Origin of the sequence: Variovorax sp. J2P1-31 (assembly GCF_030317215.1) — a bacterium.
Lineage (GTDB): Bacteria > Pseudomonadota > Gammaproteobacteria > Burkholderiales > Burkholderiaceae_C > Variovorax.
On record NZ_JASZYA010000001.1, the window covers coordinates 1680468 to 1790847 of the forward strand.

Sequence of the window (110380 nt, forward strand, 5' to 3'; positions counted from 1 at the left end):
CAGGCAGATGGGCCGGCGGCTGGCCGAATCGGGCTACAGCGTGCTGGTGGTGAACCCGTTCTACCGGCAGAAGAAGGCGCCCACCGCGGCGCAGGGCGGCCAGACGCCGATCGCCGAAGTGATGCCGCTGATGCAGGCCCTGACGCCGGCCATGCACCTGAGCGACGGCAAGGCCTTCGTGGCCTGGCTCGATGCCCAGAAGGAAGTGGACAAGGCGCGCAAGCTGGGCACCACCGGCTATTGCATGGGCGGCCCGATCGCGGTGCGCACGGCCACCGTGGCGCCCGAGCGCGTGGGCGCGGTGGGCACCTTCCACGGCGCCGCCATGGTGACCGCGGCGCCCGACAGCCCCCATCGCCTGGTGGGCCAGACGAAGGCGCGCTACCTGATCGCGGTGGCCGAGAACGACGACAAGAAGGACCCCGAAGCGAAGCTCACGCTGCGCGCCGCCTTCGAGAGCGCGAAGCTGCCCGCCGAGGTGGAGGTGTACCCCGCGGCGCACGGCTGGTGCCCGCCCGACACCCAGGTCTACGACGCGGCCCAGTCCGAACGCGCCTGGGCGCGGCTGCTGGCGACCTTCGGCACGGCGCTGGCCTGACCGCGGCGCCGGGGGCGCGGGCTCAGGGCAAGGGCGCGTCGCTCGCCACCAGCTGCGCCTTGCGCATCTCGTCCCAGAAGGCCGCGGGAATCACCGCCTTCAGCGCCGCCTGGTCCTCCGCGATGCGTTCCGGGCGGCTGGCGCCCGGGATGACGGCCGCGACGGCCGGGTTCGCCAGCGAGAACTGCAGCGCCGCGGCCTTGATCGGCACGCCATGGCGCTGGGCGATCGCCTGGATGCGCGCCACCTTGGCCAGGATCTCCGGCGGCGCCTTCTGGTACTCGAAGTGCGTGCCGCCGGCCAGGATGCCGGAGCTGTAGGGGCCACCCACGACGATGTCGACGTTCTGCCGCGCGGCGGCCGGCATCAGGCGCTGCAGCGCGCGTTCGTGGTCGAGCAGGGTGTAGCGGCCGGCCAGCAGGAAGCCGTCGGGCTTCGACTCCGCGAGGTCCAGCGTGAGTTCGCAGGGCTCGACCCGGTTGACGCCCAGGCCCCAGGCCCGGATCACGCCTTCCTCGCGCAGCCGGGTCAGCACGCGGAAGGCGCCGGTGCGCGCGATCTCGAACTGCCGCAGCCAGTCGTCGCCATGGAAGTCCTGGGCGATGTCGTGGACCCAGACGATGTCGATGCGGTCGGTCTTCAGGCGCTTCAGGCTGTCCTCGATCGAGCGCAGCGTGGCGTCGGCCGAGTAGTCGTCGACCATCCTGTTCGGCCGGCCGAACTCGAACAGCCCGCCTTTCTCGCCCAGCTCGCGGGCGGACGGGTCGACCACCTCGTCGAGGATCAGGCGGCCGACCTTGGTGCTGAGCACGTAGTCGTCGCGCCGGTGTTTGGCCAGCGCCTCGCCCAGGCGGATCTCCGCCAGGCCGGCGCCGTAGAGCGGTGCCGCGTCGAAGTAGCGGATGCCGCTGTCCCAGGCGGCGTCGACGGTGGCGAGCGCCTCGGCCTCGGGAATGTTGCGGAACATGTTGCCCAGCGGGGCGGTGCCGAAGCCGAGTCGGCCGGTGAGTTGGTCGCGGATGCGCATGGTGTCTGGCGGGAAAAGTGAATCAGGAATGGGAGTGTGGGCTGAGTGCTTGATGCTGTCCAAGACATAATTCGACCAACTTGAGTCACTGAAGGTCTTAGATGCTGGACATTCGCCAACTGGCCTACTTCGTGGCCGTCGCCGAGGAAGAACACGTCGGGCGCGCGGCCGAAAAGCTGCACATCTCGCAGTCGCCGCTGAGCCGCCAGATCGCCCAGCTGGAGGAGAAGCTCGAACTCACCCTGTTCGAGCGCAGCCAGCAGCGCATCCGCCTGACGCGCGACGGGCGCACCTTCCTGGCCGAGGCGCGCGCCTTCCTCACCCATGGCCACCGCCTGCAGGCGATGGCGAAGCGGCTGGGCAAGGGCGACGAGGGCGGCCTGTGCATCGGCTACATCGAGAACGCCATGCACTCCGGCCTGCTGCCTGCGGCCTTGCGCACGCTGCGCGCCGGCCGCCCGAAGGTGCATGTGGCGCTGTACAGCCTGCGCTCGCCCGGGCAACTGGAAGGCCTGCGCCAGCGCAGCCTGGACATCGCGCTGCTGTGCGACCCGCCGGCGCGCGACGACCCCGACCTGGACTGCGCCCAGGTGCTGAGCGACCCGATGCTGCTCGCGTTGCCCGAAGCGCATCCGCTGGCCGCGCGTGCCGTGCTGGCGCCGGCCGACCTGGCCGGCCAGGAATGGATCGCGGTGATGCAAGAGGAGGATGCGCTGCGGCACGACAACTTCGTGGCCGCCTGCACGCGCGCCGGCTTCATGCCGGACGTGCGGATGGAAGCCAGCGAACCGCTGACCGCCCTGGGCCTGGTGGCGTCCGGACTGGGCCTGGCGATGGTCCAGAGCAGCCTGCGGCACCACGCGCCGGCCGGTGTCGTGCTGCGCGAAGTGCCATGGTTCGACCACCGCACGCCGCTGTGGGCCGCCTGGCACAAGGTCAACCTGCGGCCGCTGGTCGGCATTTTTCGCGAGACCTTGCTGGCGAGCGTGGACCTCGGCCGGGGCAAGGCCCCCGCGGCGGATGCGGCGCCGCCGGCCAAGGTCCGGGGAAACCGGCGCTGAGGCGAGGGCGTCGGGCAAGGGCCGGCAGCGCTCGCGCTACGATCCCGCGCATGCCTACCGTCCCGGCGCCACCGCCCGCGCTCCCCCTCGACCCCCAGGGCATCCTCGCGCTCGCCGCGCGCTCGATGTTCCACCTGTTCTCCAGCATCAGCCAGGGCATGTTCCTGGTCGACCGCAGCGGCCGCATCGTCTGGGTCAACGAGGGCTACAAGCGCTTCCTGCCGGCGCTGGGGTTCAGTTCGGTCGACCAGTTCGTGGGCCGGCCGGTGGAGGAGGTGATCCACAACACGCAGATGCGCGAGGTGCTGGAAAGCGGCAAGCCGATCCTGATCGACCTCTTGACCAACAAGGCCGGCACCTTCGTCGTGAGCCGCATCCCGCTGCATGCCGAGGTGGCGGGCGCTGAGGGCGACGCTGCGCTGGGCGAGGTGATCGGCGCGATCGGCATCGTGCTGTTCGACCATCCGCAGACCACGCTGCAGCCGCTGATCAGCAAGTTCGCGATGCTGCAGCGCGACCTCGACGACGCGCGCCGCGAGCTCGCGACCCAGCGCAACCATCCGCTGTGGAAGCAGGCCGGCGCCGACGGCCAGCGCCGCGCCAAGCACACCTTCGCCAGCTTCATCGGCAGCAGCCCGGCGGCGGTCGACGTCAAGCGCCATGCGCGGCGCGCGGCGCAGTCCTCGAGCCCGGTGCTGCTGCTGGGCGAGACCGGCACCGGCAAGGAACTGCTGGCGCATGCGATCCATGCGGCGTCGGCGCGCGCCAACGGTCCCTTCGTGAGCCTCAACATCGCGGCCGTGCCCGACACGCTGCTCGAGGCCGAGTTCTTCGGCTTCGCGCCGGGCGCCTTCACCGGTGCCGACCGCAAGGGGCGCGAGGGCAAGTTCAAGCTGGCCGACGGCGGCACCTTGTTCCTCGACGAGATCGGCGACATGCCGCTGGCGCTGCAGGCCAAGCTGCTGCGCGCGCTGCAGGAAGGCGAGATCGAGCCGCTGGGCTCGAACAAGCTGGTGCCCTTCGATGCGCGCGTGATCGCCGCCACCTCGCGCGACCTGCCGGCGCTGGTGCGCGACGGGCGCTTTCGCGAAGACCTGTACTACCGGCTCAACGTGCTGCCGCTGCGCGTGCCGCCCCTGCGCGAGCGCCGCAGCGACATCCCCGCGCTGGTCGAAGCCCTGGGTGAAGACATGGCGCAGCGCAGCGGCGAGGCCCCGCCCGAGCTGCTGCCGGACGCGCTGGCGCTGCTGGCCGCGCAGCACTGGCGCGGCAACACGCGCGAACTGCGCAACGTGCTGGAGCAGCTGGCGATGCGCAGCGACGCGACCCGGATCGACGCGGCCGAGGTCAAGCGCGTGCTGGCCGAGACCGGCCTGGAGAAGATCGCCGCGCCCGAACCGCTGGTCGCGATCGGCGACGACGCCGACCAGGCCCGGCTGCTGCGACCGATGGCCGAGCAGATCGCGGAACTCGAGCGCCGCGCCATCGCGGCCGCGATGGCCACCACCGGCGGCAACAAGCTCGCGGCTTCGCGGCTGCTGGGCATCTCGCGCGCCACGCTGTACGACCGGATGGCGGAGGACTGAACCGCCATCGTCCGTCCGGCGCCATGACGCAGCGCAGCCATCGCTTTCGTCATGGCGCCGGAGGCGTCGGCCTCAGAAGGCGTGACGGATGCCCAGGTCGTAGCCGGTCGACGTGCGCGGCGTGAAGCTCGCGTTGTTGACCAGCGCCGGGCCGCCTGTGACCAGGGCCGCGCCGTTCCTGTTGCGGACCTGCGCCACGGTGGCGTAGAGCGCGGTGCGCTTCGACAGGTTGTAGACGTAGCCCAGTGCGAGCTTGCGGGCCTTGGGGTCCGGCAGCGTGGCCATCCCCGGGGGCGTCACCCGGTTCAGGTCGTAGTCGACCTGCGACCAGGAGGCCCGGAGCAGGCCGGCACCGACGGGCGCCGTCAGGCCCAGCAGGAAGCCGGTCGTGTCGACGTCGGGCGTTCGCACCGGCGGCGCGGCGTCGTAGGCGCGGCGCGTCCGCAACCTGGAGACCTCGCCCAGCAGCTTGACGACGCCGAAGTCGTAGGACGCGCCCAGGTTCACGGTCTTGACCGAATCCGTGGTGCCGGCATCGTGGTTGTCGCCGATGGCGCTGTTGCCGTAGGCGATCGCGATGTCGAGCGGCCCGCTCGCGTACCCGATGCGGCCGCCGACATAGCGGCCCGTGCGCGTGCTGTTCGCGGCCACGGGCGTCGACGAGGGCTGGGACGATCCGACGTTCTCGGGCAGGGAATACTGGAGTTCGCCATAGACGCCGCCCAGGTTCGGCGGCAGGAAGTACCCGACGCTGTTGCTGGTGCGCACATAGTTGGGATTGCCGCCGAAGGTGCGCGTGCCGGTCGGCAGCGGATAGAGCTGCGCCGCCATGAGCAGCGTGGCGCCGGCCCCCACCGTGCCGAAGGGGTCGTACACCGTGTCGTTCCAGAAGGTGGCAGCGTAGTCGCGCCCCAGGCGCACCTCGCCCCAGGGGCCCGAGAGGCTGACGGTCGAGCGGCGCGTGAAGCTCAGGCCGCCGACGTTGCCGTCGTCGTTCGTGAGCTGCCCTTCGAGCCAGAACCCTGCCGCCATGCCGCCTCCCAGGTCTTCGGTGCCACGGAAGCCCAGGCGGCTCGAGTTGTAGCCCGAGTTGGTCAAGGCCGTCTGGCTGGTCCTGACGCTGCCCTGGTTGACGGCCCCGGGGCGCTCGTCCTGCGAGCGGTTGCTGTAGCCGCTGAGCGCGGCATCGACGACGCCGAACAGCGTGACGCTCGACTGCGCCGATGCCAGCCCCGTGGCCGCCAGTGCGGCGCACGCCACCCAGGCGCGCCGCGCCGGGCGCTTCGGGAGCGTGCGGATGACGATGCCTCCGAGGTGTCGAAGCCATGGGGACGGCCGCTGGGCCTCTTGCCGGCGCGCGTGAATTCTTTCCATCTGAGCTTTCTCCCTGTGCAGCCCCGGGACATCCGAGGCCTTCTTTTTCTGGAGGCCGATGGTAGGAAAGGAGCGCCGTCCCGGCGATGGTCGAGTGCAGCGAGGTGATAGCGAAAGAACTCAGTTTCTTTTCAGTTCACTTTTCTTATTCATGTTGCGTGTGCCGGTGACGCTTTCGATCGCATTTCGTTCAGTGCGAGGCCACATAGGCCGAGCCCGGCCCCGGGTGCGGCAGCGCGAAGGCCTTCTTCATGCGCTCGGCTTCCTCGACCGGGCTGAGCCCGAACATGCGCTTGAACTCGCGGCTGAACTGCGAGGCGCTCTCGTAGCCGACCTGGCCGCTCGCGGCGGATGCCGTCATGCCGCTGCGCACCATCAGCAGCCGCGCCTGGTGCAGGCGCGTGGACTTCAGGTACTGCATGGGCGAGGTGTGGGTCACGGCCCTGAAGTGGCTGTGGAAGGAGGGCACGCTCATGCCGGCCTCGCTCGCCAGCTGGTCGACGTCGAGGGCTTCCGGGTAGTCGCCGTGGATCCGGCGGATCGCCTTGGCGACCTTGCCGAACTGCCCCTTGGCCGCGAGCGCCGCGCGCATCGACGGCCCCTGCGCGCCGGTGAGCACGCGGAAGTAGATCTCGCGCACCAGCGCGGGCCCGAGGATCGCGGCTTCGAGCGGGGAACCCATGGCGCGCAGGAAGCGCAGCACCACCTCCTGCAGGGCCGCGTCCATGGGCGTCGACATCAGTCCCTGGGGCGGCGCATCGGCCGCGCTGCCGGCCGCGTCGAGCTGCAACGCCAGGGCGCTGGCGACGGTGAAGTCCAGCCGCAGGTAGATCGCGAGCAGCGGTTCTTCCGCGCTGGCGTCGGTCTCCATCGAGAAGGGCACGGGCACCGACACCGCGAGGTAGTGCTGCGCGTCGTAGAGGTAGGTGGTCTCGCCCAGGAAGCCGCGCTTGCGCCCCTGGCACACGATCACCACGCCCGGGTCGTAGAGCACCGGCGCGCGGCGCAGCGGCCGGTTCGAGCGCAGGAAGCGCACGTCGGGCAGGGCCGTGAGGTTGTAGCCCTCGTCCGGCGCGAGGGCCGCGAGCAGCGCGACCATCTGGCGCGCGACCGGGGCGGAGGTGCCGGGGAGGGCGTTCATGGAGCTGAGTCTTTCAGGCAGTGGTTGCCGTTGTTTTACACCTTCAGTTGCACGCCTGCCTCTTCAGCTCTCATAGTTTCAGGCAAGGATGCGAGACGCGCAGGCCTTCGCACGCAGGGCATCGACTCCTAGCATCGGTGCACTTCATCCAGGCCTGCAGGCCGCCGCCCCTCCGTCGGCGGGCCGGCGCAGGCGCCTTGCAAGGAACGCCATGAGCACCCCCATTTCCCGTGTTTTCCTGATCACCGGCGTGAGTTCCAGTTTCGGCCAGGCCCTGGCCTCGGCCGCGCTGGCCGCCGGCCACACCGTCGTCGGCACGGTGCGCAGCGACGCAGCGCGTGCGGCCTTCGCGTCGCATGCCAGCGGCCGGGCGCATGCGCTGCGGCTCGACGTGACCGACTTCGAGGCCATCGCGCCGGCCGTGGCGGCCGTCGCGCAGCGCGTCGGCCCCATCGACGTGCTGGTCAACAACGCGGGCTACGGCCACGAGGGTGTGCTGGAGGAGTCGAGTCTCGACGCGATGAAGCACCAGTTCGACGTCAACGTCTTCGGTGCGGTGGCGATGATCAAAGCGGTGCTGCCCGCCATGCGCGAGCGCCGCGCGGGCCACATCCTCAACATCACCTCGATGGGGGGCTTCATCACCCTGCCGGGCATCGCCTACTACTGCGGCAGCAAGTTCGCCCTCGAAGGCATTTCCGAGGTGCTGGCGCAGGAGGTCAAGGGCTTCGGCGTCAAGGTCACGGCGGTGGCGCCGGGCTCCTTCCGCACCGACTGGGCCGGGCGCTCGATGGTGCGTGCCGAGCGCAGCATCGCCGACTACGACGCGCTGATGAACCCGGTCCGCGCGGCACGTCAGGCCAAGAGCGGCCAGCAGGCCGGCGACCCGGCCAGGGCCGCGCAGGTGCTGCTGGACCTGGTCGAGCAGCGCGATCCGCCCGTGCACCTGCTGCTGGGCACCGACGCGCTCGCGCTGGTGCGCGCCAAGCTCGGCACGATGGGCGCGGAGATCGCGCGCTGGGAAGGGGTGTCGGCCTCGACCGACTTCGCCTGAGCCGGAGCCTCAAGCCGTCGGCACCGTCCCGCCGTCGATCACGTATTCGGCACCGGTGATGGCGGCGGCGCGCGAGGACACGAGGAAGCCGACCAGTTCGGCCACTTCCTCCGGCCGCGCCGGGCGGCCCAGCGGGATGCCGCCGAGCGAGGCCATCAGCGCCTGCTTCGCGCCGTCGTAGTCGGTGCCGCCCTTGCGCGCGATCTCGTTGACCAGTCCGACCGCCGCCTCGGTCTCGACCCATCCCGGCGACACGCGCACCACGCGCACGCCCTGGGGGCCGACTTCCTTCGACAGGCTCTTGCTGTAGGTCGACAGCGCCGCCTTGGCCGCGGCGTAGGCGGTGGTGGCTTCGTGCAGCGGCAACTGCCGCTGGATCGAGGTGACGTGCACGATCACGCCGCTGCGTTGCGCCAGCAGGCCGGGCAGCAAGGCGCGGTCGAGGCGCACCGCGGGCATCAGGTTCTGGTCGAGCGCCTGCTGCCATTCATGGTCGTCGAGCACGGCGAAGCCGCCGGCCGGCGCGGACGAGCCGCCCACCCCATGCACCACGATGTCGACGCCGCCCCACTGCGCCTGCACGGCCGCGGCCACGGTGGCGCAGCCGTCGGCGCTGGACACATCGGCTTCGACGAAGCGCACGCCCTCGGGCAGCGCGCCGGCTGGCGGTCGCTGGCGTGCCGTCGTCAGCACGGAGGCACCGGCATGCGCCAGATGGGCCACGACGGCCTGGCCGATGCCCTTGCTGCCGCCGGTGACCAGGGCGCGGAGGCCCTGGAGATCGTTGCCGAACGAGGAAGAAGAAAAGGGAGAAGAGGGCGTCATGCGGGGTCGCTTTCAAGGCTGGATGGCAAGGCCTCGATGCTCGCGATACCCTCGTGCCATGACAAGAACGCACCTCGAAGTAAGCGCTCCGGAAAAGGGCAAGCAACGGCCCCGCTACACGCCGCTGTCGGCCGCCATCGACGTCGAAGCGGCGCTCGGGTTGCTCGAAGGGCGGTGGAAGCTGGTCATCCTGTTCCAGCTGTTCGACGGCAAGGTGCAGCGCTTCTCCGACCTCGAGAAACGCATCGACGGCATCTCGCAGAAGATGCTGGCCCAGCAACTGCGCCAGCTCGAGGCCGATGGCCTGGTGGAACGCAGGGCCTACGACGAGCTGCCGCCGCGCGTCGACTACCGGCTCACGCCCTGGGGCCAGGCGCTGTGCCCGGCGCTCGATGCGATCCTGGTGTGGACCGAAGCGCGCGAGGCGTCAGCCGGCTGAAGCCAGGGCCAGCACCATCGACACCTCGACCACCCCGCCGCCCGGCAGCGAAGCCACGCCGATGGTGGTGCGTGCGGGCAGCGGCGCGTCGGGGAAGGCGCGCTGCAGCACGGCCGAGGCGGCGTTCATCACCGCGGCGTGCTGCGTGAAGTCGGCGGTGGCCTGCAGGTAGCCGGTCAGCGTGACGACCTTGCTCACCGCGGCCAGGCTGCCGAACTCGTCTTCCACGGCGCGCAGGATCGCAGTCACCGCGGCCACGGCGGCGGCTTCGCCGCGTGCGACGTCGTCGGGCCCGGCCAGCACGCCGGTGATCGGCTTGCCCTCGTGGCGCCCGACCACGCCGCTGGAATGCAGCAGGCCGCCGGCCTGGGAAAAACTGGCGTAGAGGCCCGCGGGCCGGGCACGTTCAATGGCTGTCATGGCTTTCTTTCGAAGAAGGGGATGGCATCGCCCGGGCTTCGCCGCGCAGCCAGCAGCCTTCCGTGGTCGCGGTGGCCGCCGGCAGCCGCACGAAGATGGCCGAGGGCGAACCCATGGCCTCGCCCTGGCGCACGGTCACGAGTGTCGCAGCCTCGCCGACCAGCCCCGCCTCGCGCAGGCCCCAGGCCAGTGCCGCGGCCGCGATGCCGGTGGCGGCGTCCTCGGGGTAGCCCGAGGACTTGGGGAACTGGCGCGCGCTGACCGTGGCCTCGGCACCGTCCGCCACCGCATAGGGATAGAGGCCGGTCGAACCCAGGCACTCGCACAGCGCCTCGACGGCGGTGAAATCGGGCCGCAGCGCATGCAGTGCCTCGACGTTCTGCAGCCGCACCAGGGTCTTGACCCGGCTGGTCGAGGCGTTGAGCACAGTCCCGAGGATCTGTGTGGGCGTGATGCGCAGGCAGCGCGCGATCTCGTCGCGCAGCACCTCGCCCACGGCCTGCACCGTGGCACGCGGCTGGCTGATCTCGACCAGGCCGTCGACATGGCGGCCGTGCACCGTGCCGCTCAGGGTCTCGACGGTGGTGGGCCGGCCGCTCCAGTGGCCGTCGCGGTGCAGCAGCCACAGTGCGCCGAGGGTGGCGTGGCCGCACATCTCCATCTCGTGGCGCGGCACGAAGTAGCGCATGCGCCAGTCGTGCGCCGCGGGGTCGGACGCGCGCAGCACGAAGACCGACTCGTGGCCGCTGGCGCGCGTGCGCTCCTGCATCTGGGCGGTCGAGAGTCCGTCGGCCGCGAGCCACACCGGGGCCGGGTTGCCGCCGCGCTCGCTGCCGGGGCTGGGGAAGACGCGAATCAGTTCCATGGGCTCAGTCCGCCTTGGCGTTGACGGAACGCGCGATGCCGCCCCACAGCGCGATGTCGGTCTTGATCTGCGCGGCGAACTGCGCCGGGCTCAGCGTGAGCGGCGCCACCCCCTTGGCCAGCATGTCGGCGCGCAGCGCGCGGTCCTGCAGCGCGCGGTCGAGCGCGGTGCGCACACGCAGCACCAGCTCCGCGGGCGTGGCGGCCGGCGCCATCAGGCCGTACCAGAGCGCGGGCTGGAAGTCCTTCACGCCGCCGGCCTCGAAGGTCGGCAGGTCCTGGAACACGGCCGAGGGCTCGCTGATGGCCAGCGCGCGCATGCGGCCGGCGCGCACCTGCGGCACCAGCGCGGTCGGGTTGTCGAACAGCACCTGGATCTGGCCGCCCATCAGGTCCGACTGCGCGGGCGCGGCGCCGCGGTAGGGGATGTGCGTCATCTCGATGCCGGTGCGCTGTTTGAACAGCTCGGCCGCCAGGTGGCTGGAGGTGCCGTTGCCGATGCTCCCGTAGTTGAGCGCGCCCGGATGCTTCTTCGCATGCGCGATGAATTCGGCCAGGGTGCGCACCGGCAGCGCGGGCGTCACCACCAGCACGAAGGGCGTGCTGCCGATGGTGCCCACGGGCGTCAGGTCCGCCAGCGGGTCGTAGGGCAGCTTGGGGTAGACGGCCTGGGCCGAGGCGATGGTGGTGGTGGTCGCCGCCACCAGCGTGTAGCCGTCGGCCGGCGCCTTGGCACCGTAACCCGTGCCCACCGTGCCGCCCGCGCCCGCGCGGTTGTCGATGATCACCGGCACGCCGAGTTCGGCCTGCAGCCGCACCTGGACCGAGCGGAAGATCACGTCGGTGCCGCCGCCCGCGGGAAAGGGCACGACTATGGTGACCGGCCTGGCCGGGTAGGGCGGGGCCGACCAGGCGATGGCCGGGCCGAGCAGCGTGGCGGCCGCGGCGGCGAGCCAGGTCCGGCGGAGGATTCTCGAGGTCATTGCATGTTCCTTGCATGTGCGATGCGACGGCTTCCGATTCTGTCGAGCGCAGCACGGCGCATGCACCCGATCGCGACGCCGGCACCGCCAATTGCGACAATCCCATGACCATGCAACGCCCGCCACCGCCCGCGCCGCCGCCGCCGATGTCGCTCTTCGCCGAAGGGGCGGCCCGGCGCGCGACCATGGTCGCGAACACGCGCGAGGGCTACGCGACCGCGCTGCACGCGCACGACTGCGACATGCTCTTTGTGCCGGTGGCGGGCCGCTTCGACCTGCTCGACGCACGCGGCGAAGCGATGCAGTCGGCCCCCGGGGACTTCGTCTGGTTCGCGGCCGGCGCGGCCCATGCGACCGCCGCGCAGACGCTGCGCCAGACCCATCTCGCGGTCTACATCGATCCGGATTTCTGGAGCACCGCCCTGCGCGCGAACGGCGTGCAGCGGCCGCCGCAGGGCATGCGCGCGGGCAGCGCGGCGCTCGCCATGCTGTCGCAGAAGATGCTGGAGGTGGCCCGCGCCGGCTCGGGCGCCGACAGCGACAACGGCGCGGTGTACTGCGGCGCGCTGATCATGGAAGCCGCGCGCCTGAGCGCTAACCCGCTGCTGCAGGAACGGCGCACGCCCGCGCGCATGGTGGCGCAGGCGCTGGCCGACGCGATCGTCGGGGACCTGTCGCAGGCGCTGCCGCTCGAGGCCTTCGCGCTGCGGCATCGGCTGTCGCGGCGCCAGGTCGAACGCAGCTTCCGCGCCGAGTTCGGCATGTCGCCGCTGGCCTTTCAGCAGATCCAGCGCGCCGACCGTGCACGCTACCTGCTCGCCACCACATCGGACTCGGTGCTGTCGGTCGCGCAGCAGGTGGGATGGGAGTCCGGCTCCCACCTGGCGCGCGTGCTGCAGAAGACCTGGGCCCTCACGGCCGCTGAAATCAGAGCAAGCAGTCGCACCATCCCCTGAACGAAAAAAGGCCCCGCAAAGCGGGGCCGATGTCCGTGAGACACCGCGGAACCGGCTTTGCCGGGCCGCAGGTGTCGCCCCCGGAGGGGGAGGGCGAAGCGACACGAAGTGCGCGAGACTTCGGGGGAGAGTCAAGTGCTACCGCGGAACCGGCTTTGCCGGGTCACGGGTGTCGCCCCCGGAGGGGAGGGCTGAGCGACACGAAGTGCGCGAAGCCTTCGGGGGCGGACCTGATCAGAGGCTGATTTCGGTGATCTTCGCGCCGTTGATCGACACGCCCGCTTCCAGGCCCACGTTGGTCAGCACGAAGCCGACCACCGGTTGACGGATGGTGTTGGTGTCGACCGAGCCATTGGCACCGATGTTGGCGACCGCCACGGTGGCGTCGGCGCCGGCGGTCCAGCCCTTGCTCGCGCGGAACTTGGCCAGGGCGTCCTGGGTGTTGAACAGGAAGATCACGGCCTTGGATTGCGCGCCGGCCTGGAAGCCGATCGAACCCGCGGTGGTGCTGTAGTAGGCCTGGGTGCGGCCGCCGGTGCGCAGTGCGCCGCGTCCGTACTCGGCGCCGACGCCGAAGCTGGCGCCGACCACGGCCGGGAAGACCAGCACGCCGGCCGACTTGGCGACCATTTCACGCGAGCCCGGCACGGTGTCGTAGAGCTTCGACAGGGATGCAGTGACCTGCGCATCGATCGAGGCACGCGACGACGTGTTGGTGCCGGTGTCACCCGGACGGGTCGTGGTGCAGCCGACGAAGGCGACGCTGCAGGCCGCGATCGCGGCGGTGGTGACGAGGGTGCGGATCTTGAAGGTTTGCATGGTTCGAATTCCTTGTATGAATCGGGCCTGCCGGTCCCGCATCTGCGGCGGGAAATCAAGCGGCCCGGACGGATGCTAAGTCGGCTGGCAGGGCGAAAAACGCACTGAGGGAGACGGCCTACGCGAAGTCGGGCGGTTTGGGAGCCCGGCGCAGGGCTTCTTTCCGACCTCTGGAAAACCCTGATCGAATTTCAGGCAATTGACTGAAAAATGAACATGGCAAATGGATGAAACAAGGTCGGCCGGCCTGGCGCCGAATGAAAAGTCGTTTGCAATCAAGTGTTTCCGGGTTGGCACAATATGTGCAATATTCAGTCATTCCAACCAGGAGACATCCACATGAACCGTCGCCACCTCGTCGCTCTGGCCGCCTTGGCCACCTGCACCGCCGCCCTCACGGCGCATGCGCAGTCCAACGAAATCCGCATCGCCCACGTCTACAGCAAGACTGGCGCCCTCGAGGCCTACGGCAAGCAGACGCAGACCGGCCTGATGATGGGCCTGGACTACGCCACCGGCGGCACCATGATGGTCAACGGCAAGAAGCTGGTCGTGATCGAGAAGGACGACCAGGGCAAGCCCGACCTCGGCAAGTCGCTGCTGGCCGCGGCCTATTCCGACGACAAGGCTGCGCTGGCCGTGGGCCCGACGGCGTCGGGCGTGGCGCTGGCCATGCTGCCGGTGGCCGAGGAGTACAAGAAGATCCTGATCGTCGAGCCCGCGGTGGCCGACTCGATCACCGGCGACAAGTGGAACAAGTACATCTTCCGCACCGGCCGCAACAGCTCGCAGGACGCGATCTCGAACGCGGTCGCGGTCGACAAGGCCGGCGTCACGGTCGCCACGCTGGCCCAGGACAACGCCTTCGGCCGCGACGGCGTGAAGGCCTTTGCCGGCGCGCTCAAGAAGGCCAAGCTGGCGCACGAGGAGTACCTGCCGCCCGCCACCACCGACTTCACCGCCGGTGCGCAACGCCTGATCGACAAGCTCAAGGACGTGCCGGGCCGCAAGATCATCTGGATCGTCTGGGCCGGCGCGGGCAACCCGTTCAAGATCGTCGACCTCGACCTCAAGCGCTACGGCATCGAGATCGCCACCGGCGGCAACATCCTGCCCGCCATGGCGGCCTACAAGAGCCTGCCGGGCATGGAAGGCGCGGCCTACTACTACTTCGGCATCCCGAAGAACCCGGTCAACGAGGCACTGGTCTCGGCCCACTACAAGCAGTTCAAGACGCCGCCGGACTTCTTCACGGCCGGCGGCTTCTCGGCCGCGATGGCGGTGGTGACGGCGCTCAAGAAGACCAACGGCGACACCAGCACCAACAAGCTCATCAGCACCATGGAAGGCATGAGCTTCGACACGCCCAAGGGCAAGATGACCTTCCGCAAGGAAGACCACCAGGCGATGCAGTCGATGTACCACTTCAAGATCAAGGTCGACCCGGCCTTCGCCTGGGGCGTGCCGGAGCTGGTGCACGAGATCAAGCCCGAAGAGATGGACATTCCTATCAAGAACAAGCGCTGAAAAAGCGGGCTTGGCCGGACGCAGAAAGCGCAGAGAACGCGCAGAAGACGCAGAAGGAATCGGATCTTCCTTTCCGCTGTGTCTTCTTCTGCGACCTCTGCGCAAACTTTGCGTCCTCTGCGTCCGGTATCCGTTCCCTCTCCCCATCTCCCATGCTCGTCACCCAAGACCTGACCATTCGCTTCGGCGGCCATGTGGCCGTCAACGCGGTGTCCTGCGCCTTCGCTCCCGGCACCCTGACGGCCATCGTCGGGCCCAACGGCGCGGGCAAGACCACCTACTTCAACCTGATCTCCGGCCAGCTCAAGGCCAGCGCCGGCACGGTGTCGCTAGACGGACGCGACTTGTCGGGCCTGTCGCCCTCGGCGCGCACGCACGCGGGCCTGGGACGCGCCTTCCAGCTGACCAACCTGTTTCCCAACCTCACGGTGCTGGAGAACGTGCGGCTCGCGGTGCAGGCCACGCGCGCGGGCGCGCACCGGCGCGGGCTCAACCTCTGGAGCATCTGGAGCGACCACCGCGCGCTGACCGAGCGGGCCGACGAGCTGCTGCGGGAGATCAACCTCAAGGCCAAGGAACACGCCACCGTGGCCAGCCTGCCGCACGGCGACCAGCGCAAGCTCGAGGTCGCGCTGCTGATGGCGCTCGAGCCGCAGGTCTTCATGTTCGACGAACCCACGGCCGGCATGAACGCGGCCGAGGCGCCGGTGATCCTCGACCTGATCCGCCGGCTCAAGCAGGACAAGACCAAGACCATCCTGCTGGTCGAGCACAAGATGGACGTGGTGCGCGAGCTGGCCGACCGGATCATCGTGCTGCACAACGGCACGCTGGTGGCGGACGGCGAACCGGCCGAGGTCATCGCTTCGCCGATCGTGCAAGAGGCCTATCTGGGCGTGGCGAAGGAAAGCGCATGACGATCCCCATGAATTTTTCCCTCCCCCCACGGGGGAGGGCAGGGGTGGGGGCCGACGGCCTTCGCGTCTTCACGGCTGCACGACCGCCGCTGGCCCCCATCCCAACCTTCCCCCAGAGGGGGAAGGAGCAGTACCGATGACCACTTCCAACAATCTCCTGACGCTCGAAGGCGTGCAGACGCACATCGGGGCGTACCACATCCTGCACGGCGTCGACCTCGTGGTGCCCAAGGGCCAGCTCACCATGCTGCTCGGGCGCAACGGCGCGGGCAAGACCACCACGCTGCGGACCATCATGGGCCTGTGGCACGCGTCCAAGGGCAGGGTGCATTTCAACGGCAAGGACATCACCGCGCTGCGCACGCCCGAGATCGCCGCGCTGGGCATCGCCTACGTGCCGGAAACGATGGGCATCTTCGCGGACCTCACGGTCAAGGAGAACATGCTCTTGGCCGCGCGCGCCGCGAAGAACGCCGACGCGATCGACGACACGCGGCTGAAGTGGATCTTCCAGCTGTTCCCGGCGGTCCAGAAATTCTGGAACCACCCGGCCGGCAAGCTGTCGGGCGGGCAGAAGCAGATGCTGGCCGTGTCGCGCGCCATCGTCGAGCCGCGCGAGCTGCTGATCATCGACGAGCCCAGCAAGGGCCTGGCGCCCGTGATGATCAACAACATGATCGACGCCTTCGCCGAGCTCAAGCGCAGCGGCGTGACGCTGCTGCTGGTCGAACAGAACATCCACTTCGCCCAGCGCCTGGGCGACAGCGTGGCGGTGATGGACAACGGCCGCGTGGTGCACAGCGGCGCGATGGCCGCGTTCTCCGCGGACACGCAACTGCAGCAATCGCTGCTGGGACTCGCGCTATGAAGTACTCGACGTATGGCTCCCTCCCCCGCCGGGGGAGGGTTGGGGTGGCGGCGCGCGGCCTTCGACACAGCGCGGCCTTGCAAGTGCCGTCGGCGCCCATCCCATCCTTCCCCCACAAGGGGATGGCGCAAGAAAAGGGCGTGCAGCCATGAAAGCATCCGATCTCGACTGGAAACCGCTGCTGCTGGTCCCCGTGCTCGCGCTGGTCGCGCTGCCGCTGACCGGCTCGCTCTCGACCTGGCTCACGCTCACGGTCGCGGGCCTGGCGATGGGCATGATCATCTTCATCATCGCCTCGGGCCTGACGCTGATCTTCGGGCTGATGGACGTGCTGAACTTCGGCCACGGCGTGTTCATCGCGCTGGGTGCCTTCGTCGCCAGCAGCGTGCTGGGCCTGATGGGCGACTGGACCGGCTCGGGCGAGCTCTGGCGCAACCTGGTCGCGGTGTTCCCGGCCATGCTGGTCGCGATGCTGGTGGCCGGCGCGGTCGGCCTGGCCTTCGAGCGCTTCATCGTGCGGCCGGTCTACGGCCAGCACCTGAAGCAGATCCTGATCACCATGGGCGGCATGATCATCGGCGAGGAGCTGATCAAGGTCATCTGGGGCCCGGCGCAGATCCCGCTGCCGCTGCCCGAGGCGCTGCGCGGCTCGGTCTTCGTGGCCGAGGCGGCGATCAGCAAGTACCGGCTGCTGGCGGTGGCGGTGGGCCTGGTGGTGTTCGGCCTGCTGGCCTGGACGCTGGGCCGCACGAAGATCGGCCTGCTGATCCGCGCCGGCGTGCAGGACCGCGAGATGGTCGAGTCGCTGGGCTACCGCATCGGCCGGCTGTTCGTCGGCGTGTTCGTGGTCGGCAGCGCATTGGCCGGCCTGGGCGGCGTGATGTGGGGCCTGTTCCAGCAGAACCTGATCCCGCAGATGGGCGCGCAGGTCAACGTGCTGATCTTCATCGTGATCATCATCGGCGGCCTGGGCTCGACCGGCGGGGCGCTGATCGGCGCGCTGCTGGTCGGCCTGATGACCAACTACATCGGCTTCCTGGTGCCCACGCTCACGCAGTTCGCGAGCATCTTCCTGATGGTCGCCGTGCTCCTGTGGCGGCCGCAGGGTGTGTACCCCGTGGCGAGCAGCCGATGAACGGGCCACTCGGACTTCCGGACGCAGAAGGAAGCCAAAAGATGCGCAGAGGGCGCAGAAATGCGCTTTCCATTTCGAAGCCGTTCCTTTTGCGTTCTCCGCGAAACCTTCGCGTCCTCTGCGTCCTGACCCCGCTTCCGCTTTTTTCTGGCGCAAACCCATGCTGAAAAGACTTCTCTCCAACGACATGCCGCGCAGCCGCGTGCTCGCCGTGCTGCTGCTCGCGGTGCTGCTGGGCCTGGCCTTCGCCCCCTTCGCGTTCCCGGGCGTCAAGGCGCTCAGCGTCGCGGCCAAGATCCTGGTCTTCGTGGTGCTGGTCGCCAGCTTCGACCTGCTGCTGGGCTACACCGGCATCGTGAGCTTCGCCCACACGATGTTCTTCGGCATCGGCGCCTACGGGATCGCGATCGCGGCCAGCCGCATGGGCCCGAGCTGGGGCGCGGTGGCCACCGGCCTGGGCGGCGCGCTGGCGCTCTCGCTGGTGCTGGCACTGGCCATCGGCCTGTTCTCGCTGCGGGTGCGCGCGATCTTCTTCGCGATGATCACGCTGGCGGTGGCCGCGGCCTTTCAGACGCTGGCCTCGCAGCTGTCGGAATTCACCGGCGGCGAGGACGGCCTGACCTTCAAGCTGCCCGAGCTGATCTCGCCCAGCTTCGAGTTCGCCGAAGAACCCTTCTTCGGCGTCTCGCTCGACGGCCGGCTGCTGTGCTACTACCTGCTGTTCGTGGTGGCGGTGGTGCTGGTGCTCGCGCTGCTGCGCATCGTGAACTCGCCCTTCGGTCGCGTGCTGCAGGCGATCCGCGAGAACGAGTTCCGCGCCGAGGCCATCGGCTACCGCGTGGTGGTCTACCGCACCACCGCCGCGGTGCTGTCGGCGCTGTTCGCCACGCTGGCCGGCGCGATGCTCGCGATCTGGCTGCGCTACAACGGGCCCGACACCTCGCTGAGCTTCGAGATCATGGTCGACGTGCTGCTGATCGTGGTGATCGGCGGCATGGGCACCATCTACGGCGCGGCCATCGGCGCGGTGCTGTTCGTGATCGCGCAGAGCTACCTGCAGGACCTGCTGCGCCTGGGCAACGAGGCCGCGAGCGGCCTGCCATGGCTGGCGGCGCTGCTGTCGCCCGACCGCTGGCTGCTCTGGCTGGGCGTGCTGTTCGTGCTGTCGGTCTATTACTTCCCGACGGGCATCGTCGGCAAACTGCGTACGCGTGCTGCACGATGAACCCGACTTCCCACTACGCGCAATTGCTCGGCCGCGAGATCCACTGGATGGACTGGGGCCCGAAGGAGGGCTCCGCCGTGATCGCCTGGCATGGCCTGGCGCGCACCGGCCGCGACATGGACGAACTGGCGGCGCACTTGGCAGGCCAGGGCTTTCGCGTGATCTGCCCCGACACCCTTGGCCGTGGCCTGAGCCAGTGGAGCCCGGTGCCCGACGAGGAGTACCAGCTCTCGTTCTACGCCCGGCTGGCCGAGGCGCTGTGCGACCACCTGCAGCTCGCGCGCGTGCACTGGATCGGCACCTCGATGGGTGGCGCGATCGGCACGGTCTGCGCATCGGGCCTCTTCGTGCCGCGCATGAAGCAGCGCATCGCGAGCCTGGTGCTCAACGACAACGCGCCCGAGCTGGCCTCGGCCGCGATCGAACGCATCAAGGCCTATGCGGGCAACCCGCCGGCCTTCGACACCGTGGCCGAGCTCGAGGCCTTCTTCCGCACCGTCTACAAGCCCTACGGCTGGCTCAGCGATGCGCAGTGGCGCCGGCTCACCGAGACCTCGACCCGCCGCCTGTCCGACGGCCGCGTCACGCCGCACTACGACCCGAAGATGGTGCGCCAGTTCACCGCGCACGACGACGACTACGGCATCTGGCCGCACTGGGACGCGATCGAGGCGCCGGTGCTGTGCCTGCGCGGCGTCGACTCCGACCTGGTGCTGCCCGAGACGGTGGTCCAGATGCGCGGACGCGGTCCAGGCGCGGCCGGCCGGCTGCAGGTGATCGAGGTGCCGGATTGCGGCCATGCGCCTGCGCTCAATGTGCCGTCGCACCTCGATCCGATCGCGGCCTTCATCCGCGCCGCACAGACCTGATCCCGGGAATGTGCGCACGGTCGCGCGGACCGTGCACGCGGCGGGTCTTTGCGCGACAAGGCACAGTGCTGCCTTTTCGCAGAAAGGATTCGCACGCATGACCTGGCTCTACCTTGCCTTCGCGATCGTGGCCGAAGTGGCCGCGACCTCGGCGCTCAAGGCCTCCGAAGGGTTCACCCGCCTCGGCCCCTCGGTGCTCGTCGTCGTGGGCTACGGCATCGCCTTCTTCCTGCTCTCGCTGACGCTGCGCACCATCAGCGTGGGCGTGGCCTATGCGATCTGGTCGGGCGCCGGCATCGTGCTGGTGTCGGTGGTCGGCCTGGTGCTGTTCAAGCAGCGGCTCGACGGCCCGGCGATGCTCGGCATGGGCCTGATCGTCGCGGGCGTGGCGGTGATCCAGCTGTTCTCCAAGACGGCCTCGCACTGAGGTCGAGACAGTCGATTCAGCGCTTCTTCGCGCCGAAGATGCTGCCCAGCACGCCGCGCAGGATCTCCTTGCCCAGGCCGGTGCCCGCGGTGCGCACGGCCGACTTGGCCATGGTCTGCACCAGCCCGTCGCGCTTGCCGCCGCGCGGGCCGGTGGAGCCGAACAGCAGGTCGTTCAGGCCGCCCATCATGCCGCCGGCCTCGGCCGCCGCGGTGCCGGGCTTGCCGCCCGCGGCGACCGGTGCATCGGGCGCGGTGGCGGTGCGTTCCTTGAGCTTCTCGTAGGCCGATTCGCGGTCGACCACCTTCTCGTAGACGCCCGCGACCAGCGAATTCGCGATCAGCTGCTGGCGCTGCGCCGCGGTGATCGGCCCGAGTTGGCTGGCCGGCGGCAGCACGAACACGCGCTCGGTCACGCTGGGCCGGCCCTTCTCGTCGAGCAGGCTCACCAGCGCCTCGCCCACCGCGAGCTCGGTGATCGCGGCCTCGATGTCCAGGCCCGGCTTCGGGCGCATGGTGGTGGCCGTGGCCTTCACCGCCTTCTGGTCGCGCGGCGTGAAGGCGCGCAACGCATGCTGCACCCGGTTCCCCAGTTGGGCGAGCACGGTATCGGGGATGTCCAGCGGGTTCTGCGTGACGAAGAACACGCCCACGCCCTTGGAGCGCACCAGCCGCACCACCAGTTCGATGCGTTCGACCAGCGCCTTGGGCGCGTCCTTGAACAGCAGGTGGGCCTCGTCGAAGAAGAACACCAGCTTGGGCTGCTCGGGGTCGCCGATCTCGGGCAGCTGCTCGAACAGTTCGGACAGCAGCCACAGCAGGAAGGTGGCGTAGAGCCGTGGCGCGTTCATGAGCTTGTCGGCCGCGAGCACGTTGACCACGCCCTTGCCGCCCACGGTCTGCATGAAGTCCTGGATGTTGAGCATCGGCTCGCCGAAGAACTTGTCGCCGCCCTGGCTCTCGATCTGCACCAGGCCGCGCTGGATCGCGCCCACGCTGGCCGCGCTGATGTTGCCGTAGGCGGTGGTGAACTGGCTTGCGTTGTCGCCCACGTGCTGCAGCATCGCGCGCAGGTCCTTCAGGTCGAGCAGCAGCAGGCCGTTGTCGTCGGCGATCTTGAACACCAGGTTGAGCACGCCGGCCTGGGTCTCGTTGAGGTCCAGCATGCGGCCCAGCAGCAGCGGCCCCATGTCGGAGATGGTGGCGCGCACCGGGTGGCCCTGCTCGCCGAACACGTCCCACAGCGTGACCGGGCAGGCCAGCGGGGCAGGGGGCTCGATGCCGCGTTCCTTGAGCGTGGCGGCGAGCTTCGCGCCGATGCTGCCGGCCTGGCTGATGCCGCTGAGGTCGCCCTTCACGTCGGCCATGAACACCGGCACGCCGATGCCCGACAGCTGCTCGGCCAGGGTCTGCAGCGTGACCGTCTTGCCGGTGCCGGTGGCGCCGGTGACGAGGCCGTGGCGGTTGGTCAGGCCGGGCAGCAGGAAGCACTCGGTGCTGTCGTGGCGGGCAATCAGAAGCGGGTCGGCCATGGGGGCTCCGGTCGGGTCGAAAGTGGCCAGTCTATCCAAGGCGCCCTCCTATAATTCGCCGATTAACGCCTTTGTTTCGTGAAATCGTTCAGGAGTCTCCGTGTCATCGACCCCCATCACCTCCGTTTCCGCCGAAGGCGCCAGCCCTGAACAGACGCCGCTCGAACTCGAGCTGGCCACGCTGCTGGTCGAATCCCTGAACCTCGAGGTCGCGCCCGCCGAGGTCGACCCCAATGCGCCCCTGTACGGCGAAGGCCTGGGCCTGGACTCCATCGACATCCTGGAAGTGGCACTCGAAGTGTCGCGCCGCTACGGCTTCCAGCTGCGCTCCGACGACGAGCGCAACCAGCAGATCTTCACGTCGCTGCGCACGCTGGCCACGCACGTGGAACAGAACAAGACCACCGCCTGATGACAGGGCAGGGCGCCGCGAATCTCGAGAGCGGTCCGCCGACGGACCGCCGCACGGCGCGGGCCTGAGCGATGTCGCGTTGGCGCCTGGCGCTCCTGCTGACGGCAGGGGCGGCGTATGCCGGTCTGTCGCACTGGCTGATGCTGTTCCATCCGCATGCGCCCTGGGCCATGGCGGTGCTGCTCGGCCCCTTGTGGCTCACCGCGCTGGGCCTGGGCGGTTCGCGCTTCGGCGGTTGGGGGCTGGTGGGCGCGACCGTCGTCGGCGCCCTGGTCTTCGTGCTGCTGTGGCAGGGCGGCGCGGGCGATCCCAACCGCCTCTATGTGCTCCAACACGTCGGCATCAATGCCGTGCTGGGCTGCTGGTTCGGCGGCACGCTGCGCGGCGGCGGGCTGTCGCTGATCGGCCAGTTCGCGCAGCGCGTCCACACGCTGGGCCCGGGCATGCCCGAGTACACGCGCCAGGTCACCTGGGTCTGGACCCTCTACTTCGCGCTCACGGCCGCCATCTCGATCCCGGTCTACCTGTGGCTGCCGTTCTCCGTCTGGTCGCTGCTGGCCAACGTGCTGAGCCCGGTGATGGTGGTGGTGCTGTTCGTCGGTGAACACCTGCTGCGCTACCGCCTGCATCCCGAATTCGAGCGCACCCGCATGATCGATGCGGTGCGCGCCTTCTATGGCACCCACGCGCCCGCGGCCGATCCGGCCGCCAAGCACGGAGGCCTGTAGTCCACCGGACCGCGCATGTCGACCCACGATCCCCTCTCCCTGGCGCTGCTGGCGCCGCGTGACCTGGCCGCGCCGCTGGCCTGGCGGGCCGGCGTGCCGGTCTCGGGCCATGCCTTCCTGGCCGACGTCGCGCGGCAGGCCGAGCGCATGCCCGCCACCGGCCCGGTGGTCAACCTGTGCAACGACCGCTACGCCTTCTCGGTCGCGCTGGGCGCGGCGCTGCTGCGCGGCCAGGCCAGCCTGCTGCCGCCCGATGCGCGGCCGGAGACCATGGCGCGCCTGGTCGAGACGCACGGCGCGCTCACGGCTGTGACCGACGAGCCCTCGCTGTCCACGCCGGGCATGCCCAAGGTGCTGGTCGAGATCGGCGGCGAGGCGCCGCGCGAGGGCGACGGCGTCACCGTGCCCGCCATCGACGGCGGCCTGCACGCGGTGAGCCTGCTGACCTCGGGCTCCACCGGCACGCCGCAGCCGCATGCCAAGCGCTGGGACACGCTGGTCGGCGATGTGGCGGCCGCGGTGGGCCGATTGGCCGATTTCCTGCAGCGCCCCTCGCTGAGCGGCGTGACGCTGGTGGCCACGGTGCCGGTGCAGCACAGCTACGGCCTCGAGTCCTCGGCGCTGCTCGCGCTGCTGGGCGGCGCGGCCTTCGACGCGGGCCGGCCCTTCTTCCCGGCCGACATCGTGGCCGCGCTGGCGGCGGTGCCGCGTCCGCGCGCGCTGGTCACCACGCCCTTCCATTTGAAGACGCTGCTGCTGTCGGGCCTGGAGATTCCGCCGGTGGACCTGATCCTGTCGGCCACCGCGCCGCTGTCGCCGCAGCTGGCCGCGCAGGCCGAACAGGCGACCGGCGGGGTGCTGGTCGAGATCTACGGCAGCACCGAGTCGGGCCAGGTCGCGACGCGCCGGCCCACGCAGAGCGAGGTCTGGGAGACCTTCGGCGAGATCCGCGTGACGGCGCAGGCCGGGGCCGACGGCGCCGAGCAGTTCGTCTTCGGCGGCGATTTCATCCCCGAGCCCACGCCCATGGCCGACGTGCTCGAGCTGCTGGACGACCGGCGCTTCCGCCTGTTCGGCCGCGCCAACGACCTGATCCACGTGGCCGGCAAGCGCAGCTCGCTGGGCCACCTCAACTACCACCTCAACAGCATCCCCGGCATCGAGGACGGCGCCTTCTGGCTGCCCGACGAGGTCAGCGACGGCGTGGTGCGGCCAGTGGCCTTCGTGGTCGCGCCTTCGCTGTCGGCGGCCGAGATCGTCGCGGACCTGCGCCATCGGCTGGAATCGGTCTTCGTGCCGCGCCGCGTGGTGCATGTGAGCGCATTGCCGCGCGAGGGCACGGGCAAGCTCACGGTGCGTTCGCTGCGCGAGTTCGCGCTGTCGCAGCTGGCGTCCGACGACACGCCGGTGCAGTTCAGCCATGAGGTGCCGGTCGACCATCCGGTGTTCGCCGGCCACTTCCCCGGCCAGCCGCTGGTGCCCGGCGCCCTGCTGGTGTCGGAGGTGCTGGAAGCCCTGCGGCGCGTGCCCGCGATGGCCGCGCGCCTGGGTCCGCACCCGACCCTGGCGGCGGTCAAGTTCCTCTCGCCGGTGCGGCCCGGCGCGCGCATCGAGATCGCGCTGCAGCCCGAAACCGGCGCGGCCCGCGGCGTGAAGTTCGAGCTGCGCTGCGGCGACGTGGTGGCCGCCAGCGGACGCTGGACCGCGTCGGAACCGGCCTGATGGGGGCCGAAGACATCGGCGCGAAGAAGCCCGAGGCCGCCGGCTGGGCCCACCGGCCCGAGCGCAGCAACATGCTCGCGCTGCGCTTCATCTGCTGGCTGGCACTGACCTGCGGGCGCCGGCTCACGCGGCTGATCCTGCCGCCGATCTGCCTCTACTTCCTGCTCCTCGACCCGACACCGCGGCGCCACATCAAGCGCTACCTGTTCCGCGCGATCGGCCCGAAGGCCGGCTGGGCCGACGGCTACCGGCTGCTCCACACCTTCGCTTCCACCGTGCTCGACCGGGTCTACTTCCTGCGCGGGCGCATGGACCTGTTCGACGTCCGGATCAGCGGGCAGCAGGCGGTGCACGCCGAGATCGACGCGGGCCGGGGCGCCTTCATGCTCGGCGCCCACATGGGCAGCTTCGAGGCCATGGGCGCCTGCCGCCAGCACAGCGACGACCAGTCGCAGCTGCGGCTGGCGATGCTGATGTTCACCGACAACGCGCAGCGCATCTCGGCCATCCTCGAAGCCATCAGCCTGCCGGAACTGCGCCCGCACATCATCGCGCTGGGGCGCCCGCATTCCATGCTCGACCTGCGCGACTGGCTCGACGGCGGCGGGCTGGGCGGCCTGCTGGCCGACCGCACGCTGCCGGCCGGCGAGGAAGCGGCACAGCGCGGCAACGACATCGTGCTGCCTTTCCTGGGCCAGCCCGCGACCTTCAGCGACGGCCCGTTCCGGCTCGCCGCGCTGCTGCGCCGCAAGGTCTTCTTCATGGCCGGGCTGTACCTGGGGGGCGCAAGCTACGATGTCCGCTTCGAGCCTCTGGCCGATTTCAGCGAACGCCTGGCCGACCCGGCCGAACGGGAACGCCGCATCCGCGCCGCGGTCGAAGCCTATGTGCTGCGACTCGAGGCCCTGTGCCGCGAGCACCCCTACAACTGGTTCAACTTCCATGATTTCTGGCTTGAAGATGCGCATTGACGGCGGCCTGCGCCGCGCCCGCTGGGCCGTGGCGCTGCTGCTGTGCGCGGCCGCGCCGGCCTGGGCCTTCGACTTCAACGAGCTGATGGGCCTGCTGGCCCGGCAGAAGCAGGGCGAGGCCAGCTTCACCGAGCAGCGCTATGTGCGCGGTGTCGACGGCCCGCTGGCGGCCAGCGGCACCCTGAGTTTCACCGCGCCCGACCAGCTGGTGCGGCGCACGCTCACGCCGCGGCCCGAGACCATGGCGGTCGACGGCAACAACCTGGTGCTGTCGCGCAGCGGCCGCACCCGCAACATGACGCTCGACAGCGTGCCCGAGATCCAGGGCCTGGTCGAGGCCATGCGCGCCACGCTGGCCGGCAACCCGCAGGTGCTGCAGCGCTACTTCAAGCCCACCGTGAGCGGCAACGCCGACGCCTGGGCGCTCGACCTGGCGCCGCTCGATGCGCGGCTGTCGTCGCAGATCGCGGCGCTGCGCCTGAGCGGCAAGGCCGGCGAGGTGCTGGGCGTGGAGATGGAATTCCGCGGTGGCGACCGTTCGATCATGACCATCTCGCCCAAGCGATGAACGCCGGCCCGAGCCGCACGCGTCGCATCGGGGTGCTGCTGCTGTGGCTGGCCGCGGTGCTGGCCGGCGTGGCCGTGATCTCGCGCACGCATTTCAGCGCCGACCTCTCGGCCTTCCTGCCCGCCAGCCCCGATGCGCGCCAGCGCGTGCTGATCGAGCAACTGCAGAGCGGCGTGGCCTCGCGCACGCTGATGGTCGGGCTCGAAGGCGGCAAGGACGCGGCGCAACGTGCCGACGTGTCGCGTGCCGTGGGCAAGGGCATGCGCGCCAGCGGCCTGTTCGAGCAGGTGCAGAACGGCGACCACAGCGAGTGGAAGGAGGCCGGCACCTTCGTGTTCGACCGGCGCTACCAGCTCTCGCCCGAAGTCTCGCCCGAGCGCTTCAGCGTCGACGGCCTGCGCGACGCGATCAACGACTCGCTGTCGCTTCTGGGCACGCCGGCCGGCAACATGGTCCGGCCGCTGTTCGAGCGCGACCCGACCGGCGAGACCCAGCGCATCGCCGAAGAGATGATTCCCGCCACCTCGCCGCGCACGGAGGAGGGCGTGTGGGTGTCGCGCAGCGCGCCGCGCGCCATGCTGCTGGCCACCACCACCGCCTCGGGCAGCGACCTCGACGCGCAGGCCGCGGGCATCGCGGCGATCGAGGCCGAGTACGCGAAGGCCACCCAGGGCATGGGCGCCGAGGCGCCGAAGCTGCAGTTGAGCGGCGCGCCGGTGTTCTCGGTCCAGAGCCGCGACAAGATCAAGGGCGAGGCGATCCACCTCGCGATCGTGGGCGCCATCGTCATGGGCTGCCTGCTGCTCGCGGCCTTCGCGTCGCCCAAGGCGCTGGTGATCGCGGTGCTGCCGGTGCTGACCGGCGTGGTGGCCGGCACGGCCGCCGTGGCGCTGGTCTTCGGCTCGGTGCACGGGCTCACCATGGGCTTCGGCAGCACGCTGATCGGCGAGACCGTCGACTACGCGATCTACTACCTGATCCAGGCGCGTGGCGCGGCCGTGCGCGGCACCGGCTGGCAGCGCTGGCGCGACCTCAACTGGCCGACCGTGCGGCTGGGCCTGCTGACCTCGGTCTGCGGCTTCGCGGCCTTGCTGTTCTCGGGCTTCCCGGGCCTGGCGCAACTGGGCGTGTTCTCGATCGCCGGCCTGGTGGCCGCGGCCCTGGTCACGCGCCACGGCCTGCCCATGCTCGCGCCCGATGGCGCCACCGGCATGGGCATGCGCCGCCAGATGGCGCGGCTGGCCGGCGGCATCGTCGATGCCCTGCCGCGGCTGCGCATGACTTTCATCGTGCTGGGCATCGCAGCCGTGGCCCTGATGGCCTGGCAGGGCGGCGAGCTGTGGCGCGCCAGCCTGTCGTCGATGAGCCCGATCTCCAAGGCCTCGCAGGAACTCGATGCCTCCTTGCGCGCCGACATCGGCGCGAGCGACGGCGGCACGCTGGTGGTGATCCAGGCGGCCGACGAACAGGCCGCGCTGCGCGCCACCGAGGCGGCCGGCGCGAAGCTCGACACCCTGGTGAGCGAAGGCCAGTTGAGCGGCTTCGAGACCGTGACCCGCATGCTGCCCAGCATCGCGACGCAACAGGCACGCCTGGCGAGCCTGCCCGACGCGGCCACCTTGCGCACGCGCCTGAACGAGGCCGTCACCGGCCTGCCGCTGAAGCCGGAGCGCTTCGAACCCTTCATCGCCGCGGTCGATGCGGCGCGCGCGCTGGCGCCGATCACGCGCGCCGACCTGGCCCAGGGGCCGATGGCGCCGGTGGTGCGCGCGCTGCTGTTCGAGCGTCCGGGCGGCGGCTGGTCGGCGCTGATCGCGCTGCACCCGACCGATCGCTTCGACAAGAGCAAGCTCGCCGCCGCGCTGGCGCCGCTGCCCGAGGTGCAGGTGGTCGACATCGGCGACGAGCTGGGCAGCCTCTATGCACGCTACCTGCACGAGGCCTTCGTGCAGGTGCTGCTGGGCGCGCTTGCGGTGGTGGTGCTGCTGGGCCTCTACCTGCGCTCGCTGCGCCGGCTGGTCGCGGTGTGCCAGCCGCTGCTGCTGGCGGTGGTGCTCACCCTGGGCGGCATGGCCGTGCTGCAGGTGCCGCTGGGCATCCTGCACCTGGTCGGTCTGCTGCTGATCGTCGCGGTGGGCTCCAACTACGCGCTGTTCTTCGACCAGCTGCAGGAGACCGGCCGGGCCGACGAGGACACGCTGGCCTCGCTGATGCTGGCCAACCTCACGACGGTGGTGTCCTTCGGGCTGATCGCGATCTCCGACATTCCCGCGCTCTCGGCCATCGGCCGGGTGGTGGCGCCGGGCGCGCTCTTGGCCTTGCTCCTGTCGGCGGCATTCGGCAAACGGCGCGCGCGCTGAGGTACAAAGGCGCGTCATGTCCTTCGCCACCGACCCGCCCCCCGCACCGCTGCCGCCCGTGTTCACGGCCAGCGCGGTGGTCCACCTGGCCGCGCTGGGCGCGGGCCTGTGGGTGCCGGGTGCGTGGCCGTGGGCGATCGGCGCGGTGGTGCTCAACCATGCGCTGGTCACGGGCGCCGGCCTCACGCCGCGCAGCCGGCTGCTGGGCCCCAACGTGACGCGGCTGCCGGCCGCGGCCGTGGCGCGCCGCGAAGTCGCGCTGACCATCGACGACGGCCCCGACCCCGAGGTCACGCCACAGGTGCTGGACCTGCTCAATGCCCACGGGCAGCGCGCCACCTTCTTCTGCATCGCCGAGCGCGTCGCGGCCCATCCCGCACTGGCGCGCGAGATCGTCGCGCGCGGCCACGGCATCGAGAACCACACGGCGCGGCACCGCCACAACTTCTCGCTGCTCGGGCCGCGCGGCTATGCGGCCGAGATCTCGCGCGCGCAGGATCTGCTGACCGAGGTCACGGGCCGGCGGCCCCAGTGCTTTCGCGCGCCGGCCGGCCTGCGCAACCCTTTTCTCGCGCCGGTGCTGCGCCGCCTCGGCCTGTCGCTGGTGAGCTGGACCCGGCGCGGCTTCGACACCCGCGAGCACGATCCGGCCAAGGTGCTGGCCCGTCTCACGCGCGGTCTGGCGGCCGGCGACATCCTGCTGCTGCACGACGGCAACGCCGCGCGCACCGCAGCCGGTCGGCCGGTGCTGCTGGAGGTGCTGCCGCCGCTGCTGGCGCGCTTCGAGGCCCAGGGCCTGCGCGCCGTCACGCTGGCCGAAGGACTGGCCGAATGAGCGGAGTCTCGACCGACGCGGCCTGGCGCCGCCTGCACGAAACCGCCTCGGCACCGTACCGCCAGTCCGGCCGCTTCGCCTGGCATTTCGCGCGCGGCAAGCTGGGCCGCGACCCGATCTTCCGCGGCGTGATCGAACGCGGCCTGCTCGACGCCACGCGTGCGCGCGTGGTCGACATCGGCAGCGGCCAGAGCCTGCTCGCGAGCCTGCTGTCGGCCATGGCAGGCATGCAGGCCCAGGGGCACTGGCCCGCGAGCTGGGCCTCGACGCCCGAGCGTGCCGAGTACACCGGCATCGAACTCATGCCCAACGACGTGGCGCGTGCGCGCGCGTCGATCGCGCACCTGGAGCCCGCGCCGACCTTGCTGTGCGCCGACATGCGCACCGCCGCGTTGCCGGCCTGCGACCTGGTCGCGATCTTCGACGTGCTGCACTACGTCGATCTGCATGCGCAGGAGGCTTTGCTGCACCGTGTGCGCGATGCGCTGGCGCCCGGCGGACGGCTGCTGCTGCGGGTGTGCGATGCCGCGAGCGGGCGCGCCTTCGCGTTCACGCAGTGGGTGGACCGCGCGGTGCTGTTCGTGCGCGGCCACGGCACCGCGCGCACCTGGGGCCGGCCGCTGGCCGAGTGGACCGCGCTGCTGTCCCGGCTGGGCTTCAGCGTGCAGATTGTTCCCATGAGCCAGGGCACGCCGTTCGCGAACGTGCTGCTGGTGGCCGACCTTCCGACCGTCACCCCATGACCCCTCAGACCCTCGACCGCGCCGGCATCGCCCTGCGCATTCCCCACAGCGGCAGCATGTGCCTGCTCGACCGCCTTGATGCCTGGGACGCGGAAGCGATCCACTGCAGCACCGAGAGCCATCGCTTGCCCGACAACCCGCTGCGCACCGCCAGCGGCCTGATGGCGCCCAACCTGATCGAGTACGCCGCGCAGGCCATGGCGCTGCACGGTGGGCTGCTGGCGCCGGAGGGTGCCGAGCCCTCGGCCGGCTTCCTGGCCAGCGCGCGCGGCGTGCGCTTCGCGGTCGATCGCTTCGACGACGTCGACGGCGCGCTGCGGGTGCAGGCGCGCCGGCTGTCGGGCGACGCGCGCCAGGTGCTCTACGAATTCACGGTGAAGAACGCGGCGGACCAACTGCTGGCCGAAGGCCGCGCCGTCGTCGTGCTCAACACGCCGCTCGCTCCCGCCCCCAACGAATGACCCCCATGAGCCTTTCCGGAAAACGTGCATTGATCACCGGCGCCAGCGGCGCCCTGGGCGCGGCCATCGCGCAACGCCTGGCGCGCGACGGCGCCACCGTGCTGCTGCATGCGAGCTCGCGCCCGCAGGCCATCGAGGAACTGGCCGCCACCATCACCGCGGCCGGCGGCAGCGCCGAATGCCATGTGTTCGACCTGCGCAGCGACGAGGGCACGGCCGCGGGCTGCGCCGCGATGCTCGCCGGCGGGCCGGTGCAGATCGTCGTGAACAACGCCGGCGTGCACGACGATGCGGTGCTGCCGGGCATGCGCCCCGAGCAATGGCACAAGGTGATCGACGTCTCGCTCAACGGCTTCTTCCGCGTCACCCAGCCGCTGCTGCTGCCCATGCTGCGCACACGCTGGGGCCGGATCCTCAACATCTCCTCGGTCGCCTCGCTGACCGGCAACCGCGGCCAGGTCAACTACGCGGCCGCCAAGGGCGCGCTCAACAGCGCCACCAAGGCCCTGTCGCTGGAGGTCGCGGCACGCGGCGTGACGGTCAACGCCATCGCGCCGGGCATCATCGCCTCGCCGATGGCCGATGCGGTGTTCGACCCGGCGCTGATCCAGCAGATGGTGCCGGCCAAGCGCGCGGGCACGCCCGAGGAGGTGGCATCGCTCGCGGGCTTCCTGGCGAGCGCGGAGGCGGCCTACATCACCGGCCAGGTGATTTCCATCAACGGCGGAATGATCTAGCGTGTAAAGAGCAGCGCCGAGTTCGTGCCGCCGAAGGCGAAAGAACTGCTGATCGCCGCTTCGAGCGCCGGCGCCTGGGTGTCGGCCTCGCGCACCAGGTTCAGCGCACAGGCCGGGTCGGGCGATGCGCCATGCGCATTCGGCGGCAGCTGCCGCTCGCGCAGCGCCATCACCGTGATCACGGCTTCGAGCGCGCCGGCGGCACCCAGCAGGTGGCCATGCACGGCCTTGGTCGAACTCACGCGCAACCCGTCCAGCTGCTCGCCCCAGACGATTGCCAGCGCCTCGCGCTCCACCACGTCGCCGATGCGCGTGGCGGTGCCGTGGGCGTTGCAGTAGCCCACATCGCCCGGCTTCAGGTCCGCCTGTTTCAGCGCCTGGCGCAGCGCGCGGGCCTGGCCTTCGGCGTCGGGCTTGGTGAGGTGGGTCGCGTCGCAGCTGCTGCCCCAGCCGGCCAGGGTGGCATGGACCCGGGCGCCGCGCCGGCGCGCGTGCGCGGCCGACTCCAGCACCAGGAAGGCCGCGCCTTCGCCCAGCGCGAAGCCGCTGCGATCGGCTGCGAAGGGACGCACCGCCGTGGCGGCTTCGCCGGGCTCGAAGCCCGCGAGCGTCTGCATGGCCTGCCAGGCCAGCACCACGCCGGGCACGATCAGCGCTTCGCTGCCGCCCGCGATCGCGATGTCGACCTCGCCGCGCTGCACCGCCTTGGCGGCCTCGGCGATGGCCAGCGACGACGAGGCACAGGCCACCGAATAGGTCAGCACCGGCCCTTGCGCGCGCTGGCGCATCGCGACGTGCGAGGCCGGCGCGTTCGGCATGAAGGCGGGAATGGTCAGCGGCGGCACGCGCCCGTTGCCGCGGTAGGCGGCTTCCAGCGCGGCCGCGCCGCCCATGCCGCAGCCGGCGAAGACGCCGATGCGCTCGGGATCGACGGCGCCGGCTTCGAGGCCGGCATCGCGCATCGCCAGGTCGGCGGCGGCCACGGCCAGCTGGCTCACGCGGTCGACGCCGGCGAGCTGCAGCTTGGTGAACCAGCGCGCGGCGTCGAAGTCGACGGTCGCGGCGGCCGCGGGCTTGGGCAGTTCGGGGAAGACCGGATGGATCGCGGATTCGGCGCGCAGCAGCGCGGCGAACAGGGCCTCGGGCGTGTCGCCGTGCGGCGCCACCACGCCGAGGCCGGTGACGGCCACGGAATGCATGCTCACGCGACCTTCGCGGCCCGCACCTTGTCCACGAGGGCCGCGAGTTCGGCCAGCGTGTCGATGTTCGGGTTGTCGTCGGGCACTTCGATGCCGAACTTGTCTTCGATCTCGAAGATGAACTCGGCCAGCGCCAGGGAGTCGAGCCCCTTCTCGCGCATGGAGGCCTGCGGATCGAGTTCGGACGACGGGATGCCGTACTTCTCCTGGATCAGATCCTGCAATTCCTTCAACGAACTCATGGTGATATTGGCCCCCCAGTGCGATGCTCGTTCGATGATAGCGGCTGCGGCGCGGGTCGCCAGCGCAGCGAGGGCAGGGCAAACGCGATGCCCAGCAGCGCGCCGGCCAGCGCGTCGAGCGCCACATGCTGCTTCACGGCCAGCGTCGACCAGGCGATGGCGACGAACCACAGCAGGTTGAGGCCGCGCAGCCAGCGCGGGGCGGCCGCGTCGCGCAGCACCTGTTCGACACGGATCACGGTGAACATCGCGGTCGCCACGTGCAGCGAGGGGCAGGCATTGCCCGCCGCGTCCACGCCCTGCAGCATCGCGAAACCGGCGAAGCCCGAGACGTCCATGTCCAGCGGCGGCACGGCGGTCGGCCAGAAGCGGAAGAAGGCCAGGCCGGTCAGGCACATCGCGCCGAGCCAGAGGCCGTAGACGTTGAGTTCGGCGAAGCTGCGCTGCAGGCCCGGCCCGACGCCGATGTAGAGCCACAGCGTGAGATAGATGAACAGCGCCTCGGGCTGGAAGCCGATCCAGCGGTCGAGCGCGGTCAACGGCATCTCGAACACCGGGTACACCGGGTTGCGCAGCACGTAGAAGTAGCCGACGAAGAACAGCGAGGTGATCGCGGTGGTGCCGACCAGCTTGAGCCAGAACAGCTTGCGCATGCGCAGGCCGATCTCGGCGGTCCAGGGGGAAAGGGCGTAGGGCGGCATCGGCGATGGGTGAGGGCGGTCAGGGACCCGCCGGCGCGCGATCGCGGGCCCGGCGGACGGAGGGGGGCGGGCGGGCCAGGTCGGCCCCGCTCACGGCTGGAAGGGCGGCAGGCGGCGCAGCCGCTTCCAGGCCAGCCAGGGCAGCCGCAGCACGAATTCGGCCATCAGCCGCGTGTGCATCCACGACAGCAGGATGTTGTCGCGCACGTAGTTGAAGTGCGAGACGCCGCCTTCGGCCGCGCTCAGGTACTTCACCGGCGCATCGATGTTGATCGGCTTGACGCCGCCCCAGGCCAGGCGCACCACGGCCTCGGTGTCGAAGTCGAAGCGGCGCATCCAGGGCTGGCGCTCCATCACCGCGATCAGCGGCGCGACCGGGTAGATCCGGAAGCCGTAGAGCGAATCGCCCACGCCCGCGCACAGCGTCTCGATGTGGGTCCAGCCGTTGGACAGCTTGCGCCCGCGCACCCGCAGCAGCGGCGCGCTGGCGTCGAAGATCGGGCGGCCCAGCACCATGGTGTCGGGCCGGGCCTGCGAGGCCTGCATGAAGGACGGGATCAGGTCGGCCGGATGCTGTCCGTCGGAATCCATGGTCAGCGCGTGCGTGAAGCCGGCCTGCTGCGCCACCTTCAGGCCATGCAGCACGGCCGCGCCCTTGCCCTGGTTCTGCGGCAGCACCCAGACCCGCAGGCCCGGGTCCTCGGCCGCCATGCGTTGCATGCGCTCGCCGGTGCCGTCGGTGCTGCCGTCGATCACGACCCAGACGGGGTTCCATTGGGCGCGGGCCGCGCTGACGGTGGAGAAGAGCCGTTCTCCGGTGTTGTAGCTCGGGATCAGGACGAGATGGGTGCGCGAAGGGTCTGACATGCGGGCGGCGCATCGGAGGCGCTCTGTTCCAGGGAATGGCGAAAGTACTGTTCTAACTGCAGCAGCAGCGCGGCGCTGTCGGGCGAAGGCGCAAAGCGCTCGCCCAGGCGCAGCGTGAAGACCAGCGGCAGTGGCGGCACGCGCCACAGGGGCCATCCTTTTCCGAGATAGGGGGAGTCGGTGTCGATGAAGACGGTCTGGATCGGCGCCGGCGCGAGCTTGGCGATCAGCGTGACGCCGGGCCGGAAGCTGTTGAGCGGCGGCTCGACGGTGCGCGTGCCCTCGGGGAAGATCACCAACTGCCCGCCGCGGCGCAGGTCCTGCACCGCCAGCCGCACCATGGTGTGGGCCGAGTCGTTGCGGATGTAGTGCGCGAGCCGGGCGCCGGCGCCCAGGAACACGTTCTTCATCAGCCCGGCCTTCATGATGCAGGCGCTGCGCGGCAGCCGGGCCACCAGCAGCAGCGCGTCGAGCATGCTGGGGTGGTTGGCGGCGAAGATCAGCCCGGGCTCGTCGCGCAGCGCGTCGAGGCATCGCGCGTCGATGCGCATCATCCCGCTCAGCGAGGCGATGGTCCAGAAGGCCCGGTAGGCCCCCGCGATCACGCGGCGGCCCAGCGGACGCCCGACGTGGGGCGGCAGCAGGGGCTGCAGCAGCATCGCGGCCAGGTTCCAGCCCAGCGAGATCAGGCCCAGGCCCAGCAGCAGGCTGTAGAGCGGCAGCGCGAGGGCGGCCGAGCGGCCCTGGCGCAGCACCTTCCTCATCGGCCCGTCCTGGCGCTCATCGGCGAATCGAACCCGTGGCCACGGCATGGGCCTCGATCTCCACCAGCAGGTCCTGCCGACAGATGTCGGCCTCGAGGTACACCGCGTGGCGCACGGTCGGGGCCTGCGCGCCCAGCACCGCCTCGAGCACCTCGCGCACCACCGGCGCGTCGGCCACGTGGCGCACGTAGACCACGGCCTCCAGCGCGGGCAGGGCGAAGCCGGCGTCGGTGCGCTGGTTGGCAGCGCCGATCACGGCCGCCAGGTTGCGCAGCGTCTCCTCGGTCTGCGCGCGCACGTCGCCCAGGTGCACGGTCTCGTGCCCGACGATGCTGGCCGTGCCCGAGATGAACAGCGCGACCTGGCCGTCGCCGAGCTCGGCCAGGGCCGCGCGCGAGAAGGTGGGCGAGCGCGGACCGTAGGTCTCGGGGTAGCGGTAGGCCGAGACCTGGCGCGGGTTCTCGACCGGCAGCGGCGCGATCTGGCCGGCCAGGAAGCGGATGCACAGCGCGCCCTGGCGGATGCCCAGCGCGCAGGCGGCCGGCGCCCCTTCGAAGGCCGCCTGGCCCGCGTCGAGGAAAGCCTGCTGGCGGCCCATGTTGAACTGGCGGTAGCGCTCCAGGCCGCCGCCGTCGCCGTTGATCTGCGGCAGGTAGTTCCAGATGCGCTGCAGGTGCGGGCAGCCGCTCTGCCGCAGGGCGACGAACAGGTCGGTGTAGGCGCGCTCGGCCAGCCGGGCCACGCCCTGCTTCTCGGCCGCCTCGTCGAGGTCGATCGCGCCCAGCAGCCAGTGGCCGTCGGTGCGCCAGCGCACCACGCCGGTGGTGCCGGAGCGCACCTCGCCGCGCGCATGCCAGACATCGGCCATCGGGCCGCCGTCGGACAGCACGCGCGCATCGACGTTGGGCATCCAGGGCAGGTTCTCGTGCAGGCCGTAGCCCAGGCCGCCGAAGGGCGGATGGCCGCTGTCGGCCATGGCCAGGCCCTGCGCGAGCGTCAGTCGCTCGAGCCGCAGCGGCGGCACCTTGACGGGTTCACGTGCGCTCATCGTGTGGAATCCTTTGCGGGGGAGTTTTCTTGCAGGGTCATCCGGGCTTGACCGCGGTGTATTCGGAGAAGACGCCGAGCTCGACATGGCGCTGCACGTCGCGGAAGCCGGCGGCGCGCAGCGCCTCCATCACCTGCGCGGGCGGGATGCAGGCCTCGATCGTGTCCCAGTAGTAGCGCCAGAGCTCGGCCGTGTCGCTGCGCTTGCCGATGAAGCGCGCGATCAGCGGCACCACGGCGCGCATGTAGCCCTTGAGCAGTTGCGTGCCGAGCCGGCTCTCGGGCTTGCTGATCTCGAGCACGAGCACCCGGCCGCCCGGGCGCAGCACGCGGTGGAACTCGCCGAAGGCGGCCGCCACGTCGCTGATGTGGCGCAGCGCATAGCCCATGCTGAGGAAATCGCTGCTGGCGTCGGGCCGCGGCAGCGCCTCGGCCTTGCCCTCGACCAGTTCGACACCGGGCAGGTCGATCTGCTTCATCATGCCGGCGCTGGGGTCGACCCCGACCAGCCGGCCCGTCGGGCCGATCAGCGTCAGCGCCTCACGGGCGACCAGGCCGGTGCCGATGCCCACGTCGAGCACCTGCGCGCCGGCGGCCAGCCCGGCGCGTTTGAGGGCGCTGCGGCGGTACCAGGGGCCCGAGCCGAAGGCCAGCACGCGCTCGATGCGGTCGTAGTCGGGCGCGGTGTCGTCGAAGATGCGACGCAGGAAAGCCTGGTGCTCGTCCTCGTCTCCGTAGTAGAGCGGCAGCGGCGCATGCGGGGGCAGCAGGGCCGCGTCGGCGGGCACGGGGGAGGGTGAGGGCGTCATCGGCGGATTATGACCAAAAGCGTTTCGCGCGCCATCGCATGTGCGGCAGGAGCGCGGACAGTAAACTCGCAGCTGCTTTGACAACACACGACAGCGAGAGAGAAAGCCATGGCCGGACACAGCAAATGGGCGAATATTCAGCATCGGAAAGGCCGGCAGGACGAAAAACGGGGCAAGCTCTGGACCCGTGCCATCCGTGAAATCACCGTGGCCGCGCGCGCCGGCGGCGGCGACCTGAGCGCCAACCCGCGGCTGCGGCTGGCGGTCGAAAAGGCCAAGGCGGTCAACCTGCCGATCGACACCATCAAGCGCAACATCGACAAGGCCACCGGCAACCTCGAAGGCGTGAACTACGAGGAAATCCGCTACGAGGGCTACGGCATCGGCGGCGCGGCGATCATCGTCGACACCATGACCGACAACCGCGTGCGCACCGTGGCCGAAGTCCGCCACGCCTTTTCCAAGTACGGCGGCAACATGGGCACCGAGAACTCGGTGTCCTTCCAGTTCAAGCATTGCGGCCAGTTCGTGTTCGGGCCCGGCACCGACGAGGACAAGGTCATGGAAGTGGCGCTCGAAGCCGGCGCCGAGGACGTGCTGACCGACGAAGACGGCGCCATCGAGGTGCTGACCGCGGTCGCCGATTTCGAAGCCGTGAAGAACGCGCTCGAGGCCGCCGGCCTGAAGCCCGAGATCGCCGAAGTGACGATGCGGGCCGAAAACACCATCGAACTGGCGGGCGAGGAGGGCGCGAAGATGCAGAAACTGCTGGACGTGCTCGAGGACCTGGACGATGTCCAGGACGTGTTCCACAACGCGGCCATTTCAGAATGAAAGTTCTAGTCATCGGCGGCGGCGGCCGCGAACATGCACTCGCCTGGCGCCTCGCGCACTCTGAGCGCGTGTCCAAGCTCTACGTGGCACCGGGCAATGGCGGCACCGCCACCGACCGGCGTTTCGAAACCATCGACATCACCGACCCGGTGGCGCTGCGCCAATGGGCCCAGCAGGAAAAGATCGCGCTGACCGTGGTCGGCCCCGAGGGCCCGCTGGCGGCCGGCGTGGTCGACGAGTTCCGCGCGCACGGCCTGCGCATCTTCGGCCCGACCCAGGCCGCGGCGCAGCTGGAAAGCTCCAAGGCCTTCTCCAAGGCCTTCATGCAGCGCCACAAGATCCCGACGGCCGAGTACCAGGCCTTCACCGACGCCGCGCTGGCCCATGCCTACATCGACGCCAAGGGCGCGCCGATCGTGGTCAAGGCCGACGGCCTGGCCGCCGGCAAGGGCGTGGTGGTGGCCATGACGGCCGCCGAGGCGCACGAGGCGGTCGACTTCATGCTGGTCGACAACAAGTTCGGCGTGGCCCACAACGACGGCGGCGCGCGCGTCGTGATCGAGGAATTCCTGCAGGGCGAGGAAGCCAGCTTCATCGTGCTGTGCGACGGCAAGAACGTCACGGCCCTGGCCACCAGCCAGGACCACAAGCGCCTGCTCGACGGCGACGAGGGCCCGAACACCGGCGGCATGGGCGCCTATTCGCCCGCGCCCGTGGTCACGGCCGAGGTGCATGCGCGCGCGATGCGCGAGATCATCCTGCCGACCATCCGCGGCATGGAAAAGGACGGCATCCCCTTCACCGGCTTCCTCTATGCGGGCCTGATGATCGACGGCGCGGGCCGGCCCAAGACGCTGGAATTCAACTGCCGCATGGGCGACCCGGAGACGCAGCCGATCATGATGCGGCTCAAGTCCGACCTGTTCGAGGTCTTCTGGCACGCGACCGACGGCACGCTCGACCAGGTCGAGCTGCAATGGGACCGCCGCGTGGCGCTGGGCGTGGTGCTCGCGGCCCACGGCTACCCGCTGTCGCCGCGCAAGGGAGACCGCATCGACGGCATCCCCGCCGAGACGCCCGATGCCATGGTGTTCCATGCGGGCACCACGCTGGACAACGGCGAACTCAAGACCAGCGGCGGCCGTGTGCTCTGCGTGACGGTGCTGGCCGACAACGTGAAGCTGGCGCAGCAGCGGGTCTACGAAGTGGCGGCGCAGGTGCGCTTCAGCGGCGTGCAGTACCGCCGGGACATCGGCTACCGCGCGCTGCAGGCGCGCAACAGCTGATGCAGGCCGATCCGGCGGCGGTCGGCGACTACCTGCGCGGGCTGCAGCAGCGCATCGTGGGCGCGGTCGAGGCCGCCGATGGCGGCGTGGCCGTGCGCGATGCCTGGGAAAAGGCGCCCGGCGAGCCCTTGCAGGGCCGGGGCCTGACCTGCATCCTCGAAGGCGGCGAACTGTTCGAGCGCGCGGGCTGCGGTTTTTCCGAAGTGCGCGGCCCGAAGCTGCCGCCCTCGGCCACGCAGCACCGGCCCGAGCTGGCCGGCGCGCCTTTCGAAGCCATGGGCGTGTCGCTGGTGTTCCACCCGCGCAACCCCTATGTGCCCACCGTGCACATGAACGTCCGCATGCTGGCCGCCTTGCCCGAAGGCGGCGCGCCGGTCTGCTGGTTCGGCGGCGGCATCGACCTGACGCCGTACTACGGCTTCGAGGACGACGCGGTGCATTTCCACCGCAGCTGCCGCGATGCGCTCGCGCCCTTCGGCGAGGACAAGTACCCGCGCTTCAAGACCTGGTGCGACGACTATTTCTTCCTGAAGCATCGCAACGAGCAGCGCGGCGTGGGCGGCATCTTCTTCGACGATTTCTCCGAACTGGGCTTCGAGGACAGCTTCGCGATGCTGCGCGCGGTGGGCGATGCCTTCCTGCCGGCCTACATGCCGATCGTCGAGCGCCGGCGCGGCACCGCCTACGGCGAGCGCGAGCGGGCCTTCCAGCTCTACCGCCGGGGCCGCTACGCCGAGTTCAACCTGGTCTGGGACCGCGGCACGCACTTCGGCCTGCAGTCGGGCGGCCGCACCGAGTCGATCCTGCTGTCGATGCCGCCGCTGGCGAGCTGGGCCTACCGCCAGGTGCCCGATCCGGGCACGCCCGAGGCCGCGCTCTACAGCGATTTCATCGTGCGGCGCGAATGGCTGTGACGGCCGTCCCGCGCATCGGCGTCTTCGGCGGGGCCTTCGATCCACCGCACAACACCCACGTGGCGCTGGCCTCGGCGGCGCTGACGCAGCTGGGCCTGGCCGAACTGCGCGTCTTCCCCACGGGCGACGCCTGGCACAAGGCGCGCACCCTCAGCCCGGCGGCCGACCGGCTGGCGATGGCGCGCCTGGCCTTCGGCAGCCTGCCGCGCGTGGTGGTCGATGCGCGCGAAACGCTGCGCACCGGCCCCACCTACACGCTCGACACGCTGCGCGAACTGCGGCGCGAATTCCCGGGCGCCCAGCCCGTGCTGATCATGGGCAGCGACCAGGCCGCGGCCCTGCCGCAATGGCACGGCTGGCGGGAGATCCTGGGCATTGCTATTGTTTCCATAGCTGAGCGGTTAGAATCCGCCGGCTCCGATGGATCTGCAACCCGCTTCGATCCGCGGACGCTGCCCGGCCTTCCGGCCGATGCGCGCTTCGAAACCCTCGAATTGCCCCCGGCCGACACCAGTGCCACCGACATCCGCGCCCGTGCCGCACGCGGCGAGGACGTCGGCGCGCTGGTTCCCGCCGCCGTTGCGCGCTATATTGACCAACACCACCTCTACGCCCCTGCCTGATGACCACTGAAGCCGCCGCCAAGAAAGACACCCAGAAACTCCAGCGAGCCATCGTCGACGGGCTCGAAGACGTCAAGGCGCAGGACATCCAGGTTTTCGACACCGAGCATCTGTCACCGCTGTTCGAGCGCGTGATCGTCGCCTCGGGCACCTCGAACCGCCAGACCAAGGCGCTGGCCGCCAGCGTGCGCGATGCGGTGCGCGAAGCGGGCTTTCCCAAGCCGCGCGTCGAGGGTGAAGGCAACGGCGAGTGGATCATCGTGGACTGCGGCGCCGCGGTCGCGCACATCATGCAGCCGGCGATCCGCCAGTACTACCACCTCGAGGAAATCTGGGGCGACAAGCCGGTGCGCACCAAGCTGGGCGCCGCCAAGCCGGCCGCCGCGGTGAGCGAGGAAGCCGAGGAGAAGAAGAAGCCCGCGCCCGCCAAGACGCTGCGCCGCGCCAGCGCCGCCAAGACCGCGATCCGCGCGGCCGAGCAGGCGGCCAAGGCCGAGAAGGAAAAGGCCAAGCCCGCACGCAAGACCGCGAGCCGCAAGACGACCGGCGACGCCGCGGCCCCGGCCAAGAAGATCCCGGTGAAGAAGATCGGCAAGCCGCCGGCGAAGAAGGCCGCCGCCAAGAAGGCACCGGCCAAGGCGCCCGCGCGCAAGACCGCTCCGCGCAGCAAATGAAGCTGCTGGTGGTCGCGGTCGGGCAACGCATGCCCGACTGGGCGCAGACCGCCTGGGACGACTACGCCAAGCGCTTCCCGCCCGAGATCAAGCTCGAGCTGCGCGCCGTCAAGACCGAGCCGCGCGGCTCCAAGACCCTCGAGACGCTCTACGCCGCCGAGCGCGAGCGCATCGAGGCCGCCATCGCGCGCGGCATGCGCATCGTGGTGCTCGACGAACGCGGCACCGCGCTCACCACCAAGGCCCTGGCCACGCGGCTGCGCACCTGGCAGGAGGAGAGCGACGACGTCGCACTCGTGATCGGCGGCCCCGACGGGCTCGACCCGGCCTTCAAGGCCGCGGCCCACGAACGCATCCGGCTGTCCGACCTGACGCTGCCGCACGCCATGGCGCGCGTGCTGCTGGTCGAGCAGCTCTACCGTGCCTGGTCGGTCAACGCCGGCCATCCCTACCATCGCGAATGAGCGTGGCGCCCGACGTGCTTCCGGCACGCCCGCAGCGCCGTGCGGAAGTGATCGAATGAGCGACGCCTTTCTCTACCTCGCCTCCCAAAGCCCGCGCCGCGCCCAGTTGCTGGGCCAGCTCGGCGTGCGCCATGAACTGCTGCTGGCCGCGCCCGACGAGGACGCCGAAGCGCTCGAAGCCGTGCGGCCGGGCGAATCGCCCACCGCCTATGTGCAGCGCGTGACCGCCCTCAAGCTCGATGCGGCCGTGGCGCGGCACCGCCGCCTGGGCCTGCCGGGCGCGCCCATCCTCTGCGCCGACACCACGGTCGCGCTGGGCCGCGACATCCTGGGCAAGCCCGCGGACGCCAGGGATGCCGAGCGCATGCTGGCCCGCCTGGCCGGCACCACCCATCGCGTGCTCACGGCGGTCGCGGTGCAGAAGGGCCGCGGGCGGCATGCGGCGCTCAACGTGTCGCGGGTGCGCTTCGCGCCCATGACGCGCGCGCAGATCGCGCGCTACGTCGCCAGCGGCGAGCCGCTGGACAAGGCCGGGGCCTATGGCATCCAGGGCGCGGCCGCGGCCTTCGTCGAGCACATCGGCGGCTCCTATTCGGGCATCATGGGGCTGCCCATGTTCGAGACCGCCGCGCTGCTGCGCAGCGTCGGCCTGCTCAAAAGCTAACCATGACGCTGCCTTTCCCGATCTCCATCTTCATGCCAGGGCCGCCGCAGATCCGGCTCTGCCGGTCTGCCAGCGGCGCCCCCGGAAGGGGGAGGGCGAAGCGACACGCAGTGCGCGAAGCCTGGGGGAGAGCCTGACATGCAGGATATTTTGATCAATTGGTCGCCGCAGGAGACCCGCGTCGCGCTGGTCGAGCACGGCGCGGTGCAGGAGCTGCACATCGAGCGCACGCTGGAGCGTGGCCTGGTCGGCAACGTCTACCTGGGCAAGGTCTCGCGCGTGCTGCCCGGCATGCAGTCGGCCTTCATCGACATCGGCCTGGAGCGCACCGCCTTCCTGCACGTGGCCGACATCGTGGCGCCATTCACGCCCGGCTCGCGCCCCAGCGCGCAGCTGCCCGAACGCGACCACCGCGGCGGCACGATGGTGCCGATCGAGAAACAGGTGTTCGAAGGCCAGTCGCTGCTGGTCCAGGTGATCAAGGACCCGATCGGCACCAAGGGTGCGCGGCTGTCGACGCAGATCAGCATCGCCGGGCGCCTGCTGGTCTTCCTGCCGCAGGACAACCATGTGGGCGTGTCGCAGAAGATCCCGGTCGACCAGCGCGAGAAGCTGCGCGCCCGCATGCAGGCCCTGATCGACGCCGCGGCCGCGGCCGACAGCGGGGGCGTGGTGCCGGCCAACACCGGCGGCTTCATCCTGCGCACCAACGGCGAGGACTCGAGCGACGCCGAACTGGCCGAGGACATCGCCTACCTGCGCAAGACCTGGTCGCGCATCCGCGAGCTCTCGGGCAAGCTGCCCGCGATGTCGTTGCTGCACCAGGACCTGAGCCTGCTGCAGCGCGTGCTGCGCGACATGACGGGCGAGGACACCCAGACCATCCGCATCGACTCGCGCGAGCAGTTCGAGTCGATGCGCAAGTTCGGCCTCGAGTTCATGCCCCAGGCCGCGGACAAGCTGCAGCACTACAAGGGCGAGCGGCCGATCTTCGACCTGTATTCGGTCGACGAGGAGATCGCCAAGGCCCTGGGCCGGCGCGTGGACCTCAAGTCGGGCGGCTACCTGGTGGTCGACCAGACCGAGGCGCTGACCACGGTCGACGTCAACACCGGCGGCTTCGTCGGCGCGCGCAATTTCGACGACACCATCTTCAAGACCAACCTCGAGGCGGCCCAGGCCATCGCGCGGCAGTTGCGGCTGCGCAACCTGGGCGGCATCGTGATCGTCGACTTCATCGACATGGGGCGCGACGAGCACCGCGAGCAGGTGCTGGCCGAGTTCCGCAAGCAGCTGGCGCGCGACCGCGTGAAGACCAGCGCGGGCGGCTTCTCGCCGCTGGGCCTGGTCGAGATGACGCGCAAGCGCACGCGCGAATCGCTGGCCCACATGCTGTGCGAACCCTGCGCGGCCTGCGGCGGCCAGGGCATCGTCAAGACGGCCCGCAGCGCGGCCTATGACGTGATGCGCGAGATCCTGCGCGAGGCGCGCCAGTTCACGCCGCGCGAATTCCGCGTCGTGGCCGCGCCGCAGGTGATCGAGCTGCTGCTCGACGAGGAGAGCCAGCACCTGGCCAGCCTCAGCGACTTCATCGGCAAGACGATCTCGCTGCAGTCGGAGCCGGCGATGGGGCAGGGCCAGTTCGACATCGTCTTGCTGTGACCACCCCGGTGGCGGCTCGCTTCGTGTAGCCGCCATCCGCTCAAGGGGCCACACCGGCGGCTCGGCGAAGCCGGTTCCGCGGTGTTTCACGAACGGGCGTGGCTTCGCCCGCCGCGGGGTCAGATCGTCGGCGTTTGACCGGGCGGGGTGGTGCTGACCGCGCGCGTCTGCAGTCGCGCATACAGGCCATCGAGCGCCATGAGCTGCGCGTGGCTGCCCTGTTCCGCGATGCGCCCCTGCTCCATCACGACGATGCGGTCGGCGTGCTGGATGGTCGAGAGGCGGTGCGCGACGATCAGCGTGGTGCGGCCCTGCATCAGGCGCTGCAGGGCTTCCTGCACCAGGCGCTCGGAACCGGTGTCGAGCGCGGAGGTGGCTTCGTCGAGCAGCAGGATGGGCGCGTCCTTGTAGAGCGCGCGGGCGATGGCCAGGCGCTGACGCTGGCCGCCCGAGAGCTGGGTCGCGTTGTGGCCCAGCACGGTGTCGATGCCGTTCGGCAGTCCCGCGACATGCTCGCTCAGGTTGGCGGCGGCCACGCAATGGGCGACGCGCTCGCGGTCGATCTCGGCGCCCAGTGCGACGTTGGCCGCCAGGGTGTCGTTGAACATCACCACGTCCTGGCTCACCATCGCGAACTGCGTGCGCAGGCTGCTCAGTTGCCATGCGTCGAGGTCCTGCCCGTCGAGCAGCACCTGCCCGCCGGTGGGCAGCACGAAACGCGGCAGCAGGTTGACCAGCGTGGTCTTGCCCGAGCCCGAGGGGCCGACGAAGGCCACGATCTCGCCGGGCGCGATCGACAGGTCGATGCCGTCGAGCGCGGCCGCTTCCTCCTCGCCGCGGTAGCGCACCTGCACCTTGCGCAGCTCGATCCGGCCTTCGGCGCGCGGCACGGCATGGCTGCCGCCGGTCTCGGAGGCCACCTCGTCGATCAGGGTCACGCCGCGCTCCAGCGCCGCCAGGCCGCGCGTGATCGGGTTGGCCATGTCGGCCAGCCGGCGGATCGGCGCGATCAGCATCAGCATGGCGGTGATGTAGGCCACGAAGCCGCCCACGGTCAGCGCCTGTTCGTTGCTCTGCCACAGCGCGATCATCACCACCACCGACAGCGCCACCGACGCCAGCAGCTGGGTCAGCGGCGTCATCGCCGCCGAGGCGATGGTCGACTTCACGGCCAGCCGGTTCAGCGTGCGGCTCAGGTGTTCGAAGCGCGTGGTCTGGTCGGCCTGGGCGCCGTGCAGCCGCACCATGCGATGCGCGAGCACGTTCTCTTCCACCACGTAGGCCAGGTCGTCGGTCGCGGTCTGGCCCAGGCGCGTGAGGTGGTACAGGCGCTTGGAGAGCACCTTCATGATCCAGGCCACGCCGGGCACCAGCACGCCCACGATCAGCGTGAGCTTCCAGTTGAGGTAGACCAGGTAGAAGAGCAGGGCGATCAAGGTGAAGCCGTCGCGCGTGAGGCCCAGCAGCGCCTGCACCAGCAGCATCGAGCCGGTCTGCACCTCGTAAACCACGGTGTTCGACAGCGCACTGGCCGACTGGCGCGAGAACAGCGCCAGTTCGGCCGTGAGCAGGCGCTCGAACAGCACGCGGCGCAGCCGCTGCATGCCGTCGTTGGCGATGCGCGCCAGCGCATACTGCGAAACGAACTGGGCCAGTCCGCGCACCGCGAACAGCAGGATGATCGCGGCCGGCACGGTCCACAGCGCCAGCTGGCCGCGGCTGAAGCCTCGGTCGAGCAAGGGCTTGAGAAGGGCCGGCATCAGGGGTTCGGTGAGGGCGGCCAGGATGGCGGCCCCGATGGCCAGGGACCACCAGCGGCGCGAGCCCCCGAACCAGCTCATCAGTCGGGCGAGGCGTCGCGTCAAGGGGGGACGCACGGTGTCACCGGTAGGGGAAGGCTGCATGGCGGCGGATTCTACGGGCGCGCTCCATGGCAACTTTTTTGTAGGAGCAAGCAGATGGCTTGCCACGATTCCCGAGGAATGGCCGCGCAATGTGTACCATCGCGGTTTGCCGATGCCCGGTAGAAACCCTCGGTGAAACTTTGTCGCCGAAAACCTCTCCGAACTGCATGAAAAAGCTGCTGCCCGTTCCCGCCTTGCCTCCTTCTTCATCATTCAACGCCCGTCGCACCCTGGTCGCGGCCCTGGCTGCCTCCCCCCTGATCCCCGCCTTGGCCCAGTTCCGGGTCGAGGTGTCGGGCGTGGGCCTGACGCAGCTGCCGATCGCGCTGGTGCCCTTCAAGGGCCAGGACGCCTCGCCGCAGAAGATCTCCACCATCGTGCAGGCCGACCTCGAACGCAGCGGCCAGTTCCGCGGCGTCGATGCCTCGGGCCAGGCGCTCGACGAGGCCTCGCGGCCCGACCTGACGCTGTGGCGCCAGCGCACGGCCGACTCGCTGGTGGTGGGCAGCGTGAGCAAGCTCGCCGACGGCCGCTTCGACGTGCGCTTCCGCCTATGGGACGTGGTGCGCGGCCAGGACCTGGGCGGCCAGAGCTACACCGTGCCCCAGGGCGACCTGCGGCTCGCCTCGCACCGCATCGCCGACTACGTCTATGAGAAGCTGACCGGCGAGAAGGGCATCTTCTCGACCCGCATCGCCTACGTGACCAAGGGCGGCAACCGCTACAACCTCTGGGTGGCCGATGCCGACGGCGAGAACGCCCAGGCGGCGCTGGCCAGCCCCGAGCCCATCATCTCGCCCGTCTGGTCGTCCAACGGCACGCAACTGGCCTACGTGTCCTTCGAGTCGCGCAAGCCGGTGGTCTACGTGCACAACGTCTCGAGCGGCCAACGCCGCCTGCTGGCCAACTTCCGCGGCTCCAACAGCGCGCCGGCCTGGGCGCCCGACGGCAACTCGCTGGCCGTCACGCTGAGCCGCGACGGCGGTTCGCAGCTCTACACGATCCCGGCGGGCGGCGGCGAGCCGCGCCGGCTCACGCAGAGCAACAGCATCGACACCGAGCCGGTGTTCTCGGCCGATGGCAGCACGATCTATTTCGTGAGCGACCGCGGCGGCGCACCGCAGATCTACAAGATGGGCGCCAGCGGGGGCACGCCGACGCGCGTCACCTTCAGCGGCACTTACAACATTTCACCTTCTGTCAGCGGAGATGGCCGGTGGTTGGCCTACATTTCCCGCGTAGGCGGCGCCTTCAAACTCCACGTGATGGAGTTGGCGACCGGCAACGTGACAGCCATCACCGACACCTCGGCCGACGAGAGCCCGAGCTTTGCCCCCAACAGCAAACTCATCGTCTATGCAACGCAGCTGCAAGGCCGCGAAGCACTGATGACGACCACCCTGGACGGGAAGATCAAGGCGCGGCTCGCCGGTCAGGCAGGCGACATCCGGGAACCGGACTGGGGTCCGTTCCAAAAGCAATGATTCACTTGAGGAGTTCGAAATGTTGAAACGTACGCTCTATTCGCTGGCCATCGTGGCCCTGATCGCTGGTTGCTCTTCGGGCACGAAGCTCAACGACACCCCCGTGGTGGACAGCACCGGTGGCACCGGCCAAGGCTCCGGCAGTGGCGGCGCCGCCAGCGGTGTGGCGCCTGTGACCATCGATCCGAACGCGCAGAACGCGGCCGGCCCGGTCGGTGTCGCACGCATCATCTACTTCGATTACGACAGCTACACGGTCAAGCCCGACTACCAGGCGCTGATCGACGGCCATGCCCGCTTCCTGAAGGCCAACGCGCAGCGCCGCATCTCGATCGAAGGTCATACCGACGAACGTGGCGGCCGCGAGTACAACCTGGCACTGGGCCAGAAGCGCTCGGAAGCCGTGCGTCGCGCGCTGAACCTGCTGGGTGTCAACGACAACCAGATCGAGGCCGTGAGCTTCGGCAAGGAAAAGCCCGCTGCACAAGGTTCCGGTGAGTCGGTCTGGGCGCAGAACCGCCGCGCCGAGATCACCTACCGTTGATGATGCGCAGTCGTCTTGGCTTGCGCAGCGCGGCACTGGCTGCCGCGCTGGTCTTCATGTCCGTCGGCGCCAACGCGGCCCTGTTCGAGGATGACGAGGCGCGCCGCGCCATCCTCGACCTGCGCCAGCGGGTGGAAGCCATGCGCACGCAGACCGACCAGCGGCTCACCGAGGACAACGCGCAACTGCGCCGCAGCCTGCTCGACCTGCAGAACCAGATCGAGGCCATGCGCGGCGACATGCAGCGCATGACCGGGCAGAACGAGCAGCTGGCACGCACCGTGTCCGAACTCCAGCAACGCCAGACCGACATCGACGATCGCATCAAGAAGAGCGAACCGTCGAAGGTCGCGGTCGACGGCCGCGAGTTCACGGCCGATCCGCGCGAGAAGGCCGACTTCGATGCGGCGCTGGGCGTGTTCCGCGGCGGGCAGTTCGCCCAGGCGCAGACCGCCTTCGCCGAGTTCGTGAAGCGCTATCCGCAGAGCGGCTACAACCCCTCGGCGCTGTTCTGGCTGGGCAACGCCCAGTACGCCACCCGCAACTACAACGAAGCGATCGCCAATTTCCGTTCGATGCTGTCGCTGGCACCCGACCATGCGAAGGCCCCCGAGGCCGTGCTGTCGATCGCCAATTGCCAGATCGAGCTCAAGGACACGCGCGCCGCACGGCGCACGCTGGAAGACCTGACCAAGGCCTACCCGCAGTCCGAAGCCGCGCAAGCGGGCCGCGAGCGGCTGTCGCGCCTGAAGTAGGGCGGACGGCTGCGCATGGACCACGCCGAGCCCGTGCTCGCCCCGGTGGACGAGGTCGATGCGGCGCGCCGTTTCGGCGGGCTCGAGCGCCTCTATGGCGTGCCGGGCGCGCGCCGCATCCGTGAGGCGCATGTGCTGGTGGCCGGCATCGGCGGCGTGGGGTCCTGGACCGTCGAGGCCCTGGCCCGCAGCGGCGTCGGGCGGCTCACGCTGGTCGACCTCGACCACATCGCCGAGTCCAACATCAATCGCCAGATCCATGCACTGGCCTCGACCGTCGGCCAGGCCAAGGTGACGGCGATGCGCGAGCGCATCGCGCAGATCAACCCGGCCTGCGAGGTGCTGGCGATCGACGACTTCGTCGAGCCCGACAACTGGCTCCGGCTGGTGGCGGCCGCCGAGCAGGCCGGCGGCCCCTTGAGTGCCGTCATCGACGCCTGCGACCAGGTGCGCGCCAAGGTGGCGATGGCCGCCTGGGCACGCGCCACGCGCACGCCCTTCGTCACGGTCGGTGCGGCCGGCGGCAAACGCCATGCGCACCGGGTCGAGATCGAGGACCTGTCGCTGACCACGCACGACCCCTTGCTGGCCCAGTTGCGCAACCGCCTGCGCAAGGAGCACGGCGCGCCGCGGGACGGCAAGAAGATCGGCGTGGCCTGCGTCTTCAGCCGCGAGAGCGTGGCGCCCCCCGATGCCTCCTGCGCGATCGTCGATGGCGACGGCTCGCTCAACTGCCATGGCTACGGTTCGGTGGTCAGCGTGACCGCGACTTTCGGTCAATGTGCAGCCGGTTGGGTGATGGACAAAATCGCCTCGAAGCTCGCGCTATAATCGCAGGCTTTGCTGGACACGAAGCCTGCAAAAACACCAAGATCGATGCGAATCGATCCGGGACGTTAGCTCAGTTGGTAGAGCAGCGGACTTTTAATCCGTTTGTCGTGGGTTCGACCCCCGCACGTCCCACCAATTTCCTCTCGAGGTGCACGAAAGCCCACTGTCTTTGGACAGTGGGCTTTTTTGTTGTTTCCGCCTCTCCCTCCAGCAGCCATGGGCGTCACGCGGAGCGCCGCGACGGCTTGCATTTGAGTTCGACGACAGTGCTGCGACTTTTGGCAGGCCGGTGACTTCAGCGTCGGTCGGAAGAGGGTGCGTGCGGCTGCATCATGGGCACGGGACGGGGCGGTGGCATCAATTCGAAGGCTCGCCGGAGGTCCAGCAGGGCGGCCTCCACCTCGTCGAAGAGCGGGGGGATCTCATGGGGCTCCAGCGCCGGATGGCCCGGCGACCCGCGCAGAAAGTGCGAGAGTTTCTCGGCGCGGGCCTCCCACTCGACGGCGGATACACGTTGCTCGAAGCTCAGCTTCTTGTTGCGCGATGGCATGGCAACTCCTTCCTGGAAAACTCGGCAAGCTTCGTGAAGTTTTCAACCTTAGGCCCAGACTATCTGGATAAATCTACTATCACGGCCCTTTTTGACGTGTTAGGAAAATCCCGATGAGATGGCTGGCTTCGGCGCGCCCACTCGCGCCCTGCCGGTGGCGCGCCTCGGCTCAGCGGATCCCGGGCTGGGGCGCTTGCGGGTAGCTCACGGTGTTCAGCAGCACGATCAGCTCGGAAATCCGGCCTTCGCACAGCCTGAAATAGTTCGTCAGCACGATCGGGTCCGGCAAGCCCGTCTTGTCGAAGTCGCCATCGTTCCGGAGGCGCACGATGTATGTGTCACCGTGGCGGTAGGCGCCGACCAGTTCGACACGGACGTTGTCGCCGAAGATCTCCCTCTCGGCCCAGCGGGAGATGGCTTCGCGCCCGACCCACTCGCGGCGCGCGTCGTTGAGAAGTGCATCCGGCGTGAAGGTCGCGACGAAGGCTGCGAGGTCCGGTGTGTTGTGGGCCTCGATGTGATCGAGGATCACCGAAGGAAGGGATCGGGCGATGTCTTGCATGACGAGGAAGGCTCCATGGCGATTGATGTGGGCCTTCAGAATAGGCAGCCAGACCACCCGTTTCTGTCAGGAGTCCCGCATGGCCGCATGCAGGCGCTCGAGCAGGGCCCCGCGCCGCTCGAGATAGCGGCCGCGCTCGACGGCGGACACGATGCGGTCCAGGCGGAAGGTCCGGAAGTCCTCCCGGAGTTCGCACCACGCGCCGACCACGCGGGCCTGTTCCATGAAGCCGACCGAGACGGGCCAGATCACCCGCTCCGTGTGCTCGCCCAGTCCGTCGGCGTAGACGATGGCGAGCTTGCATTGGGCGCGGATCGCGGTCCGCATGAAGTGCACGGTGACCGGCCCCTGGGCCTGGCGGGCCACCGGTCCGGGCATGGCCACAGGCTCATCGAAAGCGGCGATGCGCCGCGTTTCCGGCAGGATCGCTGCGATCTTGGCGCGCGTCGAGCGCACGGCGTCGCAGAGCACCTCGTCGCCGCGCTGGCTCACATACTGCAGGCCGAGCAGGATGGCCTCCGCCTCCTGGGCTTCGAGCATCAGCGGCGGCAGAAAGTAGCCTGCGCCCAGCATGTAACCGACGCCGGCCTCGCCCTTGATCGGCGCCCCTTGCGCCACCAGGGTGGCAATGTCCCGATAGACCGTGCGCTCCGAGATCCCCAGCGCGTGCGCGATCGCCGCCGAGGTGATCGGGATTCTTCGACCTTGGAGCAGTTGAAGAAGGCTGAGCAGGCGGCTGGAGCGTGACATGCTCGAAGTCTCTCACCGATGTCGGCGACCCCGGGGGCGCGGTTGCCGCGGCCCGCATGCCGCGACTGCCGGTGGGCTCAGGCGCTCTTGTCGCTGGAAGGTTCGGCGGCCGGCGTCGTCTCGATCTCGGTCTCCGCCGCCAGCCAGTCCTCGACATCGTGGCCAGGCTCGGCGCCGCGCTTCTCGTAGCGCGCATAGGCGGCCTGCCGGATGCGCGCTTCCCGGTCGGCCGGCCCGGGCTCCCCGGACCGGACGTCTTCGTCAAGCGGGGTGATGGCTTCGGCCGCGCCCGGCACCTTGCGTTCTTCGCTCATGGGCTTCTCCTGGAGTGGAAGCAAAACCCTATGCGTGTGCCCGAAAGATGCAAGAGGAGGGCGCGCCGCCTTGGGCGCGGCACGCACGGGCGCGCCTCGACGCGGCAGGCGCGCGCAATTCCTACAGCCTCCACGGCTTCGATGGATGTAGCGTGAGCCTTCCACAAGGAGACAGACGCCATGCGATGGACGATCGACCCTCACGCGCAGCGAAGGTGCATTGATGCCGACCCCCGACAAGCTCGGTGAAGCCTACGAGGCCTGGAAGCGGGCGAACGACGAGCATGCCGACATGTGCGCAGCGTCACTTCAGGGGCCGCGCTCGACGCCGAGGCGATGACGCTGAAGCTCGGCGAACTCGATGTGCTGCACGCCACCTGGATGGACATGGTGATGCGGCGCGACGGGACACCCTAGTGGCCGCGCCCGACACCCCAGGCCATCCCTTCGACGCGATGGACGAGTTCCGGCACGAAGGCTGGGTGTTCCTGTGCGGCGCCGAACAGTTGCCGGACGGCAGCTTTCACGCGACGGTGCGCTACCGCGCGCCGCCCAACCACGCGATCCGCACGCTCCAGTTCGATGCGCAGCGCTTTGCCGCGGCCTCGGAGGCGGTGCTGCGGGCCCGGGAGTTGGCGGTGCAGTGGGTCGCGCAGCGCTCCGGTGACGGGCGTGGCGAAGGCTAGCTGAGGGCCTGCCGGAATGGGCGCCGCGCAGCCCGCCTCGTCCAAGGCATTGGCTTTCTCCCACAACAAAGCCGCCGTGGGCTGACACGCTCCTTGCGCCGGCCGGCGCAGAGTCGCGCTTTTCACACCGCCTCGGAGCCCCCACATGCAGCGTTTCACGGACAAGGTCGTCATCGTCACGGGGGCCGGCAGCGGCATCGGGGAGGCCACCGCCAGGCGTTTCTCGCAGGAAGGCGCCAGCGTGGTCCTGGCCGGCGACGAGCGGGCCAAGCTCGATCGCGTGGCGCAGGACCTCCCGCCCGAGCGAACGCTGGTCAAGCTGACCGACGTGTCCAAGTTCCGGCAGGTGCAGGCGCTGGTGGAGGCCACCGTCAAGCGCTTCGGCGGGCTGCATGTGCTGTTCAACAACGCCGGCATCGCGGTCGACGGCAGCGTCACCGAGGCGCCGCTGGACGGCTGGGACCGGATCATGGCGGTCAACGCGGGCGGCGTGTTCCACGGCTGCCGCGCGGCCATGCCGCACCTGATCGAGAGCAAGGGCTGCATCGTGAACACCGGCTCGGTCTCGGGCCTGGGCGGCGACTGGGGCATGGCGCTCTACAACGCCTCCAAGGGCGCGATCGTGAACCTCACCAAGGCGCTGGCGCTCGACCATGGGAAGGACGGCGTGCGCGTCAACGCCGTCTGCCCCAGCCTCACCTTCACGCCCATGACCGCGGACATGAAGAAGGACCGCAAGCTGATGGCGAAATTCCGCGAGCGCATTCCGCTGGGCCGCGGCGCCGACCCGTCGGAGATCGCGGCCGTGGTGGCCTTCCTGGCCAGCGACGACGCCAGCTTCGTCTCCGGCGTGGCCTTGCCGGTCGATGGCGGCCTGAGCGCTTCCAACGGCCAGCCCAACATGGCCTGAGCCCGCGTCGACAACCCCCAGATCCCAAGGAAAGCCCCATGGCCCATCGCAAAGTCGCCGACCTCGTCATCGAAACCCTGCAGCACGCCGGCGTCAAGCGCTGCTACGGCATCGTCGGCGACACCCTCAACCACGTCACCGACGCGATCCGGCGCAGCGACATCGAATGGGTGCATGTGCGCCACGAGGAGGCCGCGGCCTTCGCCGCCGGCGCGGAGTCCTACCTGTCGGGCGAGCTCACGGCCTGTGCGGGCTCCTGCGGGCCCGGCGGGCTGCACTTCATCAACGGCGTGTTCGAGGCCAACCGCAACCGCGCGCCGATGGTGCTGATCGCGAGCCAGATCGTGACCACCGAACTGGGCATGGACTTCCCGCAGGAGGTGGACTTCAAGTCGCTGTACGCGGGCTGCAGCGTGTTCTGCGCGCAGGTGCATTCGGCCGACCAGGCGCAGCGCGTCACGGCCCTGGCGGCGCAGGCCGCGCTGTCGCGCCGCGGCGTGGCGGTGGTGATCCTGCCCAGCGACATCGCGCAGACGGAGGTCAAGGAAGGGCTGAGCTTCGCCGTGCACCGCACCGCGCCCGTGGTGCGGCCCAACGACGCCGAACTCGCGCAGCTGGCCGAGCTGCTCGGCAAGGGCCGGAAGATCGCCATCTATGCGGGCCATGGCTGCGAGGGCGCGCACCGGATGCTGCTGGCGCTGGGCCAGTGCCTGAAGGCGCCGATCGCCCACACCTCGCGCGCCAAGGATTTCGTGGAGTACGACAACCCCTTCAACATGGGCATGACCGGCATCTTCGGCGTGGAGTCGGGCTACCGCGCGCTGCAGGAGTGCGACACCTTGCTGCTGCTCGGTGCCGATTTCGCGTGGAGCCAGTTCTATCCCTCGAAGGCCACGATCCTGCAGATCGACACCGACGGCAGCCACCTGGGGCGGCGCCACCCGGTGACGCTGGGGCTGGTGGGCGACGTGGCCCACACCATCGAGGCGCTGATCCCGCTGCTCGAGGAACGCAGCGACCGCAGCTTCCTCGACGAGTGCCTGCGCCATCGCCAGGACGCGGTCGATACGCTGCGGCGCGACGAGCGGCCGGGCAAGGAAGGCTTGATCCATCCGCAGCACCTCACGCACATCCTCGACGAGCTGGCCGCCGACGACGCGGTCTTCACCGCCGACGGCGGCAGCCCCATGGTGTGGTCGCTGCGCCACCTGCACATGAACGGCCGGCGCCGCACGCTGGTGAGCCTGCTGCACGGCACCATGGCCAACGCGATGCCGCAGGCGCTGGGCGCGCAGAAGGCCTATCCCGGACGGCAGGTGATCTCGCTCTCGGGCGACGGCGGCATCGCGATGCTGCTGGGCGACCTGATGACCGCGGTGCAGGAGAAGCTGCCGATCAAGGTGGTGGTCTACAACAACGCCAGCCTGAACTTCGTCGAGCTCGAGCAGAAGGTCGAGGGCCTGCTCGACAACTACACCGACCTGCTGAACCCGGACTTCGCACGCCTGGCCGAGGTGATCGGCTTCTACGGCCAGAAGGTGGAGCGCGCGGAGCTGCTGCCCGACGCGGTGCGCGCCTTCCTCGCGCATCCCGGCCCGGCGCTGCTGGACGTGAAGGTCAACCGCACCGAACTGGTGATGCCGCCCAAGGTGGAGTTCAGCCAGGTCGCGGGCACGATGCTGTACTCGGCCAAGGCGGTGCTCAGCGGCCGTGCGGGCGACGTGGTCGACCTGCTGAAGGACAACTTCGCGGAATGAGCCGGCGCGAAAGCACGACGGAGACCGGTGCATGCCCTTCGATCTGGAACGCTTCGTGACGGCCCAGGCGCCGGTGTACGGCACGGTCCTCGAGGAACTCGCGGCCGGCCGCAAGACCCGCCACTGGATGTGGTTCGTCTTTCCGCAGCTACGCGCGCTGGGACGCAGTGCGACGGCGAAGTTCTACGGCATCGAAGGCCTGGCGGAGGCCCGGGCCTATGCGGCGCATCCGGTCCTGGGCCCACGGCTGCGCGAGTGTGGCCGTCTGGTGCTGGTGGCGCTGGAGCGCCCGGGGCTGGACGTGCACCGGATCTTCGGCGCGCCCGACGACCTCAAGCTGTGTTCCTGCATGACGCTGTTCAGGGCCGCGGCGCCGGAAGAGGCAATCTTCGCGCAGGTGTTGCAGCAAGGCTGCGAAGGGGGAGGGGACCCGGCCACCCTGGCCTTGCTGGCCGCGGAAACCTAGGCTCCTGCCGGCCGGGTGCTCAGCCCGCGCGCTTCTCGACCTCTTTGGCCAGCGCCTCGTTGACCTTGGTCAATTCCTGCGCCGACTGCGCCAGCTGCTTCTCGAGCTGGTTGGCGTGTTCGATGGCCTGCGCCACGTCGCCGACCTGGACGTTGTCGGGCAATTCCTGCTCGAGCACCGTCGCGACCACGGCAAGATCCTCCGACGCGCTCTGGACCTCGGCGGCGATCGCCTGGTTCTTCTTGAGCGTGCGGTCGAGGGGCGCTGTGCCTGTGGACTGGGCCTGGGATGGGGAGGACATGGGTACTATGGTAGCAACTCGGCCGTCGGCGGGGGAAAGCCAGTGTCCGTTCAGGGCAAAAAAAAGGCCCCGTGAGGGGCCTTCATGAACTGGCTGTGTCCGGATGGAAGGTCTGGACATCGAATTTTTGGCGGAGCAGGCGGGATTCGAACCCGCGGAGGGTTTTACCCCTCACACGCTTTCCAGGCGTGCGACTTAAACCGCTCATCCACCGCTCCGCGAAGCCTCAGATTGTAGCAGTTTGAAAGGGCGTTTCAGCTCGAAGCCGCCGGTTTGCCTGCTTGAACCATGCGCATCGCCGATGCGATCAGTGCCGCGGTCTCGCTCATGTTGCTCGGCACGATCAGCGTGGTGGTCGCGTCGGCGGCCACCTTGCCGTAGGCGTCGACCGCGCGCTCGGCCACCTTGAGCTGCACCGCCTGCTCGCCGCCGGGCTGGCGGATGGCGGCGGCCACGCGTTCGATGGCACCGGCGGTGGCTTCGGCCACCGCGGTGATGGCCGCGGCCTCGCCCTGGGCGTTGTTGATCTGGGCCTGTTTCTCGCCTTCGGAGCGGGCGATGAAGGCCTCGCGTTCACCGGTGGCGATGTTGATCTGTTCCTGGCGGCGGCCTTCCGAGGCGGCGATCAGCGCGCGCTTGCCGCGTTCGGCGGTGATCTGCGCCTGCATGGCCAGCAGGATTTCCTTGGGCGGCGTCAGGTCCTTGATTTCGTAGCGCAGCACCTTGACGCCCCAGTTCAGCGCGGCTTCGTCGATGGCCGCCACGACCTGGGCGTTGATGATGTCGCGTTCCTCGAAGGTCTTGTCGAGTTCCAGCTTGCCCACCACGCTGCGCAGCGAGGTCTGGGCCAGCTGCGTCACGGCCACGATGTAGTTCGACGAGCCGTAGCTCGCGCGCATCGGGTCGGTCACCTGGAAGTACAGGATGCCGTCGACCTGCAGCTGCGTGTTGTCGCGCGTGATGCAGATCTGGCTGGGCACGTCGAGCGGGATTTCCTTCAGGCTGTGCTTGTAGGCCACCTTGTCGATGAAGGGGATCAGGAAATTGGCGCCGGGCGTCATGGTGCTGTGGTACTTGCCGAGGCGCTCGCGCACCCAGGCGTTCTGCTGCGGCACGAACTTGACCGACTGGCTGATGAACAGAATGGCGATGACCAGAATGACCAGGGGAACTGCGAAATCCATAGGGATGCTCCTTTTTGAGGGTTTCTTGCTAAATCTTGGTGACGACGAGGCGGCTGCCCACCACTTCGACCACCCGGTGTTCACCGGTCTGCAGCTCGGCGCCGGCCTTGGCCACGGCCGTCCACTGCGCACCGCGGTAGCGCACGGAGGCGGTGCCGTCGGGGTTCCAGGCCTCGACGTGGACGCTCTGCCCGATGTCGAGGTTGCCGCCGCGATTGGCCTGCGCGGGCAGGCGCGCCGCGCGCCGGCGCTTGATCAGGTACCAGCCGAGGACCGCGCCCACGCCGACCGCCGAAGCCACGATGAGTTGCGTGATCACGCCGGCGCCCAGATGGCCCGAAAGGGCCGCGGCGGCGAAGCCGGTGGCCAACAGCAGCAGGTAGACGGTGCCCGACAGCAGCTCGACCACGATGGTCGCCCCCGCGATCAACCACCAGATGGTGGAACTCTCCATACAGCCTCCTTTGTGTCGTATCCACCCCATTCTGCGACACCTGTATCAACACTTGTCTTTTGAATTCCTTACACTTCGCGCCTCTTCTCCCTGTCCGAGCCCCTGCACATGAAATTTCGCTTCCCGATCGTCATCATCGACGAGGACTTCCGCGCCGAGAACACCTCGGGTCTGGGCATTCGCGCGCTGGCGCAGGCCATCGAGAGCGAGGGTCTCGAGGTGCTGGGCGTGACCAGCTACGGCGACCTGTCGCAGTTCGCGCAGCAGCAGAGCCGCGCCAGCGCCTTCATCCTGTCGATCGACGACGAGGAATTCACGCCCGGCCCGGACCTCGATCCGGCCGTGCTGAGCCTGCGCAGCTTCATCGAACAGGTGCGCCGCAAGAACGCCGAGGTGCCGATCTACATCTACGGCGAGACGCGCACCTCGCGCCACATCCCGAACGACATCCTGCGCGAGCTGCACGGCTTCATCCACATGTTCGAGGACACCCCCGAATTCGTGGCGCGCCACATCATCCGCGAGGCCAAGAGCTACCTCGAGGGCGTGCAGCCGCCGTTCTTCAAGGCGCTGATCGACTACGCCGAAGACGGCTCCTACTCGTGGCACTGCCCGGGCCATTCGGGTGGCGTGGCCTTCCTCAAGAGCCCGGTCGGTCAGATGTTCCACCAGTTCTTCGGCGAGAACATGCTGCGCGCCGACGTCTGCAACGCCGTGGAAGAACTGGGCCAGCTGCTCGACCACACCGGCCCGGTGGCGGCCAGCGAACGCAATGCGGCGCGCATCTTCAATGCCGACCATTGCTTCTTCGTGACCAACGGCACCAGCACCAGCAACAAGATGGTCTGGCACCACACGGTGGCGCCCGACGACGTGGTGGTGGTGGACCGCAACTGCCACAAGTCGATCCTGCACGCGATCATCATGACCGGCGCGATTCCGGTCTTCATGAAGCCCACGCGCAACCATTTCGGCATCATCGGCCCGATCCCCAAGAGCGAGTTCGAGCAGAGCGCGATCAAGGCCAAGATCAAGGCCAACCCGCTGCTGGCCGGCGTCGATGCCGACAAGGTCAAGCCGCGCGTGATGACGCTCACGCAGTCGACCTACGACGGCGTGATCTACAACACCGAGACCATCAAGAACATGCTCGACGGCTACGTCGACACCCTGCACTTCGACGAAGCCTGGCTGCCGCACGCCGCCTTCCACCCGTTCTACGGCGCCTACCACGCGATGGGCAAGAACCGGGTCCGGCCCAAGGAGTCGCTGGTGTTCTCGACCCAGTCGACGCACAAGCTGCTGGCCGGCATCAGCCAGGCCAGCCACGTGCTGGTGCAGGACTCGCAGAACCGCGCGCTCGACCGCGACCTGTTCAACGAGGCCTACCTGATGCACTCGTCGACCAGCCCGCAGTACGCGATCATCGCCAGCTGCGACGTGGCCGCGGCCATGATGGAGCCGCCCGGCGGCACCGCGCTGGTGGAGGAAAGCATCCTGGAGGCGCTCGACTTCCGCCGCGCGATGCGCAAGGTCGAGGCCGAGTTCGGCAAGGACGAGTGGTGGTTCAAGGTCTGGGGCCCGGAGAAGCTGGTCGAGGAAGGCATCGGCCGCGCCGAGGACTGGATCATGAAGGGCGAGGGCAGCACCGACAGCAAGGCCAAGAGCGCGAAGCGCAACTGGCACGGCTTCGGCAAGCTGGCCGACGGCTTCAACATGCTCGACCCGATCAAGTCGACCATCGTGACCCCCGGCCTGGACCTGCAGGGCAAGTTCGCCGAGACCGGCATCCCGGCCAGCGTGGTGACCAAGTTCCTGGCCGAGCACGGCGTGATCGTGGAGAAGACCGGCCTGTACAGCTTCTTCATCATGTTCACCATCGGCATCACCAAGGGCCGCTGGAACACGCTGCTCACGGCGCTGCAGCAGTTCAAGGACGACTACGCGCGCAACCAGCCGATGTGGCGCATCCTGCCGGAGTTCTGCCAGCAGCACCCGGGCTACGAGAAGCTGGGCCTGCGCGACCTCTGCCAGCACATCCACAAGCTCTATGCGCGCTACGACGTGGCGCGCCTCACGACCGAGATGTACCTGAGCGACCTGACGCCGGCCATGAAGCCCAGCGACGCCTTCGCCCACATCGCGCACCGCAAGACCGAGCGCGTGGAGATCGACCAGCTCGAAGGCCGCATCACCACCAGCCTGATCACGCCGTACCCGCCGGGCATCCCGCTGCTGATCCCGGGCGAAGTCTTCAACAAGAAGATCGTCGACTACCTCAAGTTCGCGCGCGAGTTCAACAAGGAGTGCCCGGGCTTCGAGACCGACATCCACGGCCTGGTGGCGCGCATCGACGAAACGGGCAAGAAGCGCTACTACGCGGACTGCGTGCGCCAGCAGGCCTGAGGCCGGGGCCTCAGGGCCCCAGGTCGCCGCGCACGCGCAGGAAGCGCGCGAAGCGCGGCAGGCCCTTGGCGGTGGTGCCGTTGAAGCGGTAGCTGACCCAGCGGCCGACAGCCGGCGGATCGTCGCGCTGCGCATCGGAAAAGCCGCCGCCGAGCTTGAAGCGGCGGCCGTCGGGCATCTCGACCATCAGCGCACCCATGCGGCCCTCGTGGCGGCCCTTGCCGGGCAGGTGCGCGACGACCCGCGCATCGGCGTCCTCGTAGGGCTTGAGCTTGAGCAGGTCCTGGTTGCGCTCGGCGCGGTAGAGCGAGGCGCCGCGATGCAGCACCAGGCCTTCGCCGCCCATCTTCACGACCTCCTTCATCTGCGCCATCAGCGCGGCATGGGTGGTGGCGCGCTGCTGGGCCACCGGCAGCACCCAGGGTGCTGCAGGCAGCGGCAGCAGGCGGCGCAGCGCGGCCAGGCGGGTCGTGAAGTCGCCCGGCTCGGCGGGCAGGTCGAAGACCATGAAGCGCATCTCGCGCCAGGCGGCGTCGAGCGGCACCTGGCTGCGCACCGTGGAGGTGGCGAATTCGAAGCGGCCGCGGCCGGCCCAGAGCTCGCCGTCCATCGGCACGGCCGGCAGCGGGGCGGTGAACCAGGCCGGCGCCATCACGCGCTCGCCGCCGCGCGTCCAGAGCTGGCGGCCGTCCCAGTAGCCGCGCAGGCCGTCGTATTTCTCGCTGACCCAGTAGTCGTCGAGCGCGATGCCTTGCCGGTAGACCTCGGCCAGCATCAGCGCGGGCGCCGCCGCGAACACCGGCGAAGCGCAGCCCGCCCAGGCCAGCAGGCCCATCAGCAGGAGGCTTCGGCGATTCGGCATCGCGCCGCGCGGCGTCGTCGGACGCTATTCCTGGATGCCGCCGACGACCTGGCTGAAGCCGCCGTCGACGTAGGTGATCTCGGCCGAGACACCGCTCGCCAGATCGCTCAGCAGGAAGGCGGCGACGTTGCCGACCTCTTCGATGGTCACGTTGCGACCGATGGGCGACACCTCGGCGACCGCCGAGAGGATCTTGCTGAAGCCCTTGATGCCGCTGGCCGCCAGGGTCTTGATCGGGCCGGCGCTGATGCCGTTCACGCGCATGCCCTTGGTGCCCAGCGACTGCGCCAGGTAGCGCACCGAGGCCTCGAGGCTGGCCTTGGCCAGGCCCATGGTGTTGTAGTTGGGCATGGCGCGCTCGGAGCCCAGGTAGGTCAGGGTCAGCAGCGCCGACTTCTCGCGCAGGAAGGGCAGGGCGGCCTTGGCCATCGCGGGGAAGCTGTAGGCGCTGATGTCGTGCGCGATGCGGAAGCCTTCGCGCGACAGGCCTTCGAGGAAGTCGCCGGCGATGGCTTCGCGCGGGGCGAAGCCGATGCTGTGCACGAAGCCGTCGAATTGCGGCCAGGTCTGCGACAGGTCGGCGAACAGCTTCTCGATCTGCGCGTCGTCGCTCACGTCGCAATCGAAAATCAGCTTCGAATCGAAATCCGCGGCGAATTCGGTGATACGGTCCTTGAATCGTTCGCCGACATAGCTGAAGGCGAGTTCGGCGCCTTGTTCGTGACAGGCCTTGGCGATGCCATACGCGATCGAGCGATTGCTCAATACGCCGGTGATCAACAGTTTTTTGCCGGAAAGAAAGCCCATGAAGTTGCCTCGTGAAAATCTTGGGCAGAATTCTCGCATGCGAGGTTGGCTGCTCCTTCTATTGGCTTTCTTGGCGCTGCCCTCGTGGGCGGCGCACGGTCTGGGCATGGGCTATGAACCCAAGTACCCAGCGTCCTTCACGCACTTCGACTACGTGAACCCCGACGCGCCCAAGGGCGGCGAGCTCACGCTCTCGGCCAGCGGCAGCTTCGACAAGCTCAACCCCTTCACCCTGCGCGGCCGCCCGCCGGTCGGCATGGGCTACAGCGCGAACGGCTTCGTGTTCTCGGAGTACGGCCTCGTCTTCGACTCGCTGATGACGCCCAGCGAGGACGAGCCCTTCTCCAACTACGGCCTGCTCGCGCAGGACGCGGCGCTGGCGCCCGACCGCCTGAGCATCACCTTCAAGCTCAACCCCAAGGCCCGCTTCTCCGACGGCAGCCCGGTGCTGGCGCAGGACGTGAAGCACTCCTTCGACACGCTGATGAGCAAGCAGGCCGGGCCGACCTTCCGCTCGTACTGGGTCGACATCAAGGAGGCGGTGGTGGTCGACGATCGCACGGTGCGCTTCGACTTCAAGCGCCGCAACTCCGAGCTGCACATGATCATCGGCCAGCTGCCGGTGTTCTCGCGCGCCTGGGGCAAGGGCAAGCCCTTCGACCAGATCGTGACCGAGCCGCCGATCGCCAGCGGCCCCTACGCGATCGAGAAGGTCGACTTCGGCAAGTCCATCACCTACCGCCGGCGGGCCGACTACTGGGCGGCCGAGCTGCCGGTGCGCAAGGGCATGTTCAACTACGGCAGCGTCAACTACCAGTACTTCAAGGACCGCTTGGGCGAAGAGGAGTCGCTCAAGGCCGGCTCGCTCGACGCGCTGGAAGAGGTCTCCATCATCGCCTGGGTGCGCCGCTACAAGGGCCGGCGCTTCGATTCGGGCGAGCTCATGAAGGAAGAGATCTCGCACCGGCGCTTCACCGGCATGCAGGGCCTGGCGGTCAACCTGCGGCAACCCCGCTTCGCCGATGCACGCGTGCGCCAGGCGCTGGCGCTGGCCTTCGACTTCGACTGGCTCAACGCGCACCTGTTCTACGGGCGCCGCGCGCGCACCCAGAGCTACTTCCAGAACAGCGACGACCTGATGGCGCAGGCCGAGATCAGCCCGCAGGAGCAGGCGCTGCTCGACGGGCTCAAGACCAAACAACGCTATCTCGACAACACCCAGGGCGAACTGCCGCGACCGGCCACCACCGGCGACACCGCCGAAGGCCTGCGGCGCAACCTGGTGCGCGCCCAGGCGCTGCTGCGCGAGGCCGGCTGGAGCTACCGCGACGGCGCGCTGCGCGACGCGGCCGGCACGCCGCTGGTGATCGACATCGACATCGCCGACCGCAGCTCCGAGACCGTGCTCGCGCCCTACGCGCGCAACCTGGGCAAGCTGGGCATCAAGCTGCAGTACCGGCTGCGCGACGCCAGCCTGATCAAGAAGAAGCTCGACGATTTCGATTTCGACATGGCGATCAGCCTGCAGGGCGGCTCCTCGAGCCCCGGCAACGAGCTCTACGACGACTTCGGCTCCAAGGCCGCCGTCGAGAAGGGCAGCCAGAACCTCAGCGGCATCAGCGACCCGGTGATCGACGAGATCCTCGAACTGATCGTCGACAGCCCCGACCGCGCCTCGCTGGCCGCGGCCGCGCGGCTGCTGGACCGCTACCTGCTGCACCAGCACTACGTGACGCCGATGTACTACGGCAAGCAGTACTTCATGGCCCACAAGCAGTACCTGCGCCATCCCGAGGCCGCGCTGCCGCAGCGCCTGCTGGCCGGCTCGGCGCTGCTGACGATGTGGTGGATCGACCCCTCGCACAAGAAGTAGACCGAGACTCCGACCCCACCGCATGGCCGCCTACATCCTCCGACGCCTTCTCCTCATCATTCCCACCTTGCTGGGCGTGCTGATCCTCAATTTCGTGGTGGTGCAGTTCGTGCCCGGCGGGCCGGCCGAGCAGCTGCTCTCCCAGCTCAACGACAAGGAAAGCCGGATCTCTGGTGGGCCCGCCGGCCGTTCGCTGGACCCGAAGCAGGTGGCCGAGATCAAGGCGCTCTACGGCTTCGACAAGCCCGCGCCCGAGCGTTTCTGGCAGATGCTGACCCAGTTCGCGCGCTTCGACCTGGGCAAGAGCTTCTTCCAGAGCAAGGACGTCTGGGAGCTGATCAAGGAGAAGCTGCCGGTCTCGATCAGCCTGGGCCTGTGGACCTTCTTCATCAGCTACCTGATCGCGGTGCCGCTGGGCGTGGCGAAGGCGGTGCGGGCCGGCTCGAGCTTCGACTTCTTCACCACGCTGATCGTGCTGATCGGCTATGCGATCCCGGGCTTCGTGCTGGGCGTGGCGCTGCTGGTGATCTTCGGCGGGCAGCTGCAGTGGTTCCCGCTGCGCGGCCTGACCTCGCCCAACTGGGAGTCCCTGAGCTGGGGCGCGCGCATCACCGACTACCTCTGGCACATCACGCTGCCGGTGACGGCGATGGTGCTGGGCAGCTTCGCGGTCACGGCCATGCTGACCAAGAATTCCTTCCTCGAGGAGATCCGCAAGCAGTACGTGCTGACCGCGCGCGCCAAGGGGCTGTCGGAGCGGGCCGTGCTCTGGAAGCATGTGTTCCGCAACGCGCTGATCCCGATCGTCACCGGTTTCCCGGCCGCCTTCATCGGCGCCTTCTTCACCGGCGCGCTGCTGATCGAGACCCTGTTCTCGCTCGACGGCCTGGGCCTCCTGAGCTACGAGAGCGTGATCCGGCGCGACTACCCGGTGTTTCTGGGCACGCTCTACATCTTCACGCTCATCGGCCTGCTGACCAAGCTGATTTCCGATCTCTGCTACGTATGGGTGGACCCGCGTGTCAAGTTTGATTGAGACTCCCATGACGCCTGCGGCGCCCGTCGTGGCGAGCGCGCCGAGCACCTCGCTGAGTCCGGGCCGGCGCGCCTGGCTGCGCTTCAAGCGCAACCGGCTGGGCTTCTGGAGCCTCACGGTGTTCAGCGTGCTGGTGGTGCTGAGCCTGTTCGCCGAGGTGCTGTCGACCGACCGCCCGCTGCTGCTGCGCTACGAGGGGCAGACCTATGTCCCGGTGCTGCGCGACTACCCCGAGACCACCTTCGGCGGCAACTTCGAGACACCGACCGACTTCCTCGACCCCTTCATCCAGGAGCGCATCACGCGCGGCGACAACTGGGCGATCTACGCGCCCAACCGCTACGGCCCGCGCACGCTCAACTACTTCGCCAAGCAGCCCAATCCGGCGCCACCGTCGAGCGAGAACCTGTTCGGCACCGACGACCGCGGCCGCGACCTGCTGGCCCAGCTGATCTACGGCTTCCGCGTGAGCGTGCTGTTCGCGCTGGCCCTGACCTTCATCGGCGTGCTGCTGGGCGTGGTCACGGGCGCGCTGCAAGGCTTCTTCGGCGGCAAGACCGACCTGGCCTTCCAGCGCTTCATCGAGATCTGGGGCGCGATGCCCGAGCTCTACCTGCTGATCATCTTCAGCGCGATCTTCAACCCCAGCGTGGCGCTGCTGCTGATCCTGCTGAGCCTGTTCGGCTGGATGGGGCTGTCGGACTACGTGCGTGCCGAGTTCCTGCGCAACCGTCAGATGGATTACGTGCGTGCCGCCCGGGCGCTGGGCGTGTCGAACCTGCAGATCATGCGGCGCCACATCCTGCCCAACAGCATGACGCCGGTCGTGACCTTCCTGCCCTTCCGCATGAGCGCGGCCATCCTGGCGCTGACCTCGCTCGACTTCCTGGGCCTGGGCGTGCCGCCGGGCACGCCGTCGCTGGGCGAACTGCTGAGCCAGGGCAAGGGCAACATCGATGCCTGGTGGATCTCGCTGTCGACCTTCATGGTGCTGGTCGTGACCCTGATGCTGCTGACCTTCATGGGCGACGCGCTGCGCGACGCCCTCGACCCCCGAAAGCTGGACCGATGAACGCATTGCTGGATGTCCAGGGTCTTCACGTGGCCTTCGGCGGCAAGCCGGTGGTGCACGGCATCGATTTCTCGATCGCGCCCGGCGAGAAGCTCGCGCTGGTGGGCGAGTCCGGCTCGGGCAAGACCGTGACCGCGCTGAGCCTGCTGCGACTGGCGCAGAACGCCGAGATCTCCGGCATTGCGCGGTTTGCGGGCACGGGGGAGGGCGCCACGCGCGACCTGCTCTCGATGCCCGAGCAGGCCTTGCGCGGCGTGCGCGGCAAGGAGATCGCGATGATCTTCCAGGAGCCCATGACCGCGCTGAATGCGCTCTACACGGTGGGCGACCAGGTGGCCGAGGTGCTGGAGCTTCACGAGGGCCTGTCGAAGCGCGCGGCGCAGGAAGCGGCCGTGCAGCTGCTGGCCGACACCGGCATCGCCGACCCGGCCCGGCGCGCGCGCGCCTACCCGCACCAGCTGTCGGGCGGCCAACGCCAGCGCGCCATGATCGCCATGGCGCTGGCCTGCAAGCCGCGGCTGCTGCTGGCCGACGAGCCGACCACGGCGCTCGACGTCACGGTGCGCGCGCAGATCCTCGAACTGCTGAGCGAACTGCAGCGCAAGCACGGCATGGCGGTGCTGCTGATCACCCACGACCTGAACCTGGTGCGGCGCTTCGCCGACCGGGTGGCGGTGATGGAGCGCGGCCGCATCGTGGAGCAGGGCGCCGTGGCCGAAGTGTTCGGTGCGCCGCAGCATGCCTACACGCGCCGGCTGATCGACAGCCGCCCGGTGCGCGACGTGGCACCCAGCCAGGCGGGCGCGGCGCCCGTGCTGGCGGCGCAGGCGCTGCGCGTGAGCTATCCGGTCTCGGTCCCGGGCCTGCGCGGCTGGTTCCGCAAGGGCGAGTTCGTGGCGGTGCAGGGCGCCGACTTCGCCATCGCACCGGGCCAGACGCTGGGCGTGGTGGGCGAGTCGGGCTCGGGCAAATCGACGCTCGCATTGGCCGCGCTGGGCCTGCTGCCGCACGGCGGCAGCGTGGCGGTGGGCGGGCAGCGCTGGGGACGGGGCAGCACCGAAGACCGGGCACTGCGGCGCACCATGCAGGTGGTGTTCCAGGACCCGTTCTCCTCGCTGTCGCCGCGCATGACGGTCGAGCAGATCGTGGGCGAGGGGCTCACGGTCCATGCGCCCGCGCTCGATGCGGCGCAACGCCGCGTCCGGGTGCTGGCGGCGCTGGAGGACGTGGGCCTGACCGAGGTGCAGTTTCCCGCGCTGCTCGACCGCTATCCGCACGAGTTCTCCGGCGGGCAACGCCAGCGGCTGGCGGTGGCGCGCGCGCTGGTGGTCGATCCGCAGCTGCTGGTGCTCGACGAGCCCACCAGCGCGCTCGACGTCACGATCCAGAAGCAGGTGCTGGGCCTGCTGCAGCGGCTGCAGCGCGAGCGCGGCCTGGGCTACCTGCTGATCACCCACGACGTCGAGGTGATCCGGGCCATGGCGCACCAGGTGATCGTGATGAAGGACGGCGCCATCCTCGAGCACGGTCCGGTCGACCGGGTGCTCGACCGGCCCGAACACCCCTACACGCGCAAGCTGGTCGCGGCCGCCCTGGCCGACTGAAGACATTTTTTCACCGACCCATGTCGAACTTCGGATACGACCGCCGCGGCGCCTGGCGCGCCGCCCTCGCGTGCATGGTCACGCTGGCGGTGGCCATGGGCCTGGGGCGCTTCGCCTTCACGCCCATGCTTCCGATCATGCTGCACGAGGGCAAGCTGGACCTGCAGAGCGGCGGCGTGCTGGCCTCGCTCAACTACCTGGGCTATTTCCTGGGGGCGGTGTCCTGCGCCGCGATCCGGCTGCGGCCCGCCTTCATGGTGCGCAGCGGCCTGGTCGCGACCGCGGTGCTGCTGCTGGGCATGGGCCTGCTCAACGGCTTCACGCTGTGGGGTGCGCTGCGCGGCGCGGCGGGCGTGGTGAGCGCCTGGACCTTCGTCTTCGCTTCCGGCTGGGGCCTGCGCCGGCTGGCCGAAACCGGTGCGCCGACGCTCGGCGGCGTGATCTACAGCGGCCCGGGCCTGGGCATCGCCGCCACCGGCCTGCTGGGTGGGCTGACCGGCCGCTGGGGTTCCGACTGGGCCTGGATCGGCTATGGGCTGGTGGCCGTCGTGCTGATTGCGCTGATCTGGCGGATTTTCGACGACGGCATGCCGGTCGCGACCGCCGCGGGCGCGCCGCAGACGCCAGCACCGGTGGTGGCGCCGGCCGATCACCGGAGCGATGCGCGCTGGCTGGTCGCGCTCTACGGGCTGGCCGGCTTCGGCTACATCATCACCGCCACCTTCCTGCCGGTGATCGCGCGCCAAGCGCTGCCGGGATCGCCCTGGCCGGATTTCTTCTGGCCGCTGTTCGGCCTGGCGATCGTGCCGGGGGCGCTGATCGGCGCGCGGGCACCGCCCGAATGGGACAACCGCCTGCTGCTGGCCATCGCCTATGCGCTCCAGGCCGTCGGCGTGGTGCTGTCGGTGGCCTGGCCGACCATCGCCGGCTTTGCATTGGGCAGCCTGCTGCTGGGCATGCCGTTCACCGCCATCACGCTGTTCGCGGTGCGCGACGCGCGCCGTTTGCGCGGCAATGCGGCGGCCGGATTGATCGGTTACGCCACCGCATCCTATGGGGTCGGCCAGATTCTCGGGCCGCTGTTCGCCGCGCCTTTGGCACAGCGGACCGGTTCTTTCGAAGTCCCCCTGCTGGTGGCGGCCGCGGTGCTGGCCGTCGGCTCGGTGCTTTTTGCCTTCGTCTGGTGGCAGGCCCGGGCAAGGGCGCAGGCTTTGGCGGGTTAAAGCCCCACACTTTTGAGCACTTTTGGGCATATAATCCAAGGCTCACGACCAAACGGGCGGGTACCAACCGCCCGTTTTTTATTGGGCGAAGCATTTCTCTCGACGATGGGCGGTTGCACGGCGGTAATGAAAACCGGCCAGCATCGCAATTCAGAGAGCAACACCAAAGGCGCATTCAGACACGTGGCATTGCAGCAAACAGTGGAACAAACCGTAGCCGGACTCGGCTACGACCTGGTCGAGATCGAGCGGTCGGCCGGTGGCCTGCTGCGCGTGACGATTGATTTGCCCTGGACCGCCCCCACCTCGGAAGAGGTCGCAGCCGGCGTTCCCGAGCCCTATGTGACGGTGGAAGACTGCGAGAAGGTCACGCGCCAATTGCAGTTTGCGCTCGAGGTCGATGGTGCGGAATACAAGCGGCTCGAGGTGTCCTCGCCGGGTATTGACCGCCCTTTGCGAAATGAGCAGGATTTCGAGCGTTTCGTCGGCGATGTGATCGACCTGACGCTCAAGGCGCCCATGGGCGCTGCGGCTGGTGGCCAGGTGTCGGCCAGCCGCAAGAAGTTTCGCGGCACGCTGGAGCGTGCCGACGGTGGTGGCTGGCAGATCGTCTGGAGCGACGCCCCCGAACCCAAACCTGGACAAAGAGTGAGCAAGAAGCGCGCGCCTGCACCGTTGCATGTGCTGGGCTTCACGCTGGACGAATTGCGCGAAGCGCGGCTTGCGCCGATCGTGGATTTCAAGGGGCGCAGGCCCAGAACCCTAGAGGGTTCGCTGGACAAGGCCCCCGAGGGCCTTTCGGACATTGGCGGCACGGAAGTGTCGGACTGACAAGAGGAGCGTAGTGGCATGAATCGCGAAATGTTGATGTTGGTGGATGCGATATCGCGGGAGAAGAACGTCGAGCGCGACGTCGTCTTCGGCGCGGTCGAGTCCGCACTGGCGCAGGCTACCAAGAAGCTCCATCAGGGCGACGTGGACATCCGCGTCGCGGTCGACCGCGACAGCGGCGACTACGAAACCTTCCGCCGCTGGCACGTCGTCCCGGATGAAGCCGGCCTGCAACTGCCGGACCAGGAAATCCTGCTGTTCGAAGCCAAGGAAGAGATGCCCGACATCGAGGTCGACGAGTACATCGAGGAAGCGGTGGACTCGGTGCCGATCGGCCGCATCGGCGCCATGGCCGCCAAGCAGGTGATCCTGCAGAAGATCCGCGACGCCGAGCGCGAGATGCTGCTCAACGATTTCATGTCGCGCGGCGACAAGATCTTCGTGGGCACCGTCAAGCGCCTGGACAAGGGCGACATCATCGTGGAAGCCGGGCGCGTCGAAGGCCGCCTGCGCCGCAGCGAGATGATCGCCAAGGAAAACCTGCGCAACGGCGACCGCGTGCGGGCCATGATCATGGAGGTCGACCTGACGCTGCGCGGCGCGCCGATCATCCTGTCGCGCTCGGCCCCCGAGTTCATGATCGAGCTGTTCCGCCAGGAAGTGCCCGAGATCGAGCAGGGCCTGCTCGAGATCAAGAGCTGCGCCCGTGACCCGGGTTCGCGCGCCAAGATCGCGGTGCTCTCGCACGACAAGCGTGTCGACCCGATCGGCACCTGCGTCGGCGTGCGGGGCACCCGCGTCAACGCCGTGACCAACGAACTCGCCGGCGAGCGCGTGGACATCGTGCTGTGGAGCGAGGACCCGGCCCAGTTCGTGATCGGCGCCCTGGCGCCGGCCAACGTGTCCTCGATCGTGGTCGATGAAGAAAAGCACGCCATGGACGTGGTGGTCGACGAGGAAAACCTCGCGATCGCCATCGGCCGCGGCGGGCAGAACGTGCGGCTGGCTTCCGACCTCACCGGTTGGAAGATCAACATCATGGATGCCAGCGAGTCGGCCCAGAAGCAGGCGCTCGAGACCGACTCGAGCCGCAAGCTCTTCATGGAAAAGCTCGATGTGGACGAGGAAATCGCCGACATCCTGATCAACGAAGGTTTCACCAGCCTGGAAGAAGTGGCCTATGTGCCGATCTCCGAGCTGCTGGAGATCGAGAGCTTCGACGAAGACACGATCAACGAGCTGCGCACGCGTGCCAAGGATGCGTTGCTCACGATGGAAATCGCCAAGGAAGAAAGCGCCGAAGGCATCTCGCAGAACCTGCGCGATCTCGAAGGCCTCGACGCCGAACTCATTCCGAAATTGGCCGAGGCGGGTGTCCACACCCGTGACGACCTGGCCGACCTCGCGGTCGACGAACTCACCGAGATCACCGGCCACAGCGCCGATGACGCCAAAGCCCTCATCTTGAAAGCCCGTGAACATTGGTTCTCGGGCCAAGAGTGACGGTCATGGGAGCACGAAGCACATATGTCCAGCACCACAGTCGCCGAGTTCGCGAACGAACTCAAGAAGACCCCCGAAACCTTGCTTGATCAGCTCAAGAGCGCAGGCGTGGCGAAAGCCTCGCCGACCGATGCACTCACCGAGACCGACAAGCAGCGTCTGCTCGGCTTTCTGAAGGCCAGCCACGGCACGGCCGAAACCGAGCGCAAGAAGATCACCCTGGTCAAGAAATCGACCAGCGAGATCAAGCAGGCGGATGCCACCGGGCGCGCCCGCACGATCCAGGTGGAAGTGCGCAAGAAGCGCACCTTCATCCAGCGCGACGAAGGTCCTGCCGCCGAGCCGGTGCAGGCCCCAGCCCCCGTTGCCGAACCCGCGGCCCCCAAGGTCGACGAAGCCGAACTGGCCCGTCGCGAGGAGGATGCACGCCGCCAAGCCGAACTGATCCGCCGCCAGGAAGAAGAATTGGTCGAAAAACGTCGCCAACGCGAAGCGGCCGAAGCCGTCGAACGCGAGAAGGCCGAGCGCGCCGAACAGGCTGAACAGCAAGCCAAGGCTGCTGCGCTCCAGAAGGAAAAAGAAGCCGCCGCCGCCCGTCCGCCGGCCCCCGCAGCGCCCAAGGCGCCGGTGGTCGAGACGCAGGCCGCGAACGATGCCGCCACCGGCAAGGCCGCGGCAGAAGCCGCCGCCAACCAGGCCAAGGAAGACGCCAAGGCCAAGGTGGCCGCCGAATCGAAGGCCCGTGCCGACGAGGAAGCCGCGCGCGCCAAGGACCTGGACGAACGCCGCCGCAAGGCGCTGGCCGAGGCCGAAGCCATCCGCGCCATGATGAACGCACCGGCCCGCGTGCTGGTGCCGCACAAGGCGCCCGAGAAGGAAGTGCCGAAGCCGGCCGTCAAGGGCACGCTGCACAAGCCGGTCGCTCCCGCGGCCCGCCCGGGTGCGCCCGCGGCCGCCGGCGCTGCCACGGCGCCTGGCGCCAGCAAGGACGTCAAGTCGGCCAAGCTCTCGTCGAGCTGGGCTGGCGATCCGGCCAAGAAGAAGGAAATCAAGACCCGCGGCGATGCCAGCGGTGGTGTCAGCCGCGGCAGCTGGCGCGGAGGCCCGCGTGGGCGCCGTGGCAGCAACGACCGTGGCGGCCATGAAGAACACGTGCAGGCCGCACCGGTGGAAGCGCGCGTGCTCGAAGTGCACGTGCCCGAAACCATCACCGTGGCCGAGCTGGCGCACAAGATGGCCGTCAAGGCGCAAGAAGTCATCAAGCAGTTGATGAAGCTCGGCATGATGGCGACCATCAACCAGTCGCTCGACCAGGACACCGCGATGATCATCGTGGAGGACATGGGCCACACGGCCGTGGTCGCCGCGCTGGACGATCCGGAAGCCTTCACCGACGAGGACGTCGGCGCACAGGCCGGCGAATCGCTGCCGCGCGCTCCGGTGGTCACCGTCATGGGTCACGTCGACCACGGCAAGACCTCGCTGCTGGACTACATCCGCCGCGCCAAGGTCGCCGCGGGCGAAGCCGGCGGCATCACGCAGCACATCGGCGCCTACCACGTCGAAACGCCGCGCGGCATGGTGTCCTTCCTCGACACCCCGGGTCACGAGGCGTTCACCGCCATGCGTGCCCGCGGTGCGCAGGCCACCGACATCGTCATCCTGGTGGTGGCGGCCGACGACGGCGTCATGCCGCAGACCAAGGAAGCCATCAAGCACGCGAAGGCGGCCGGTGTGCCGATCGTGGTCGCGATCAACAAGATCGACAAGCCCGACGCCAACCTGGACCGCGTGAAGCAGGAACTGGTGGCCGAAGAAGTCGTGCCCGAAGAGTACGGCGGCGAAGTGCCCTTCGTGCCCGTGTCCGCGAAGACCGGCCAGGGCGTGGACGACCTGCTCGAACAGGTGCTGCTGCAGGCCGAAGTGCTGGAACTCAAGGCGCCGGTGCAGGCCGCCGCCAAGGGCCTGGTCATCGAAGCCCAGCTCGACAAGGGCCGCGGCCCGGTCGCGACCGTGCTGGTCCAGTCCGGCACGCTCAAGACCGGCGACGTGGTGCTGGCCGGCTCGACCTATGGCCGCGTGCGCGCCATGCTGGACGAAGACGGCAAGTCGACCAAGTCGGCAGGTCCGTCGATCCCGGTGGAAATCCAGGGCCTGACCGAAGTGCCGCAGGCGGGCGACGAGTTCATGGTGATGGCCGACGAGCGCCGTGCGCGCGAAATCGCGACCTACCGCGCGGGCAAGTTCCGCAACACCAAGCTGGCCAAGCAACAGGCTTCGAACCTGCAAAGCATGTTCACCGACCTGTCGGCCGGCGAAGTGCAGACGCTGCGACTCATCATCAAGGCCGACGTGCAAGGTTCGCAGGAAGCCTTGGCGCAATCGCTGCTCAAGCTGGCGACCGAAGAGGTCAAGGTCCAGATCGTGTACGCCGGTGTCGGCGGCATCAGCGAGAACGACATCAACCTCGCGATCGCTTCGAAGGCAGTGGTCATCGGCTTCAACGTGCGTGCCGATTCGGGCGCACGCAAGCTGGCCGAAGGCAACGGCGTGCAGCTGAACTACTACAGCATCATCTACGACGCCGTCGATGAGGTGAAGGTGGCGATGTCCGGCATGCTGGCTCCCGAGCGCCGCGAAGAGATCATCGGCCAGGCCGAGATCCGCACGGTGTTCGTGGCTTCGAAGATCGGTACCGTCGCCGGTTCGTACATCACCGCAGGTTCGGTCAACCGCAGCGCGCATTTCCGCCTGCTGCGCGACAACGTGGTGGTCTACACGGGCGAGGTCGACTCGATCAAGCGCATGAAGGACGACGTGCGCGAAGTCCGCGAAGGCTTCGAGTGCGGTATCAAGCTCAAGAACTACAACGACATCAAAGAAGGCGATCAGCTCGAATTCTTCGAAATCAAGGAGATTGCGCGGACGCTGTAATTCGGACATCCGGGCCCGGAGGGCGCAACGATCACGCAAAGGACGCGAAGGAAGACCTTGAGGGTTTTCTTTCTGCCTCTTTTGCGCCTTTTGCGAAACCTTCGCGTCCTCTGCGTCCAGTATCTGATCCCGCATTCCATCCATGCCCAAAAGAAAAGCAGCCGCCCCCAACCGCGCCTTCAAGGTCGCCGACCAGATCCAGCGGGATCTGACGGAGCTGATCGCGCGCGAGTTGAAGGACCCGCGCGTCGGCATGGTCACGATCCAGGCGGTCGAGGTCACACCCGACTACGCGCACGCCAAGATCTATTTCAGCCTGCTGGTCGGCGACCCCGTGGTCACGACCGAGGCGCTGAACCAGGCCGCGGGCTTCCTGCGCAACGGCCTGTTCAAGCGCCTGCAGATCCACACCGTGCCGACGCTGCACTTCCTGTTCGACCGCACCACCGAGCGCGCGGCCGACATGAATGCACTGATCGCCCAGGCCGTCGCCTCGCGCTCGAAAGACGAGTAGGCATGAACGCGCCACGCACCAGGGTGCAACGGCGCCCTGTGCATGGGGTGTTGTTGCTCGACAAGCCGCTGGGTCTCTCCAGCAACCAGGCCTTGCAGAAGGCTAAGTGGTTGCTGCGCGCCGAAAAAGCCGGCCATACCGGCACGCTCGATCCGCTCGCGACCGGCGTGCTGCCGCTGTGCTTCGGCGCGGCCACCAAGTTCAGCCAGCTGCACCTGGACGCCGACAAGACCTATGTCGCGACGGCGCGCCTGGGCGTGAAGACCTCGACCGGCGATGCCGAGGGCGAGGTGATCGCCGAGCGCGCGGTGCAGGTCACGGCCGAGGACCTGGCGCGCGTGGCGTTGCAGTTCACCGGGCCGATCCGCCAGGTGCCGCCGATGCACAGCGCGCTCAAGAAGGACGGCAAGGCGCTCTACGAATACGCCCGCGAGGGCATCGAGGTCGAGCGCGCGCCGCGCGACGTCGTGGTCCACGAACTCGCGCTGGCCTTTGTCGAGGCGGACCTGGTCCGCATCGTCGCCCGGGTCAGCAAGGGCACCTACATCCGCACGCTGGGCGAGGACATCGGTGAGGCCTTGGGCTGCGGCGCGCACCTGCGCTCGCTGCGGCGCACCGCGACCGGCGACTTCGCCGAGGCGCAGTGCGTCACGCTCGAGGCGCTCGAAGCCCTGGGCGAAGACGAACGCCTGGCCCGGCTGCTGCCCGCGGAGTCGCTGGTGGCCGGCCACGAACGCGTCACGCTCGGCACCGAAGATGCGGCACGCTTCCTCTCGGGCCTGCGCCGGCGCGGCGACTGGGCCGATGCCGAGGAGGTGGCCGTGTTCGGCCGCGACCCTCCGGCCTTCCTGGGCTCGGCCCATGTGAAGGCCAACGAACTGATCCCGGGGCGCTTGCTGAACCCCATCGAAATCCAGCAAATCCTTTTGAACGCATCCATCTGCGAAACGACACCATGAGTACCCAAAAGCAAATCCGCAATATCGCCATCATTGCCCACGTGGACCATGGCAAGACCACCATGGTGGACCAGCTGCTGCGCCAGTCCGGCACCTTCGCCGAGCACGAGAAGGTCGTCGACACGGTGATGGACAACAACGCCATCGAAAAGGAACGTGGCATCACGATCCTGGCCAAGAACTGCGCCGTGACCTGGGAAGGCACGCACATCAACATCGTCGACACCCCCGGTCACGCGGACTTCGGCGGTGAAGTCGAACGCGCACTGTCGATGGTCGACGGCGTGGTGCTGCTGATCGACGCGCAGGAAGGCCCGATGCCGCAGACGCGCTTCGTGACCAAGAAGGCGCTGGCCCTGGGCCTGAAGCCGATCCTGGTGGTGAACAAGGTCGACAAGCCGGGCGCGAACCCCGACAAGGTGGTCAACGCCGCCTTCGACCTGTTCGACAAGCTCGGCGCGACCGACGAACAACTCGACTTCCCGGTGGTGTATGCCTCCGGCATCAACGGCTGGTCGTCGCTCGAAGAAGGTGCGGCGGGCGAGCAGTGGGGTCCCGACATGTCGGCCCTGTTCAACACCATCCTGAAGCATGTGCCGTCGCAGAAGGGCGATCCCGCCGCGCCGCTGCAGCTGCAGATCTCCGCGCTGGACTTCTCGACCTTCGTCGGCCGCATCGGCGTGGGCCGGATCAGCCAGGGCACGCTCAAGCCCATGACGGACGTGGTCGTGATGGAAGGCCCGGACGGCAAGGCCATCAAGGGCCGCGTCAACCAGGTGCTGACCTTCCAGGGCCTGGACCGCGTGCAGTCGACCGAAGCCGGCCCGGGCGAGATCGTGCTGATCAACGGCATCGCCGACATCGGCATCGGCGTCACCGTGACCGACAAGGACACGCCCGCACCGCTGCCCATGCTCAAGGTCGACGAACCGACCCTGACCATGAACTTCTGCGTCAACACCAGCCCGCTGGCCGGCCGCGAAGGCAAGTTCGTGACCAGCCGCCAGATCTGGGACCGCCTGCAGAAGGAACTGCAGCACAACGTGGCGCTGCGCGTGAACGAGACCGACGAAGAAGGCATCTTCGAAGTCATGGGCCGCGGCGAACTGCACCTGACCATCCTGCTGGAAAACATGCGTCGCGAAGGCTATGAAATGGCCGTGTCGAAGCCGCGCGTGGTGTTCCGCGACATCGACGGCGAGAAGCACGAGCCGATCGAGCTGGTCACGGCCGACATCGAGGAAGGCCATCAGGGCGGCGTGATGCAGGCACTGGGCGAGCGCAAGGGCGAACTGGTCAACATGGAACCGGACGGCCGTGGCCGCGTGCGCCTCGAGTACCGCATCCCGGCGCGGGGCCTGATCGGCTTCACCAACGAATTCCTGAACCTGACGCGCGGCTCGGGCCTGATCAGCAACATCTTCGACAGCTACGAGCCGCACAAGGGCGACATCGGCGGCCGCAAGCAGGGCGTGCTGATCTCGATGGACGACGGTGAAATCTTCACCTACGCCCTGGGCAAGCTGGACGACCGCGGCCGCATGTTCGTCAAGGCGAACGATCCGGTGTACGAAGGCATGATCGTCGGCATCCACAGCCGCGACAACGACCTGGTGGTCAACGCCACCCGCACCAAGCAGCTGACCAACTTCCGCGTGTCCGGCAAGGAAGACGCGATCAAGATCACGCCGCCGATCGAACTCACGCTGGAATACGGCGTGGAATTCATCGAGGACGACGAGCTGGTCGAAATCACCCCCAAGAGCGTGCGTCTGCGCAAGCGCCACCTCAAGGAAAGCGACCGCAAGCGCGCCAGCCGCTGATCGGCAAGCCCGTCACCAGAGTCCACCGTGCTGCGGCTCACCCACGGGTTGGCGGTCTGGCTCATGGTCGGCGTGACCCTGATGTGGGCCACGGCCGGTGTGGTGACGCGCCACCTCGAGCATGCGCGCAGCTTCGAGGTGACCTTCTGGCGCAGCGCCTTCACGGCGCTCGCCCTGCTGGTGATCCTGCCGCTGTGGCGCGGGCGCGCCGTGCTCGCCACGGTCCGCCACGGCGGGCGCGCGCTGTGGGCCTCGGGCCTGTGCTGGAGCATCATGTTCACCGCCTTCATGATGGCGCTGACGCTCACCAGCACGGCCGACGTGCTGGTCACCATGGCGGTCGGACCGCTGCTCACCGCCCTGGCCGCGAGGCTCTTCATCGGGCACCGCCTGCCGGCGCGCACCTGGTGGGCGATCGGCGTGGCCGGGCTGGGCATTGCCTGGATGTACGGCAGCCAGATGGGCGCGGGCCAATGGCTCGGCACGCTGGTCGCGCTCTGCGTGCCGGTGGCCGCCGCGGCCAACTGGACCGTGGTGCAGCATGCCCACGCCCAGGGTCACGACGTCGACCTGGTGCCCGCGGTGCTGATCGGTGCCCTGATCTCGGCGCTGGTCACGCTGCCGCTGGCCTGGCCGCTGCAGGCCACGCCGCATGACCTCGGCCTGCTGGCCTTCCTGGGCCTGTTCCAGCTCGCGATTCCCTGCGTGCTGTCGCTGGCCTGCGCACGCGCCCTGAAGGCGCCGGAGATGGCGCTGCTGGGCCTGCTCGAGGTGATCTTCGGCATCGCACTGGCTTGGGTCGGCGCGGGCGAGGTGCCGGCGGCCAGCGTGCTGTTCGGCGGACTGCTCGTGATCGGCGCGCTGGTGGCCAACGAGCTGCTCGGGCTGCGCGAGCGACAGGCGAGATGGCGCCCCCTGCGTCCATGAAAAAAGCCGGCGGATGCCGGCTTTCTCATTGGCGATCGCGTGCCGCTCAGGGACGCGCGAGCTTCCAGACGCCGCCGACGCCGTCGCCCGTGCGGTCGCCGGCCTTGCCGTCCTTGGACCAGTAGTAGAGCGGGGCGCCCTTGTAGGCCCACTGCTTCTTGCCGTCGTCGCGCATCACCACGCTGTAGTCGCCCATGGGCTTGGCGGCCTCGGGCGCCGTCAGCGCGGGCCAGTTGGCGATGCAGGGGCCGTTGCAGGCCGACTTGCCGCTGCCGACCGCGTCACGCGCGAAGGTGTAGAGGCTCATGCCGTTCGGTCCGACCAGCACGCCATCCGCGGTGCGCGTGGGCGTGTCGGCGGCCATCTTGGGGGCCATGCCGCCGCAGCCGGCGAGCAGGGCCGCAGCCAGAAGGGATGCGCTGAACAGTTTCATGGAGGGTTCTCCTTCGGTTAAAAAAACATGTGTGACGGGGGCAGGGCGTCGGCTCACAGCTGACGGTACACCACCGTCGCCAGCCGCAGCAAGGATTCGCGCGGCAGCGGACCGGTCAGGGCGTAGCCGAAGCCGCCCTCGATCCAGTAGAAACTGGGCACCGGGCCGTCGGCGGAAAAGCGGAAGGCCGATTCGCCGGCCTGGGCCACGGCGGCACCGTCGGTCCGCGCGCCGAGGTACAGCGTGACACGCTGGCCCGCCCCGTCCTCGAACATGAACTGTGCCCGTGGCCCGGTGTCCCCGGGCAGCAGCCGACCGCCCACCAGCGTGTAGCCCTCGGCCGACAGGTCGGGCACCTTGAGCGGGCGGTCGAGCCGGCGCGACAGCCACTGCACCAGGTGCTGCTGCTCGGCCGCGGCCACCTCGACCGGATGGCGTTTCTCCGGTGCATAGACCGCATGCGCGACGGCGGCGGCGTGGACGAATTCGGGGCCCTGCGGGCTGCGCGCCATGACCCGGCCGTGCGCGCCCGGCGCCCATTGCCCGCTGGCCAGCCAGCCGGCCGCGAAGGCCAGCAGCAGGCCGGCCGCCATGCCGCCCCAGCGCAGCCAGCGCGCCTGGTCGCTGCGCCGCCGGTCGGCCCGCTCGGCCGCGGCCAGCAGCGCGGGCGGGATGGGCTCGTCGAGCACCTCGCGGTGCAGCGCGCGCAGCGCGTCGCGCTGCAGGGTCCAGTGCTTGTCGTCGGAAGGCTTGGCGTGGTTCATGGGATCGCAGGAGCCCTCATTTGAGTCGGCGCAGCCCGGGGCGGGCCGCGGCCGGCGCGGCGCCTTCCATCAGCTCGTGCAGCCGCGCCCGGGCCCGAGACAGCCGCGACATGACGGTGCCGACCGGGATGTCCAGCACCAGCGCCACCTGGGCGTACGACAGGTCTTCGAGCGCGATCAGCAGCAGCACGGCCCGCTGGTCCTCGGGCAGCCGCAGCAGGCAGCGCTGCAGGTCGAGCGTCTTGTCCTGGCTGGTGTCGGCGCCGGCCAGGTCCTGTGCAAGCGCGTCGATGTCCAGCGCACGCGGTGGTGCGCGCCGCAGCTGGTTGGCGAACACGTTGTGCATCAGCGTGAACAGCCAGGCCCGCAGGTCGGTGCCCACGGTCCAGAGTCGCCACTTGAGGCAGGCGCGCTCCAGCGTGTCCTGCACCAGGTCGTCCGCGGCCCAGGCATCGCCCGTCAGCGCACGCGCGTAGCGACGCAGGCTCGGGATGTGGGCGACGAGGGGGCGGGTGTCCATGACTACGGGATGAACACCGGCGGCCCCCGGTTTATTCCATCGCGGCGATCAACGGTTGTGCGTTTTCATCGCGCGCTCGACTTCGCGCTTGCCTTCGCGGTCCTTGATGGTGTCGCGCTTGTCGTGTTCGGCCTTGCCCTTGGCCAATGCGACCTCGCACTTCACCTTGCCGGCCTTCCAATGCAGGTTGATCGGCACCAGGGTGTAGCCCTTCTGCTCGATCTTCCCGGTCAGGCGGCGGATCTGCTCCTTGTGCAGCAGCAGCTTCTTGGTGCGCACCGAATCCGGCGTGGTGTGGGTCGAGGCGCTGCGCAGCGGGTTGATCTGCAGGCCGACGATGAACATCTCGCCGTCGCGGATCACCACGTAGCCGTCGGTCAGCTGGACCTTGCCTTCGCGCAGGGACTTGACTTCCCAGCCCTCGAGCACGAGGCCGGCTTCGAAGCGCTCTTCGAAGAAATAGTTGTAGGCGGCCTTCTTGTTGTCGGCGATGCGGGAGGAGGTGTCTTGTTTCTTGGTGGCCATGGCGGTCTCATTTGGGGTCGCATGGCCTCAATACAATCGAAACGCACACACCCTCGATTCTATGAAAACCGTTCACAAGTCCGTCCTCATCTGGTACAGCGCCGAGGAGATGTATGCCCTGGTCACCGATGTGGCGAAATATCCCGAGTTCCTGCCCTGGTGCGACCGCTCGCGGATTGTCGAGCAGGACGAGGCCGGCATGACCGCCGAAGTGGGCCTGGCCTTCGGCGGCATGCACCAGCACTTCACCACACGCAACACCCATGTCCCGGGCCGCGAGGTGCGGCTCAAGCTGGTCGACGGCCCCTTCTCCAACCTCGACGGCACCTGGAAATTCAACCCCGTGGGCGCGCAGGGCGAGCGCGCCTGCCGCGTCGAGCTCGACCTGAGCTACGGCTTCAGCAACTTCGCGCTGCAGGCGCTGGTCGGCCCGGTGTTCGACAAGATCGCCTCCACGCTGGTCGAGGCCTTCGTGAAGCGCGCCGAGCAGGTCTACGGGAAGGCCTGACGATGCAGATCACGCTGGTGTGCGCCGCCGCGCCGCGCGAGGTGACCGAGCAGGTGCTGACGCTGCCCGAGGGCGCGACGGTCGACGACGCGATGGCCGCCAGCACGCTGCCGGCTTTCGATCGCAGCCGCTTCACGGCCGGCGTGTGGGGCCGCGCGGTGGAAGGAACGCAGGTGCTGAAGGACGGCGACCGGCTCGAGTGGTGCCGCGCCCTGACGGTCGACCCCAAGGTGGCGCGGCGCGAACGCTTCCAGCAGCAGGGCGCCCGCGGCACCGGCCTGTTCGCGCGCCGACGCGAGGGCGGCAAGCAGGGCTACTGAGCCTGGCGCGCGCGCAGCGGCGCCCCCAGGCTACTTGCAGTCGCTGTCGATGACCGACTGCAGGCGCTGCTGCTCCGCGGCGCGGGCCTTGTCGTCCATGATCTCGCGCTCGCCCTGGGCATTGACGCGCGCGACGCGGATGCCGCTGTCCATGGTGGCCTTGCCCTGGCGGGCGCGGCCGCAGTTGTCGGCCCGGGCCTTGGCGAGCTTCTGCGCCTCGGCGGCCTGCTTGGCCTTTTCGGCGTCCTCGGCCTTGCGGGCCTTCTCCGCGAGGTCCTTGTCCACGCCCGAGGGCTTGGGGCTGCTGGCCGTCAACGCAGGGATGGGGGAGGGCGCGGCGTCGGGCGCCTCGGCTGCCGGCGACGCCGCGTGGCGCGCCACCGGTGCGCCGGGGCGGCGCACGATGTTCTTGTCGGGGATCTCCGGCGGCGGGGCCTGGTCGCTGAAAACCTTGCGGCCGTCCTTGTCGATCCACTGCCATTGCGCCGAAGCCGCCAGCGGCATGGCACAAAGACACCCCAGAACCAGCCATTGCACGATTTTCATGTGCGGCAGTTTAGCGCCGCCTTACGTTTTGCAATACCTTGGCGCCGGGCGGGGGTCAGCGTCCCTTGGCGCGGCCGGAGAGGAAGTCCAGAAAGGCCAGCCCGAGCGCGGCCACGAGCAGCAGCAGGCTGGCGTGGAAGGTGCCGAAGGGGTGCGCGTGGAGGCGTCCGTCGGCATTCGGGCCGCTCAGGTCGAGCAGCCCGAAGACCGCCAGGAAGCCCAGGCCCAGCGCCAGGGCGAGGGCCCATCCCCAATGGAAGTGCCACCCGCTCGCGGCGCGGCCCGTCGGTTGACGCGAACGCGCTTCCTGTTTTTTCATCATGATGATTCCATCCCTTTGCGGAGCGATGCCGCGGCTGCCGCCGCGGGCGGCCGGAGCCTGCGCTTCTTCCACCCGCCGAAGCGGCATGTCTGGCGCACCGGGCACCAGCGTCGGTTTCACTTGTTGGCGACGGGCGTCGGCACCAGGTCGAAGTGGTCGTTCTGGTACTGGAACAGCACGCAGTTGGCGCCCGGCTCGCAGCCGCTGAAGTGCGGCAGCTTGCCCGGGATGTAGTAGTACGACCCGGCCGGGTACTGCACCTTCTTGCCGTCCTCGAAGATCGCGTAGAACACGCCGCTCAGCACCACCGTGGGCAAGGCCTGGGTGTGGAAATGGTGCGGGTTGTTCGCGCCGGCCGGGAACTCGACGAAGGCTTCGTAGGGCCCCTTGCCGATGATGTCGCCGCGCACGTTGGCCGCACGGACGCCGCCCGTGCCGGGGACTTCGCGCCACTTCAGGTCCTTGGCGGGCAGCGACACCAGCGCCTCGGACGCGGCCGCCTTGCCGGCCTCCTTCTTCGCGGGCGTGGTGGCCCAGGCCGATGCGGCGAGGCCCGCGACAGCGGCGAGTGCCAGGGCGCCGATCAGGCGATGGACGTTGTTTTTCATGGTTTCTCCTTGGTGTGACAGCAAAAAAAGGGGGGGGTGGCCGGACGGACCGGCCGGTACGCGAAGGCTCAGGCCTCGATGGGCAGGCCCAGGATGTCGGCGGTGGAGCGGATCTCGGCCACCACGTCCGACACGCCGCGCAGCGCCGCGCGGTGCAGGTCCTGGTGCCGGAGCACGCCGCCGTCCTCGAGGTCCAGGTCGCGGGTCGCGCAGGCGTCGCTGACGATGATGCTGTGGTAGCCGCGCGGCGCCGCGTCGAAGGCGGTGGCGGACACGCACATGTGCGTCATGAGGCCGGTGATGAGCAGGGTCTTGATGCCGCGGGCGTCCAGGTGCGCCTGCAGATCGGTGCCCGCGAACGCGCTGGGCGTGGGCTTCTGCAGCACCACGTGGTGCGGCGCCGGGCGGATCAGCGGATGGATCTCGAAGCCGGGGCTGCCCTCGGCGAAGATCGGGCTGTCCGCCGGCGCGATGTGCTGCGCATGCAGCACGGGGATGCCTTGCGCGTCGGCCAGGTCCACCAGGCGCCTGGCCTGGCGCAGGGCCGCCATGCCGTCGGGAATAGGCATCCGGCCCTCGAAATATTCGTTCTGGAAGTCGATGACGACCAGGGCCGTCGTGGTGGGATCGAGCCGCGTGGTGGCGGCGGCGCCAGTGATCTGGCGGATGCTGGGGTGCTTCATGAGCGGGTGCCTTGTGTGCTGAATGTGTGACGGGTTGAAGCGTAAAAGAGCCCGGCGCCGCGCGATAGCCGTCCAGCGGCACAAGATTTGTGCAGATCGCGCACCGCAGTGACCTTTGGCGCGCTTCGCGGGGTTCGTTGCCGCAGGGACACTGCAACGGCGCGTGCGGTGTAGGCCGAGGCCTCGCTACAATTCGTCTTTTGGAGCCTTCCCCATGCGCCTTCTCGGCAAAGCGCTCACCTTCGACGACGTGTTGTTGGTGCCAGCGTTCTCCCAGGTCCTGCCCAAGGACACCTCCCTCGCCACCCGACTTTCCCGCAACATCACGCTGAACCTGCCCCTGGTTTCCGCGGCGATGGACACCGTGACCGAGGCCCGCCTGGCCATCGCGATCGCGCAGGAAGGCGGCATGGGCATCGTGCACAAGAACCTCACGGCGCAGCAGCAGGCGGCCGAAGTGGCGCGCGTGAAGCGCTATGAATCCGGCGTGCTGCGCGACCCGGTGGTGATCACGCCCACGCACTCGGTGCGCCAGGTGATGGCGCTGTCCGACCAGCTCGGCATCTCCGGCTTCCCGGTGGTCGACGGCGGCAAGGTCGTGGGCATCGTGACCGGCCGCGACCTGCGCTTCGAGACCCGATACGACGTGCCCGTCAGCGAGATCATGACGCAGCGCGACAAGCTCATCACGGTGCCCGACGGCACCACCCTGGCCGACGCCAAGGCGCTGCTCAACAAGTACAAGCTCGAGCGCCTGCTGGTCATCAACAGCGACTGGGAGCTCAAGGGCCTGATCACGGTCAAGGACATCACCAAGCAGACCACCTTCCCCAACGCCGCACGCGACGCCAACGGCCGCCTGCGCGTGGGCGCGGCGGTGGGCGTGGGCGACGGCACCGAGGAGCGCGTCGAGGCGCTGGTCGCGGCCGGCGTCGACGCCATCGTGGTCGACACCGCGCACGGCCACAGCGCCGGCGTGATCGAGCGCGTGCGCTGGGTCAAGAAGAACTATCCGCAGGTCGACGTGATCGGCGGCAACATCGCCACCGGCGACGCCGCGCGCGCGCTGGCCGACGTCGGCGCCGATGCGGTCAAGGTCGGCATCGGCCCGGGCTCGATCTGCACCACCCGCATCGTGGCCGGCGTGGGCGTGCCGCAGATCATGGCGGTCGACAGCGTGGCCACCGCGCTGCAGGGCACCGGCATCCCGTTGATCTCCGACGGCGGCGTGCGCTACTCGGGCGACATCGCCAAGGCCATCGCGGCCGGCGCCAGCACCGTGATGATGGGCAGCATGTTCGCCGGCACCGAAGAGGCGCCCGGCGAGATCGTGCTCTACCAGGGTCGCAGCTACAAGAGCTACCGCGGCATGGGCTCGATCGGCGCGATGCAGCAGGGCAGTGCCGACCGGTACTTCCAGGAATCGACCACCGGCAACCCCAACACCGACAAGCTGGTGCCCGAAGGCATCGAAGGCCGCGTGCCCTACAAGGGCTCGATCGTCTCGATCGTCTACCAGATGGCCGGCGGCGTCCGCGCCAGCATGGGCTACTGCGGTTGCGCGACCATCGCCGACATGCAGAACAAGGCCGAGTTCGTCGAGATCACCACCGCCGGCATCCGCGAGAGCCACGTCCACGACGTGCAGATCACGAAGGAAGCGCCGAACTACCGGGCAGAGTAGTCTGGCCCCCACGCGCCTCCACTGCGTGTGAGTCGCTGCCCCCCCGAGGGGCCGCAGGCCGCCTTGCGCCGGCCCAGAGCCCGATCTGGCCAGACTTATAAAGTCTGGCCAGATTTGCTAGAATCCGGGCCAGATTCCATTTTCTGGTCCCATGCAATCCATCGGCATCGCTGAAGCCAAGAACAACTTCTCGGCCCTGATCGACTCGGTCGAGAAGGGCGAGGAAGTTCGCATCACCCGCCACGGCAAGGAAGTCGTGCGCATGCTGCCGGTGCGCCGCAAACCGGTGATCACCGACGAGCAGATCCAGCGCGAGCTGGGCCAGATCGACGCGCTGCATGCCACCCTGCGGCCCGGCCCTTCGCCACGCGCGCTGCGCGAAGAGGGCCGCCAGTCGTGACCGCCTTCGTCATGGACGCCTCGGTCACGGCCGCCTGGCTGCTGCCCGAGCACGCCACCGAACACACCCGCAAGCTCTACGCCGCGATCCGCCGCGACGAGGTCGAGCCGCAGGCGCCCAATGCCTGGCAATGGGAATGCGCCAACATCATTGCCAACGGCGTGCGCAGCGGCCGCGTTCCCACCGCCGCCGTCGAAGGTCTGTGGAGCGTGCTCGACGCGATCCGCCACCGGGTCGAACTGCACGAACTCGCGCCCGCGCAACACAAGGCCGTGCTGGCCGTCGCCATCGATGCCGGCGTGTCGCAGTACGACGCGGGCTACCTGTGGCTCGCCAGATCGCTCGATCTTCCGCTCGCCACCTTCGACGAGCACCTCCTCCAGGCCGCGCCCAAGGCGGGCGTGAAGCTGTTCGACATTTCAACGCTCTGAGTCCATCGCCATGCAACACGACAAGATCCTCATCCTCGACTTCGGCTCGCAGGTCACGCAACTGATCGCGCGCCGCGTGCGCGACGCCCATGTGCTGAGCGAAGTGCATCCTTGCGACGTCACCGACGACTGGGTGCGCGCCTATGCCGCCGACGGCCACCTGAAGGGCGTGATCCTCTCCGGCAGCCACGCCAGCGTGTACGAGGACACCACTGACAAGTGCCCCCAGGCCGTGTTCGACCTGGGCGTGCCGGTGCTGGGCATCTGCTACGGCATGCAGACCATGGCGCACCAGCTGGGCGGCAAGGTCGAAGGCGGCCACAAGCGCGAGTTCGGCTTCGCGGCCGTGCGCGCCCATGGCCACACCGCGCTGCTCAAGGACATCGCCGACCGCACCACGGCCGAAGGCCACGGCATGCTCGACGTCTGGATGAGCCACGGCGACAAGGTCACCGAACTGCCGCCGGGCTTCAAGCTCATGGCCAGCACCGACAGCTGCCCGATCGCCGGCATGGCCGACGAGGCGCGCCGCTACTACGGCGTGCAGTTCCACCCCGAAGTCACGCACACCGTGCAGGGCCAGGCGCTGCTCAACCGCTTCGTGCTCGACATCTGCGAAGCCAAGCCCGACTGGGTCATGCGCGACCACATCGCCGAAGCCGTCGCGAAGATCCGCGAGCAGGTGGGTGACGAAGAGGTCATCCTGGGCCTGTCGGGCGGCGTCGATTCGAGCGTTGCCGCCGCGCTGATCCACCGCGCCATCGGCGACCAGCTGACCTGCGTGTTCGTCGACCACGGCCTGCTGCGCCTGAACGAGGGCGACATGGTGATGGAGATGTTCGAAGGCAAGCTCAACGCGAAGGTGATCCGCGTCGATGCGAGTGACCTGTTCCTCGGCAAGCTGGCCGGCGTGAGCGACCCCGAAGCCAAGCGCAAGATCATCGGCGGCGAGTTCGTCACCGTGTTCAAGCAGGAAGCGGCCAAGCTCAAGGCCGGTGATGGCGGCCACAAGGGCGCGACCTTCCTGGCGCAGGGCACGATCTACCCCGACGTGATCGAGTCGGGCGGCGCCAAGAGCAAGAAGGCTGTCACCATCAAGAGCCACCACAACGTCGGCGGCCTGCCCGAGCAACTGGGCCTGAAGCTGCTCGAGCCGCTGCGCGACCTGTTCAAGGACGAGGTGCGCGAACTGGGCGTGGCGCTGGGCCTGCCGCCCGAGATGGTCTACCGCCACCCGTTCCCCGGCCCGGGCCTGGGCGTGCGCATCCTCGGTGAAGTGAAGAAGGAATACGCCGACCTGCTGCGCCGCGCCGACGCCATCTTCATCGAGGAGCTGCGCAACTTCACCGACGCCGAGACCGGCAAGACCTGGTACGACCTTACGAGCCAGGCCTTCACCGTGTTCCTGCCGGTCAAGAGCGTGGGCGTGATGGGCGACGGCCGCACCTACGACTACGTGGTGGCGCTGCGCGCGGTGCAGACCAGCGACTTCATGACGGCCGACTGGGCCGAGCTGCCCTATGCGCTGCTCAAGAAGGTGTCGGGGCGGATCATCAACGAGGTGCGTGGGATCAACCGAGTGACTTACGACGTGTCTAGCAAGCCGCCGGCGACGATTGAGTGGGAGTGAGTGAACCGAGGCCCTGCGCAACCTATCGCTTGTTGCGAACCGGCGCACCGTAGAAGAGTTGTGATGAACGCAGTCGAGCAGGAACGCAGGCATCCCAGCTCGACTTCAGTGTCGTGGGCCATCGTGCATCGCACTGGCCGCGGTCTACCGTCGGACGAGCGCCGTGGCGCGCAGGTCGCCATCAACCGTGCTGATACCGCCACTCCTGCGTCACGCCGCCATACCCATAGGACGTCGCCTGGCAATCCAGCACATGAATGCTCGAATGCGGATGCACCGTGCCCAGCAGTCCACCGAGCAGTTCGTAGGCGGCCTTGTGGTAGTCCGCCTTCTCGCTGCGTGTATTGGTTTGCTCGGTGATCGTGACCTGGAGCTCGAACGATCGCCGGCCGTCATCCGCCAAGGCGGCGCCGGCGACGAACCATTGGTCGGCCGGTACGTACTGCACGATCACCCGGGTACGCGAGCGCTCCTTCTTCAATACCCGGCAGGTGAGTTGCGTGAGTTGCTCCGCGAGTTGCGGGGTCAGTTCCGCGTCCGGCTGGCCGGACAGGGTGAGATGGATACCAGGCATGCTTTTTTTCCTTGCTGTGTCGTTGAAGCGGCCAGTATCTGGCGCGTCTCGATCACGGAAAAGCGGGAAGTTATGATGACATCCATCGGGAAATCGGGTGGATAGATGACGCGCATCCTGGATCTGGACCTGCTCAACACGTTGGTGGTCGTTGCCGACGCCGGCAGCCTGTCGGCGGCCGCGCCTCGGCTGTACCGCTCGCAGTCGGCGATCAGCGAGCAGGTGCGCAAGCTCGAACAGATGTGCGGGGTGGCGCTGCTGGTGCGGGCCAAGACGGGCACGCGTCTCACCACGGCCGGCGAGCGTCTGGTGGGCCATGCGCAAAGGCTGCTTTCGCTCAGCGACGCCGCCTGGCGGGAAGTGCAGGGCGCGCAATTGAGCGGCGATTTGCGACTCGCCATCACGGACTACTTTCGTCCGCATGCACTGCCGGTCATCCTCCGGCGCCTGCGCGAGCAGTTTCCGCAGTTGCGCCTTCACGTCAGCATTCGCAAGAGCGCATGGATCGAGGAGGAGGCGAATGCGGCGAGCTTCGACATCGGCGTGTCGATGACGATCCTGCATCAGAACCGTTCGCCGGACGACGGAGTTTCCGGCCGGATCCAGCTGCGCCGCGAGCCGCTGCATTGGATCGCCGACCGGTCATTTGCGCTGGCGCCCGACGTGGAGGCGCTGCCGCTGCTGGTGCTGCCGGAGAGCTGTTCGCTGCAGCGGTTTGCGGTGCATGCGCTCGATCTGCACGGCACGGCCTACACCATCGAACACACGGCATCGGACATCGGAGGCCTGCACCTGGCACTGGCCGCGGGGCTGGGCGTGGCCTGCCTCAATGCTTCGGCCATTCCGCCGACCGCCGCGCCTGTCGACGGCGGCGTGAAGCTGCCCGCGCTGCCGGACGTGGCGTTCAGCCTGGCGCCGCCCCGTGCCGGCGAGGCCATTTTCGTGTCGGACGTCAGGGACATGCTCGCCGCGCAGCTCAACTGAAATCGAGCTAGTTTCCAGCGCGCACCCACCACGCCGCCCCCGCATGCGGGTCGCTCAGCGACAGCCGCTCCCCCATCACCGGCGTCGCGAGCTTCACGTCGCGCGCCTGCGCCAGCGCTTGGATGCGCTCGAAGGGCTCGTCCCAGGGATGCAGCGCCAGGTCGAAGGTGCCGTTGTGCACCGGCAGCAGCCAGCGGCCTTTGAGGTCCAGGTGGGCCTGCAGCGTCTCTTCGGGCTGCATGTGGATGTCGGCCCACTGCCGGTCGTAGGCGCCGGTCTCGATCATCGTCAGGTCGAAGGGGCCGTAGCGCTCGCCGATGGTCTTGAAGTCGGCGTGATAGCCGGTGTCGCCGCTGAAGAAGAGGCGCAGGCTGTCGGTCGCGATCACCCACGAGGCCCACAGCGTGCGGTCGCCGTCGCGCAGGCCGCGGCCGGAGAAGTGCTGGGCGGGCACGGCCGCCAGCCGGACGCTTCCGACTTTCGTCTCACCCCACCAGTCGAGCTGCCGCACCCGCGCCGGGTCGACGCCCCAGGCGATCAGGCGATCGCCCACGCCCAGCGGCGCGACGAACACCTCGACCTTGGGCGCCAGCCGCAGGATGGCCGCATGGTCCAGGTGATCGAAATGGTCGTGCGACAGGATCACCCCCTTGATCGGCGGCAGCGCGTCGATGTCGATCGGCGGCGCGTGGAAGCGCTTCGGGCCGGCCCACTGCACCGGCGAGGCGCGCTCGGAGAAGACCGGATCGGTGAGCCAGAACGCGCCCTCAAGCTTGAGCAGCAGGGTCGAGTGGCCCAGGCGGTAGAGGCTGCCGTCCGGCGCGGCGAGGAGGGCTTCGGTCGTCAGCGGCCGAACCGGAATCGGCGCGCTGGGCACGCTCGCATCGGTCTTGTGGGTCAGGAATTCCCAGCCGAGCGCGACCGTCTTCAAAAAGCCCGGTTGCACGCGCGGCACGACGTTGTGGAAGCGGCCGTCGCGCTGCTGCGGCGACTCGGGATGGGCTGCGGGGCCGGCGCTGCAGGCGCACAGTGCGAAGGTGGACATGGCGAGGACTCCGGTCAAGAGAAGGTGGAGGGAAGAGCGCTTCATGGTTTGGCGCTCACGGGCCGGTGGCACGCCGCGATGTGGCGCCCTGGTTGCCGCAGGTCAGGCGCACCGCGAGGCGGATGCCGGCCTGGTACTCGGCCGGCGTGCGGGCCTGGTGCTTGAGGCCGTGCGAGGCCGCGAGCAGGTGCTGCGCGAGCGACTTGGCCGTCAGGCCGGCGCCGTACCACGGGACCTCGGCCCCGCTCGACTGGATGGCCCGCGTCAGTTCCTTGAGCACCGTCTGGTCGAAGGCCTCCAGCACCGGCCCGATGAGCTGGCGCGCGGTTTCGACGATCTCGCTCATGTGTTCCAGCGACATCTGCGAGCCGTCGTTCTGGGCGTGCAGCGCCGCGAAGGCGCCGGTCAGGCGCTCTTCGATCGGCAGCTCTTCGCGTGCCAGCGCCGCCCGCATCGCATCGAGGCTGCGTTGCGACAGCCAGGTGGCGGCCTCCCTGAAGAGCTCGTCCTTCGAGGCGAAGTGCAGGTAGAGGCCCTGGCGGGAAATGCCCGCGGCGCGCGCGAGGTCGTCCATCGATGTCTTCCGGTAACCGTAGCGCAGGAAGACGCCGATCGCCGCCTCCAGGATGAACTCGCGCCGGTCGGCGCCGGTGCGGGGAAGGGAGGCGATGGTCATGGGTGATGCGCTGGCGGTAGGCAGAAGCGTCTAACTTTACATCATTGACCTATTCTGTCAAGTTGAGTCCCGAAGCTGTGTGACAGCGGAACGATCCGCAGGGCGGCGGCCCCGCTGCCGCAGGACCAGTCGAAGTCCCGCAGCGCGGCGTACTCGCGCAGCCGTGCCGGGCCGTGCGGGACCTGCTCGGTATCGCCGGTGGAGGGATGGCACATCAGCACGTCGCCACTCTCGCACTGGGCCTGCCACAAGGCCAGCCGATCGCGGTAGTCGGGCGGGCCCGAGAAGTCGTAGACCCCGAGCAGGGCGCGGCTCATGGGCAGCCCGCGGCTGGAGGCCAGGCGCGCCAGGGCGCCACCGCCCAGGGCATGGATCAGGTCCGCCTTGCCGTGGCCGCGCGCCGCGCGCGGCGGCGCCGTGTTGCGCAGCCACGGCTTCTCCAGGCTGTAACGGCGCGCGATTTCATCGACCAGAAGATCGCGCACGCCGGGCAGTTGATGGACGTGCCGATGCCCGTCCACGAAGGCCGGCGCGCGCCCGATGGCGTCTTCGAAGCGGCCAAACTGCGCGCGGATCTCCCTGCGCAAGGGGCCGGCGCGCAGCAGGCCCAGGTAGCTGCGCGCGATCAACCCGGCGAGCCCGCGCTCGGGATGCCCGTGCCGGTCGGGAAAGCTGAGGTCCAGGTGCAGCCCGAGATCGAGGTCCACGGGATTCAACCCGCGCGCATCGCGTGCGCCCGCGGCCCAGGCACCGCGCCGCACCATGCAGCCAATGGCCGAGATCTTCCCGAGATCCGCCAGCAGCAGCGCGGCCATGTTGATGCCTTCGCTGAGCCCGAAATCATCGGCGCAGATGCAGAGGTCGCGTGGCGGCTGCTTCATGGCGCGGCCTCGCCTGGCGGTGCCGCGCCGGCCGGCAGGTCGCAGGGCGCGCCGTTCGCCGGCGCGCCCGCGAAGCGCCACGCCACCAGGTCCTTCTCGCGCGCCACCTCGACGAAGCGCCGACGGTCGGCCAGCCACGGCCATGCGCTCGCGGCCGCTGGCGAGCCCAGCAGCCAGCTCACGCGCGGCACGCACAGCGCCGCGGCCACCTGGCGGGCCGGAACCAGGATCCGGCCCGCCGCAGCGGGGTCGAAACGCGCGGCGTCGCTCAGTTCCTTGCGCCAGTTGTCGCGCAGCGGCAGCCCGGGGTCCGACCAGTCGCTGGCCACAAGCATCGGTTGCTTCAGCTGCCAGTAGAACGGGATCTCGTAGCGGTAGTCGTCGAGCATCAGGACCTGGTCCCGCGCGCCGACCGACAGGCCCGCGGGCAGGCGAAGGCGCGCGCCCGCGGGGGTGCCGAAGCGGTCCGCGGCCAGCACGGCCAGGACACAGCTCAGCGCGGCCAGCCCGGCCGTCCAGGCCGTCCAGGCCGCTGGCTTGCCAAGGCCGCGTGCCGCAGGCCAGGTCCGCGCCATGGCCCGCGCCACGAAGTACGCCAGCGGCGGCAGTGCCGGCAGCACATAACCGATCAGCTTGGAACGGGGGATGGAGAAGAAGACGACGATCGTGACGAACCAGACGAGCATGAGCCCGTCGATGTCGGCGCTTGCGGCGCGCGCCGGCCGGCGTCGCGCCGCCCACGGCAGCCAGGCGACCCACGGCAGGGTCAGTCCGGCGATGACGGGCAGGTAGAACCACAGCGGCTGCGCGTTGTTGAAGCCGGTTGCGGCGAAGCGCCGAAAGTGCTGCGTCACGACGAAGTAGTCGCAGAAGCCCGGGTAGCGCCATTGCATCGCGGCGAACCATGGCAGCGAAAGCCCCAGGAAAAGCAGCCAGCCCGGCCACCACAGCAAGAGCCGAAGGGCGTTCAGCCGCCGCGTCGCGATCGCCCAGACGACGAAGACAATGCCGGGCAGCAGCAGCCCGATCAGGCCCTTGGCCAGCACGCCGGCCGCGGCTGCCACGAAGGCCCAGGCCAGCGGCGTGCGCCAGGGGGCGCCGCCCTCCCGCGCCAGTCTCGCGTGGGCCGCCAGCAGCACGGTGGCGCTGATGCAGCCGGCCACCAGCATGTCCAGATTGGCGAACTGGGCGCCGACGTAGAGAAAGGGCATCGTCACCAGCACGAGCGTCGCCGGTCCGGCGATGCCGGGCTCCGACCAGCGCCGAAGGAACAGCAGCAGCGACGTCGCCGCGGCCGTGGCGCCCATCACCGATGGCAGGCGGGCCGCCCATTCCGAGAGGCCGAACACCGACATGGACGCCGCGCTGAGCCAGTAGAAAAGAGGGGGCTTGTGGAAGAAGGGCAGGCCGTCCAGGCGCGGCACCAGCCAGTCGCCGGATTGCAGCATGGCCAGCGCCACACCCGTGTAGCGGCCTTCGTCGGGCGCGCTGAAGCGGCGCAGCCAGGCGGTGGCGCAGAGCCAGCCGAAGATCGCCAGCACCGTGAGCGCCGGCCGAAACGAGGAGGAAGAGGGCTGCAGCAGACGCTTCACGGTGCGCGGTCCTCCAGGCCGCTGCCCAATTCGGTGCTGACCACGTACAGCGGCCGGCCCTTGACCTCGTCGAAGATCCGCGCGACGTATTCGCCGACGATGCCGGTCGAGATCATCTGGACCCCGATGAAGAACATCAGGCTCACCACGATGGTGGTCCAGCCGGACACCGCATCGCCGACCACGAAATGGTCCACGATCAGGTAGAGGCCGTAGGCGAAGGCGGGTGCTGCGATCAGCAGGCCGAACACGCTCACGAGCCGCAACGGCCAGGTGGTGAACGAGGTCAGGCCGTCGAGCGCCAGATGAAGCAGGCGAAAGACATTGAAGCGGCTCACGCCCTGCGCGCGCGGTGCCGGCGTGTAGGGCAGGGCGACGGCCCGGAAACCGACCCAGGCATAGAGCCCCTTCATGAAGCGATTGCGCTCGGGCAGGCTCAAGAGCGCGTCCACGACCCGACGGTCCATCAGGCGGAAGTCGCCCGCGTCCTTCGGCAGTTCGAAGCGGCTGGAGGTGTTCACCAGGCGGTAGAACAGGCGGCTGCCGAAGCGCTTGAAGGCGCGCTCGTCCTCGCGCGCCTCGCGCACCGCATAGACGACTTCGGCGCCATCGAGCCATTGCGCCAGCATGGCCCGGATCAGCTCCGGCGAATGCTGCATGTCGCCATCGAGCAGCACCACGGCATCGCCCCGGCTCGCCTTCAGGCCCGCGCTCAGCGCCGCCTCCTTGCCGAAATTGCGGGACAGGCGCAGGCACCTGAAACCCGGGCGCGCACACCACCGCCCCATGACCGAGAAGGTGTCGTCGGTGCTGCCGTCGTCGACCACCAGGATTTCCCACGGCAGACCCGTGGCCCGAAGAACCTCCTCGAGCCGCGGCAGCAAGGTCTGAAGATTGGCCGCCTCGTTGAAGCAGGGAATCACGCACGAGACACCGCGGCGCCGCGGCGCCTTGTGGGCGGCGGGCATCGCCTGGCCGATCTCGCCAGCTTCGGCGGCCGGTGCCATCGACTGCCAGCGCCGGTCCTGGACGATGCGGTTCATGGCTGCCTCGCGGGGGCCGGGGCCAGGGGAGCGCGGTGTCCGACGCCGCCGCCGAGGCGCGCCCACCCGGACGGCCGCACCGCCCAGAGCCCGGCGAGCAGAACAGCGGCGGCAGCGCCGAGCAGCAGTCCCCCCCCGATGTCCAGGGGAAAGTGCACCCCGACATAGATGCGGGCCCAGCCCACGATGCACGCGAGGGCGAATGCCACGACGCCCTGCCAGCGCAGGCCCCGGTGCAGAACGAGCGCGAAGGCGACGAAGAACATCACCGTCGCATGCGTGCTCGGCGTCGCGGCGCTGGCCGCGTGCGGGATGTACGCCGGCACCCAGCCGGCGACGAAGGGGCGCTGGACGTTGAAGTGGGCCGCCACGGCGTGCGACAGCAGCGACATCAGCACGGCGCCGACCACGACCACGCCCATGTAAGGGCGATGGTGGCGATGCCGCCATGCCGTCCATGCCAGGCCGATACCGCAGGCCCAGGCGCCCCAGAGCGCGAAGGCGCGGGCTGCGAACAGCGGCCACGTCGCGGGATCGCCGCCCGCGGCGATCCATTGCAGCCATTGGATGTTGAGCGCGTTCATTCGAACGCCGCCTTCGCGCGCCGGAGAAGTGCGCGCGCGTGCACCGCGCCGCACGGGCGCGTGAAAAAGAAAATCATGGAAAAGCCTTTGGACCGAGAACAGGGGCACCTGCCGCGCGAAGCACGCGGCAAGCGATCGACGCCGTACAGGCGCAGGTTCTTCAGGTCGGCAAGGGTGGCGCGGCGGATGGCGGGAGGGTGCACCAGGGCGTCGCCCGCGGTGGCGCCCCGCCCGTGTGCCGCACGGGCCGCGGCACCGGGGATTCAGGCGGGCGCAGCAACGCGCCGGCGACCGCCATCAAGGGCAGCAGCGACAGCCACTGCGCCAGGCCCTGCAGCAGCGCGTGGTAGGCCCCCAGATGCGACTCGAGGTGCGCACCGGCGGGCGCATACAAGGTCGTCTCCAGCTCCTTGGCATGCGAGGCCCGGTCGTCGGGCGAGAAGAGGGCGGTGCTCTGGGCGTTGCGCACCCGGAAGCCCGGCTCGTCCTCCCAGCCGTCCTGGCGGAAATGCGAGAAAAGGAAGGGTTGAATCGCCGCGAGGAAGAGGCCCGCAAGGCACCATTCCAGCAGATGCGTTGCGATAAGACGACGAAGACGTGGAAGTTTCACGGGCAGATTCTAGAATCCGCCTGTTTTTCTTGCATGAACGTCTTGTTCAGGTTAGGAAAAATCCGAAGACCGTCGCATCGGGCCACGCCGCTGCGCCAGGGCCCGTCAGCGTTCGACGCTGCTTCCCAAAGGATCGAAGACGGCGGACCGGGAGGCCTTGGCGCGCACCGCGTCGATGCTTTGCAGCGCCGCGTTCCGGTCCGCAAAGCCGGTCGGGCATTTCGCGATCACCTCGCCGGAGGTGGCGCGCAGCTCCCAGTACCAGAGCCGGTTGATATCCATGAAAACCACAAACCGCATAGGATCCTTCGAACGCCGTGATGCGCTACGGTGCCGCGCACGGGGGCGGCATCATCGTCTCGTGGGGCGCTGCTGCCAGCGCAAGGTGTGCCTGCAACGTCCGACCCGCAAAACACGAATTCAAGCGTGGATCCGCGCGGCGCGCCATCCCATGTCTATGCAGAGGGGCCGGGGCGAGCGGGTCCATGGAGCGGTCCTGTCAGGTGGCGGCGGACACGGGCGTGGCGAGAGGGTGGGTGGCGCGCCGTCAGGCGATCAGGTCGTCGCGACCGGAGAGCACGCGGCTGTTGGCGGTGATCGAGCTCACGACGCCGATGGCGCTCGCACGGAGCAGTTCGTGCCGCAGCGCGGCCTCCAGCTGCACGCGGGCGGACTGCGGCTGGTCATGCTCGTACTCGTCGTCCAACTCGCAGTGCAAGTAGTAGTCGACTTTCGCCATCAGCCGCTCAATCGAGGCGGCCAAGTCTGAATTGTTCATTCGCTTCCTCCACCATGGACGCGTTTCCCCTGGGTCTACAGCCTGAAATCGGCGGGTGCCGATTTGAAGCAATGACTTAGATTAGCACGCCTGCATTGAGGGTTCAGGCGAGATCAGGCAATGAACTCAAATTTGACGAGAAAAAGAACGCATTGGCTTCTCATTTTTCTTTGAAAAGACCGAGTCTTTTTAGAAATTGAGGTCTTTGGTTCTCATTTAATGCAGCGGATTTGGCTGGAGCCGGTAGCACCATTTGCACCGAGCGCGCAACTTTTACGCAATCCTTGATGTGTTGCTCGCCCAGCGCGCGCAGCGCCGCGTAGCCCAGGGCCGCCGAGACCATCTGGCCGGCCATCGGCACGTACTTGGTGGCCTGCTTGGTCGTCAGGCGCACCCCCGCATGCTTGGCCAGGCTCATCAGCAGGTCGCGCGTGATCAGGCGGCCCACCAGCAGCGCGCCGACCGTGGTCGCGGCCTTCTGGATGCGCTCCCGCCGCTCGGGTGCCAGTTTCTCGATCTGGGTCACGGACAGACCGAATTCGGCGCTGATCTGCGGCACCAGCCGCGACAGCAGGGCCGCGTCGGCCGCCCAATCGACGCCCGGCAGCGGCACGGCGCTGGCCGCGGCCGACAGCAGCGCCTTGCGCGCGATCAATTTCCGGCTGCGCTGGACTGCGGCGATCAGCGCCGGATCACCCTGGGCCAATTCGATCGCATTGGGCATGCCGGCATTCCTTTCAGGCGGCGAGGGCTTCCAGCTGGCCGGACAGCGCCAGCCAGCGCTCCTCGAGTTGCTCGATTTCGTCGTTCAGCGCCTTCAGGCGCTTGCCCGCGTCGGCGATCTCCGCGGCCGGCAGCGACTCCGTCAGCCGGGCTTCGATCGCTTCCTTGTCCTTGCCGGCCGCGGCCAGCCGCTCGTCGATCTGGCCCAGCTCGCGCTTGAGCGGCTTGGCCTGGTCGTTGCGCTGCTGGCGACCCTGGGCGTCCTGCTTGCGCTGGTCGCGCGACTCCGCCGGTGCCGACACCGCCGCCGCGGCGGGCTGGGGCGCGGGCGCGGCCGCCTTGTTGCGCACCGCCTCCTTGGCTTCCTCGCGCTGGCGCTTGGCTTCGTCGAGCAGGTAGCGCTGGTAGTCGTCCAGGTCGCCGTCGAAATCGGTGACCGCGCCGCGGCCGACCATCCAGAACTCGTCGCACACCGAACGCAGCAGCGCACGGTCGTGGCTCACCAGCATCAGCGTGCCTTCGAATTCGTTGAGCGCCACCGCCAAGGCCTCGCGCGTGGCCAGGTCCAGGTGGTTGGTGGGCTCGTCCAGCAGCAGCAGGTTGGGACGCTGCCAGACCATCATCGCGAGCACCAGCCGGGCCTTTTCGCCGCCGCTCATGGTGCCCACCGGCTGCTTGACCATGTCGCCGGTGAAGTTGAAGCTGCCCAGGAAACCGCGCAGCGCCTGTTCGCCGGTGGGTTCCTTGACCGCCGCGCCCAGTTCGCGCGCCATGCGCACCATGTGCTCGAGCGGGTTGTCCTGCGGGCGCAGCACGTCGAGTTCCTGCTGGGCGAAGTAGCCGATGTTCAGGCCCTTGCCTTCGGTGACTTCGCCGGCCAGCGCGCCCATTTCGCGCGCGATGGTCTTGACCAGCGTCGACTTGCCCTGGCCGTTGGCGCCCAGGATGCCGATGCGCTGGCCGGCCTGCACCGACTTGCTGACGTGGGTCAGGATGGTCTTGGGCTGGCCGTCCACCATGTAGCCGAAATCGGCATGGCTGATCGAGAGCATCGGGTTGGGGATGTTGCCCGGCTCCTTGAACTCGAAGGTGAAGTCGGCTTCGGCCAGCAGCGGCGCGACCTTCTCCATGCGCTCCAGCGCCTTGACCCGGCTCTGCGCCTGCTTGGCCTTGCTGGCCTTGGCCTTGAAGCGGTCGATGAACTTCTGCAGGTGGGCGATCTTTTCCTGCTGCTTGCCGAAGGCCGCCTGCTGCTGCTCCATGTGCAGCGCGCGCATTTCCTCGAACTTGCTGTAGTTGCCGCCGTAGCGCGTGAGCTGCGCATTGGCGATGTGCAGGGTGACGGTGGTCACGGCATCCAGGAATTCGCGGTCATGGCTGATCACGATCATGGTGCCGGCGTACTTCTGCAGCCAGGCTTCGAGCCAGACCAGCGCGTCCAGGTCCAAGTGGTTGGTGGGCTCGTCGAGCAGCAGCAGGTCGCTCGGGCACATCAGCGCGCGCGCCAGCTGCAGGCGCATGCGCCAGCCGCCCGAGAAGCTGTTGACCGGCTGGTCGAGCTCGTGCGTCTTGAAGCCCAGGCCCAGGATCAGCGCCTGCGCGCGCGGCGCGGCATCGTGCTCGCCGGCATCGGCCAGGTCGGTGTAGGCATGGGCCAGCGCCATGCCGATCTCGGCATCGTCGGGGTTGGCGGCGTAGGCTTCTTCGACCTTGGCCAGGGCCTCGCGCAACTCGACCAGGCGGGTGTCGCCGCCGACCACGAAGTCGCTGGCCGATTCCTCGGTCTCGGGCATGTCCTGCGCCACCTGCGCCATGCGCCACTGCTTGGGCAGGTAGAAATCGCCGCCGTCCTCGTGCAGCGTGCCGTTGAACAGCGCGAACAGCGTGGATTTGCCGGCGCCGTTGCGCCCGACCAGGCCGACCCGCTCGCCCGGGTTCAGGGTGACGGTGGCGCCGTTCAGGAGCACTTTGGCGCTGCGGCGCAGGATGACGTTCTTCAGCGAGATCATGGAATCGGCGAAATGAGGCCCAGGGCTTCGACGGCGGCCAGAACCATCGCGGTCTGGGTGTCGTGGGCAAGGATGAAGGGAGCGCCGTGGATCGTCTCGTCGGGAAATTCCGAGATCAACGTCAGGGCGGGGCCCGGTCGATGCACTTCGCTGATCATGCAGGCTGTGCCGTGGATGAGCTCGAACGGTAGATCGCCGGCATGGGCATTGTAACTGGCGAGCTGTTTCGCGTTGAAATCCCGGAGCGCCGGCCGCTCGGCCAGGCGCAGGCAGACATGCTCGGCCAGCCGCCGGGCCCGATCGCCCCAGCCCGGGTGGTGGCGCAGGATCAGGAAGAAGCCCTTGGGCAGCATCCAGGCCTCGAAGCCGCGCGGGATGTAGCCGCTGAAGGGGCGCGTCCATTCGTGGGCCGGATACCCGTGCAGGTTCAGGTGCAACTGCGCGCCCGACATCGCCAGGCCCTGCTCGCGCGCCGCGCGTTCGAACCAGGGTGGGGCGTCGCGGTATTCCAGGTCGTCGCCCAGCGCCGTGTAGCGCGCCGCATGGTGCATGTGGCGCGGCGCCTGGGCGCAGAGCGCGCGGTGCAGCGCATAACCGTCGGGGTTCTCCAGCGGGATCAGCGCGAAATGGGCCTGCTGCCGGACCAGCGCCTGCGCGGCGCGCAGGGCGCCGACCACGCCCGAGGTCTCGTTGGCATGCTGCGCGCCGGAGATCAGCACCGCCGGTCCCTTGCTGGGGTGGTAGACACCGCGCACCGCGCGCCCCTCGCGGCTGGCGACTTCGAAGCGCTGGCCGGGGACGCGCGCCAGTTCGGCCGCGATGCGCGCCGGTGCCAGCGGCGACGGTGCGAGCGCCAGCGGCAGCGCGTCCGCCGCGACGCCGTCCGGCGCCCCGGCCGTATAGGGCAAGGCCGTGATACGCAGGCGCGCGCCGCCGCGCCCGGCGCGCACATCCGGCACGATCTGGCCCGGCCGCAGCCGACGGTCGCCCGCGGGCCGGCCGCTGCGGTGCTGGAAGAACTCGAGCAGCGAGAAGTACAGGTCCTCGCGCATCGCCTCGCGGGTGTTCATCCAGCCGCTCTCCGCCGCCGGCGCGTGCGCGATGCCGGGCATGTCGACACGGAGTTCGAGGCGCTCGAAATACGGTTCGGTCGCGGGCCAGGGATGCGCGTGCACCAGGGCCAACGCCTGGCGGAAGACGGCCTCGTGCTCGGACTCGCGGCGGCTTTCGGCCATCGCCTCGCCGGGGCGCCGGACGCGCAGCCAAGCGGTCGGCGAGAGCATCGGCCGGTCGAGGACATCGGCGTGGACGCGGTTGGGCGCGGGCACGGTGTCGCTGCGCTCCCGGCCATCGCGCCAGCACAGGTCGATGCGGTAGCAGGGCATCGCGTCGGATTCCGGCAGCGACAGCAGCTGCAGTTCGGCGCCACCGAGCATCTCGGCCAACGGATAGGCCTCGAGCAGGAAACGGCGCGGCGAGGCGGCCGGATGCACCGGGCAATGCACCGTGACCCGCGCCAGCGCCTTCCGGTCGACCGCTTCGAGAAAATGGTGCACCAGCGGCTTGTAGGCGCTGTGCAGGCGGGCCTGGATGCCCAGTGCCGCCAGCTGCGCCTCGGCGCGGCGGCGGGCGCGAGGGCCCTCGAAGAGCCAGCCTTCGACCACGGTGCCGGCCGGACTGCCGCTCAGCTCGCGCACCCAGGCCTCCAGCGTGCGCGGCACCCGGACGTCGAGCAGAACGTCCATGGCCGCAGCGCCTAGCGCAGGCCGCGCACGATGGCGTCGCGCGTGAGCAGCAGCACCTGGTCCTCGCCGGCCGAGGTGTCGAGCCAGACCGCCTCCAGCCGCGGGAAGGCCGCCTCGAAGTAGGCGCGCTCGTTGCCGATCTCGAGCACCAGCACGGCCTGCGCGCTCATGCGCGGTGGCGCGTCGGCCAGCAGGCCACGGATGAAGTCCATGCCGTCGGTGCCGCCGGCCGCATTGCCCGACAGGGCCAGCGCGGGCTCGGCCTGGTATTCGGGCGGCAGCGCGGCCATGCTCTGCGCATTGACGTAGGGCGGGTTGCACAGGATCAGATCCCAGGGGCCGGGCAGGGCGGCCAGGCCGTCCGAGGCGACCAGCGTGATCCGGCCGTCGAGTGCGTGCCGCGTGACGTTGATCGCGGCCACCTCGAGCGCCGGCGCCGAGATGTCCGAGGCGGTCACCGTCACGTCCGGATAGGTCATGGCCGCGAGCACGGCCAGGCTGCCGTTGCCGGTGCACAGGTCGAGCACCTGCTGCGTGTGCGGGCCCAGCCAGTAGTCGATGCCGCCGTCGATCAGCAGCTCGGCGATGAAGCTGCGCGGCACGATGGCGCGCTCGTCGACGTAGAAGGGCACGCCCTGCAGCCAGGCCTCCTTGGTCAGGTAGGCGGCAGGCTGGCGGGTGCGGATGCGGGTCTCGATCAGCGCCTCGACCTGGGCCTGCTCGGCCGGCGACACCGGCCGGTCGGCCACGGCGTCGAGGTCGTCGATGGGCTGCCGCAGCTGCCACAGCACCAGCCACGCGGCTTCGTCGAAGGCGTTGGCCGTGCCATGGCCGAAGGCCACGCCGGCCGCGTCGAGGCGCTCGGCCGCGGCCTCGATCAGCGCGATCACGGTGCTCATGCGGCGCTCCCGGCTTCGATCTGTTCCAGCCGCTCGATGGTGCGGCGGTAGACGTTCTTCATGGTCTCGATGGCATCGACCGCCACGTACTCGTCGATCTTGTGGATGCTGGCGTTGACCGGGCCGAACTCGATCACCTGCTTGCAGATGCGCGCGATGAAGCGCGCGTCGCTGGTGCCGCCGCTGGTCGAGAGCTCGGTCACGATGCCGGTCTCGTCGTGGATGGCCTGCTGCACCGCCTCGACCAGCTCGGCCGGCGGCGTGAGGAAGGGCAGGCCGCCGACCGTCCAGGCCAGCGTGCAGTCGACGCCGTGCGAGTCGAGCACCGCCTGCACGCGCTGCTGCAGCGATTCGGGCGTGGATTCGGTCGAGAAGCGGAAGTTGAAGTCGATCACCACCGCGCCCGGGATCACGTTGTTGGCGCCGGTGCCCGCATGGATGTTGCTGATCTGCCAGCTGGTGGGCTGGAAGAAGGCATTGCCCGCGTCCCAGCCGCCGGCCTCGTTGATCGCCACCAGCTGGGCCAGCGCCGGCGCGAAGGCATGCACCGGGTTGCGCGCCAGGTGCGGGTAGGCGATGTGGCCCTGAATGCCGTTCACCGTCAGCCGCCCGCTCATCGAGCCGCGGCGGCCGTTCTTGATCATGTCGCCGCAACGCTCGACCGAGGTCGGCTCGCCGACGATGCAGTAGTCGATCGTCTCGCCGCGCGCGGCCAGCGTGTGGCAGACCACCACGGTGCCGTCGACCGACGGGCCTTCCTCGTCGCTGGTGAGCAGCAGCGCCAGCGTGAGCCGCGGGTCGGGCCGCGCGGCGAGGAATTCCTCGATGGCGACCACGAAGGCCGCCAGCGAGCTCTTCATGTCGCAGGCGCCACGGCCATAGAGCTGGCCGCGGCGGTGGGTCGGCGTGAAGGGCGGGCTGGTCCATTCGTCGAGCGGGCCGGTCGGCACCACGTCGGTGTGGCCCGCGAACACCAGCGTCCGGCCGCCTTCGGCACCGGCGCGCACCGCCCACAGGTTGGTGACGCGGAAGTCGGCCGGGCCGCTCTCGATGGTCTCGAGCCGGAAGCCCAGGCGCGCGAGGCGCTCGCCCAGGATCTGCTGGCAGCCCGCATCGTCGGGCGTCAGCGAAGGCCGGGAAATGAGTTGTTCGGCGAGTTGCAGGGTACGGGACATGGTCAGGTCAGTTCTTCTTCATGCTGCGGCATGCGCGCACGGCTCGCAGCGCCGCAGCCCAATCGGGAGATACCGTGGAACCGGCTTTGCCGGGCCACCGGTATCGCCCCCTTGAGGGGGAAGCGCCGCAGGCGCTTCGGGGGTGGGTCAGCTGCTTCAGTGGCGCACGTCCAGCGTGATGTCCGTGAAGCTCGGCGCCTCGGATTGCTCCATCAGCGCCTTCTCTTCCTCGCGCTTGCTCGCGGGCACCTGGCGGTTCTGCAGGCGCCACATCAGGTTGGTGGGGGAGTCGGCCTGGGCCAGGCCTTCCTCGCGCGTGACCCGGCCTTCGCCGATCAGCCGCGCGATGTCTTCCTCGAAGGTCTGGGACCCCTCGGCCATCGACTGGACCATGGCCTCCTTGACGGCGGAGAAGTCGCCTTTCTCGATCATCTCGGCGATCAGCGCCGTGTTGAGCATGACCTCGATCGCCGGCCAGCGCTCGCCCTTGGGCGTGCGCAGCAGCCGCTGGGCCACGATCGCGCGCAGCGCGCCCGACAGGTCGCCCAGCAGCGTGGGCCGCACCTCGACCGGGTAGAAGCTCAGGATCCGGTTGAGCGCGCGGTAGCTGTTGTTGGCATGCAGCGTGGCCACGCACAGGTGGCCCGACTGGGCATAGGCGATGGCGGCCGTCATGGTCTCGCGGTCACGGATCTCGCCGATCTGGATCACGTCGGGCGCCTGGCGCAGCGCGTTCTTCAGCGCCACCTGCAGCGACTGCGTGTCGCTGCCGACGTCGCGCTGGTTCACCATCGACTTCTTGTTGGTGAAGGTGAATTCGATCGGCTCCTCGACCGTGAGGATGTGGCCCGAGGCGTTCTCGTTGCGGTGGTCCAGCATCGAGGCCAGCGTGGTGGACTTGCCCACGCCGGTCGCGCCGACCATCAGGATCAGGCCGCGGCGCTCCATCACCAGCGTCTTGAGCACGTCGGGCAGGTGCAGGTCGTCGAAAGAGGGGATGGTCAGCGCGATGTGCCGCACCACCACCGCGTAGCTGCCGCGCTGGCGCATGCCGCTGATGCGGAAGTTGCCCGCGCCTTCGAGCTGGATCGCCATGTTGAGCTCGCCGGTGCGCTCGAGCTCGGCGATGCGGCTCTGGTGCACCACCTCCGACAGCAGGTTCAGCGGCGCCTCGGGCGGCAGCACCTGGCTGTTGATCGGCAGGCAGTTGCCGTTGATTCGGATCAGCGCCGGCGAGTTGGCCGAGAGATAGATGTCGGAGGCCTTGCGTTCCGCCATCAGGCGAAGGATGCGTTCCATCGTGTTCATCGGTCTCTCGCTCCTCGGGGCGTTCTCTGGGAGAAAAAAGACCGCCTCGCGGCGGCCGGGGCGGGATCAGTCGCGCAGCAGGTCGTTCAGGCTGGTGGTCGAACGCGTCTTGGCGTCGACCTTCTTCATGATGATCGCGGCGTAGGTGTTGTACTTGCCGCCCGGCTTGGGCAGCGTGCCGGCCACCACCACCGAACCGGCCGGCACGCGGCCATAGCTCACGGTGTCGGTCGCGCGGTCGTAGATCGGGGTGCTCTGGCCGATGAACACGCCCATCGACAGCACCGAGTTCTCTTCGACGATCACGCCTTCGACGACTTCGGAGCGCGCGCCGATGAAGCAGTTGTCTTCGATGATGGTCGGGCCGGCCTGCAGCGGCTCGAGCACGCCGCCGATGCCGACGCCGCCCGACAGGTGCACGTTGGCGCCGATCTGCGCGCACGAACCCACGGTGGCCCAGGTGTCGACCATGGTGCCTTCACCGACGTAGGCGCCGATGTTGACGTACGAAGGCATCAGGATCGCGCCCTTGGCGATGAAGCTGCCGCGGCGTGCCACGGCCGGCGGCACGATGCGCACGCCGGCTTCCTTGAGTTCGGCGGCCGACAGGTGCGAGAACTTGGTCGGCACCTTGTCGTAGAAGCCCAGCGAACCGGCCTGCACCTGTTCGTTGTCCTTCAGGCGGAAGGACAGCAGCACCGCCTTCTTGATCCACTGGTGCACCGTCCACTGGCCCACGGCCTCGCGGGTGGCCACGCGCAGCGTGCCGTTGTTGAGTTCGGAGATCACATGGTCGACGGCGTCGCGCACTTCGGCCGAAGCTTGCGAAGGCGAGAGGTTGGCGCGGTCTTCCCACGCGGCGTCGATGGTCTGCTGGAGTTGTTGGGTCATGAAGGAGCTCGGTTCTGGATGAAATCAACGATGCGGCGGGCGGCCTCGGTGCACTCGTCGGTGCCGGCCACCAGGGCCATGCGGACGCGGCCCCGGCCCGGGTTCACGGGGCTGGCGCCGCCGACGTCGCGTGCGAGGAAGCTGCCCGGCAGCACCGTCACATTGTATTGAGCGTAGAGCGCGCGGGCGAAGGCCTGGTCGTCGCCGTTCCAGGCCGAGGGCACGCCGGCCCAGAGGTAGAAGCCGGCATCGGGCAGCCGCACGTCCATCACCTCGGCCAGCAGCGGCGTCACGGCCGCGAACTTGGCGCGGTAGAGCGCGCGGTTCTCCACCACGTGCGCCTCGTCGCCCCAGGCCGCGACGCTGGCCGCGGCCACCGCGCCGCCCATCGCGCTGCCGTGGTAGGTGCGGTAGAGCAGGAAGGACTTGATCAGCGACGCGTCGCCGGCCACGAAGCCGCTGCGCAGGCCGGGCACGTTGCTGCGCTTGGACAGCGAGGTCAGCATGACCAGGTTCTTGAAGTCGCTGCGGCCGAGGCGCGTGGCGGCTTCGAGCCCGCCCAGCGGCGCTTCCTCGCGGAAGTAGATCTCGCTGTAGCACTCGTCCGAGGCGATCACGAAGCCGTGGCGGTCCGACAGCGCGAACAGCTTGCGCCATTCGTCCAGCGGCATCACCGCGCCCGTGGGGTTGCCCGGCGAGCAGACGAAGACCAGCTGGGTGCGAGCCCAGACGGCCTCGGGCACGCCGTCCCAGTCGACCGCGAAGTTGCGCTCGGCGATGCTGGGCACGTAGTGCGTGTCGGCGCCCGACAGCAGGGCCGCGCCCTCGTAGATCTGATAGAAGGGATTGGGCGACATCACGATGGGCGGCACCGGGCCCGACGGATCGACCACCGTCTGCGCCAGCGCGAACAGCGCCTCGCGCGAGCCGTTGACCGGCAGCACCTGGGTCGCGGGATCGACCGCCACGCCGTAGCGGCGCTGCAGCCAGCCGGTGAAAGCGGCGCGCAGCCTGGCGTCGCCGGCGGTGGCCGGGTAGGCGGCGAGCCCGTCGAGGCCTTCGCTCAATGCGGTGCGGATGAAGGCCGGTGTCGGGTGCTTCGGTTCGCCGATGCCCAGGCTGATGGGCGCGAAATCGGCGTTCGGCACCACGCCGGCGAAGAGTTGGCGCAGCCGCTCGAAGGGGTAGGGCTGCAGCTTGGCGAGCAGGGGATTCATGGCTTCGTCGTCTACTTGAGTTTCTTGACCAGGACCTGGCTCTTGCGGTCCCAGTTGTACTTGCGTTTGCGCGCCTCGGGCAGCCAGTCGGGGTCGACCGGCACGAAGCCGCGCTTGATGAACCAGTGCATGGTGCGGGTGGTCAGCACGAAGATGCTGTCTAGGCCCAGCGCCTTGGCGCGCTGCTCGACGCGCTTGAGGATGCGTTCGCCGTCGCCCTGCGACTGCGAGTGCGGCGACACGGTGAGCGCGGCCATCTCGGCGGTGCGCGACTCCGGGTACGGATAGAGCGCCGCGCAGCCGAAGATCACGCCGTCGTGCTCGATCACCGAGTACTGGCTGATGTCGCGCTCGATCTCGGTGCGGCTGCGCTTGACCAGCGTGCCGTCGCGCTCGAAGGGCTCGATCAGCTGCAGGATGCCGCCGATGTCGTCGGCCGTGGCCTCGCGCAGCGACTCCAGCTTCTCGTCGACCACCATGGTGCCGATGCCGTCGTGCACATAGACCTCGAGCAGCAGCGAGCCATCGACCGAGAAGGGCAGGATGTGGCTGCGCTCGACGCCCGCTTCGCAGGCCTTCACGCAGTGCTGCAGGTAGAAGGCGGTGTCGGTGGGCCGCTGCGCGGGCGGCAGCGTGGTCAGCAGCTTGCGGGCGGCATCCAGCGGCAGTTCGGTGTCGATGGGGTTGTCCTCGCTTTCGGGCAGCTCGCTGTCGACGCGGATGCCCGGCACCTCGGTCAGGAAGATCAGCTTGTCGGCCTGGATCGAGATCGCCACGCTGGTCGCGACCTCTTCCATCGTGAGGTTGAAGGCCTCGCCGGTCGGCGAGAAGCCGAAGGGCGACATCAGCACCATCGCGCCGAAGTCCAGCGTGTGCAGGATGCCCGCGCTGTCGACCTTGCGCACCAGGCCCGAATGCTTGAAGTCCACGCCGTCGATCACGCCCACCGGCCGCGCGGTGATGAAGTTGCCCGAGATCATGCGCACCGTGGAGCCGGCCATCGGCGTGTTGGGCAGGCCCTGGCTGAAGGCGGCCTCGATCTCGTAGCGCAGCTGGCCCGCGGCCTCCTGGGCCGAATCGAGCGCCACCTCGTCGGTGATGCGCAGGCCGTGCGAATAGCGGGCCTCGTGGCCCTTGGCGCGCAGCTGCTCGTTGACCTGGGGCCGGAAGCCGTGCACCAGCACCACCTTGACGCCCATCGACTGGATCAGCGCCAGGTCCTGGGCGATGTTCTGCAGCTTGCCCGCGGCGATCGCCTCGCCCGTGAGACCCACCACGAAGGTCTTGCCTCGGTGCATGTGGATGTACGGGGCGACGGAGCGGAACCAGGGAACGAAGGTGAAGTTGAAGACGGTGGACATTCGGCGGTGGCTGGCAGGGTGGCGAAGGGGTGGACGGCGCGAACCGGGGCGGGCTGGGATAATCGTCAATTCTCTCCGATGTGCCTCGTGCCTGACTGACTCTCTTGTCCACCGATTCCTTGTCCGCCCCGCCCGCGCCCCTTCCGCCCCGAAGCACGCTGAAGATCGAATTCCCGGAGTCGCTGCCCGTCTCGGCCCGACGCGAGGAAATCGCCGAGGCCATCGCCGCCCACCAGGTGGTGATCGTCTGCGGCGAGACCGGCTCGGGCAAGACCACGCAGCTGCCCAAGATCGCGCTGCTGCTCGGCCGCGGCAAGCTCAACAAGCCGCCCGGCCAGGGCAAGCTGATCGGCCACACCCAGCCGCGGCGCATCGCCGCCAGCTCGGTGGCCAAGCGCATCGCCGAGGAGCTCAAGACGCCGCTGGGCGACGTGGTCGGCTTCAAGGTGCGCTTCCAGGACCGGCTGAGCCGCGACGCCTCGGTCAAGCTCATGACCGACGGCATCCTGCTCGCCGAGACGCAGACCGACCCGCTGCTCAAGGCCTACGACACCATCATCATCGACGAGGCCCACGAACGCAGCCTCAACATCGACTTCCTGCTGGGCTACCTGCGCGAGATCCTGCCGCGCCGGCCGGACCTCAAGGTGATCGTGACCTCGGCCACCATCGATGCCGACCGCTTCGCCACGCATTTCGCGTCGCGCAACGGACCGGCGCCGATCATCTATGTGTCGGGGCGCACCTTCCCGGTCGAGCAGCGCTACCGCCCCTTCGAGGAATCGCGCGAGTACGACCTCAACCACGCGATCGCCGACGGCGTCGACGAGCTCTGGCGCGATCCGCACAACGGCGGCGACATCCTGGTCTTCCTGCCGGGCGAGCGCGAGATCCGCGAGGCGGCCGACCACCTGCGCCGCCACCTGGCCAACCAGCCGGTGATGCGCAATGCCGAGGTGCTGCCGCTGTTCGCGCGGCTCTCGCCGGCCGAGCAGGACCGCATCTTCGAGGGCCACCCCGGCCGCCGCGTGGTGCTGGCCACCAACGTGGCCGAGACCTCGCTCACGGTGCCCGGCACGCGCTACGTGATCGACACCGGCACCGCGCGCGTCAAGCGCTATTCCTTCCGCAGCAAGGTCGAGCAGCTGCTGGTCGAGCCGATCAGCCAGGCCGCGGCCAACCAGCGCGCCGGCCGTTGCGGGCGGGTGGCCAACGGCATCTGCATCCGGCTCTACGACGAGAAGGACTTCCTGGGCCGGCCGCGCTTCACCGACCCGGAAATCCTGCGCTCCTCGCTGGCCGGCGTGATCCTGCGCATGAAGTCGCTGCACCTGGGCGACGTGGCGCGCTTCCCCTTCCTCGAGGCGCCCGCGCCGCGCGCCATCGCGGACGGCTACCAGCTGCTCAACGAGCTGGGCGCGGTCGACGACGCCAACGAGCTCACCGCCATCGGCCAGGAACTGGCCCGGCTGCCGCTGGACCCGCGCGTGGGCCGGATGATCCTGGAGGCACGCTCGCGCGGCGCGCTGGAAGAGGTTCTGGTGATCGCCTCCGCACTGTCGGTGCAGGACGTACGCGACCGCCCGATGGAGGCGCAGCAGCAGGCCGACCAGGCCCACGCCAAGTTCGACGACGACCGCAGTGAATTCAGCGGCTACCTCACGCTCTGGAAATGGATCGCCGACGCGCGCGGCGGCAACGCACCGCAAACCAGGCGCGAGCTGCACGGCGACCCGGCGAAACGCGCGAGCGCGGCCGTGCTGCCGATCGCCCAGCGCATGGCCGCCGCGGCACCGGCGCCAGTGGCCGAGGCGCTGCCCACGCACAAGATCAGCAACCGCCAGTACGAGCAGCTGCTGCGGCAGAACTTCGTCAACATCCGCCGGCTGCGCGAGTGGCGCGACATCCATTCGCAGCTGCTCACCGTGGTCAGCGAGCACAAGTGGCAGCTCAACCGCCAGCCCGCGAGCTACGAGGCGCTGCACCTGTCGATGCTGGCCGGCCTGCTGGGCAACGTCGGCTGGAAGATGGAGGACGACGAGGCCTACCTGGGCGCGCGCGGCATCAAGTTCCACAAGCACCCGGGCGCGCACCTGCGCAAGAAGCCCGGCCGCTGGATCGTGGCGGCCGAACTGGTCGAAACCACGCGGCTGTTCGGCCGCGGCATCGCCAACATCGAGCCCCAGTGGCTGGAGGAGATCGCCGGCCACCTGCTCAAGAAGCAGCTGCTCGACCCGCACTGGGAGAAGAAGGGCGCGCAGGTCACGGCGCTGGAGCGCGCCACGCTCTACGGGCTGGTGGTCTACAGTGGCCGGCGCGTCGACTTCACCAAGGTCGACCCGGTGGCGGCGCGCGAGATCTTCATCCGCGAAGCGCTGGTCGGCGGGCAGTGGGAAAGCAAGTTCCCCTTCCTCGCGGCCAACCGCAAGCTGGTCAAGGAGGTCGAGGGCCTGGAGCACAAGGCGCGCCGGCAGGACGTGCTGGTCGACGACGAGCTGATCTACGCCTTCTACGACGCGCAGCTGCCGAGCGATGTGGCGAGCGGCGCGTCCTTCGAGCATTGGTACAAGGAGCAATCGCGCGCCCAGCCACGCCTGCTGTACCTCACGCGCGACGAGCTGATGCGCCACCAGGCGGCCGGCATCACCACCCAGTCCTTCCCGCCGACCGTGCGACTGGGCGGGGTGGACTGCGCCGCCACCTACCTGCATGCGCCCGGCGACGCCAAGGACGGCCTGACCGTGAGCGTGCCGCTGTTCGTGCTCAACCAGGTGAGCGAGGAGCGCTGCGAGTGGCTGGTGACCGGCATGCTCAAGGACAAGATCCAGGCGCTGCTCAAGAGCCTGCCGCAGCGCCCGCGCTCGCGGCTGGTGCCGCTGCCCGAGTCGGCGAGCAAGCTGGCCGAGGCGCTGTCGGCGCCCGAGCTGTTCGGCACCGGTTCGCTGACCGATGTGCTGCTGCGCCGCGTGCGCGAGCTGACCAGCATCGACGTGCTGCGGGCCGACTTCAAGCTCGACATGCTGCCGCCGCACCTGTTCATGAACCTGCGCATCGTCGACGAGCACGGCCGCCAGCTGGGCATGGGCCGCAACCTGGGCGCGCTCAAGGGCGAACTCGGGGCGCAGGCGCGCGGTGCGTTCCAGGCGCTGGCC

At 69.0% G+C, this 110380-nt stretch carries 114 protein-coding genes and 2 tRNA genes (2 of these 116 only partly in view); 62 read left to right on the plus strand and 54 right to left on the minus strand.

The features are described 5' to 3' along the window. Positions 1-598, plus strand: partial view of a dienelactone hydrolase family protein gene (locus QTI20_RS07720; protein ID WP_286548695.1) — the 3' portion only. The gene continues 245 nt to the left of window position 1, outside the view; 598 of the gene's 843 nt are visible here — the last part of the coding sequence; its start codon lies off the left edge, out of view; it ends in the stop codon at positions 596-598. 22 nt (positions 599-620) lie between these two features. Here the strand turns inward: QTI20_RS07720 and QTI20_RS07725 are convergent, their stop codons facing one another. Beyond that, positions 621-1625 (minus strand): aldo/keto reductase, encoded by a 1005-nt coding sequence (locus QTI20_RS07725; RefSeq protein WP_286548693.1) that lies wholly within the window; start codon positions 1623-1625, stop codon positions 621-623. A 101-nt stretch (positions 1626-1726) separates the two neighbouring features. On the opposite strand from QTI20_RS07725, the gene QTI20_RS07730 reads away from it, so the two are divergent. Together QTI20_RS07730 and QTI20_RS07735 are read left to right on the plus strand one after the other, a co-directional pair. Next, positions 1727-2686 carry a LysR family transcriptional regulator gene (locus QTI20_RS07730; RefSeq protein ID WP_286548692.1) on the plus strand — a complete coding sequence of 320 codons (960 nt, stop codon included), beginning with the start codon at positions 1727-1729 and terminating at the stop codon, positions 2684-2686. Between the two features lie 50 nt (positions 2687-2736). Then, positions 2737-4272, plus strand: coding sequence for a sigma-54 interaction domain-containing protein (locus QTI20_RS07735; RefSeq protein WP_286548690.1), 1536 nt, complete (start codon positions 2737-2739; stop codon positions 4270-4272). Positions 4273-4344: 72 nt separating this feature from the next. On the opposite strand, the gene QTI20_RS07740 is transcribed toward QTI20_RS07735, so the two are convergent. Then, positions 4345-5646, minus strand: coding sequence for a porin (locus tag QTI20_RS07740; protein WP_286548688.1), 1302 nt, complete (start codon positions 5644-5646; stop codon positions 4345-4347). A gap of 190 nt (positions 5647-5836) precedes the next feature. Then, entirely contained in the window at positions 5837-6787 is a 951-nt protein-coding gene (locus QTI20_RS07745; RefSeq protein WP_286548686.1) for an AraC family transcriptional regulator, read from the minus strand. Between the two features lie 211 nt (positions 6788-6998). Between QTI20_RS07745 and QTI20_RS07750 the strand changes: the two genes are divergently transcribed. Then, a complete protein-coding gene (locus tag QTI20_RS07750) occupies positions 6999-7841 on the plus strand; it encodes an oxidoreductase (RefSeq protein ID WP_286548684.1) in 843 nt (280 codons plus the stop codon). Positions 7842-7850: 9 nt separating this feature from the next. On the opposite strand, the gene QTI20_RS07755 is transcribed toward QTI20_RS07750, so the two are convergent. Then, on the minus strand, positions 7851-8666 hold the full coding sequence (locus QTI20_RS07755; RefSeq protein WP_286548682.1) for an SDR family oxidoreductase: 816 nt from the start codon (positions 8664-8666) through the stop codon (positions 7851-7853). Positions 8667-8724: 58 nt separating this feature from the next. On the opposite strand from QTI20_RS07755, the gene QTI20_RS07760 reads away from it, so the two are divergent. Next, positions 8725-9105 carry a winged helix-turn-helix transcriptional regulator gene (locus QTI20_RS07760; RefSeq protein ID WP_286548679.1) on the plus strand — a complete coding sequence of 127 codons (381 nt, stop codon included), beginning with the start codon at positions 8725-8727 and terminating at the stop codon, positions 9103-9105. Here the strand turns inward: QTI20_RS07760 and QTI20_RS07765 are convergent. The 3 genes from QTI20_RS07765 to QTI20_RS07775 are packed head-to-tail and all read right to left on the minus strand — an operon-like array spanning position 9094 to position 11372. Further along, a complete protein-coding gene (locus QTI20_RS07765) occupies positions 9094-9525 on the minus strand; it encodes a RidA family protein (protein WP_286548677.1) in 432 nt (143 codons plus the stop codon). The genes QTI20_RS07760 and QTI20_RS07765 overlap by 12 nt on opposite strands. After that, on the minus strand, positions 9512-10390 hold the full coding sequence (locus tag QTI20_RS07770; protein WP_286548675.1) for a PhzF family phenazine biosynthesis protein: 879 nt from the start codon (positions 10388-10390) through the stop codon (positions 9512-9514). The genes QTI20_RS07765 and QTI20_RS07770 overlap by 14 nt, the downstream gene beginning before the upstream one ends. A 4-nt stretch (positions 10391-10394) precedes the next feature. Beyond that, complete coding sequence (locus QTI20_RS07775; protein WP_286548672.1) at positions 10395-11372, minus strand: Bug family tripartite tricarboxylate transporter substrate binding protein; 978 nt, start codon at positions 11370-11372, stop codon at positions 10395-10397. A 104-nt stretch (positions 11373-11476) separates the two neighbouring features. Between QTI20_RS07775 and QTI20_RS07780 the strand changes: the two genes are divergently transcribed. Continuing rightward, positions 11477-12328 carry an AraC family transcriptional regulator gene (locus QTI20_RS07780; protein ID WP_286548669.1) on the plus strand — a complete coding sequence of 284 codons (852 nt, stop codon included), beginning with the start codon at positions 11477-11479 and terminating at the stop codon, positions 12326-12328. 234 nt (positions 12329-12562) lie between these two features. Here the strand turns inward: QTI20_RS07780 and QTI20_RS07785 are convergent, their stop codons facing one another. Then, positions 12563-13147, minus strand: a complete 585-nt coding sequence (locus QTI20_RS07785) for a BPSL1445 family SYLF domain-containing lipoprotein (RefSeq protein WP_286548667.1) — start codon at positions 13145-13147, stop codon at positions 12563-12565. A gap of 339 nt (positions 13148-13486) precedes the next feature. Between QTI20_RS07785 and QTI20_RS07790 the strand changes: the two genes are divergently transcribed. The 7 genes from QTI20_RS07790 (at position 13487) to QTI20_RS07820 (ending at position 20115) form a co-directional block, all read left to right on the plus strand. After that, positions 13487-14674, plus strand: coding sequence for a substrate-binding domain-containing protein (locus tag QTI20_RS07790; RefSeq protein ID WP_183025995.1), 1188 nt, complete (start codon positions 13487-13489; stop codon positions 14672-14674). A gap of 152 nt (positions 14675-14826) precedes the next feature. After that, complete coding sequence (locus QTI20_RS07795; protein ID WP_286548665.1) at positions 14827-15591, plus strand: ABC transporter ATP-binding protein; 765 nt, start codon at positions 14827-14829, stop codon at positions 15589-15591. 136 nt (positions 15592-15727) lie between these two features. After that, the gene (locus tag QTI20_RS07800) at positions 15728-16459 is read left to right on the plus strand and encodes an ABC transporter ATP-binding protein (protein WP_286548662.1); all 732 of its coding nucleotides are present in this window, start codon (positions 15728-15730) and stop codon (positions 16457-16459) included. Between the two features lie 148 nt (positions 16460-16607). Next, positions 16608-17594 (plus strand): branched-chain amino acid ABC transporter permease, encoded by a 987-nt coding sequence (locus QTI20_RS07805; protein WP_183026784.1) that lies wholly within the window; start codon positions 16608-16610, stop codon positions 17592-17594. Positions 17595-17754: 160 nt separating this feature from the next. Next, positions 17755-18819 (plus strand): branched-chain amino acid ABC transporter permease, encoded by a 1065-nt coding sequence (locus QTI20_RS07810; RefSeq protein ID WP_183026785.1) that lies wholly within the window; start codon positions 17755-17757, stop codon positions 18817-18819. After that, complete coding sequence (locus tag QTI20_RS07815; protein ID WP_286548659.1) at positions 18816-19688, plus strand: alpha/beta fold hydrolase; 873 nt, start codon at positions 18816-18818, stop codon at positions 19686-19688. The genes QTI20_RS07810 and QTI20_RS07815 overlap by 4 nt, the downstream gene beginning before the upstream one ends. Before the next feature lie 97 nt (positions 19689-19785). Then, a complete protein-coding gene (locus QTI20_RS07820; protein ID WP_183026787.1) occupies positions 19786-20115 on the plus strand; it encodes a DMT family transporter in 330 nt (109 codons plus the stop codon). A 16-nt stretch (positions 20116-20131) separates the two neighbouring features. On the opposite strand, the gene QTI20_RS07825 is transcribed toward QTI20_RS07820, so the two are convergent. Continuing rightward, on the minus strand, positions 20132-21646 hold the full coding sequence (locus tag QTI20_RS07825; protein WP_286548656.1) for a helicase HerA-like domain-containing protein: 1515 nt from the start codon (positions 21644-21646) through the stop codon (positions 20132-20134). Between the two features lie 100 nt (positions 21647-21746). On the opposite strand from QTI20_RS07825, the gene QTI20_RS07830 reads away from it, so the two are divergent. The 10 genes from QTI20_RS07830 to fabG all read left to right on the plus strand — a co-directional run bounded on the left by QTI20_RS07830 (position 21747) and on the right by fabG (position 31183). Next, positions 21747-22058 carry a phosphopantetheine-binding protein gene (locus QTI20_RS07830; protein ID WP_286548654.1) on the plus strand — a complete coding sequence of 104 codons (312 nt, stop codon included), beginning with the start codon at positions 21747-21749 and terminating at the stop codon, positions 22056-22058. Positions 22059-22129: 71 nt separating this feature from the next. Beyond that, positions 22130-22786, plus strand: coding sequence for a COG4648 family protein (locus QTI20_RS07835; protein ID WP_286548652.1), 657 nt, complete (start codon positions 22130-22132; stop codon positions 22784-22786). Positions 22787-22801: 15 nt separating this feature from the next. After that, positions 22802-24508: an ApeI family dehydratase gene (locus QTI20_RS07840; RefSeq protein WP_286548651.1), complete on the plus strand. Its 1707-nt coding sequence runs from the start codon at positions 22802-22804 to the stop codon at positions 24506-24508. Further along, positions 24508-25479, plus strand: a complete 972-nt coding sequence (locus QTI20_RS07845) for a lysophospholipid acyltransferase family protein (RefSeq protein WP_286548649.1) — start codon at positions 24508-24510, stop codon at positions 25477-25479. Before QTI20_RS07840 ends, QTI20_RS07845 begins: the two co-directional genes overlap by 1 nt. Then, positions 25469-26047 (plus strand): LolA-related protein, encoded by a 579-nt coding sequence (locus QTI20_RS07850; RefSeq protein ID WP_286550973.1) that lies wholly within the window; start codon positions 25469-25471, stop codon positions 26045-26047. Before QTI20_RS07845 ends, QTI20_RS07850 begins: the two co-directional genes overlap by 11 nt. After that, positions 26044-28407, plus strand: a complete 2364-nt coding sequence (locus QTI20_RS07855; protein ID WP_286548648.1) for an MMPL family transporter — start codon at positions 26044-26046, stop codon at positions 28405-28407. Before QTI20_RS07850 ends, QTI20_RS07855 begins: the two co-directional genes overlap by 4 nt. Positions 28408-28423: 16 nt before the next feature. Beyond that, positions 28424-29242 (plus strand): polysaccharide deacetylase family protein, encoded by an 819-nt coding sequence (locus QTI20_RS07860; protein ID WP_286548646.1) that lies wholly within the window; start codon positions 28424-28426, stop codon positions 29240-29242. After that, entirely contained in the window at positions 29239-29985 is a 747-nt protein-coding gene (locus QTI20_RS07865) for a class I SAM-dependent methyltransferase (RefSeq protein WP_286548645.1), read from the plus strand. The genes QTI20_RS07860 and QTI20_RS07865 overlap by 4 nt, the downstream gene beginning before the upstream one ends. Next, positions 29982-30446, plus strand: coding sequence for a hotdog family protein (locus QTI20_RS07870; protein WP_286548644.1), 465 nt, complete (start codon positions 29982-29984; stop codon positions 30444-30446). Before QTI20_RS07865 ends, QTI20_RS07870 begins: the two co-directional genes overlap by 4 nt. A 5-nt stretch (positions 30447-30451) precedes the next feature. Further along, positions 30452-31183: a 3-oxoacyl-ACP reductase FabG gene (fabG, locus tag QTI20_RS07875; RefSeq protein ID WP_219217392.1), complete on the plus strand. Its 732-nt coding sequence runs from the start codon at positions 30452-30454 to the stop codon at positions 31181-31183. On the opposite strand, the gene QTI20_RS07880 is transcribed toward fabG, so the two are convergent. From QTI20_RS07880 to QTI20_RS07910, 7 genes are all read right to left on the minus strand, one after another. Continuing rightward, entirely contained in the window at positions 31180-32382 is a 1203-nt protein-coding gene (locus QTI20_RS07880) for a beta-ketoacyl-[acyl-carrier-protein] synthase family protein (protein ID WP_286548643.1), read from the minus strand. The genes fabG and QTI20_RS07880 overlap by 4 nt on opposite strands. Positions 32383-32384: 2 nt before the next feature. Beyond that, a complete protein-coding gene (locus QTI20_RS07885) occupies positions 32385-32624 on the minus strand; it encodes an acyl carrier protein (RefSeq protein WP_183026810.1) in 240 nt (79 codons plus the stop codon). Beyond that, complete coding sequence (locus QTI20_RS07890; protein WP_286548642.1) at positions 32621-33325, minus strand: phosphatase PAP2 family protein; 705 nt, start codon at positions 33323-33325, stop codon at positions 32621-32623. Before QTI20_RS07890 ends, QTI20_RS07885 begins: the two co-directional genes overlap by 4 nt. Before the next feature lie 90 nt (positions 33326-33415). After that, entirely contained in the window at positions 33416-34192 is a 777-nt protein-coding gene (locus QTI20_RS07895) for a glycosyltransferase family 2 protein (RefSeq protein WP_183026812.1), read from the minus strand. Next, positions 34159-34956 (minus strand): lysophospholipid acyltransferase family protein, encoded by a 798-nt coding sequence (locus QTI20_RS07900; RefSeq protein WP_286548640.1) that lies wholly within the window; start codon positions 34954-34956, stop codon positions 34159-34161. The genes QTI20_RS07895 and QTI20_RS07900 overlap by 34 nt, the downstream gene beginning before the upstream one ends. A 16-nt stretch (positions 34957-34972) precedes the next feature. Then, on the minus strand, positions 34973-36004 hold the full coding sequence (locus QTI20_RS07905) for a chorismate transformation FkbO/Hyg5 family protein (RefSeq protein ID WP_286548639.1): 1032 nt from the start codon (positions 36002-36004) through the stop codon (positions 34973-34975). 37 nt (positions 36005-36041) lie between these two features. Then, positions 36042-36812, minus strand: a complete 771-nt coding sequence (locus tag QTI20_RS07910) for a class I SAM-dependent methyltransferase (RefSeq protein ID WP_286548638.1) — start codon at positions 36810-36812, stop codon at positions 36042-36044. 108 nt (positions 36813-36920) lie between these two features. Between QTI20_RS07910 and QTI20_RS07915 the strand changes: the two genes are divergently transcribed. From QTI20_RS07915 to rng, 8 genes are all read left to right on the plus strand, one after another. Then, entirely contained in the window at positions 36921-37646 is a 726-nt protein-coding gene (locus tag QTI20_RS07915) for a YebC/PmpR family DNA-binding transcriptional regulator (RefSeq protein WP_286548637.1), read from the plus strand. Further along, positions 37643-38932, plus strand: a complete 1290-nt coding sequence (gene purD / locus QTI20_RS07920) for a phosphoribosylamine--glycine ligase (RefSeq protein WP_286548635.1) — start codon at positions 37643-37645, stop codon at positions 38930-38932. The genes QTI20_RS07915 and purD overlap by 4 nt, the downstream gene beginning before the upstream one ends. Further along, positions 38929-39846, plus strand: a complete 918-nt coding sequence (gene hemF / locus QTI20_RS07925) for an oxygen-dependent coproporphyrinogen oxidase (protein ID WP_286550972.1) — start codon at positions 38929-38931, stop codon at positions 39844-39846. Before purD ends, hemF begins: the two co-directional genes overlap by 4 nt. After that, entirely contained in the window at positions 39837-40469 is a 633-nt protein-coding gene (nadD, locus tag QTI20_RS07930) for a nicotinate (nicotinamide) nucleotide adenylyltransferase (RefSeq protein WP_286548634.1), read from the plus strand. The genes hemF and nadD overlap by 10 nt, the downstream gene beginning before the upstream one ends. Beyond that, positions 40469-41143 (plus strand): ribosome silencing factor, encoded by a 675-nt coding sequence (rsfS, locus tag QTI20_RS07935; protein WP_286548633.1) that lies wholly within the window; start codon positions 40469-40471, stop codon positions 41141-41143. The genes nadD and rsfS overlap by 1 nt, the downstream gene beginning before the upstream one ends. After that, on the plus strand, positions 41140-41607 hold the full coding sequence (rlmH, locus tag QTI20_RS07940; protein WP_183026820.1) for a 23S rRNA (pseudouridine(1915)-N(3))-methyltransferase RlmH: 468 nt from the start codon (positions 41140-41142) through the stop codon (positions 41605-41607). The genes rsfS and rlmH overlap by 4 nt, the downstream gene beginning before the upstream one ends. Positions 41608-41662: 55 nt before the next feature. Further along, the gene (locus QTI20_RS07945; RefSeq protein WP_286548631.1) at positions 41663-42271 is read left to right on the plus strand and encodes a Maf family protein; all 609 of its coding nucleotides are present in this window, start codon (positions 41663-41665) and stop codon (positions 42269-42271) included. Positions 42272-42409: 138 nt separating this feature from the next. After that, positions 42410-43933, plus strand: a complete 1524-nt coding sequence (gene rng / locus QTI20_RS07950; protein WP_286548629.1) for a ribonuclease G — start codon at positions 42410-42412, stop codon at positions 43931-43933. 119 nt (positions 43934-44052) lie between these two features. Here rng and msbA read toward each other — a convergent pair whose 3' ends face one another. After that, on the minus strand, positions 44053-45837 hold the full coding sequence (gene msbA / locus QTI20_RS07955) for a lipid A export permease/ATP-binding protein MsbA (protein WP_286548628.1): 1785 nt from the start codon (positions 45835-45837) through the stop codon (positions 44053-44055). A gap of 167 nt (positions 45838-46004) precedes the next feature. Between msbA and tolB the strand changes: the two genes are divergently transcribed. The 5 genes from tolB (at position 46005) to QTI20_RS07980 (ending at position 49586) form a co-directional block, all read left to right on the plus strand. After that, a complete protein-coding gene (tolB, locus tag QTI20_RS07960) occupies positions 46005-47321 on the plus strand; it encodes a Tol-Pal system beta propeller repeat protein TolB (protein WP_503011354.1) in 1317 nt (438 codons plus the stop codon). A 19-nt stretch (positions 47322-47340) separates the two neighbouring features. Continuing rightward, on the plus strand, positions 47341-47865 hold the full coding sequence (gene pal / locus QTI20_RS07965; protein WP_286548627.1) for a peptidoglycan-associated lipoprotein Pal: 525 nt from the start codon (positions 47341-47343) through the stop codon (positions 47863-47865). Then, complete coding sequence (ybgF, locus tag QTI20_RS07970) at positions 47865-48620, plus strand: tol-pal system protein YbgF (protein WP_503011353.1); 756 nt, start codon at positions 47865-47867, stop codon at positions 48618-48620. Before pal ends, ybgF begins: the two co-directional genes overlap by 1 nt. Positions 48621-48635: 15 nt before the next feature. After that, positions 48636-49451, plus strand: a complete 816-nt coding sequence (locus tag QTI20_RS07975; RefSeq protein ID WP_286548625.1) for a tRNA threonylcarbamoyladenosine dehydratase — start codon at positions 48636-48638, stop codon at positions 49449-49451. 59 nt (positions 49452-49510) lie between these two features. Then, a tRNA-Lys gene (locus tag QTI20_RS07980) sits at positions 49511-49586 on the plus strand. A 160-nt stretch (positions 49587-49746) separates the two neighbouring features. Here QTI20_RS07980 and QTI20_RS07985 read toward each other — a convergent pair. From QTI20_RS07985 to QTI20_RS08000, 4 genes are all read right to left on the minus strand, one after another. Next, complete coding sequence (locus tag QTI20_RS07985) at positions 49747-50001, minus strand: hypothetical protein (RefSeq protein ID WP_286548624.1); 255 nt, start codon at positions 49999-50001, stop codon at positions 49747-49749. Positions 50002-50170: 169 nt separating this feature from the next. Then, a complete protein-coding gene (locus QTI20_RS07990) occupies positions 50171-50563 on the minus strand; it encodes a nuclear transport factor 2 family protein (protein ID WP_286548623.1) in 393 nt (130 codons plus the stop codon). Between the two features lie 66 nt (positions 50564-50629). Continuing rightward, entirely contained in the window at positions 50630-51313 is a 684-nt protein-coding gene (locus QTI20_RS07995; RefSeq protein ID WP_286548621.1) for a helix-turn-helix transcriptional regulator, read from the minus strand. A 77-nt stretch (positions 51314-51390) separates the two neighbouring features. Beyond that, positions 51391-51627, minus strand: a complete 237-nt coding sequence (locus tag QTI20_RS08000; protein ID WP_286548620.1) for a DUF2934 domain-containing protein — start codon at positions 51625-51627, stop codon at positions 51391-51393. 294 nt (positions 51628-51921) lie between these two features. On the opposite strand from QTI20_RS08000, the gene QTI20_RS08005 reads away from it, so the two are divergent. From QTI20_RS08005 to QTI20_RS08025, 5 genes are all read left to right on the plus strand, one after another. Next, positions 51922-52044: a hypothetical protein gene (locus tag QTI20_RS08005; RefSeq protein ID WP_286548618.1), complete on the plus strand. Its 123-nt coding sequence runs from the start codon at positions 51922-51924 to the stop codon at positions 52042-52044. Next, entirely contained in the window at positions 52044-52313 is a 270-nt protein-coding gene (locus QTI20_RS08010; protein WP_286548616.1) for a hypothetical protein, read from the plus strand. Before QTI20_RS08005 ends, QTI20_RS08010 begins: the two co-directional genes overlap by 1 nt. A gap of 145 nt (positions 52314-52458) precedes the next feature. Next, a complete protein-coding gene (gene budC / locus QTI20_RS08015; RefSeq protein ID WP_286548615.1) occupies positions 52459-53223 on the plus strand; it encodes a meso-2,3-butanediol dehydrogenase in 765 nt (254 codons plus the stop codon). A 38-nt stretch (positions 53224-53261) separates the two neighbouring features. Next, entirely contained in the window at positions 53262-54980 is a 1719-nt protein-coding gene (locus tag QTI20_RS08020; protein ID WP_286548612.1) for a thiamine pyrophosphate-dependent enzyme, read from the plus strand. 31 nt (positions 54981-55011) lie between these two features. Next, positions 55012-55446: a DUF1810 domain-containing protein gene (locus QTI20_RS08025; RefSeq protein ID WP_286548609.1), complete on the plus strand. Its 435-nt coding sequence runs from the start codon at positions 55012-55014 to the stop codon at positions 55444-55446. A gap of 19 nt (positions 55447-55465) precedes the next feature. Here the strand turns inward: QTI20_RS08025 and QTI20_RS08030 are convergent, their stop codons facing one another. The 4 genes from QTI20_RS08030 to QTI20_RS08045 form a co-directional block, all read right to left on the minus strand. After that, on the minus strand, positions 55466-55747 hold the full coding sequence (locus QTI20_RS08030; protein ID WP_286548607.1) for a hypothetical protein: 282 nt from the start codon (positions 55745-55747) through the stop codon (positions 55466-55468). Between the two features lie 128 nt (positions 55748-55875). After that, positions 55876-55965: transfer RNA gene (locus QTI20_RS08035), tRNA-Ser, on the minus strand. A 36-nt stretch (positions 55966-56001) separates the two neighbouring features. After that, positions 56002-56931 (minus strand): SPFH domain-containing protein, encoded by a 930-nt coding sequence (locus QTI20_RS08040; RefSeq protein WP_183026839.1) that lies wholly within the window; start codon positions 56929-56931, stop codon positions 56002-56004. A 28-nt stretch (positions 56932-56959) separates the two neighbouring features. Next, positions 56960-57385 (minus strand): NfeD family protein, encoded by a 426-nt coding sequence (locus tag QTI20_RS08045; protein WP_286548604.1) that lies wholly within the window; start codon positions 57383-57385, stop codon positions 56960-56962. A 108-nt stretch (positions 57386-57493) separates the two neighbouring features. Here QTI20_RS08045 and QTI20_RS08050 point away from each other — a divergent pair, with 108 nt between their 5' ends. Further along, positions 57494-59791, plus strand: coding sequence for an arginine/lysine/ornithine decarboxylase (locus tag QTI20_RS08050; RefSeq protein WP_286548603.1), 2298 nt, complete (start codon positions 57494-57496; stop codon positions 59789-59791). Positions 59792-59801: 10 nt separating this feature from the next. Here QTI20_RS08050 and QTI20_RS08055 read toward each other — a convergent pair whose 3' ends face one another. Continuing rightward, positions 59802-60653, minus strand: coding sequence for a DNA ligase (locus QTI20_RS08055; RefSeq protein ID WP_286548601.1), 852 nt, complete (start codon positions 60651-60653; stop codon positions 59802-59804). 24 nt (positions 60654-60677) lie between these two features. Continuing rightward, positions 60678-61460 (minus strand): enoyl-ACP reductase FabI, encoded by a 783-nt coding sequence (gene fabI / locus QTI20_RS08060; protein ID WP_286548600.1) that lies wholly within the window; start codon positions 61458-61460, stop codon positions 60678-60680. A 70-nt stretch (positions 61461-61530) separates the two neighbouring features. On the opposite strand from fabI, the gene QTI20_RS08065 reads away from it, so the two are divergent. The 12 genes from QTI20_RS08065 (at position 61531) to QTI20_RS08120 (ending at position 77759) form a co-directional block, all read left to right on the plus strand. Continuing rightward, positions 61531-63333 (plus strand): extracellular solute-binding protein, encoded by a 1803-nt coding sequence (locus QTI20_RS08065; protein ID WP_286548598.1) that lies wholly within the window; start codon positions 61531-61533, stop codon positions 63331-63333. Positions 63334-63355: 22 nt separating this feature from the next. Further along, complete coding sequence (locus QTI20_RS08070; RefSeq protein ID WP_286548596.1) at positions 63356-64369, plus strand: microcin C ABC transporter permease YejB; 1014 nt, start codon at positions 63356-63358, stop codon at positions 64367-64369. A 7-nt stretch (positions 64370-64376) separates the two neighbouring features. Beyond that, complete coding sequence (locus tag QTI20_RS08075; protein WP_286548595.1) at positions 64377-65441, plus strand: ABC transporter permease; 1065 nt, start codon at positions 64377-64379, stop codon at positions 65439-65441. Further along, positions 65438-67045, plus strand: coding sequence for an ABC transporter ATP-binding protein (locus QTI20_RS08080; protein ID WP_286548594.1), 1608 nt, complete (start codon positions 65438-65440; stop codon positions 67043-67045). Before QTI20_RS08075 ends, QTI20_RS08080 begins: the two co-directional genes overlap by 4 nt. 20 nt (positions 67046-67065) lie before the next feature. Then, positions 67066-68268 carry a YbfB/YjiJ family MFS transporter gene (locus QTI20_RS08085; protein ID WP_286548592.1) on the plus strand — a complete coding sequence of 401 codons (1203 nt, stop codon included), beginning with the start codon at positions 67066-67068 and terminating at the stop codon, positions 68266-68268. A gap of 183 nt (positions 68269-68451) precedes the next feature. Then, the gene (gene rimP / locus QTI20_RS08090) at positions 68452-69099 is read left to right on the plus strand and encodes a ribosome maturation factor RimP (RefSeq protein WP_286550970.1); all 648 of its coding nucleotides are present in this window, start codon (positions 68452-68454) and stop codon (positions 69097-69099) included. An 18-nt stretch (positions 69100-69117) separates the two neighbouring features. Continuing rightward, positions 69118-70602, plus strand: a complete 1485-nt coding sequence (gene nusA, locus QTI20_RS08095; protein WP_183026850.1) for a transcription termination factor NusA — start codon at positions 69118-69120, stop codon at positions 70600-70602. 24 nt (positions 70603-70626) lie between these two features. Continuing rightward, positions 70627-73536, plus strand: coding sequence for a translation initiation factor IF-2 (gene infB / locus QTI20_RS08100; RefSeq protein ID WP_286548591.1), 2910 nt, complete (start codon positions 70627-70629; stop codon positions 73534-73536). A gap of 142 nt (positions 73537-73678) precedes the next feature. Next, entirely contained in the window at positions 73679-74050 is a 372-nt protein-coding gene (gene rbfA, locus QTI20_RS08105; RefSeq protein ID WP_140838664.1) for a 30S ribosome-binding factor RbfA, read from the plus strand. Positions 74051-74052: 2 nt separating this feature from the next. Next, positions 74053-75009, plus strand: a complete 957-nt coding sequence (truB, locus tag QTI20_RS08110; protein ID WP_286548586.1) for a tRNA pseudouridine(55) synthase TruB — start codon at positions 74053-74055, stop codon at positions 75007-75009. Further along, on the plus strand, positions 75006-76832 hold the full coding sequence (gene typA / locus QTI20_RS08115; RefSeq protein ID WP_286548580.1) for a translational GTPase TypA: 1827 nt from the start codon (positions 75006-75008) through the stop codon (positions 76830-76832). The genes truB and typA overlap by 4 nt, the downstream gene beginning before the upstream one ends. 30 nt (positions 76833-76862) lie before the next feature. After that, positions 76863-77759, plus strand: coding sequence for a DMT family transporter (locus QTI20_RS08120; protein WP_353507273.1), 897 nt, complete (start codon positions 76863-76865; stop codon positions 77757-77759). Between the two features lie 46 nt (positions 77760-77805). Here the strand turns inward: QTI20_RS08120 and QTI20_RS08125 are convergent, their stop codons facing one another. From QTI20_RS08125 to smpB, 4 genes are read right to left on the minus strand one after another with little or no spacing between them, the layout of a single operon-like run. Beyond that, positions 77806-78192, minus strand: a complete 387-nt coding sequence (locus tag QTI20_RS08125) for a COG4315 family predicted lipoprotein (protein ID WP_286548577.1) — start codon at positions 78190-78192, stop codon at positions 77806-77808. A gap of 53 nt (positions 78193-78245) precedes the next feature. After that, positions 78246-78956 carry an anti-sigma factor family protein gene (locus tag QTI20_RS08130; RefSeq protein ID WP_286548575.1) on the minus strand — a complete coding sequence of 237 codons (711 nt, stop codon included), beginning with the start codon at positions 78954-78956 and terminating at the stop codon, positions 78246-78248. Positions 78957-78972: 16 nt separating this feature from the next. Continuing rightward, a complete protein-coding gene (locus QTI20_RS08135; RefSeq protein WP_286548573.1) occupies positions 78973-79476 on the minus strand; it encodes a sigma-70 family RNA polymerase sigma factor in 504 nt (167 codons plus the stop codon). A 48-nt stretch (positions 79477-79524) separates the two neighbouring features. Further along, entirely contained in the window at positions 79525-80001 is a 477-nt protein-coding gene (smpB, locus tag QTI20_RS08140; RefSeq protein ID WP_183026858.1) for an SsrA-binding protein SmpB, read from the minus strand. Positions 80002-80062: 61 nt separating this feature from the next. Here smpB and QTI20_RS08145 point away from each other — a divergent pair, with 61 nt between their 5' ends. Further along, positions 80063-80509, plus strand: a complete 447-nt coding sequence (locus QTI20_RS08145) for a type II toxin-antitoxin system RatA family toxin (protein WP_286548572.1) — start codon at positions 80063-80065, stop codon at positions 80507-80509. Between the two features lie 2 nt (positions 80510-80511). Further along, on the plus strand, positions 80512-80829 hold the full coding sequence (locus QTI20_RS08150) for an RnfH family protein (RefSeq protein ID WP_286548569.1): 318 nt from the start codon (positions 80512-80514) through the stop codon (positions 80827-80829). 30 nt (positions 80830-80859) lie between these two features. On the opposite strand, the gene QTI20_RS08155 is transcribed toward QTI20_RS08150, so the two are convergent. The 4 genes from QTI20_RS08155 to QTI20_RS08170 form a co-directional block, all read right to left on the minus strand. Beyond that, complete coding sequence (locus QTI20_RS08155) at positions 80860-81375, minus strand: DUF4124 domain-containing protein (RefSeq protein ID WP_286548567.1); 516 nt, start codon at positions 81373-81375, stop codon at positions 80860-80862. 55 nt (positions 81376-81430) lie between these two features. Next, positions 81431-81817, minus strand: a complete 387-nt coding sequence (locus QTI20_RS08160) for a hypothetical protein (protein WP_286548565.1) — start codon at positions 81815-81817, stop codon at positions 81431-81433. After that, positions 81814-82305: a cupin domain-containing protein gene (locus QTI20_RS08165; protein ID WP_286548564.1), complete on the minus strand. Its 492-nt coding sequence runs from the start codon at positions 82303-82305 to the stop codon at positions 81814-81816. Before QTI20_RS08165 ends, QTI20_RS08160 begins: the two co-directional genes overlap by 4 nt. A gap of 68 nt (positions 82306-82373) precedes the next feature. Beyond that, positions 82374-82988: a cysteine hydrolase family protein gene (locus QTI20_RS08170; RefSeq protein ID WP_286548563.1), complete on the minus strand. Its 615-nt coding sequence runs from the start codon at positions 82986-82988 to the stop codon at positions 82374-82376. Between the two features lie 214 nt (positions 82989-83202). Here QTI20_RS08170 and guaB point away from each other — a divergent pair, with 214 nt between their 5' ends. The 4 genes from guaB (at position 83203) to guaA (ending at position 87133) form a co-directional block, all read left to right on the plus strand. Next, positions 83203-84672, plus strand: coding sequence for an IMP dehydrogenase (gene guaB, locus QTI20_RS08175; protein WP_183026865.1), 1470 nt, complete (start codon positions 83203-83205; stop codon positions 84670-84672). Between the two features lie 151 nt (positions 84673-84823). Beyond that, entirely contained in the window at positions 84824-85072 is a 249-nt protein-coding gene (locus tag QTI20_RS08180) for a type II toxin-antitoxin system Phd/YefM family antitoxin (protein WP_219217512.1), read from the plus strand. An 11-nt stretch (positions 85073-85083) separates the two neighbouring features. Beyond that, positions 85084-85503, plus strand: coding sequence for a type II toxin-antitoxin system VapC family toxin (locus tag QTI20_RS08185; protein ID WP_286550968.1), 420 nt, complete (start codon positions 85084-85086; stop codon positions 85501-85503). Positions 85504-85513: 10 nt separating this feature from the next. Further along, complete coding sequence (gene guaA, locus QTI20_RS08190) at positions 85514-87133, plus strand: glutamine-hydrolyzing GMP synthase (protein WP_286548561.1); 1620 nt, start codon at positions 85514-85516, stop codon at positions 87131-87133. A gap of 181 nt (positions 87134-87314) precedes the next feature. On the opposite strand, the gene QTI20_RS08195 is transcribed toward guaA, so the two are convergent. Then, positions 87315-87707, minus strand: a complete 393-nt coding sequence (locus QTI20_RS08195; protein ID WP_286548559.1) for a tautomerase family protein — start codon at positions 87705-87707, stop codon at positions 87315-87317. A 105-nt stretch (positions 87708-87812) separates the two neighbouring features. On the opposite strand from QTI20_RS08195, the gene QTI20_RS08200 reads away from it, so the two are divergent. Then, positions 87813-88691: a LysR substrate-binding domain-containing protein gene (locus QTI20_RS08200; protein WP_286548558.1), complete on the plus strand. Its 879-nt coding sequence runs from the start codon at positions 87813-87815 to the stop codon at positions 88689-88691. A 7-nt stretch (positions 88692-88698) separates the two neighbouring features. Here QTI20_RS08200 and QTI20_RS08205 read toward each other — a convergent pair whose 3' ends face one another. The 18 genes from QTI20_RS08205 to argA form a co-directional block, all read right to left on the minus strand. Next, a complete protein-coding gene (locus QTI20_RS08205; RefSeq protein ID WP_286548557.1) occupies positions 88699-89736 on the minus strand; it encodes an MBL fold metallo-hydrolase in 1038 nt (345 codons plus the stop codon). 55 nt (positions 89737-89791) lie between these two features. Then, positions 89792-90412, minus strand: a complete 621-nt coding sequence (locus QTI20_RS08210) for a TetR/AcrR family transcriptional regulator (protein ID WP_286548556.1) — start codon at positions 90410-90412, stop codon at positions 89792-89794. Positions 90413-90453: 41 nt separating this feature from the next. Then, on the minus strand, positions 90454-91293 hold the full coding sequence (locus tag QTI20_RS08215) for a ChbG/HpnK family deacetylase (RefSeq protein ID WP_286548555.1): 840 nt from the start codon (positions 91291-91293) through the stop codon (positions 90454-90456). Further along, the gene (locus QTI20_RS08220) at positions 91290-92885 is read right to left on the minus strand and encodes a phospholipid carrier-dependent glycosyltransferase (RefSeq protein ID WP_286548554.1); all 1596 of its coding nucleotides are present in this window, start codon (positions 92883-92885) and stop codon (positions 91290-91292) included. Before QTI20_RS08220 ends, QTI20_RS08215 begins: the two co-directional genes overlap by 4 nt. Then, the gene (locus QTI20_RS08225; RefSeq protein ID WP_286550967.1) at positions 92882-93853 is read right to left on the minus strand and encodes a glycosyltransferase family 2 protein; all 972 of its coding nucleotides are present in this window, start codon (positions 93851-93853) and stop codon (positions 92882-92884) included. The genes QTI20_RS08220 and QTI20_RS08225 overlap by 4 nt, the downstream gene beginning before the upstream one ends. Positions 93854-93924: 71 nt before the next feature. After that, positions 93925-94512 carry a phosphatase PAP2 family protein gene (locus QTI20_RS08230; protein WP_286548553.1) on the minus strand — a complete coding sequence of 196 codons (588 nt, stop codon included), beginning with the start codon at positions 94510-94512 and terminating at the stop codon, positions 93925-93927. A 160-nt stretch (positions 94513-94672) separates the two neighbouring features. Further along, positions 94673-95122 (minus strand): hypothetical protein, encoded by a 450-nt coding sequence (locus tag QTI20_RS08235; RefSeq protein ID WP_286548551.1) that lies wholly within the window; start codon positions 95120-95122, stop codon positions 94673-94675. Positions 95123-95227: 105 nt separating this feature from the next. Beyond that, entirely contained in the window at positions 95228-95422 is a 195-nt protein-coding gene (locus tag QTI20_RS08240) for a DUF1508 domain-containing protein (RefSeq protein ID WP_286574173.1), read from the minus strand. Positions 95423-95669: 247 nt separating this feature from the next. Continuing rightward, positions 95670-95900: a hypothetical protein gene (locus QTI20_RS08245; RefSeq protein ID WP_183026915.1), complete on the minus strand. Its 231-nt coding sequence runs from the start codon at positions 95898-95900 to the stop codon at positions 95670-95672. 160 nt (positions 95901-96060) lie between these two features. Continuing rightward, the gene (locus QTI20_RS08250; RefSeq protein WP_286548547.1) at positions 96061-96624 is read right to left on the minus strand and encodes a hypothetical protein; all 564 of its coding nucleotides are present in this window, start codon (positions 96622-96624) and stop codon (positions 96061-96063) included. A 13-nt stretch (positions 96625-96637) separates the two neighbouring features. After that, a complete protein-coding gene (locus QTI20_RS08255; RefSeq protein WP_286548545.1) occupies positions 96638-98632 on the minus strand; it encodes an ABC-F family ATP-binding cassette domain-containing protein in 1995 nt (664 codons plus the stop codon). Then, complete coding sequence (locus QTI20_RS08260; protein WP_286548543.1) at positions 98629-100377, minus strand: M14 family metallopeptidase; 1749 nt, start codon at positions 100375-100377, stop codon at positions 98629-98631. The genes QTI20_RS08255 and QTI20_RS08260 overlap by 4 nt, the downstream gene beginning before the upstream one ends. An 11-nt stretch (positions 100378-100388) precedes the next feature. Further along, positions 100389-101276, minus strand: coding sequence for a 50S ribosomal protein L3 N(5)-glutamine methyltransferase (prmB, locus tag QTI20_RS08265; RefSeq protein WP_286548540.1), 888 nt, complete (start codon positions 101274-101276; stop codon positions 100389-100391). Further along, positions 101273-102451 carry a succinyl-diaminopimelate desuccinylase gene (gene dapE, locus QTI20_RS08270; RefSeq protein ID WP_286548538.1) on the minus strand — a complete coding sequence of 393 codons (1179 nt, stop codon included), beginning with the start codon at positions 102449-102451 and terminating at the stop codon, positions 101273-101275. The genes prmB and dapE overlap by 4 nt, the downstream gene beginning before the upstream one ends. Before the next feature lie 156 nt (positions 102452-102607). Further along, a complete protein-coding gene (locus tag QTI20_RS08275) occupies positions 102608-103759 on the minus strand; it encodes a PilT/PilU family type 4a pilus ATPase (protein WP_183026921.1) in 1152 nt (383 codons plus the stop codon). A 66-nt stretch (positions 103760-103825) separates the two neighbouring features. After that, on the minus strand, positions 103826-104650 hold the full coding sequence (gene dapD / locus QTI20_RS08280) for a 2,3,4,5-tetrahydropyridine-2,6-dicarboxylate N-succinyltransferase (protein WP_183026922.1): 825 nt from the start codon (positions 104648-104650) through the stop codon (positions 103826-103828). Further along, positions 104647-105867, minus strand: coding sequence for a succinyldiaminopimelate transaminase (gene dapC / locus QTI20_RS08285; protein WP_286548537.1), 1221 nt, complete (start codon positions 105865-105867; stop codon positions 104647-104649). Before dapC ends, dapD begins: the two co-directional genes overlap by 4 nt. A gap of 11 nt (positions 105868-105878) precedes the next feature. Then, entirely contained in the window at positions 105879-107228 is a 1350-nt protein-coding gene (gene argA, locus QTI20_RS08290) for an amino-acid N-acetyltransferase (RefSeq protein ID WP_183026924.1), read from the minus strand. Between the two features lie 104 nt (positions 107229-107332). Between argA and hrpA the strand changes: the two genes are divergently transcribed. Beyond that, a protein-coding gene (hrpA, locus tag QTI20_RS08295; protein ID WP_503011824.1) for an ATP-dependent RNA helicase HrpA crosses the window boundary here: on the plus strand, positions 107333-110380 show its 5' portion. It continues 951 nt past the right edge of the window; only the first 3048 of its 3999 coding nucleotides appear in the window; the start codon lies at positions 107333-107335; its stop codon lies beyond the right edge, outside the window.

Coding starts and splice junctions, on each gene's coding strand:
- QTI20_RS07890 (WP_286548642.1), bottom strand. CDS start 33,325: ATGCCGCCCTACGCCCTTTCCCCCTGGACCGCCGAGATCGGCCTGCGC.
- QTI20_RS07790 (WP_183025995.1), top strand. CDS start 13,487: ATGAACCGTCGCCACCTCGTCGCTCTGGCCGCCTTGGCCACCTGCACC.
- truB (WP_286548586.1), top strand. CDS start 74,053: ATGAACGCGCCACGCACCAGGGTGCAACGGCGCCCTGTGCATGGGGTG.
- argA (WP_183026924.1), bottom strand. CDS start 107,228: ATGTCCACCGTCTTCAACTTCACCTTCGTTCCCTGGTTCCGCTCCGTC.
- QTI20_RS08200 (WP_286548558.1), top strand. CDS start 87,813: ATGACGCGCATCCTGGATCTGGACCTGCTCAACACGTTGGTGGTCGTT.
- QTI20_RS08080 (WP_286548594.1), top strand. CDS start 65,438: ATGAACGCATTGCTGGATGTCCAGGGTCTTCACGTGGCCTTCGGCGGC.
- purD (WP_286548635.1), top strand. CDS start 37,643: ATGAAAGTTCTAGTCATCGGCGGCGGCGGCCGCGAACATGCACTCGCC.
- QTI20_RS08240 (WP_286574173.1), bottom strand. CDS start 95,422: ATGCGGTTTGTGGTTTTCATGGATATCAACCGGCTCTGGTACTGGGAG.
- QTI20_RS07895 (WP_183026812.1), bottom strand. CDS start 34,192: ATGTCAGACCCTTCGCGCACCCATCTCGTCCTGATCCCGAGCTACAAC.
- QTI20_RS07775 (WP_286548672.1), bottom strand. CDS start 11,372: ATGACCTCGAGAATCCTCCGCCGGACCTGGCTCGCCGCCGCGGCCGCC.
- QTI20_RS07740 (WP_286548688.1), bottom strand. CDS start 5,646: ATGGAAAGAATTCACGCGCGCCGGCAAGAGGCCCAGCGGCCGTCCCCA.
- QTI20_RS07850 (WP_286550973.1), top strand. CDS start 25,469: ATGCGCATTGACGGCGGCCTGCGCCGCGCCCGCTGGGCCGTGGCGCTG.
- typA (WP_286548580.1), top strand. CDS start 75,006: ATGAGTACCCAAAAGCAAATCCGCAATATCGCCATCATTGCCCACGTG.
- QTI20_RS07865 (WP_286548645.1), top strand. CDS start 29,239: ATGAGCGGAGTCTCGACCGACGCGGCCTGGCGCCGCCTGCACGAAACC.
- QTI20_RS07755 (WP_286548682.1), bottom strand. CDS start 8,666: ATGACGCCCTCTTCTCCCTTTTCTTCTTCCTCGTTCGGCAACGATCTC.
- QTI20_RS08180 (WP_219217512.1), top strand. CDS start 84,824: ATGCAATCCATCGGCATCGCTGAAGCCAAGAACAACTTCTCGGCCCTG.
- QTI20_RS08055 (WP_286548601.1), bottom strand. CDS start 60,653: ATGCCGAATCGCCGAAGCCTCCTGCTGATGGGCCTGCTGGCCTGGGCG.
- QTI20_RS07995 (WP_286548621.1), bottom strand. CDS start 51,313: ATGTCACGCTCCAGCCGCCTGCTCAGCCTTCTTCAACTGCTCCAAGGT.
- QTI20_RS07860 (WP_286548646.1), top strand. CDS start 28,424: ATGTCCTTCGCCACCGACCCGCCCCCCGCACCGCTGCCGCCCGTGTTC.
- QTI20_RS08145 (WP_286548572.1), top strand. CDS start 80,063: ATGAAAACCGTTCACAAGTCCGTCCTCATCTGGTACAGCGCCGAGGAG.
- QTI20_RS08185 (WP_286550968.1), top strand. CDS start 85,084: ATGGACGCCTCGGTCACGGCCGCCTGGCTGCTGCCCGAGCACGCCACC.
- QTI20_RS07760 (WP_286548679.1), top strand. CDS start 8,725: ATGACAAGAACGCACCTCGAAGTAAGCGCTCCGGAAAAGGGCAAGCAA.
- QTI20_RS07905 (WP_286548639.1), bottom strand. CDS start 36,004: ATGAGCGCACGTGAACCCGTCAAGGTGCCGCCGCTGCGGCTCGAGCGA.
- QTI20_RS08125 (WP_286548577.1), bottom strand. CDS start 78,192: ATGAAACTGTTCAGCGCATCCCTTCTGGCTGCGGCCCTGCTCGCCGGC.
- QTI20_RS07835 (WP_286548652.1), top strand. CDS start 22,130: ATGTCGCGTTGGCGCCTGGCGCTCCTGCTGACGGCAGGGGCGGCGTAT.
- nusA (WP_183026850.1), top strand. CDS start 69,118: ATGAATCGCGAAATGTTGATGTTGGTGGATGCGATATCGCGGGAGAAG.
- QTI20_RS07785 (WP_286548667.1), bottom strand. CDS start 13,147: ATGCAAACCTTCAAGATCCGCACCCTCGTCACCACCGCCGCGATCGCG.
- QTI20_RS08205 (WP_286548557.1), bottom strand. CDS start 89,736: ATGTCCACCTTCGCACTGTGCGCCTGCAGCGCCGGCCCCGCAGCCCAT.
- QTI20_RS08085 (WP_286548592.1), top strand. CDS start 67,066: ATGTCGAACTTCGGATACGACCGCCGCGGCGCCTGGCGCGCCGCCCTC.
- dapC (WP_286548537.1), bottom strand. CDS start 105,867: ATGAATCCCCTGCTCGCCAAGCTGCAGCCCTACCCCTTCGAGCGGCTG.
- QTI20_RS08165 (WP_286548564.1), bottom strand. CDS start 82,305: ATGAAAAACAACGTCCATCGCCTGATCGGCGCCCTGGCACTCGCCGCT.
- rsfS (WP_286548633.1), top strand. CDS start 40,469: ATGACCACTGAAGCCGCCGCCAAGAAAGACACCCAGAAACTCCAGCGA.
- QTI20_RS08020 (WP_286548612.1), top strand. CDS start 53,262: ATGGCCCATCGCAAAGTCGCCGACCTCGTCATCGAAACCCTGCAGCAC.
- QTI20_RS08215 (WP_286548555.1), bottom strand. CDS start 91,293: ATGAAGCAGCCGCCACGCGACCTCTGCATCTGCGCCGATGATTTCGGG.
- QTI20_RS07975 (WP_286548625.1), top strand. CDS start 48,636: ATGGACCACGCCGAGCCCGTGCTCGCCCCGGTGGACGAGGTCGATGCG.
- QTI20_RS07840 (WP_286548651.1), top strand. CDS start 22,802: ATGTCGACCCACGATCCCCTCTCCCTGGCGCTGCTGGCGCCGCGTGAC.
- rng (WP_286548629.1), top strand. CDS start 42,410: ATGCAGGATATTTTGATCAATTGGTCGCCGCAGGAGACCCGCGTCGCG.
- QTI20_RS07730 (WP_286548692.1), top strand. CDS start 1,727: ATGCTGGACATTCGCCAACTGGCCTACTTCGTGGCCGTCGCCGAGGAA.
- pal (WP_286548627.1), top strand. CDS start 47,341: ATGTTGAAACGTACGCTCTATTCGCTGGCCATCGTGGCCCTGATCGCT.
- QTI20_RS08255 (WP_286548545.1), bottom strand. CDS start 98,632: ATGATCTCGCTGAAGAACGTCATCCTGCGCCGCAGCGCCAAAGTGCTC.
- smpB (WP_183026858.1), bottom strand. CDS start 80,001: ATGGCCACCAAGAAACAAGACACCTCCTCCCGCATCGCCGACAACAAG.
- QTI20_RS07900 (WP_286548640.1), bottom strand. CDS start 34,956: ATGAGGAAGGTGCTGCGCCAGGGCCGCTCGGCCGCCCTCGCGCTGCCG.
- QTI20_RS07735 (WP_286548690.1), top strand. CDS start 2,737: ATGCCTACCGTCCCGGCGCCACCGCCCGCGCTCCCCCTCGACCCCCAG.
- QTI20_RS08155 (WP_286548567.1), bottom strand. CDS start 81,375: ATGAAAATCGTGCAATGGCTGGTTCTGGGGTGTCTTTGTGCCATGCCG.
- QTI20_RS07795 (WP_286548665.1), top strand. CDS start 14,827: ATGCTCGTCACCCAAGACCTGACCATTCGCTTCGGCGGCCATGTGGCC.
- QTI20_RS07880 (WP_286548643.1), bottom strand. CDS start 32,382: ATGCATTCCGTGGCCGTCACCGGCCTCGGCGTGGTGGCGCCGCACGGC.
- QTI20_RS07845 (WP_286548649.1), top strand. CDS start 24,508: ATGGGGGCCGAAGACATCGGCGCGAAGAAGCCCGAGGCCGCCGGCTGG.
- ybgF (WP_503011353.1), top strand. CDS start 47,865: ATGATGCGCAGTCGTCTTGGCTTGCGCAGCGCGGCACTGGCTGCCGCG.
- guaB (WP_183026865.1), top strand. CDS start 83,203: ATGCGCCTTCTCGGCAAAGCGCTCACCTTCGACGACGTGTTGTTGGTG.
- rbfA (WP_140838664.1), top strand. CDS start 73,679: ATGCCCAAAAGAAAAGCAGCCGCCCCCAACCGCGCCTTCAAGGTCGCC.
- QTI20_RS08260 (WP_286548543.1), bottom strand. CDS start 100,377: ATGGACGTTCTGCTCGACGTCCGGGTGCCGCGCACGCTGGAGGCCTGG.
- QTI20_RS07750 (WP_286548684.1), top strand. CDS start 6,999: ATGAGCACCCCCATTTCCCGTGTTTTCCTGATCACCGGCGTGAGTTCC.
- QTI20_RS08070 (WP_286548596.1), top strand. CDS start 63,356: ATGGCCGCCTACATCCTCCGACGCCTTCTCCTCATCATTCCCACCTTG.
- QTI20_RS08075 (WP_286548595.1), top strand. CDS start 64,377: ATGACGCCTGCGGCGCCCGTCGTGGCGAGCGCGCCGAGCACCTCGCTG.
- dapD (WP_183026922.1), bottom strand. CDS start 104,650: ATGACCCAACAACTCCAGCAGACCATCGACGCCGCGTGGGAAGACCGC.
- QTI20_RS07805 (WP_183026784.1), top strand. CDS start 16,608: ATGAAAGCATCCGATCTCGACTGGAAACCGCTGCTGCTGGTCCCCGTG.
- QTI20_RS08050 (WP_286548603.1), top strand. CDS start 57,494: ATGAAATTTCGCTTCCCGATCGTCATCATCGACGAGGACTTCCGCGCC.
- QTI20_RS07810 (WP_183026785.1), top strand. CDS start 17,755: ATGCTGAAAAGACTTCTCTCCAACGACATGCCGCGCAGCCGCGTGCTC.
- QTI20_RS07745 (WP_286548686.1), bottom strand. CDS start 6,787: ATGAACGCCCTCCCCGGCACCTCCGCCCCGGTCGCGCGCCAGATGGTC.
- QTI20_RS08250 (WP_286548547.1), bottom strand. CDS start 96,624: ATGCCCAATGCGATCGAATTGGCCCAGGGTGATCCGGCGCTGATCGCC.
- budC (WP_286548615.1), top strand. CDS start 52,459: ATGCAGCGTTTCACGGACAAGGTCGTCATCGTCACGGGGGCCGGCAGC.
- QTI20_RS07820 (WP_183026787.1), top strand. CDS start 19,786: ATGACCTGGCTCTACCTTGCCTTCGCGATCGTGGCCGAAGTGGCCGCG.
- QTI20_RS07855 (WP_286548648.1), top strand. CDS start 26,044: ATGAACGCCGGCCCGAGCCGCACGCGTCGCATCGGGGTGCTGCTGCTG.
- QTI20_RS07910 (WP_286548638.1), bottom strand. CDS start 36,812: ATGACGCCCTCACCCTCCCCCGTGCCCGCCGACGCGGCCCTGCTGCCC.
- QTI20_RS08040 (WP_183026839.1), bottom strand. CDS start 56,931: ATGGATTTCGCAGTTCCCCTGGTCATTCTGGTCATCGCCATTCTGTTC.
- QTI20_RS07945 (WP_286548631.1), top strand. CDS start 41,663: ATGAGCGACGCCTTTCTCTACCTCGCCTCCCAAAGCCCGCGCCGCGCC.
- QTI20_RS07870 (WP_286548644.1), top strand. CDS start 29,982: ATGACCCCTCAGACCCTCGACCGCGCCGGCATCGCCCTGCGCATTCCC.
- QTI20_RS07990 (WP_286548623.1), bottom strand. CDS start 50,563: ATGCAAGACATCGCCCGATCCCTTCCTTCGGTGATCCTCGATCACATC.
- QTI20_RS08245 (WP_183026915.1), bottom strand. CDS start 95,900: ATGAACAATTCAGACTTGGCCGCCTCGATTGAGCGGCTGATGGCGAAA.
- QTI20_RS07800 (WP_286548662.1), top strand. CDS start 15,728: ATGACCACTTCCAACAATCTCCTGACGCTCGAAGGCGTGCAGACGCAC.
- QTI20_RS07725 (WP_286548693.1), bottom strand. CDS start 1,625: ATGCGCATCCGCGACCAACTCACCGGCCGACTCGGCTTCGGCACCGCC.
- QTI20_RS08275 (WP_183026921.1), bottom strand. CDS start 103,759: ATGAACACGATGGAACGCATCCTTCGCCTGATGGCGGAACGCAAGGCC.
- QTI20_RS08225 (WP_286550967.1), bottom strand. CDS start 93,853: ATGCCCGCCGCCCACAAGGCGCCGCGGCGCCGCGGTGTCTCGTGCGTG.
- infB (WP_286548591.1), top strand. CDS start 70,627: ATGTCCAGCACCACAGTCGCCGAGTTCGCGAACGAACTCAAGAAGACC.
- dapE (WP_286548538.1), bottom strand. CDS start 102,451: ATGTCCCGTACCCTGCAACTCGCCGAACAACTCATTTCCCGGCCTTCG.
- QTI20_RS08135 (WP_286548573.1), bottom strand. CDS start 79,476: ATGGACACCCGCCCCCTCGTCGCCCACATCCCGAGCCTGCGTCGCTAC.
- guaA (WP_286548561.1), top strand. CDS start 85,514: ATGCAACACGACAAGATCCTCATCCTCGACTTCGGCTCGCAGGTCACG.
- QTI20_RS08170 (WP_286548563.1), bottom strand. CDS start 82,988: ATGAAGCACCCCAGCATCCGCCAGATCACTGGCGCCGCCGCCACCACG.
- QTI20_RS08230 (WP_286548553.1), bottom strand. CDS start 94,512: ATGAACGCGCTCAACATCCAATGGCTGCAATGGATCGCCGCGGGCGGC.
- QTI20_RS07915 (WP_286548637.1), top strand. CDS start 36,921: ATGGCCGGACACAGCAAATGGGCGAATATTCAGCATCGGAAAGGCCGG.
- fabG (WP_219217392.1), top strand. CDS start 30,452: ATGAGCCTTTCCGGAAAACGTGCATTGATCACCGGCGCCAGCGGCGCC.
- QTI20_RS08025 (WP_286548609.1), top strand. CDS start 55,012: ATGCCCTTCGATCTGGAACGCTTCGTGACGGCCCAGGCGCCGGTGTAC.
- rlmH (WP_183026820.1), top strand. CDS start 41,140: ATGAAGCTGCTGGTGGTCGCGGTCGGGCAACGCATGCCCGACTGGGCG.
- QTI20_RS08045 (WP_286548604.1), bottom strand. CDS start 57,385: ATGGAGAGTTCCACCATCTGGTGGTTGATCGCGGGGGCGACCATCGTG.
- QTI20_RS07825 (WP_286548656.1), bottom strand. CDS start 21,646: ATGGCCGACCCGCTTCTGATTGCCCGCCACGACAGCACCGAGTGCTTC.
- QTI20_RS08150 (WP_286548569.1), top strand. CDS start 80,512: ATGCAGATCACGCTGGTGTGCGCCGCCGCGCCGCGCGAGGTGACCGAG.
- prmB (WP_286548540.1), bottom strand. CDS start 101,276: ATGAGCACCGTGATCGCGCTGATCGAGGCCGCGGCCGAGCGCCTCGAC.
- QTI20_RS08030 (WP_286548607.1), bottom strand. CDS start 55,747: ATGTCCTCCCCATCCCAGGCCCAGTCCACAGGCACAGCGCCCCTCGAC.
- QTI20_RS08000 (WP_286548620.1), bottom strand. CDS start 51,627: ATGAGCGAAGAACGCAAGGTGCCGGGCGCGGCCGAAGCCATCACCCCG.
- QTI20_RS08130 (WP_286548575.1), bottom strand. CDS start 78,956: ATGAACCACGCCAAGCCTTCCGACGACAAGCACTGGACCCTGCAGCGC.
- QTI20_RS07780 (WP_286548669.1), top strand. CDS start 11,477: ATGACCATGCAACGCCCGCCACCGCCCGCGCCGCCGCCGCCGATGTCG.
- tolB (WP_503011354.1), top strand. CDS start 46,005: ATGAAAAAGCTGCTGCCCGTTCCCGCCTTGCCTCCTTCTTCATCATTC.
- fabI (WP_286548600.1), bottom strand. CDS start 61,460: ATGGGCTTTCTTTCCGGCAAAAAACTGTTGATCACCGGCGTATTGAGC.
- QTI20_RS08195 (WP_286548559.1), bottom strand. CDS start 87,707: ATGCCTGGTATCCATCTCACCCTGTCCGGCCAGCCGGACGCGGAACTG.
- QTI20_RS07885 (WP_183026810.1), bottom strand. CDS start 32,624: ATGAGTTCGTTGAAGGAATTGCAGGATCTGATCCAGGAGAAGTACGGC.
- msbA (WP_286548628.1), bottom strand. CDS start 45,837: ATGCAGCCTTCCCCTACCGGTGACACCGTGCGTCCCCCCTTGACGCGA.
- QTI20_RS07770 (WP_286548675.1), bottom strand. CDS start 10,390: ATGGAACTGATTCGCGTCTTCCCCAGCCCCGGCAGCGAGCGCGGCGGC.
- QTI20_RS07985 (WP_286548624.1), bottom strand. CDS start 50,001: ATGCCATCGCGCAACAAGAAGCTGAGCTTCGAGCAACGTGTATCCGCC.
- QTI20_RS07765 (WP_286548677.1), bottom strand. CDS start 9,525: ATGACAGCCATTGAACGTGCCCGGCCCGCGGGCCTCTACGCCAGTTTT.
- QTI20_RS07815 (WP_286548659.1), top strand. CDS start 18,816: ATGAACCCGACTTCCCACTACGCGCAATTGCTCGGCCGCGAGATCCAC.
- QTI20_RS08210 (WP_286548556.1), bottom strand. CDS start 90,412: ATGACCATCGCCTCCCTTCCCCGCACCGGCGCCGACCGGCGCGAGTTC.
- nadD (WP_286548634.1), top strand. CDS start 39,837: ATGGCTGTGACGGCCGTCCCGCGCATCGGCGTCTTCGGCGGGGCCTTC.